The following is a 113972-nucleotide window of genomic DNA, read 5'->3' as shown; positions in this document are numbered from 1 at the left end:
GCGCGTGACGTACACGGTGTCCAGGATCGGGATCTCGAGCTGGGCGGCCCGGTTGACGAGCGTGCGCTGGATCTCGAGGCCGGTGTAGTCGCCCGCGAAGGCGGTCCGGCGGTAGGTGTGCGCGCCGAAGAAGCGCTGCGAGATGCGGCCGTCGTCCTCGCGGGCGAACGGCATGCCGTAGCGCTCGAGGTCCTGGATGCCGCGGGCGGCGTTGGAGGTGACGATCTCGACCGTGTGCGGGTTGGCGAGCTGGTAGGACTCGGTGATGGTGTCGGCCGCGTGCTGCTGCCAGCTGTCGTCGGGGTCCATCGTGGCGAGGGCGGCGTTGATGCCGCCGGCGGCGAGGGAGGTGTGCGCGTCCGACTTCGAGCGCTTGCCGAGCGCGAGGACGTCCACGCCCGCCTCGGCGAGCTCGATCGCGGCGCGCAGGCCCGATCCGCCGGTGCCGATGACGAGGACGGAGGTGGAGATCCGGCGCTCCGGTGCGGTGGTCTCTGAAGTGGTCATGCCTCAACGCTAGGCACGGCGCTTCGATTACTCCAATGCATAATGCTGGGCACAGCCATGCGCATAGGGTATGCATGTGGATCTCGAGCAGCTCACCGGATTCGTCGAGGTCGCCCGCCTCGGCAGCTTCACCCGCGCCGCCGAGGAGCTGCATCTCGCGCAGCCCTCGCTGAGCCGCCGGATCGCCGCGCTGGAGCAGGACCTCGGCTCCGAGCTCTTCCACCGGGCGCGCTCCGGCAGCACCCTCACACCGGCCGGCGAGCTGCTGCTGCCGCTCGCCCGGCGCATGCTCGCCGACGCCGGATCGGTGCGCCGCGAGCTGGCCGAGCTGGCCGGGCTCGAGCGCGGCCGGGTGCGGTTCGGCGCGACGCCGACGCTCTGCATCAGCCTCGTCGCGGAGGTGCTGCACGCCTTCCACTCCGTGCATCCCGCCGTGGAGCTGCACCTCGCCGAGGACGGGTCGCGGAGCCTCTTCGACCGGCTGGCCCGGGGCGAGCTCGACCTGGCGCTGGTGACGACCTCGACCGCGGCCGCTCCCGGCGCCTTCACGGTGACCCCGCTGCTCGTCGAGGAGCTCGTCGTGGTCTCCTCCGCCGCAGAGCCTCCCCTCGCCGCGACCGGCGCGCTCGACCTGGCCGCGGTCGCCCGCCTCCCGCAGATCGTCTTCAACTCCAGCTACGACCTGCGCCGCACGACCGACGCCGCGTTCGCCGCCGCGGGCCTGGAGCCGGACGTGGTGCTGGAGGGCGCCGAGATGGACGCGGTGCTGCGCTTCGCCGAGCGGGGCCTGGGCGTCGCGGTCGTCCCGGCGATGGTGCTGCAGGGGCGCCCGGGGCTGCGCTCGATCCGCATCGAGGAGCCGACGCTCGAGAAGCCCACGCTGACCCGGACGATCAGCCTCGCGCGCCCGGCGGACCTCGCGCCGACCGCCGCGGCGCGGGTCATGCAGCGCACCATCGCGGCGACCGCCCGCGCCTTCGCCGCCCAGGCCGGCGGAACGATGCGCCTGGCCGACGCCCGCTGACCGAGTTGGGGTCTCGAGGCGCCGCTGCTCGACCAGCAGTACGGCGAACATGCTGATCGAGCAGCCCCGGAGGCGTATCGAGATCTCCCCCGCACGCGCAGGAGCGCCCCCGGCCCCGCAGGGCCGGGGGCGCTCCCCGGTGGTTCAGCCGTGCGCTACGAGCACGGGCGCGCCGCGTACGGAGCGCTCACCTCCGTCTCGACGGGGGCGCCGTTCATCGTGGCCGTGGCCTCGACGGTCACCGCACCGGCGGGCAGGTTCGCCTGACGGGTGGTGAAGGCGTGCGACACGGTCTTGCCGGGCGCCACCGAGGTGAACGACTTCGTGCCGGACGTCGACGTGAAGGTCACGCCGACGGGGACGTCGGAGCCGTTGCTCGCCTGGACGGTGACGATCGCCTTGCCCGCGATGCAGCGGGTCGCCGCGCTCGCCGTGATGTCGAGCGCCGGAGCAGCCTCGCCCTCGGTGAAGGCGAAGGTGTCGAGCTCGAACAGGTCGCCGGAGGGTCCGGAGTAGCTGAAGAACACGTCGTGCACTCCGGTCGCTCCGGTCAGCGCGGCGCTGACGTCGGTCCACTCGCCGGTCGTCCCGTTCACCGCGACGGTGCCCGCGACGGGCCCGGTCTCGGAGTCGAGGCGGACGGTGACGGTGCCGCCGGCCTGCAGCGCCTTGGCCTTCGCGGTGAACGTCGCGGCTCCGGTGTCCCCGAAGTCGACGGCCGACAGCGCGGTCCAGTCGCCGTTGTCGAGGTCCTTCAGCACGAGGTTCTGGGTCGCGCCCGCGGCGGGGGTGCCGAGCGGCGCCGTCGCGATGCCCTTGCTCCAGCCGATGGTCTCGGCCGGGAAGGTGCGGTACGGATCGAAGTCCTTCACCTGGTCGACGCCCTTGTAGTCGCCGACCACCTGCTGCACCGTGCCGTCGGCGTTGAACTGCAGCTCCTGGATGTGCGGGCTGCGGTACCCCTGGGTGGTGTCGCCGTTGATCCGCTTGTTGAGCGTCGGCGCGTGGTAGGTGAAGTAGTACTTGCCGCCCAGCTCGAAGACCGACTGGTGGTTGTTGCCGCCGGTGCCGGCTCCGAAGAAGCGGCTCTGGTTCGGGAACATCACGCCGGCGTAGTTCTCCTTGGGCCAGGACATCGGGTCGTCCGAGATCATGTAGCCGATCTCGCCGCCGCCCGGGTAGCCGGGCTCGCGGGTCTGGTTGCCGCCGAAGTCGTTGCCGCCGAAGTGGGACGAGTACGAGAGGTAGTACTTGTCCTGGCGCTTGAACACCTGGGCCGCCTCGAACGCGACGGGCGCGTCCACGACGGCGGAAGTGCCCTGGGTCGAGATCATGTCGTCGCCGAGCTCGATCACGCGGATGTTCTTCGGATTGTTGAAGCGCTCGGCCGCGGGGAGCGCGGTCGAGGCGGGTCCGCCTCCGAAGAACAGGTAGCCCTGGCCGTCGTCGTCGACGAGCGGTGCCGGGTCGAACTTCCACGCGACCGCCTCGGCGCCCGGGGTGGACGCGTTGATGAGCGTGGAGGTGCGCTGGCTGGTCCACGGACCCACCGGCGAGTCGCCGGTGATCACGTTGCTGGAGCCGCCGCCGTTGGCGTAGTAGAGGAAGTACTTGTCGACGCCGTTCACGGTCTTCTTCGCCATGCCGGGAGCCCACGAGTTGCCGGTGTAGGGCGCGACTCCGGTGGAGCCGGCGACCTGGATCTCGCCGTGGTCGGTCCAGTTGACGAGGTCGTCCGAGGAGATCACGGTGATCTGGTTGATCTTGCCGTAGTCGATGCCCGCCGAGACGCCCGTGGCGGGGTTCGGAGCGTAGCCCTGGGTGTCGTTCGTCATGTACATGTACACGCGGCCGTTCTCGACGAAGCCGAAGCCGTCGGCGCCGAACTTCCAGCCCATGAGCGGGTTGTGGTCGCCCGGGATCTTGCCCACGACCTCGATGGTGCGCGAGGCGGGCGCGGGCGGCGCCGCTCCGACCAGCGAGACGTCGTCGAGCTTGTAGTCCATGAGGTGCGTCTCGGGCGCGGCCGACGGAGTCGCGGTCCACGGCGTCTCGAAGAAGAGGCGCGCGGTGGCGACGCTCTGCCCGGCGGGGATGGTGAACGATCCGTTGATCGTCGCCCACTGCCCCTTCGTGGCGGTGACGCTCGCGAGGTTCGTGTAGGTGCCTCCGCCGTAGTGCATGGTGGCGAAGAACTGCTTGGTCGCGGGGCTCGCGGCGTTCTCGTACTTGATCTGCGCCTTGACCTGGTAGGTCTGGCCGGCGACGACCTTGCCGCTGAGGTCCTGCATGGCTCCCGCGCCGGTGGTCGTGCGGCCGGTGACGAGCGCTGCGGCGGTGCCGGTGCGCGCGTCCGTGGTCGTCGCGATGGTGCCGGCGTCGGCGGCGTTGCCGTTGTTGACGAACCAGCTGCCGATGCCGCTCTCGAAGCCGCCGTTGACGATGAGCTCCGCCTCAGCGGCGGACGAGGTCTGGGCGGCGAAGGGTGCCACCAGGAGCGCGGTCAGCGCGGCCGTGGCCAGCAGCCTCAGCCGCAACCGCCCCTTCGGAGCGGCTTCTCGTTGTGGTGATCTCACGGATCCTCCTTGATCGTGTCGTGCAGGAGATCGTCGGCGACGGGTGCCGCTGACGCGTTCGGGGGCGGGGGCGGCCGCGCGGGCCGCCCCCGGAGTGCTCAGCCGCAGGACGCGGCCGGATGGGGCGCTCTCACCGTGGTCGTCACCGGCTCGCCGTCGACGGTGGCGGTCGCGGTCACGACCACCTCGGCGGCGGGGACCGAGGCCGCCCGCGTGGTGAAGGCGTGACTCGTCGTGGCGCCGGGTGCGAGCGCGGCGACCGTCTTCGTGCCGGACGCGCTCTCCATCCGGAGGGCGACGGGCACGTCGTCGGCGTTGGTCGCCCGCACGGTCACGACGACCTTCCCCGCGATGCAGCGGGTCGCGGCGGCGGCGGTCACGTCGAGCGACGCCTCCTTCAGCGTCCCGAGGCGCGCCAGCTGGTAGCTGAGCGCGCGCTCCGGGGCGTCGATCTGGTTCTGCGTTCCCGCGGTGCCGACCGACTGCGCCTTCGCGAGGACCGACTGGAGGTCGGACCAGGCGTCGGCCGGGTAGTCGTCGGAGCGGAGCGTCGCCGCGTGGGCGACGGCCGCGTCGAGCTGCGAGCGGTCGAGCGCCTTCCCCTCCGAGGAGAGGGTGTCGCTCAGGAGGAACTCGTCGACGTCGACGTGGCCGCCGGCGGTCTTCGTCGCGTAGCTGAACAGCCCGAGGCGGTGGCCCATGAAGTGCGTGAGCTGACCGTCGAGGGTCTGCGGGCCGACGCGACTGCCGAGCTTCGTCCAGCTCGTCCCGTCGAGGCTGTACGAGAAGGTCGTCCAGAGCTGTCCGGCCGGAGCCGAGAGCTCGAGATCGGCCTTCAGGCGCACCTGCGAGGCGTCGCCGAGGGCGGCGGTGGTGCCGGGGAGGAAGGACTCCACGGCCGCCTGGTCGAACGTGGTCGCGAACGGCTGACTGCGGTTCACGACGCCGACGGTGGTGACGCCGTCCACGCGCTTGACCGCGACGTAGGAGAAGCCGCGGTTGTAGGCCGCGAGCCCGGCGACGTCGCCGTCCTTCATCCCGGAGACGTCGAACGCCGCCTCCGCCGACTGCTTCGGAGCCACGATGCGCTGGGAGAGCGTGTTGCGCGCCTCCTCCAGGTACGTCATCTCGGGCGAGCCCGAGAGACGCGTGTGCGCGGCCGTTCCGCTGAGCACCTTCCCGTTGGTGAGGCGGAGCCAGCCCTCGCGCTCGGTCAGCGACCAGTAGCGGTTGTCGGGGGCGTGGTTCCACTGCCAGGGGAGGGCGAGGGTCGAGCCGTTCGGGTGGATCTCGGCGGCCGTCGGGCGCTCGAGGGTGGGGGCGGCGCCGACGAGCGAGACGTCGTCGAGCAGGTACTCGGTGCTCGAGGACGCCGGCTGCGGGTTGCCCCACGGCGTCTCGACGGCGAACTTCACGCTGCCGACGTTCGCGGTCTCGGGCACCGTGTAGGTCCCCGTGATCGTCGTCCACTGCCCCTGCGTGACGGCGGCGGAGGCCATCGTCACGGGTCCCGCGCCGAAGTCGGCGCAGAGGTTGAAGCGGACCGACGCGGGGCCGGTCGTGTACTTCACCTTCGCGGACACGGTGTAGGTCACGCCGCGCTGCAGCTTGTTCGCCAGCACCTGGCTCGGGCCGGAGCCGTTGAGCGTGCGGGTGCCCACGCGGAGCGCGGCGGTGCCGGACGCCGGGTCGGTCGTGTCGGCCGACAGCGTCGCGCCGAACTGGCCTGCCCACGGCGCCGTCCCCGACTCCGCTCCCGGGTTCTGGAGCAGCTGCACGCCGAGCAGCGACGCGTCGTAGGCGGGCGCGGGCGGGATCGTCCACGACTCGTCCTGGTAGGCCTTCGCCGGGGCGTCGTTGTCGAAGTCGTCCGAGACGACGATGCTCTTCTGCCGCTCGAACAGCTCCTCCTCGGGGCTGAGGCGGATCGGCTTCGGGAAGCTCCCGCCCACCGGCACCGAGCCGTTCGTCCCGAACGTCGGCCAGCCGTCCTTCCACGTCGCCGGGATGAGCCCGGGGATGCGGCCGGTCGGGAAGCTGTCGCGGAAGAACATGCCGTGCCAGGCGGTCGAGCCGTCCTCCTTCGCGATCGGCACGAGGCTCCCCTGGGCGAACCCGCTGGAGTTCAGCACGCCCCTGCCCTCGTAGGGGTTGCTGCCGTCGGCGGTCGCGTAGCGGCCCAGCAGCTCGGACGAGCGGAACAGCGCCACCTGGCGGCCCTGGCCCGAGGGCCAGGTGATGATGACGATGTAGTACTGCCCGTCGATGTACTGCACCTGCGCGCCCTCGAACAGGCCGCCGAGGTAGCCGGCTCCCGGGTAGTCCGAGGTGCGGAGGATGTTCGGGTACTCGGCGACGACGGTCGTCAGGTCCTCGCTCAGCTTCACGGCGCTGGTGGATCCGGAGCCGTAGAAGATGTACGGCGTGCCGCCGTCCGCGTCGTCGAAGAAGAGCGACGGGTCGTGGAAGGCGCGGCCGAGGGCTGTGCGGGTCCAGGCTCCGTCCTCGATGTCGTCGGTCGAGTAGAGGTAGGAGCCGCCGAGGTTGTTGGTGTTGAAGACCGCGTAGTAGCGGCCGTCGTGGTACCGCAGCGACGAGGCCCACTGGCCGTTGCCGTAGGAGTTCTGCCCGTTGCGGAGCGAGAAGCGGTCGCCGATCTCGAGCCGGTCGAAGACGTAGTTGACGATCTCCCAGTTGACGAGGTCGTAGGACTTCATGATCGGGGCGCCCGGGCTGAGGTGCATCGTGGTGCTGATCATGTAGTAGATGTCGCGGCCCTCGTCGTTCTCGGACGCGGGCACGCGCTCGACGCTGACGTCGGGCACGTCGGCGTTCAGCAGCGGCACGGAGTAGGTGCCGTCGCCGCGGTCCGTCGACGTGTAGGAGGCCTTCGGCGACCACGCGCCGGCCGCGGTCGCCGGAGCCGCGCCGGAGGCGAGCAGGCCCGCCGCGAGGAGGGCGCCGATCGCCGTGGAGGCGACTGCGCGCATCGGGGTCATTCGAACAGCGACAGCGTCAGGACGGAGGAGTAGTCGCCGGGGGCGACGTCGGCCTCGGTCTTCAGGGTGAGGCCCGCGGACACGGTCCAGGACCCGTCCGTCGCGGTCTCCTGCGAGTCGAGCGACAGCGCGAGCAGCTCCTGGTCGAACAGGCCCACGGCGTCGGCGCCCTCGTCGAGGATCGTGTCGACCGGGTCGCCCTCGGACACGAGGCCCGACTCGCCGCCGTCCACGAGGACCGGCGTCCAGCCGAGGTGGTCGGAGGAGATGTCCTCCTGGTCCGCGTCGCCGGTGAAGGCGCTCGCCGAGCCGAGGACGTACCAGCCGGCTCCGGCCGGGATCTCGTCGACGGTCCGGGTGTCCGTCACGGTCACGTCGGGCAGCTGCCCCGTGAAGGCGCGCACGGTCGGGGTGGAGCCCTCCTCGGCGAGCGTGGCGGAGGTGCCGTCGATCGACATCGAGAGGGCGCCGGGCTGCTCCAGCTCCTCGATGCTGACGTTCACGTCGACGTCGTCGGAGCCGTACTCGGTGTCGGCGGCCGCGGCCGCGGCGGCGACGCCGGACAGGAGCAGGCAGCCGGCGAGAGCGGCGCCCGAGCGGACGAGCCAGAGGGGTCGGGGGGTGCGTCGCGTGGACATGGTGTTCCTCACTCGATCGGCATCGTCGCCGATCAGGTCGAGCGCCGGACGGCGCGGAGTGGTGGCGCGGCCCGAGGCCGCGAGAGGACGGAGCGCGGCGCAGCCCGAGGGGCGTTCGGCCGCGCCTGGAGCGCAGGACGCGCGGAGAGCGGCGGACGGCTCGTGCGCGGCGGCTTCCACAGCGTGGCCACGCGAGCTCCAGCTCTCGACCCCCTCAGCACTGAGGGGAGAAAGGCTGCCCGATACTCGTCTCTCTCGACTGCTGAGCTTTCCCTCAGCTAGTCTTGCGGGCAATGTTACCGGGAACATTCCCGATTGCAAGGACGTGTTCTCAACCGTCCGGAGCAGCGCAGCGAGGCGATCACCGCGTTCCGCCGCGGCCGGGCGGGGACGGCGGGAGGGGACGAGGATGTCCGCAGGGGCGGCGACGGCGGAGGCCGAGCAGGAGGTCGTGACGACGGAGTGCGCGGAGCGCTCAGGCGTCATCGGCGTGCTCCTGGGCGACTTCGAGCCGTTCGGCACGGAGGTGCTGCAGGGAGTGGCGACGGCGCTCCGGGGGACCCGGTTCGACCTCCTCGCCGGCAGCGGGGCGAGCCGCCGGGGCCGGGCGGGATGGGAGCAGGAGTCCCTGCGGCGCCTCACCGAGGCGCACGTAGCGGGAGCGATCCTGGTGACTCCCTCCGGCGTGATCCCCCCGTCGGACCTGCCGCTCGTCGTCGTGGATCCGCTGACCGCGCAGACCGAGCTGCACTCGGTGGCGACCGACGACTTCGGCGGAGCGCAGCTGGCGACCAGCCACCTGATCGGGCTCGGCCACCGCCGCATCGGCTTCGTCGCGGGCCGCCCCGACCTGGAGTCGTCGCACCGGCGCGGCGCCGGCTACCAGCGGGCGCTCGCGGACGCCGGCCTCCCCTACGACCCCGCGCTCGTACGGGTCGGCTACTACCGGCACGACCCCTCCCTCGCCGCCGCCCACGAGCTGCTGCTGCTGCCCGACCGCCCGACGGCGGTCCTCGCCGCGAACGACGCCTCCGCCATCGCCGTGATCGAGGCGGCCCGGGCGCTGGGCCTCTCGGTGCCGGGGCAGCTTTCGGTCGTGGGCTACGACGACGTGCCCGACGCCTCCCGGGTGGTCCCCGCGCTCACGACGGTGAGGCAGCCGCTGCACCGCGTGGGGCGCGCGGCCGCCCGGGCGCTCCTGACGCTGATCGACGGCGGGAGCGTGGCCGAGCAGCACGTGCGGCTGCGCAACAAGCTCGTGCTCCGCGGGTCGACGGCGCCTCCCGCCGAGGGCCCGCCGTCCGGCTGACTCCTCCCCCTCCCCCAGCCGGCGGGAATACGCTCGGCGCATGAACCAGCAGCGCACTCCGGTCACGGTCACGGTCACGGGAGCCGGAGGCGCCATCGGCTACGCGCTCCTTTTCCGCATCGCCTCGGGTCAGCTCCTCGGGCCGGACGTCCCCGTCCGCCTGAACCTGCTCGAGATCCCCTCCGGCCTCCGCGCGGCCGCGGGCACGGCGCTCGAGCTGCAGGACGGCGCCTTCCCCCTCCTCCGCGGGATCGAGGCGACGGACGACCCGGCCGCCGCGTTCGACGGCGCGAGCGTCGCCCTCCTCGTGGGCGCCCGGCCGCGCAGCGCGGGCATGGAGCGCGCCGACCTGCTCGCCGCGAACGCGGGCATCTTCGGACCTCAGGGTGCCGCGCTGAACGCGCACGCCGCCTCCGACATCCGCGTGCTGGTCGTCGGCAACCCGGCCAACACCAACGCCTGGATCGCGCGGCGCAGCGCCCCGGACATCCCTGCCGGCCGCTTCACCGCGATGACGCGCCTCGACCACAACCGGGCGGTCGCGCAGCTCGCCGCGAAGCTCGACGCCCCCGTCGACGCGATCGAGGGCGTCGCGATCTGGGGCAACCACTCCGCCTCGCAGTACCCGGACGCGACGCACGCCACCGTCGGCGGACGTCCGGTGCCCGAGCTGGTCGACGCCGAGTGGCTGCACACGGAGTTCGAGCCGCGGGTCGCCAAGCGCGGCGCCGAGATCATCGAGGTCCGCGGAGCCTCCTCGGCCGCGTCCGCCGCCTCCGCCGCGATCGACCACGTGCGCGACTGGGTCGACGGCACGTCGTGGACCTCGGCCGCCGTCGAGTCGGACGGCTCCTACGGGGTGGAGGAGGGGCTGATCTCCTCGTTCCCGGTCCGCTCCGTCGACGGCGAGTGGCGGATCATCGAGGGGCTCGAGATCGACGCGCACTCCCGCGCGCGGATCGACGAGTCCGTGCTCGAGCTGCGCGCCGAGCGCGACCAGGCGCTGGCGTTCCTCGCGTCCTGACGCGCCCCTCCCCGTCCTGTCTCCGCGGGATTCCACTCCGGTGCGCCTCGCGCGACGTGTCGCGTACCGGAACGGCATCCCGCGGAGGGGCTCAGCGGCGCTTCTCCGGAGTGGGGAGGGTGCCGGAGGCGCGGGCGGCCTCGTACCAGGCGTGCGCCTCCTCCTGGCGCTCCGCCTCGGCGCCGGTCGCGATCGCCGCGCGCACGTGCTCGGGCCCGTAGCCGAACGACGCGACCAGGTCGGCGGCGTGCGGGCGGATGCGCGCGAGCAGGCGGTCGATGTAGGACGTCACCGCGACCGCTCGCTGCGACGACAGGCGCCCGTGGATGAGGTACCAGTCGAGGTGCTTCTCGATCAGGCCCAGGCCGAACAGGTCGCGGAGCCAGGTGAGGACGGTGCGCGTGCCCGCGTCCTCGACGCCGGCGAGCGCCTCCGTGAACGCCTCCCACTGCAGCAGCTCGGCGTGCGCGCGCGCCGCCTCGATGAGCTCGCTCTGGTGCGCGTTGAACAGGCGTGCCGCCTCGTCGGAGGGCAGCTTCGACGCCGGGCGCAGCCGTGAGGCGATCCCCGCGACCATGCTCTCGACGCGGCCGGTGAGCAGCTCGCGCTGGTCCTCCCGCAGCTGGCCGACCGAGCGGGCCGTCGATCCGCGATCGGCGACGACCTGGGCCAGACGGCGCAGACCGGAGTTGTCGACGGTCGCCCCCGCGACCTGCGAGGCGGCGTAGCGCGCCAGCTCCGCGGGCTGGGCGCCCTTGAAGCGGCGTCCGACGTCGGTCAGCAGGCGCTTGGCGACCAGCTGGAGGAGCACGGTGTTGTCGCCCTCGAAGGTCGCGTACACGTCGAGGTCGGCGCGCAGCTGCGTGAGCCGGTTCTCCGCGAGGAAGCCCGCGCCTCCGCAGGCCTCGCGCGCCTCCTGCAGCGTGTCGAGAGCGTGCCAGGTCGAGAGCGCCTTGAGTCCCGCGGCGAGGGTCTCGAGGTCCTGCCGCGACTGCTCGGTGTCGTTCGCGCCGGAGAACACCTCGTCGAACGCCGTCAGCAGCTTCTCGTGCGCGAAGGCGGCGGCGTAGGTGGTGGCCAGGCGCGGCAGGAGGCGGCGCTGGTGCCGCTGGTAGTCGAGCAGCACCTCCTCCCGCTCGCCGCCGCCGGTGAACTGGCGGCGCTGATCGCCGTAGGTGACGGCGACCGTCAGCGCGATCTTCGCCGCGGCGACCGAGGCTCCGTCGAGCGAGACACGGCCCTGCACGAGCGTGCCGAGCATGGTGAAGAAGCGGCGGCCCGGGCTCGCGATCGGCGAGGAGTAGGTGCCGTCGGCGGCGACGTCGCCGTAGCGGTTCAGCAGGTTCTCGCGCGGGACGCGGACCCCGTCGAAGTGGAGGCGGCCGTTGTCGATCCCGTTCAGACCGCCCTTGAGGCCGTCGTCCTCCCCGCCGACGCCGGGCAGGAACGCGCCCTGCTCGTCGCGGATCGGGACGAAGAAGGCGTGGACGCCGTGGTTCACCCCTTGGGTGACCAGCTGCGCGAAGACGACCGCCGCGCGCCCGTCCACCGCCGCGTTGCCGAGGTAGTCCTTCCAGGCCGCGCGGAACGGCGTCCGCAGCACGAACACGCCGTCCTCGTAGGTGGCGGTCGTGGCGATCGACGCGACGTCGGAGCCGTGCCCGGTCTCGGTCATCGCGAAGGCGCCCGGGATCTCGAGGCTCATGATCCCCGGCAGCCACTTCTCGTGGTGCGGGCGCGTGCCCAGGTGCAGGACCGCGGCGCCGAAGAGCCCCCACTGCACGCCGGACTTGATCTGCAGCGACGGGTCGGCGGTGACCAGCTCCTCGAAGCCGGCGATGTTGCCACCGTGGTCGGCCTCGCCGCCGAGGTCGACCGGGAAGGCGCGGTGCACGCCGCCCTCGGCCGCGAGCACGCGCATCTGCTCCGAGACGCGGAGGCGGTGCTCCTTCATCGGGAGGCCGTCGGTGCGGTGCAGCTCGGGGCGGGCGGTCAGGGCGCGGCTGGCGAGGCGCTGCTCGCGCCAGGCGCCGAGCAGGGTCTCGCCGAGGGCGGCGACGTCGACGGCGGGGGCGCCGTCCTCGTCCAGGCGCGCGTCGACCTCGGAGCCGAGGGAGTCCACCGGCGGCGTGGGCGCGATGGAGCCCGAGCGGGAGCGCCGGGCCCGCGTGCGCCCGGTGGCCGCCCGGTCGGCGGCGTCGGCGGCGGAGCGGGGGTGGGGAGCGGTGCTGACCATGGTGTTCGTGTCCCTTCGACCGTCTGCGGTTCGGGCCGCTCCCGGTGCGTCGTGCGCCGACGGGCGCGGCAGCGGAGGCGGTCCTCGCACGGTAGGTCGCGCGGCGGCGCGGCGGAAACGTTCCGTCGCCCGGGCACAAACGGCGCCGGGCGGAGGCGGAAGCGCGTTGTCGGAACCGACCAGGCGGGGGCGGGGCGCGCGGCTCGTGCGCAGGACGGGCTGTCCCTGCGACGGGAGCGGAGAAGGGGGCGGCTCGTCCGTGTGCTGAACGGGCTGTCCCTACGGGCTGCTTCTGCGGAGGAGGGACGCCGCACCGGAGGCCGCCTCGCTAGTCTCTCGGCATGAGCGAGCCGCCGCTGCCTCCCCCTCCGCCCGCCCGACACCCGGCGGCCGGGCCGCCCGCGGACGTCGCGGCGGCGCCTCCCCGGACTCCGGGTGCGCCGCCCGTGGACGTCGCGGCCGCGCCTACCGCGCCTCCGGCCGCGCCGGGATCCGGGGTTCCGTATGGGCGCCCGGTCCGCGTCTGGGACCTGGTGCTGACGATCGTGCTGATCCTCGTGGCCTCCGCGGTGACGCTGCTGCTGTCGTTCTTCGGGCTGTTCTTCGCGATGGCCAGCGACTCGTGCGGCGGATCGAACGCCTGCGACATCGGCCTGATCGAGGGCGGGGTGGTCCTCGCCGCAGGAGGAGTGTGGGTGCCGTTCCTCGCGGCGCTGGTCGTCTCGATCGTGCTGCTGGTGCGGCGGCGCATCGCGTTCTGGGTGCCGGTGGCGGGTCTCGCGGTGTCGTTCTGTTGCACGCTGCTCGGCGGGTGGATGGCGTCGACGGGCGCGAACGGCTGAGGGCGCTCGTCGGTGCGTTGGGCCGAGGACGCTCGCGTCGGTGACGAGGTGGGCACGATCGTCGACGCTGACGCCGGAACGCGGTCGCCCGCGCCGGCGCCCGCCTCCGTCGCGGGCGGTGAACCGCGCGCCTCAGCGACGGATCAGTAGCTGTCCCAGCCGGGCTCCCAGTCGGGCTCGTCCGGCGGCACCCAGTCGTCCTCCGGCGGCTGCGCGGCGGACACGGGCGGACCGGACGACTCGCGGCCGAACGAGGGCTTCGCCCCTTGCGAGCGGGACGACCCGCCACGGGCGGCCGGCGCGCGGCGGGGAGCGGGAGCCTCCTCACCGGGTTCCGGGACGGCGATCTCGGGGCTCTCCCCCGCGACGACGGCGAGCACGGCCTCGCCGTAGGTGAGCAGCTTCTTCTGGCCGACGCCGCCGATGATGCTGAGCGCGTCCATCGTCGCCGGCTCGGCGGTCGCGATCTCGCGGAGGGTCGCGTCGTTGAAGACGATGTAGGCCGGGACCGCCTGCGCGCGGGCCTGCGCGGCGCGCCACTCCCGGAGCCGCTCGAACAGCGGCTGAGCCTCGCCCGACAGCTCGGCCACGGTGGACCGTCCGGAGCGGGAGGATCCGCTGGAGCGAGCCGGCTTCTCCGGCTCCTGCCGCAGCTCGACCTTCCGCTCGCCGCCGAGGACGGAGCCGGACGCGGGCGTGAGCACGAGCGTGCCGAAGCCGTCGTCGTTCACGCCGAGCAGGCCCTGCGCGAGGAGCTGGCGGGCGACTCCGCGCCACTGGGTGTCGCTGAGCTCGGCGCCGATGCCCCAGGTGGCGAGGCCGTCGTGCTGGTGCTGGGTGGTGCGCGGCGTGGTCTTGCCGCGGAGGACGTCGATGATGTGACCGGCGCCGAACTGCTGGTTGCGCTCGCGCTTGAGGCGGACGACCGTCGACAGGAACTTCTGCGCCGCGACCGTGCCGTCCCAGGAGGCGGGAGGCTCGAGGCAGGTGTCGCAGTTGCCGCAGGCGGTGCTCTCCTGGCCGAAGTAGGCGAGCAGGTTCACCCGGCGGCACTGGACCGTCTCGGAGAGCGCGAGCATCGCGTCCAGGTGCGCGGACATCCGCCGACGGTGCGCCAGGTCTCCCGGCGACTCGTCGATCATCCGGCGCTGCTGCACCACGTCCTGCAGTCCGTACGCGAGCCAGGCGGTGGACGGCAGTCCGTCGCGGCCGGCGCGACCCGTCTCCTGGTAGTAGCCCTCGACCGACTTGGGCAGGTCGATGTGCGCGACGAACCGCACGTCCGGCTTGTCGATCCCCATGCCGAAGGCGATGGTCGCGCAGACGATGACGCCCTCCTCGCGGAGGAACCGCGACTGGGCGGCGGCGCGCACCCGCGAGTCGAGGCCCGCGTGGTACGCGACGGCGTCGAAGCCCGCCGAGCGCAGCGCCTCGGCCGTCGCCTCGACGCTCTTGCGGGAGAGGGCGTAGACGATGCCCGCGTCGTGCGCGTGCTCGCGCCGCAGGAAGTCGATCAGCTGCTTGCGCGGCTCGACCTTGTTGACGATCCGGTACTGGATGTTCGGGCGGTCGAAGCTCGAGACGAAGTGGCGGGCGGCACCGAGGTGCAGGCGCGAGGTGATCTCGCGGTGCGTCGCCTCGGTGGCGGTCGCGGTGAGGGCGATGCGCGGGACGTCGGGCCAGCGCTCGGCGAGCTCGCCCAATGCGAGGTAGTCGGGGCGGAAGTCGTGGCCCCACTGGCTGACGCAGTGGGCCTCGTCGATCGCGAAGAGGGCGATCCGGCCGCGGGCGAGGAACTGCTTCATGCCCTCGTTGCCCAGGCGCTCCGGGGCGACGTAGAGCAGGTCGAGCTCGCCGTCGAGGTAGGCGCGCTCGACGCGGCTGCGCTCGCCCGCGTCCTGGGTGGAGTTGAGGAACTCGGCGCGGACGCCGTTCGCGCGGAGGGCGTCGACCTGGTCCTGCATCAGCGCGATGAGCGGGGACACGACCACGCCGGTGCCGGGGCGCACGATGGCGGGGATCTGGTAGCAGAGCGACTTGCCGCCGCCGGTGGGCATGAGGACGACGGCGTCACCGCCTCCAATGACCTGCTCGACGATGGCCTGCTGCTCGCCGCGGAAGGAGCCGTAGCCGAAGACCTTCTCGAGGATCGCCTGCGCCTCGGAGGATCCGGATCCCGGGGCGCCGCTCGCCGCGTCGCTCCGGACGCCGCCGCGGGACTCCGCCGAGGGGTCGGCGAGCGGCGGGGCGGGGAGGGCTGTCGCGGTGGGCTCTGTCACCCGGGGAACTCTACCCGCCGCCTCCGACGCCGCCCCGGGGGTCCGGGGAACTGTGGAGAAGGGCTGCAGGGAGGGAGCTGGGGAGGCGGATGCGGGGTGGTCGGGGGCTTCTGCGGCGTCCGGATCAGAGGTCGGTGAGGGTGCGGGTGTCGCCGTCCCAGAAGCGGACGCCCGCGAGGCCGACGGTGAACGGCTCGCCGAGGAGGGGGACGGCGTCGCCGAGCTGCTCGGCGCGGAGGCGGCGCGAGACACTGATGTGCGGCGTCCAGGCGTCCGGCAGCGAGGTATCGACGCCGCCCGGCACGAGGCGCGTGGCCCGATCGTGCAGCGCGTCGAGGGCGGGCGAGCGGACCACTCCCCAGGCGAGGACGAAGCGCCCGGCGTGCGGGAAGAGGAGGACGGCGCCCAAGTCGGCCGTCGCCGGCAGCGGACCGAGCGCGCCCGGCTCCGGGGCGGTCAGCTCGGGCCCGGCGACCAGGGTGAGGTGCGGGCGGTTGCTGGCGGACGTGTGCAGCGCGAGGCTCGGGATGCCGGCCGCCTCGAGCGCCTCCCACTGGCCGCGGACGCGAGCCTCCGACTCCGGATCGAGGAGGACTTCGAGGCTGCGCATGTCCACATTCTGCCGCGGCTCCTGCGTGCGGGCCTTCGCGGGCGCGCGGCCACTCGCGGGTGCGCGCGGTCCTCGCGGGCTCCGGCGAGTGTGCAGGAGTCGTCGCACTCGCAAGCACGCAGGAGTTGTCGCACTCGCCCTCGACTGCGACGACTCTTGGAGACTCGACACTCGTCCACTCGAGCGACCCTCGAGTGCGCAGAAATCATCGTGCTCGCGCTCGACTACCACGACTCTTGAGTGCTCGGCACTCGGCACTCGGCGCTCCCGCGAGTGTGCAGGAGTTGTCGCACTTGAGCTCGAGTGCGACAACTTTCGCGCACTCGCGGGGGCGAGGAGCGGGGCGGAGACGGGGAGCGGGCGGGCACCGCCGGCCCCGCGCCCCGCCACCCGCGTCAGCCGATCGTCACGAGGGCGGCGAACAGCTCCGGCGCTCGGCGGTCGACGATCCGACCGCCGACGCGGATGCCGACCAGCGCGAAGACGGTGCCCAGCACGAGGGCGGCCGCCAGTCCGGCCAGGCCGAAGGCCGGGTCGCCGCCGATGAGCGAGATCGCGCCGAGGACGATCGACGGGAGCGCCAGCAGACCGGTCGCGGCCATGCTCCCCAGCATCACGACGCTCGAGATCATCCCGGAGCCCGGCGGCGTCTTCAGCGGGCTGTCCCCCGGCCCGGGCACGGGGTAGACGACGAGCGACGAGGCGACGCTCGACACTCCGAACCCGCTGAGCACGAGGGCCAGCGCCATGCCCAGCACGGCCGGGATCGCGTCGGCGCGTCCCGCGTACAGCGCGGTGCCCACCGCCACGACGACCACCGCAGGGACGCCGATGATCGCGGCGGCGACGACGCGACCGGCGCGGTCGGCCGACCCCGTCACTCCGGAGCTGACGTGCGCCGCCCAGGCGGTGCCGTCGTACGACACGTCGGCGCAGAGGGTCACGCCGAAGATCAGGCCGACGAGCACGGCCGAGAGCAGCACGAAGGTATCGCCGCCGCTGCCGATCGCGGAGTAGAACACCGCGAGGACGACGACGGCGGGGATGACGAGGAGCCCGCGGCTGTAGCGCGGGTCGCGCCACCAGTATCCGAGGGCACGCGCGGCGACGGCGCCGGTCGGGGTGCCGGGGAAGCGCCCGAACAGGCCGAGGCCCGCGGATCCGGAGGCGGAGTGCGCGCCGGACGCGGCGGGCTCCGCGAGCGCGTGCCGCAGCGCCCGGGCCCACGCCCAGACGAGGACGGCCAGCGTCGCGAGCCCGATCAGCAGGCGCGCGATCGCCGCGACCCAGTCGCCCGCGACGACGGATCCGGGGACGGCCCAGATCGCGCCGAGCGGCGACCAGCCGAGGGCGCCCGCGATCACGGGCAGGACGTCCAGGCCGTCGCGGATCACGTTGGTCAGGCCGAAGAAGAGCGGTCCGAGCAGGATGACGACGACGAGCACGACGCCGCCGATCACCTCGCGGTAGCGGCGGCTCGAGCCCAGGCCCGTGGTGAGCGCGCCGATCAGGCGGGACGCGACCACGCAGGTCGCGACGCCGATCACCGCGGCGACGAGGCCGGGCAGGATCCCGATCGGACGGCTCCACCAGGCGGCGGCGGAGGCGAGCGCCCCGAGCGTGGTCACCACGCCGGGGATGCCCGCGAGGCCCGCGGCGGCGAGCCCGAGGAGGAGGGTCCGCAGCGGGATCGGGAACGTCGCGAGGGTGGGCAGGTCGAGGCTCTGGTCGGAGCCGGACAGGAAGATCGGCCCGAGCACCCAGCCGAGGATCAGAGCGGATCCGCCGAGGACGATCGCGACGTTCGCGAACGCCGGGTCCGTGCCTCCGAGCGCGACCAGGCCGGCCGCGACCAGGCCGAGCACCGCGATCGCGTAGAGACCGCCGAGGATCACGCCGATCAGCTGCCACACGTTCCGCGTCAGCGAGTTGCGGAGCAGGAGCAGCCGCAGCCTCAGGAGATGCGCAACCATGCCGGTCCCTCCTGGTGGGTGCGGCCGCCGACCAGCTCGACGAAGCGCTCCTCGAGGCTGGAGCCGGCGCGGACCTCCTCGAGGGTGCCGGAGGCGAGCACGCGGCCGTCGGCGATGACGGCGACCCGGTCGCACATCCGCTCGACGAGGTCCATGGAGTGGGACGACACGATGACCGTGCCGCCCGACGCGACGAAGCCGGTGAGGATGTCGCGGATGTTCGCCGCCGAGACCGGGTCGACCGACTCGAACGGCTCGTCGAGCACCAGGAGGCGCGGGGCGCGCACGAGCGCGCAGGCGAGCGCGATCTTCTTGGTCATGCCCGCGGAGTAGTCCACGACGAGCGTGCGGTCGGCCGGATCGAGGCCGAGCAGGGCGAGGAGGTCGTCGGTCCGCTCGACGACGACGGATCGCTCGAGCCCGCAGAGCAGACCGTAGTAGGTGACGAGCTGGAGACCGGTGAGGCGGTCGAACAGCTTGACGCCGTCGGCGAGGACGCCGATCAGCCGCTTCGCCTCGAGGGTGTCCTTCCAGACGTCGACCTCGTGGATCGTGACGACGCCGCTGTCGGGGCGGAGCAGGGCCGTGGCCATCGAGAGGGTCGTCGTCTTGCCCGCGCCGTTGGGGCCGACGAGCCCGAAGAAGGACCCGGCGGGGACGTCGAGGTCGATGTCCTTCACGGCCTCCTTGTCGCCGAAGCGCTTGCGGAGGCCGCGGATCCGCAGGGCGACCTCGCCGTGGCGGCCGGAGGCCTCGGGGGCGGCCCATGCGGGGGTCGCGGAGTCGGTGTGCGCGGAGTCGGTGTGCTCGGCAGCGGTGCCGTCGGCGGCGGTGCGCGCGGCGGGGCTCTCGGTGTCCGTGCCGTCCTGGGGAATGCCGGGGGGCGTCGTCCCGTCCATGTGTGTCCCTTCCGGGCCGCGGTGGGCGGCCGCTCCTCCACCCTAGGCAGGCGCTGCGGTCGGGGCATCCGTCCCGCGATGGAGTCGCGCGGAACGCACCGGCGCGGCCCCGGCGGCTCGACGGGGCGGGGCGGAGCACGGCCGCCTACGCTGGCCCCATGCCCACGCTCCTCCTCGTCCGGCACGGACGCACCACCGCGAACACCGCGGGGATCCTCGCCGGACGGACCGCCGGAGTGCGGCTCGACCACGTCGGACGCACGCAGGCGGCGCGCACCGGGGAGCGGCTGGCGGCGGTCGAGCTCGCGACCGTGGTGTCGAGCCCGCTCGAGCGGTGCCGGCAGACCACGCGCTTCGTCCTCGAGCGGCAGACGGGATCGCCGGCGACGGTGATCGACAAGGGCATCACCGAGTGCGACTACGGCGACTGGTCGGGGCGCTCGCTGCGGGATCTCGCGACGGAGCCGCTCTGGGCGACGGTGCAGAACCAGCCCTCCGCGGTGGTGTTCCCCGGCGGCGAGGGGATGCTCGCGATGCAGGCCCGGGCCGTGTCGGCGATCCGGCGGCACGACGCGGCGGTGGCGGAGGAGCACGGGGCCGGCGCGGTGTGGGCGGCGGTCAGCCACGGCGACACGATCAAGGCGATCCTCGCGGACGCGCTCGGCATGCACCTCGACCTGTTCCAGAGGCTCAGCGTCGGACCGGCGTCGGTGTCGATCATCCGCTACGGCGCGGGGCGGCCCGAGGTCGTCGCGATGAACACGGACGCCGGGGACCTGGGCTGGCTGCGGAAGGCGGCCCCCGTGGCGGACGCCGCCGTGGGGGGCGGGGCGGGGCACGAGTAGGCGCGGGTTCGGGAGGGCCGCTTCAGGGCTCGATCGAGCGGCAGGGACGCTGGTGCTCGGCAGCGGCGGATCTCGATGCGTCCGCTCCGCGGGGGGCTCGGTCAGCAGAAGAGACGGCGACTCGATCAGCAGGCCGCCCGAGCCCGACGCGCGCAGCCACTGCGGAGGCGGGCGCTCGTAGACTGAGGGCATGCCTCCGATCGTGCACGGATTCGACTGGCCCGATCGCGTCGTCGTGGGGACCGTCGGCTCACCCGGCTCGCGCTCCTTCTACCTCCAGGCCAAGACCGGGCCCCGCGTGGTCAGCGTCGGCCTCGAGAAGCAGCAGTCGGCCCTCCTCGCCGAGAAGATCGACGAGATCCTCGACCAGCTGATGACCGCCCAGGGCAACCCGGTCAGCGTCCCCGCCGGCACTCCCCCGGAGCTCGTCGACAACGACCCGCTCGACCAGCCCGTGGAGCCCGAGTTCCGCGTCGGCGGTCTCAGCCTCGGCTGGGACCCGTCCACCGCGCAGATCGTGATCGAGGCCTACCCGCTGACCGAGGCGGAGGACGACTCCGAGGAGGAGCCCGAGCCCACCGAGATGCTGCAGGTGAAGATCCCGGTCGGCACGGCGCGCGCCTTCGCGAAGCGCACCCTCGAGGTCGTCGGCGCCGGACGTCCGCTCTGCCCCCGCTGCGGCGAGCCGATGGATCCCGACGGGCACGACTGCCCGCTCGCATGAGCGACCCGGGCGGGCTCGACGGCGAGCTGGAGCTGGCCGGCCGGATCACGATCGCCTCGAACGCGACGTTCCTCGCGCAGCTCGGCGAGACGTCCGTCGTCTACAAGCCGATCTCGGGCGAGAAGCCGCTGTGGGACTTCCCGGACGGCGTGCTCGCGGGCCGCGAGGTCGCCGCCTACCTCGTCTCGGAGGCGCTCGGCTGGAACGTGGTGCCGCGCACGTGGCTCCGCGACGGTCCGCTCGGGCCGGGCATGGTCCAGCTCTGGCAGGACATCGATCCGGACCAGGACGCGGTCGACCTGGTGCCCGCCGACGCCGTGCCCGACGGATGGCGGCACGTCCTCGACGGCAGCGACGAGGAGGACCGGGACATCTCCCTCGTGCACGAGGACTCGACGGCGCTGCGCCGGATGGCCGTGTTCGACGTGGTCGCCAACAACGCGGACCGGAAGGGCGGGCACGTGCTCGCGCTGCCCGACGGCCACCGCTACGGGGTCGACCACGGCCTCACCTTCCACTCCGAGCACAAGCTGCGCACGGTCCTCTGGGGCTGGATCGGCGAACCGCTGCTCGAGGAGGAGCTGACGGCGCTGGCGCTCCTGCGCGCGCAGGTCGACGGACCGCTCGGCGAGGCGCTCTCGGAGCTGCTCACCGAGGACGAGGTCGCCGCGTTCGCGAAGCGCTGCGAGCGGCTCGGCTCCTTCGGCCGCTTCCCGGGCCCGCGGGGCGGGATGCCCGCGGTGCCCTGGCCGCTGTTCTGAGCCGGGCGCGGTCGGAGGTCAGGACGAACGCCGCAGGAGCGACGGGGACGCGCTGATCCTCAGCCGCGGGAGCGGATCCCTCCTGCCTCCTGAACCGCTCAGAAGCTCCAGCCGCGGCCGAACAGCTCCTCGCCCGGCGCTCCGCCGCCTCCCGGACCCGCGCCGCGAGCGCCGAGGTAGGAGGAGACGACGGCCGCTCCCAGGTCCTCCGCCTCCGGGTTCACCACCGAGCCGCCGACCCGGCGGGCGAGCGAGTCGATGAAGCGCGCGAGGCCCGAGTCGTCACCCAGGCGGAAGAACGTGGTGTGCGCGCCGAGGCGGAGCGACGCGTCGAGCTCGCGGACCGAGACGGCGACGGTCAGCGGGTCCGGCGGGTAGTCGAAGAAGACGCCGCCGTCGGGCTCGAGGTGCGCGGTCGGCTCGCCGTCGGTGACGATGAGCAGCACCGGCTGCGCGTTCGGGTGCTTGCGGAAGTGCCGGTTGGCCAGCAGCAGCGCGTGGTGCAGGTTCGTGCCCTTGTCCCATTCCGCGTCCAGGCCGACCAGCTGCTCGACGTCCATCACCTCGGCGCGTCGGCCGAAGGCGACGAGCTGCAGCGCGTCGTTGCGGAACCGGCTGCTGATCAGGGTGTGCAGGGCGAGCGCGGTGCGCTTCATCGGCACCCAGCGGCCGTCCATCGCCATCGAGAACGACGTGTCGACGAGGAGCGCGACGCAGGCCTGCGTCCGCGCCTCCGTCTCCTGCACCTCGACGTCGTCGATCCGGATGCGCACACCGGAGCCGACCGGTCGGCCCTCGCCGGCGGTGCGGGTGAGGGCGTTGGTCACCGTGCGGGGGATGTCCCAGGCCTCGGTGTCGCCGAACTCCCACGAGCGCGTCGCTCCGGAGCGCTCGCCCGCCGCGCCCGCGCGCCGGACGTCGCGGGCGCCCTGACGGCCGGAGACGGTCTCGGCGATGTCGCGCAGGAGCGCCTTCCCGAGCTGGCGCATGGCCTTCGGGCTGAGGGCGAGGCGGCCGTCGGAGCCGCGGCGCAGGGTCCCGGAGTCGCGCAGGGCCCGCTCCAGGCGCTTCAGCGTCTGCGCGTCGACCGAGGCGTCCTCGCCGAGGCGCTTCGCCAGCAGGTCGAGGTCGAGGTCGTCGAGGGAGGAGCGGTCCGTCTGCGCGAGCTGGTCGGCGAGGGCGTCGAGGTCGGCCAGCTCCTGGAACACGCCCGTCCCGTCGCCGAGGCCGAGCCCCTGCTCGCCGTCCATCCGCTCGGAGCCGCCCCAGTCCTCGCCGGGACGGAGCCCCCGCAGGGTCTCGTCGAGGCGGCCGAGGGACTGCATGAGCTCCGGCGTGCCGAAGGCCTCCTGGGCGAGCGCGTCGAGCTCGGCGCGCTGCTCGGCGGTCATCGAGTTGCGCATCCGCTGGGCCGCGGCCGCGCGGGCGGCGAGCGCGTCGATCAGCTCGTCCACCGACTCCGGTCCCTCGGGGAAGTACTCGCCGTGCTGCTCCATGAAGGCGTCGAACTGCTCGGGGGTGTCCTCCCCGCGCGCGTGCGCCTCGAGCAGCTCGTTCAGGTCGCGGAGCATCGCGTCGATCGCGGCCCGGTCCTCGTCGCTCGCGTTCTCGAGGGCCTGCTTCATCCCCTCGAAGCGCTGATCGAGCATCTCGCGGCCCAGGAGCTCGCGGATCCGCTCGAAGTCGGCGCGCGCCTCGGGGCTCTGCCAGCGGTAGTCGCGGAGCTCCGAGACGGCCGCGGCCGGTGAGGGCGGGAGGCTGTCGAGCTGGATCTCTGCGAGCGCGCGGTCGCCGTCGTCCATCTGCGTGTCGCGGGCGAGCTGCTTGCGCTCGGCGAGGACGGCCTTGTCGAGGAGCTCGCGGATCTCGCGGAGCGTGCCGTCGAGGTTGTTCCTCTGCGTGAGCTCGCGACGCCGCTCGGCGACGCGGGCGGCCAGGTCGTCCAGGCCCTCGCGGTCGCGGGTGCCACGGCGGAGGAACTCGCGCAGGGCGCGCTCGGGCGAGGTGCCGCCCATCACGTCCTCGCCGATCGCGTCGAGGGCCTCCTTCAGGTCGACCGGAGGAGCGAGCGGATCGGGTCCCCCGTCGTACTTCGCGTAGCGCGCGTCGCGCTTCAGCCGCCGGTTGCCGCGCGGAGCATCAGCCATAGACGGCCTCGCCCCCGCCCGTCTCCTTGCTCAGCTTGCGCGAGAGGTAGAGGCCCTCGAGGGCGAGCTCGACCGCTCCGGCGCGGCGCCCCTCCCCCACGGCGTCGAGGCGCTCGGCGACCTCGTCGTACACGCGGGCCTCGCCCAGCAGCGGCAGGCCGGCCAGGAACTCGCGGGCGGTCACCTGCTCGCCGGTCGTGATCATCGCGCCGTTCTCGACCGCCTCGACGAGCGGCCCGAGGTCGACGCCGCGCAGGTGGGCGCGGACGGTCTCGGCGGTGGCCTGACGGAGCAGGTGGTCGAGGATCTCGTCCTCGCGGCCCTCCTCCCCCGACTCGAATTCGATCTTGCCGCCGAGCACGTCGACGGCGGTCTCGAGGTCGATGGGGCGGGCGACCGCCTCCTCCTCGCCGCGGCGGGTGGCGCGGTGCAGGGCGGCGGCGGCGATGGTCTCGGCGCCGGCGATGGCGAAGCGGGCGCTGACACCGCTGCGCTGGTCGACGGAGCTCGACTCGCGCAGGGCCCGCGTGAAGCGGGCGAGGATCTCGATGAGCGCATCGGGCACGGTCGCGACGAGGTCCGCCTCCTGACGGATGACGGCGACCTCGTCGACGAGGGCGGTCGGGTAGTGGGTGCGGATCTCGGCGCCGAAGCGGTCCTTCAGCGGCGTGATGATCCGGCCGCGGTTCGTGTAGTCCTCCGGGTTCGCGCTCGCGACGACGAGGACGTCGAGGGGGAGGCGGAGGACGTAGCCGCGGATCTGGATGTCGCGCTCCTCCATCACGTTGAGCATGGCGACCTGGATCCGCTCGGCGAGGTCCGGCAGCTCGTTGATCGCGACGATGCCGCGGTGGCTGCGCGGGATGAGGCCGAAGTGGATGGTCTCCGGGTCGCCCAGGCTGCGGCCCTCGGCCACCTTCATCGGGTCGACGTCGCCGATGAGGTCGGCGACGCTGGTGTCGGGCGTGGCCAGCTTCTCGACGTAGCGCTCCTCGCGGGGCTTCCAGGCGACGGGCAGGTCCTCGCCCAGCTCCTCCGCTCGGCGGCGGCTCTCCGTGGTGATCGGCTCGTAGGGGTGCTCGCCGAGCTCGGACCCCGCGATGACGGGCGTCCACTCGTCGAGCAGGCCGACGAGGGTGCGCAGGAGGCGGGTCTTGCCCTGGCCGCGCTCGCCCAGCAGGACGATGTCGTGGCCGGCGATGACGGCGCGCTCGACCTGCGGGATGACCGTCTCGGCGAAGCCGTGCAGGCCCGGCCAGGGGTCGCGGCCCTCGCGCAGAGCATCGAGCAGGTTGTCGCGGATCTCGGTGCGGAGGCTCTTCTGCACGTGCCCGGAGGCACGGAGCTGGCCGAGGGTCTGGGTCGTCGGGCGCATCACCTCGGCAACGCTACGCCGCAGGTCCGACACGTGGTGGAGGTGCGGCGGATTCGCGGCGCGGGCTTGCGCGGGGGCCGCGCCGCGGACGGCTCAGCGCTCGAGGCGAGGGGCGGCGGCGAGCAGGCGGCGCGTGTACTCCTCCTGCGGTACGGCGAGGAGCGACGTGGCCGGCCCCGCCTCGACGATCCGACCCTCGCGCATCACGGCGATGCGATCGCTCATGTGCGCGATCACGCCGAGGTCGTGCGAGATGAGGAGGAGGGCGAGGCCGTGACGGCGCTGCAGGTCGTCGAGCAGGTCGAGGATCTGCGCCTGCACCGACACGTCGAGGGCCGAGACGGGCTCGTCGCAGATCAGCACGTCGGGGCGCGTCGCCAGCGCCCGGGCGATCGAGACGCGCTGGCGCTGACCGCCGGAGAGGGTCCGCGGCGAGCGCCGCTCCAGGGCGGGGTCGAGCCCCACGCTCTCGAGCAGCGCGGGCACGGAGGCGGCGCCGGCGTCGCGGAGGAGGCGGCCGACGCTCCAGCGCGGGTCGAACGAGGAGAGACTGTCCTGGTAGACGGCGCCGATCCGCGGGCGGCGGGGACGGCGGGAGCGCTCGGTCGCTGCCGACCACGGCTCGCCGAACAGCTCGACGGCGCCCTCGTCCGGACGCCGCAGCGCCAGCACGAGCCGGGCCACCGTGCTCTTGCCCGACCCGGACTCGCCGACGAGCCCGACGGTCTCGCCGCGCCGCAGCCGGAGGTCGACGTCGTCGACCGCGACCCGCACTCCTCCACCGGGCAGCGGGAAGCGGGCGGCGAGTCCGCGGGCCGCGACCACGACCTCCCCGGGGGTCTCGGGCGGAGTCGCCGGTGCGGTCGGGTCGGTGAGCCGGGAGCCGCGCGGTCGCCCGGCGGGGACGGCGGCCACGAGCGCGCGGGCCTCGGGGCTGCGGGGCGCGCGCAGCACCTCGGCCGCGGTCCCCTCCTCCACCACGCGGCCGTCGGCCAGCACGAGGATGCGGTCGGCGAGGCCCGCCACCACCGCGAGGTCGTGCGAGACCAGGACGAGCGCCCGGCCGCGCGCCTTCTGCTCGGCGAAGAGCTCGAGCACGCGGGCCTGGACGGTGACGTCGAGCGCGGTGGTCGGCTCGTCGGCGACGAGCAGCGGCGGATCGAGCGCCACGGCCGCCGCGAGGAGGGCGCGCTGGCGGAGCCCGCCGGAGAGGTCGCCCGAGCGCTCCCGCATCCGCTCGGCCGGCTCCGGCATGCCGACGCTCGCCAGGGCCTCGACCGTCCGCTGCGCGCGCTCGGCCGCGGGGAGGCGGCCGTGGAGGCGGAGCACGTCGCCGATCTCGCGGCCGATCGGGCGCAGCGGGTCGAGCGAGAGCAGCGCGTCCTGCGGGACGAAGCCGACGGATCCGCCGCGCAGCCGCCGCAGCTCCCGCTCGCCCGCTCCGACCACCTCGGTACCGCCGACGCGGACGCTCCCGGTCACGGCGCCTCCGCTCAGCCCCAGCAGCACTCGCGCGGTGACGCTCTTGCCGGACCCGGACTCGCCGACGATCGCGACGCACTCCCCCGGGTCCACGCGGAACGAGACCCCGTGCACCACCTCGACTCCGTCGAAGGCGACCCGGAGCCCCTCGACGACGACCGCGCTCACCGCGCACCCCGCAGACGCCCGCCGAGGATCGTCGTCGCGATCGTGGTCAGCACGATCGCCAGTCCTGGGAACACGGTCAGCCACCACGCGCTCGCGAGGTAGGTGCGGCCCGCCGAGAGCATCGCGCCCCACTCCGGCGCGGGCGGCTCGGCGCCCAGGCCCAGGTAGCTGAGGGCCGAGGCCCAGACGATCGCCTGGCCGACGCCGAGGGTCGCCAGCACGGCGAGCGGCCCGAAGGTGTTGGGGAGGACGTGCCGGACGAGGATGCGGACGGGTCCGTGCCCCAGCACGCGCGCCGCCTCGACGTAGCCGGAGTCGCGGATGCCGAGCAGCTGCGTGCGCAGGATGCGGGCGTACCCCGGCGCGGTGGAGAGGCCGACCGCGATGGTGGCGGGGACGACTCCGGGACCCGTGACCACGATCACGAGCAGCGCGAGCAGGAGTGCGGGGAAGGCGAAGAGCACCTCGAGTACGCGGCCGATCACGCCGTCGACGACGCGGCCGCCGAACGCCGCGACCACCCCGAGCACCGCGCCGAGGACGAGGCCGATCGCGGTGGCGCTGGCGCCGATCAGGAGGGATGCGCCGGCCCCCGCGATGAGGCGGCTGAGGACGTCGCGACCGGACTCGTCGGTGCCGAGCAGGTGCGCGGCACCCGGTGGGGTGAAGGCGTCGCGCGGGGCGACGGCGAGCGGATCGGAGGGGGCGAGCAGCCCGGGCGCGACGGCGGCGAGCAGGAGCAGCACGACGAAGACCGCGGCCAGCACCTCGCCGGCGCGGAGGCGGGAGGCACCCCGGCGGAGCGGGCGGGCGGCGCGCAGCTCGAGCTCGCTCACGCGACCGCCTCCCGCCGAGCCAGCCGCGGGTCGATCACGCGCGTCAGCAGATCGGTGGCGAGCGTCACGACGATGTACGCCAGCGCCGTGACCAGCACGACACCCGTCACCACCGGCACGTCACGGACGGTCACCGCCGCGAGCAGAGTCCGGCCGAGCCCCGGCCTCGCGAAGATCGTCTCGACCACCACGGCCCCGCCGATCAGGTAGCCGAACGCCCAGCCCGAGAGCGAGACGCCCGGCAGGACCGCGTGGCGCAGGGCGTGGCGGGTGCGGACGCCGAGCTCGCCCTCGCCGCGCCCCCGAGCGGCGAGCACGAACGGCGACTCCAGCGCGTCGAGGAGGGAGCGGCGCATCACCTGGCCGAGGAAGCCCGCCAGCGGGATCGCGAGGGTGAGCGTCGGCAGCACCAGCCCGGCGGGCGACCCGGTGCTGACCGGGGGCAGCCAGCGCAGCGCGGTCGCGAAGACGGCGATCAGCACGGTCGCCAGCCAGAAGTGCGGGAGCGCGGCCGCCGTGAGCTCGAGGCCGGACCCGATCGCGGCGGCGAGCCGGCCGCCCCGGGTCGACCAGAGGGCGGTCGCCAACGCGAGGATCCATGCGGCGGTGAGCGCGAGCACGGCGAGCAGGAGGGTGCCGGGCAGCTGCTCGCCGAGGATCTGCGCGACCGGGGTGCGCAGGGAGTAGGAGGTGCCGAGGTCGCCGCGCGCGAGCCTGCCGAGCTGCACCAGGTACTGCACGAGGAGCGGCTGGTCGAGGCCGTACTGCTCCCGCACCGCGGCGAGCGCCTCCGGCGACGCCTGCGAGCCCGGACCGCCGAGGATCGCCTGCGCCGGATCGCCGGGGACGAGGCGGATGAGGACGAAGACGGCGGTCGCGACGGCCCACAGCACCACGAGGGCGCCGCCGAGGCGGAGGAGCACGCGGCGGATCATGCGGGCGGGCGTCCTCTCTGGTCGGGGCGGTGGAGGGGGGCGTCGTCGAGGTCCCTTCCCTCCGGAGCACGCGATGCGCGACCGACGGCGGCTACTCGACCAGCATGGAGGACGGATCCCTGCTGATCGAGCAGCCCGCGAAGCGGGCGTCTCGAGATCCGCCCGTCCCGATCGCGGGGTCTCGATGCGCCGCCGCGGCGGCTACTCGACCGGCGTGCGTCCGCTCATCGATCGGTGCAGGCGGCTCTGCGGAGCCGGGTCAGACCCAGGCGTCGGCGAACCAGGGGGTCGACACGGTGTCGAGGGCGACGAGGCCCTGGACGGCCGACCGGTGCAGGTAGTGGTTCTGCTGGTCGTAGAGCGGCAGGATCCAGTAGCCCTCGAGGACGATCCGCTGGGCCTGCTCGTACAGGTCGGCGCGGGCGTCCTCGTCGGTCGTGGCGCTCGCCTGCTCGAGCAGCGAGTCGAGCGCGGGGTCGGCGATCTGCGCGTGGTTGGCGAAGTAGCCGCTCGGCGCGGGGGTGATGCCCGAGGAGGAGTAGAGGATCCGCAGCACGTCGGGTCCGACCTTCGTGTACGGGGCGCTCACCAGCTCGTACTCGTTCGACGCGAGCGCGGTGTACCAGCTCGACAGGTCGAGCAGGCTGATCCGCACGTCGAAGCCGAGGGTCTTCGCCGAGGCCTGGATCTGCTCGAACAGCGACTGCTCGGCCGGGATCGACTGGTTGGTGCTGACGGGGAAGCGCAGCGTCAGCGGCGTGCCGTCCTTCTCGCGGATGCCGTCGCCGTCCGAGTCCACCCAGCCGGCCTTCTCGAGCAGGTCCTCGGCGGCGGCCGTCTCGGAGTCGGACCCGGCGTCCTCGAAGAGCGACGGGTCGGAGTACGCGGTCGCCTCGCGGCTGGACAGCGGGGAGTAGGAGCGCTCGGCGGTGCCGAAGAAGAGCGAGTCGATCGCGTCGTTCACGCCGACGCCGCGGACGAACGCCTCGCGGACGGACTCGTCGTCGAACGGCGCCTGGCCGGAGTTGAGCTCGAGGCGGTTGACCGAGCCGGGCCGGGGCGCGTCGAGCTCGACGAGGTCCGTGGCTCCGGTCGCGGCCTTCAGAGTGTCGGGCTGGGCGTTGTCGAGCACGTCGACCTCGCCCGACTGCAGCGCCGCGTAGCGGGTGGCGGAGTCGGGGATGAAGCGCCAGGTGATGCTCGCCAGGTGCGCGGGGCCCTCGTGGCCGTCCCCGGTCGGGCCGGTCGACGCGTCGTAGGCCTCATTGCGGGTGAGGGTCACGTGGTCCTGCTTGACCCACTCCGAGACGGTGAAGGGGCCGGTGCCGACGGGCGCCTCGCAGTTGGCCGCCTCGCCGCGGGCGATGCCGGCGGGCGACTCGATCGCGGTCCACGGCTGCGCGAGCGACTCGAGCAGCGCACTGTCCGGCGCGGTCAGGGTGAAGCGGGCGACGGTCGGCGAGACCGCGGTGACGGAGGCGACCTTCGCAACGGCGAGGTAGCCGGTGGAGGACTTGGTCGCCGGGTCCTGCAGGTGCGCGATGTTCGAGGCGACCGCCTCCGCGTCGAGGGCGGTGCCGTCGGTGAAGGTCACACCCTCGCGCAGGGTGAAGTCGTAGCTGAGCGCGTCGTCCGAGACGGTCCACGACTCGGCCAGCCACGGCGTGATGGTGCCGTCGGCGTCGCGCGAGACGAGCGACTCGAGCACCTGCGTCGCGAGGAGCGCCTGCGGGTAGTTGCCGCCGACGTGCGGGTCGAGGCAGGTGGGCTCGGCGTCGCCGGACGCGTAGGTCAGGGTCCCGCCGTCGACGGGGGTGCTGGAGGCGTCGGGCGTCTCGGCGGTGCAGCCGCTGAGCAGGAGCGCGGCGGCCGCGACGGCGGCGGGGAGGGCGAGGAGGCGGGAGCGCAGCGGCATGACGTCTTTCGTGGAGGGGTCGGGGGTGCACGCGTTTCTTGGACGCGACCCAGGAAACGCTAGCAGGGCGTGGAGGCGGCGGACGGGGATCGCTCGGATCCGTGGAGGAGCGCCCGGATCCCGCGCTGGGGAGGGACGAATCGCGCTGGCGGAGATCCCCGACGCGCCTGTCGGTGGGGATCGGCCTCCGCTCTCCTACTGTCGACGCATGACCTCCGCCGTGCTCGCCCTCCTGTTCGGCTCCGCCGTCGCCCTCGTGGGCCTCGTGCCCTGGGCCGCCCTGCAGTACCGGCGGCGCGGCGTCCTCGGGATCGGCAACGCGGTGCTGGCCTTCGCCGCCGTGGTCTACGCGCTCGCCCTCGTCACCTACACGCTCCTCCCCCTGCCCGACGAGGCGACGGTCGCCGCCGCCTGCCGCACCGGATCGGGTCCGCAGCTGCGCCTGTTCGCCTTCGTCGGCGACATCGCGAAGGAGGGCGGGATCGACGGGCCCCGCGCGCTGCTGACGAACCCCGCGTCCGCGCAGGTGCTCCTGAACGTGGTCTTCTTCGTCCCCCTCGGGATGCTCGTCCGCCACCTCGCTCTGCGCGGGCGCCTCGTCGCCGGGCTGATCGGCGGCACCGTCGCCGGCTTCGCCGTCTCGCTCCTCATCGAGGTCACGCAGCTCACCGGCGACTGGTTCCTCTACCCGTGCGCCTACCGGCTCTTCGACGTCGACGACCTGCTGGCCAACACGGCCGGCGCCCTGCTCGGCACCCTTCTCTCCCCCGTCCTCCTCCTCTTCACCCGCCGGGCCGAGGGCGCGGTGCCGGAGCTGGCCCGCCCGGTCACGATCCGCCGCCGCGCGTTCGGCATGTTCTGCGACGTTCTCGCGCTGAGCCTCATCACGGGCGCGCTCGTCTCGATCACCGGGGTCGGCCTCGTGCTCGCGGGGGTGGACACGCGCTCGAGCCCCGGGGACGTGATTCTCGGCGCCCTGCCGTTCGTCGCTCCGCTGCTCCAGCTGGTGATCGTGCTGCGGTCCGGACGGACCCTCGGCGAGACGGTGGTGCGCCTGCGTCCCGAGCCGCGACCGCTCCTCTGGCAGCGGCTCGTGCGCTGGGCGGCGGGATCGGGCGGCTGGTCGACCCTGCTCGCCGTCGAGGGCGGGTTCTGGTCGCTGCTCGCCTTCGTCCTCGCGGCGGCCGCGATGATCGGCCTGGTCGCGACACGGGGCCGCAGGGGGACGGCGAACGCGCTGGCTCGCCTCGACGTCGGGGACGAGCGGGCGGAGGCGCCGTCCGCCGTCCGGAAGACGGACTGAGAGGAGCCTGCCGGACGCCTTAGTCGACCGGTGGTCAGACCGACGCGCGGAGCCCCTCGACCAGGTCGTGCTGCGCTTCGCGGCCGGCCCGCGTGGGCACGAGCGGGTACACGTGGACCTGCCCGACGGCCTCGTGGAGCTCGAACGGGACCCCGGCAGCCGCCGCCCGCTCGGCCAGCACGTGGGCGTCCGGATTGAGGACGTCCCGCGTGCCGGTGAAGACGGTGAGGGGGCCGAGGCCCGCCAGGTCGCCGAACAGCGGGCTGACCACGGGATCGAGCAGGTCGAGGGCGCCGCGCCAGCTCTCGGCGAGGACGCGACCGCCCGGGGTGCCGAGCCAGGGATCGGTCGGCTGCACCTCGGGGATCCGCGGGTTGCTCCAGGAGAGGTCGAGCGCGGGCGAGACGAGGGTGGTGCGCGGCAGGACCACCCCGTCGTCGCGCAGGGCGAGAGCGGTCGAGAGGGCGATCTGGCCGCCCGCCGAGTCGCCGGCGAGGCAGGTCGCCCCGTGCCGCTCCAGACTCCGCAGCACCAGGGCGCGGACGCCGTCGCGCGCCTCGAGCGCCGTGCCGAAGGGCACGAGCGGGTAGATCGGGAGGGTCACCGCGACGGAGGCCTCGTCGGCGATGCGGGCGGCGAGCCACCAGTGCTGGGGCGCGATCTCGTTCACCCAGCCGCCGCCGTGGACGTAGACGACGCCGCCGCGGATCACCCGCGGGCGGATCGTGTAGACCGGCCAGGAGCCGACCTGCTCCACGTCGACGCGCACGCCGGGCCGGAGGCGAGGCGGCGGTCTGAAAGAGGCGGGACGGAGCGCGCGCTCCCGGATGCGGCGACGGGCTCCCTCCGCGCTGACGAAGGTGCGGTTCGCGCGGGCGAGCCGGAGCGCGAGCGGGACGAGGGCATCGGGGACGACGAGCGGCATCGCCCGAGCATCGCGCACCCCGGTGCGCAGCGGCTGGGCGGCGACGGACTGCGCGGCTTCGGACTCTGCGGCGACGGCCTCGGCAGCCACCGACGCGACAGCCACGGACTCCGCCGCTGATCCGCGGAGGTCGGAGGACGCGGCGCGGGCTCCGCGGACGGAGCGTCGGCACCCGCGGACGCAGCGTCGGAGACCGCGGACGACGCCCGGGCACCCCGCGCACAGCACGACGGCCCGGCCCGTGGAGGGAGCCGGGCCGGGGCCGCCGGTCAGCGTGGTGCCTGCACGCCCGCGGAGGGCGGGTCGGCAGCGACCTCGCTGTCGCCGTGCGCTGCGGGTCAGCGTCGCGCGGCGGAGCGGCCGGCGAAGCGGGTGTAGACGAGCAGGACGATGATCGCTCCGATGATCGAGCCGATGATGCCGGCGGGCTGGAAGAAGCCGTCCATCGGGTCGTGCTGGAAGATCAGGAAGCCGAGGAAGCCGCCGACGAACGAGCCGACGATGCCGAGCACGATGGTCATGCCGATGCTGATGCTCTGCTTCCCGGGGACGATGAGGCGGGCCAGCGCTCCTGCGATGAGTCCGACGACGATGAGGCTGATGATGAGACCGAGCATGGCGGTCGTCCTTCCGTTGTGCGGGCGGGGGCCCGCTGATCGGTTCCGCGGTTGCGGGACCGATGGCTACGCAACCACCCCGGAGGAGGCGGCGGTACACCCCTGGGGGTGTGCTCGCCCCGACGAGCCGTGCGGTAGCGTCCGACCATGACCCGCCGTGCGCCCCTCACCGTCGCGCTCGTCGACGACTACGACGTCGTCCTCACGGGCCTCGCGCACATGTTCGACCACTACCGCGACCGGGTGGTCGTCGCCGAGATCGACGCGAACGCCTCCCTCTCCGATCGGATCGACGTCGTCCTCTACGACTCGTTCGCCCAGCCGGAGTCGGACCACCACGAGATCGCGGAGCTGGTGCGCAACGAGCGGGCCGAGCACGTGGTCGTCTACACCTGGAACTTCGCGCCGACGCTCATCACGGACGCCCTCGAGCAGGGCGTCCACGGCTACCTCTCCAAGACCCTGCCGGCGCGGGAGCTGGTGGCCGCGCTCGAGCGAGTGGCGGCGGGCGAGGTCGTCGTCAGCGATCCTCCGCGGCGGGCGGGCAGCGCACCGGGCCTCGACTGGCCGGGCCGCCACGAGGGCATCACCGACCGGGAGTCGGAGATCCTCGCGCTCATCACGCAGGGCAAGAGCAACGCCGACGTCGCCGCGCTCACCTACCTCAGCCCCAACACGGTGAAGTCCTACATCCGCAGCGTCTACGGAAAGATCGGCGCGACCAGCCGCACGCAGGCCGTCCTTTGGGGCGTCGACCACGGCTTCACCCCCGACCACCACCGCATCGACCACTGGCTCGGCGGCCCCTGACCCGCGCCCGCGGGACGCCACTCCGGTACGCGACCCGCCGACGAACCCGCTCCCGGGAGGCGTCTCGCAGGAGGGGACGGGGGCGCACGCACCGCTACGGTATGGCCATGCCCCTCGACCGCGCGCCGACCATCCGCGACGTCGCGGTGCGGGCCGGAGTGTCGTACCAGACGGTCTCGCGGGTGCTCAACGACAGCCCCCAGCTGCGGCCGCGCACCCGGGAGCGCGTGCTCGCCGCGATCGAGGACCTCGGCTTCCGCCCCAGCGCCGCCGCCCGCGCCCTGGCGACGAGCCGCTCCGGCCTGATCGGGATCCTCGCCGCCGAGAGCCACAGCTTCTACGGCACCGCCACCGCGATGGCCGCGATCGAGCAGGCGGCGCGCGACGCGGGCTACCGGGTCCCGGTCGTGAACGCGGCGCCGGACGCGGAGTCGCTGGCCGACGGCCTCGCCCACCTGCAGCGGGAGTCGGTGGAGGCGATCGTGGTCCTCGCCCCGCAGGAGCGCGCGCTGGAGGCGATCGAGAGCCTCGCGATCGGCGTCCCCTCGGTGACGCTCGGCGCGACGGACCGCGGCGCCGACTCCCTGCTCCTCGTCGACCAGGCGGCCGGAGCGCGACTGGCCACCTGGCACCTCGTCGGCCTCGGCCACACCCGCATCGCGCACCTCGCCGGTCCGCAGCACTGGGTGGAGGCGCAGGCGCGGCTCGAGGGCTTCGGCGCCGGGATGAGCGCGGCCGGCCTCGACCCCGTCGCCGTCGTGGAGGGCGACTGGAGCGCCGAGTCCGGCTACCGCGCCGGCCTCCGCCTCCTCGGAGCCGCGCTTCTGCCGACCGCGGTGTTCGCCGGCAACGACCAGATGGCCCTCGGACTCCTGCACGCCTGCACCGAGCGGGGACTGCGCGTGCCCGAGGACCTCAGCGTCGTCGGCTTCGACGACGTGCCCGAGGCGGCGCACTACCAGCCGCCGCTGACCACCATCCGCCAGGACTTCGCGGAGGTCGGCCGCCGCACGATCGGCGTCGTGCTCGCGGAGCTGCGCGGCGAGGAGCCCGCCGTCGACCGCCCGGTGCCGCCAGTGCTGGTGGAGCGGGCGTCGACGGCTCAGGCCTGAGAAGCACCGGCCCCCGCCTCACCCCGCGTGCGGCAGCAGCACCTCCACGCGCCCCTCGCGCACCCGCGTCTCGAACCGCGGCTGCGGCGAGGTGGCCGGCCCCCGCAGCACCTCGCCGGTCTCGAGCGAGAAGGCGCTGCCGTGCCACGGGCAGGCGACGCACGCCTCCCCCGAGCCGTCCGCAGAGACCTCGCCCTCGTCGAGCGGGCCCGAGAGGTGGCTGCAGACGTTCGAGAGCACGTCGATCCGCTCGCCCCGCCGGAAGGCGAGCAGGGGGAGGCCCGCGACCTCCCTCCTCACCGGCGTGCGCTCCGGCAGGTCCGCCAGGGCGCCGAGCTCCTGCCAGCCGGAGGGGAAGCGGTGCGGCACGTCCTCCGCGTGGTTCGCCCCCGCCGCCTGGCGGTAGCTGAGGTGGCCGCCCAGGTAGCCGCCGCCTGACACGACGGCGAGCCCGAGCATCCCGAGCACCTTCCCGCTCGTGGTGCGCCCACGGCGGCGCTGCACCCACGACGCGGCGTAGAGGCCCGTCGCGACCACGTTGGCCGCCGAGTGCACCAGCCCGACGCGGGTCTGCTGCTCGTGCAGCTCCGACCAGTCGCTGAAGCCGGAGGCGGCGGTCGGCAGGACGCTGATCACGCCGACGCCGACGAGGGTCCGCGCCGCCCGCTGGTTCCCCGGCAGCAGGTCGAGCACCGCCGCCGACACCCAGGCGCCGGTGGGCACGAGGACGAGCAGCGGATGGACGGGGTGGCCGACGGGGACGCCGTGCAGCACGTCCCGCACCGGCTGCGGCCGGACCACCGCGTTCACGGCCCGCTTCACCCGGCCGACGAGCGGATCGAGGGCGGCGGCGTTCTCGAGGCGGGTGACGAGTCTGACGAGTCTGATCTCACGCATGCCTCATGCGACCAAGCGGGCGGCCCCGGCGGAAGGGGCTTGCGGCGGCGGAGGAGCAGTCGGACCCCGTCGGGCGGCCCCTCGCTTGCCGACCCCGAGCCGTTTCGCCTACGCTGACCCGGGGCTTTGTGAACGGTCACATCGCCCGAGCGAGGAGCATGATGGACCAGCGCAGGCCCACCCCCGCCGACGTGATCACGAGCGGCGCCACCGCCCTCGGCATCGAGCTCGGCTCCACCCGGATCAAGGCGTGCCTGGTCGACGCGGCCGACCCGTCCGTGGTCCTCGCCGTCGGCAGCCACGAGTGGGAGAACCAGTTCGTCGACCGCCGCTGGACCTACTCCCTCGACGCCGTCCACGCGGGCCTCCAGGCCGCCTACGCGGACCTCGTCGCCGACGCCTCGTCGCGCCACGGCGTGCAGCTCTCCTCCGTCGGGGCGCTCGGCGTCTCGGCGATGATGCACGGCTACCTCCCCTTCGATGCGGACGGCGGGCTGCTCGTCCCCTTCCGCACCTGGCGCAACACCAGCACCGGCCCCGCGTCGGCCGAGCTCACCGAGCTGTTCGGCGCCAACATCCCGCTGCGCTGGTCGCTCGCGCACCTGCACCAGGCGGTCCTCGACTCCGAGCCGCACGTCGAGCGGATCGACTTCCTCACCACCCTCGCCGGCTACGTGCACTGGCGCCTCACCGGCGAGAAGGTCCTCGGAGTCGGCGACGCCTCCGGGATGGTCCCGACCGACCCGGCGACCCGCGACTACGACCAGCGCGTCGTCGACCTCTACGACGCGCGCGCGGCCGGCGCCGTGAAGCCGCTGCGCGAGCTGCTGCCCGCCGTGCTCCCCGCGGGCGCCGACGCCGGCTCGCTCACCGCCGAGGGCGCGCTCCTGCTCGACCCCACCGGCTCCCTCCGGCCCGGCGCCCCGGCCTGCCCGCCCGAGGGCGACGCCGGCACCGGCATGGTGGCGACCAACTCCGTCGCCCCGCGCACCGGCAACGTCAGCGCCGGCACCAGCATCTTCGCCATGGTCGTCCTCGAGGGCCCCTTGGAGAGCGTCCACCACGAGCTCGACCTCGTCGCGACCCCCGCCGGCGACCTCGTCGCGATGGTCCACTGCAACAACGGAGCCAGCGAGCTCGCCGGCTGGGTCGGCCTGTTCTCGCGGTTCGCCGCCGCATCCGGCGGACCCTCCGATAGCGACGCCGTCTACGGCACCCTCTTCGCCGAGGCGCTCGAGGGCGAGGCGGACGCGGGCGGACTGCTCGCCTACAACCACCTCGCGGGCGAGCCGATCGCCGGGCTGGTCGAGGGCCGCCCGCTCGTCGTGCGCACCCCCGACTCGCGCCTCACGCTCGCCAACTTCATGCGCGCGCAGCTCTACGGCGTGTTCGGCACCCTGGCGCTGGGCATGCGCGTCCTCGCGGGCGAGGGCGTCCGGATCGACGAGATGTTCGCGCACGGAGGCATGTTCCGCACCGCCGGGGTCGCCCAGCGCTTCCTCGCCGGCGCGCTCGACGCCCCCGTCTCGGTCGCCGCGACCGCCTCCGAGGGCGGCCCGTGGGGCATGGCGGTGCTCGCCGCCTACCGCCTGCAGAGCGGCGTCGCGCTCGACGCGTACCTCACCGATCAGGTCTTCGGCGACTCCGGCTTCGAGACCGTCGCCCCCGACGCGGACGACGTCGCCGGCTTCTCCGCCTACCTCGAGCGCTACCGCGCCGGCCTCGCCGTCGAGCAGACCGCCGTCGAGACCCTCACCGACCCGCAGAACCAGGGAGCCACCGCATGACCACCCAGACCCCCGCCGTCGAGGAGGCGATCGCCCGCGTCCGCGAGGACGTCGCGCGGCTGCACTCCGAGCTCGTCCGCTACGGCCTCGTCATCTGGACCGGCGGCAACATCTCGGGCCGCGTGCCCGGTGCCGACCTCTTCGTGATCAAGCCCAGCGGCGTCTCCTACGACGACCTCGCGCCCGAGAACATGATCCTCTGCGACCTCGACGGGAACGTCGTCCCCGGCACCCCCGGCAGCGACCGCAGCCCCTCCAGCGACACCGCGGCGCACGCCTACGTGTACCGCGAGATGCCCGAGGTCGGCGGAGTCGTGCACACGCACTCCACCTACGCGACCGCGTGGGCGGCCCGCGCCGAGTCGATCCCCTGCGTCATCACCGCGATGGCCGACGAGTTCGGCGGGGAGATCCCCATCGGCCCGTTCGCGATCATCGGCGACGACTCCATCGGCCGCGGCATCGTCGCGACCCTCAGCGGGCACCGCTCGCGCGCGGTCCTGATGCAGAACCACGGCGTCTTCACCATCGGCAAGGACGCGAAGGACGCCGTCAAGGCGGCCGTCATGGCCGAGGACGTCGCCCGCACCGTGCACCTCGCGCGCCAGGGCGGCGAGCTCGTCCCCATCCCGCAGGAGTCGATCGACGCCCTGTTCGACCGCTACCAGAACGTCTACGGACAGAACCCCACCGGAGCCATCGCATGAGCGTGTACCAGAGCATCATCCCCGACCTCGCCACCCGCACCGTCTGGTTCCTGACCGGCAGCCAGGACCTCTACGGCGAGGACACCCTCCGCCAGGTCGCCGAGCAGTCGCAGGCCGTCGTCGCGCAGCTCAACGAGGCGAGCGCGATCCCCGTGACCGTCGAGTGGAAGCCGGTGCTGAAGAGCTCCGACGCCATCCGCCGCACCATGATCGAGGCGAACTCCGACGACTCCGTCGTGGGCGTCATCACCTGGATGCACACCTTCAGCCCCTCGAAGATGTGGATCCACGGGTTCGACGCGCTCGCCAAGCCGCTGCTGCACTTCCACACCCAGGCGAACGTCGCCCTGCCGTGGCAGGACATCGACTTCGACTTCATGAACCTCAACCAGGCCGCGCACGGCGACCGCGAGCACGGCTACATCCTCAGCCGGATGAGCGTGCCTCGGAAGACGGTCGTCGGCCACGCGAGCGACGCCCGCGTCACCGAGGCCATCGGCACCTGGTCGCGCGCGGCCGCCGGCTGGTCCGCCTCGCAGAGCATGAAGGTCGCCCGCTTCGGCGACAACATGCGCAACGTCGCCGTCACCGAGGGCGACAAGACCGAGGCCGAGATCCGCCTCGGCGTCAGCGTCAACACCTGGGGAGTGAACGAGCTCGTCGAGCGCGTCGACGCCGCCACCTCCGAGCAGATCGACGCCCTCGTCGCGGAGTACGTCGAGAGCTACGACGTGGTCCCCGAGCTGCTCCCCGGCGGCGAGCGCCACGAGTCGCTCCGCTACGGCGCCGCGGTCGAGATCGGCCTGCGCTCGTTCCTGGAGGAGGGCGGCTTCGAGGCGTTCACCGACAGCTTCGAGGACCTCGGCGGGCTCCGCCAGCTCCCCGGACTCGCCGTGCAGCGCCTCATGGCCGACGGCTACGGCTTCGGCGGCGAGGGCGACTGGAAGACGGCCGTCCTCATCCGCATCGCCGCCGTCATGGGCGCCGGCCTCCCCGGCGGCACCAGCCTGATGGAGGACTACACCTACGACATGACGCCCGGCGAGGAGCTCATCCTCGGCGCGCACATGCTCGAGGTGTCGCCGTCCCTGTCGTCGAAGCGCGCCTCGCTCGAGATCCACCCGCTGGGCATCGGCGGCCGCGAGGACCCGGTGCGCCTGGTCTTCACCGCCGACGCCGGCCCCGCCGTGGTGGTCGCCCTGAGCGACGTCCGCGAGCGCTTCCGCCTGGTCGCGAACAAGGTCCAGAACGTCGAGCCGCCGCAGACGCTGCCGCACCTGCCGGTCGGCCGCGCCGTCTGGCAGCCGGCCCCCGACTTCGGCACCAGCGCCGCCGCCTGGATCACCGCCGGTGCCGCGCACCACACGGTGATGACGACGCAGATCGGCCTGGAGGCGTGGGAGGACTTCGCCCGCATCGCCGGCGTCGAGCTCCTGGTGATCGACGAGTCGACCACCCTCCGCGGCTTCGAGTCCGACATCCGCTCGAACGCGGCGTACTACCGCCTGTCCCAGGGCCTGTAGATCCTGTGAGGCCGGACGGCCGGCTCCCTGCGGGGGGCCGGCCGTTCCGTCGTTCCCGGCGAGCCGCCGGGTCGGGGCGGGGGGCCCGCCGCCGAGACCGACCTGGATCACGTCCGCGATCGAGGGCGGATCGCCCGCTCCGGCCCGTTCGGCGCCCGCTGCAGCGTCCCGGCCCCGGTTGCGGACGCGCTCGCAGCACGACGGAGGCCGGAGGCCCGGACGGCCCTCGCGGGCAGTCGGTCCTTCCGGCCTCCGGGATGCAGGCGTGCGGCGGGCGGTCAGTCGCGCGAGGTCGAGAACGCCGCGTCGAAGGCGTCGGCCGGCGGCGTGATCGCGTTGAGCTTCCGCACGAAGGCCAGGGCCTCGGGGGCGCCGTCGAGGCGGTCCATGCCGGCGTCCTCCCACTCGACGCTGGTCGGGCCGGTGTAGCCGATCGCGTTGAGCGCGCGGAACACCGGCTCCCACGGGACGGCGCCGTGCCCGGTCGAGACGAAGGTCCACCCGCGGCGCGGGTTCGCCCACGGCAGGTGCGAGCCGAGGACGCCGTTGCGGCCGTCGAGGTTGGTGACCGACTCCTTCACGTGAACGTGGAAGATGTGGTCGGCGAAGTCGAGCACGAACGCGACGCTGTCGAGCTGCTGCCAGACGAAGTGCGACGGGTCGAAGTTGAAGCCGAACGAGGCGCGGTGGCCGATCGCCTCGAGGGTGCGCTTGGCGGTCCAGTAGTCGTAGGCGATCTCGCTCGGGTGCACCTCGAGCGCGTAGCGGACGCCGACCTCCTCGAAGACGTCGAGGATCGGGTTCCAGCGGTCGGCGAAGTCCTGGTAGCCGGCGGCGATCCACTCGTCGGAGGCGGGCGGGAACATGGCCACGCCCTTCCAGATCGACGAGCCGGAGAAGCCGTTGACCTGCGTCACGCCGAGCGCGGCGGCGAAGCGGGCGGTGTCCTTGAGGTCCTGGGCGGCGCGCTGCCGGACGCCCTCGGGGTCGCCGTCGCCCCAGACGCGGTCGCTGAGGATGTCGCGGTGGCGCTCGTCGATCGGGTCGTCGCAGACCGCCTGGCCGGTGAGGTGGTTCGAGATCGCGAAGACCTGGAGGCCGTTGCGCTCGAGGATGTCCTTCCGGCTCTGCACGTACTCCGCGTCGTCCCAGCGCGCCACGTCGATGTGGTCGCCCCAGCAGGCGATCTCGAGGCCGTCGTAGCCCCACTCCCCCGCGAGGCGCGCCACCTCCTCGAAGGGGAGGTCCGCCCACTGGCCGGTGAAGAGGGTGATCGGTCGCGTCATCGCGGATTCCTAACTCTCGACTCCCGCGCGCCGTCGCACCGGGAGAGGTAATTTGAGGGTTCACGCAACATATCAGGCACTCCCGCGAGCCCGAAAGGAACCGATCATCGCCCCGATCGCCGGCGCACTGTCGCGCACGCCCACCCTCGTCACCGCCACTGCGGCCCCGACCTGGGAGGAGGGCCTGATCGTCGGCAGCGGCCGCGTCGGCGCCGTGGTGCACGGCCCGGCCGACGCGCTCACCGTCTCGCTGGCGCACGAGCGCTACTTCCTCCCCGTCAACGCGCGGCCCGCCGCCCCGGACCTCGCCCCGGTGCGGGACGAGCTGCGGAGTGCCCTGCTGGCCGGGGACGCCGACGCGGCGAGCGACCTGCTCGAGCGCGGGGCGCGGGCGAGCGGCTACGACGGCGGCCTGATCTGGACCGATCCGCTCGGGCTGTGCGCGACGCTGTCGATCCGCACGGCCGGCGGGGTCGCGTCGAGCCGGCGCCTGCTCGACCCGCTGCTGGGCGAGGTCGCGGTCGAGTGGACCGACCTCGACGGCGGGCGGCACGCGGTGCGGCTGATCGCTCCGCACGGGGGCGAGAGCGTCCGGCTGCGGGTGGAGTCGGAGCGCGACGGCGAGAGCACGGTCGAGCTCGGGCTGGGCGCCGGGGACGCGACCTCCTTCGACACGGGCGTGCCGGACGCGTCGGCCGTGGTCGAGGCGACGGTCGAGGGCGGTGCGGTCGGGCGGCTGCTGGCCGTCGCCGGGACCGGGAGCGCCGAGACCGGGGGCGAGCGGATCCGCGCGACGGTCACCGCGGCGACCGGGGCGCCGTGGGACGTGGAGGGCGTCGTGACCCGCTCGACGGTGCCGGTCGCGGCCGGGGCGGGCGCGCTCCTCCGCGTCGATCTGTCGCTGGCGGGCGACGAGCCGGCGAGCCGGGAGCGTGCGGGCGGCGAGTCGACGGGCGACGACGCCTCGTGGGCGGAGCTGCGCGAGGCCCAGCGCCACGGGCACGGCCGGCTGGTTGGCGCCTCCTCCCTCGATCTCGCCGGCGCCTCCTCCGCGGTGCTCACCGAGGACCTCTGGGAGGAGGCGCGTGCCGGCGACGAGGGCGCGCGCCGCCGCGTCGTCGAGCTCGCGTACCTCAGCGGCCGCGCGAACATCGTCGCGTCGACCGGCGAGCTGCCGCCGACGCTGCAGGGCGTCTGGCAGGGCACCTGGCGGCCGGCCTGGTCGGCCGACTACACGCTGAACGGCAACGTGCAGAACGGCGCGATGGCGGGGATGATCCCGACCGGCACGCCCGAGCTGGCGCTGTCGATCCTGGAGCTGGTGCTGCCGCACCTCGACGACTACCGCGAGAACGCGCGCCTCGTCTACGGGGCGGAGGGGATGCTCCTTCCGTCGCGGATGTCGACCCACGGCCGCGCCGACCACTTCGCGGCGAGCTACCCGCACCTCTTCTGGACGGGCTGCGGCGGCTGGGTGCTGCGCCTGGCCGCCGACGCCGTCGCGGCCACGGGGGACCGCGGCATCGTCGACGACCGGCTGTGGGAGCTGGCCGAGGGCGTGCTGCGCTTCGCCGAGACCGGGACGACCGTGGTCGACGGGGTGCGCCGGATCGTCCCCTCCTACTCCCCCGAGAACACACCGGGTGGTGCGCGCTCGCCGATAGCGGTCGATGCGACGATCGACGTCGCCGTGCTGCGGGACGCCGCGCGGGCGACGGCGCTGCTCGGCCGGGCCCGCGGCGACGACTCGCTCGACGAGCGCTGGGCGCGGGTGGTCGCGGAGCTGCCCGAGTACCGGGTCGCCGAGGACGGCACGCTGGCGGAGTGGATCGACCCGCGGTTCGCGGAGGAGATCGCGCACCGTCACGCGTCGCAGCTGTACCCGCTCTGGTACGCGGGCGACGCGGCCTTCGAGGGCCCCGGCGCCTCCGCGGTGCGGCTGCGGGCCGCCGCGGCGGCGACGGTGGCGGCGAAGATCGCGTGGCGGGCCGAGGCGCCGACCGCTCCTCCCGGGCGGATGGAGATGGCGTTCGGGCTGGTGCAGGTGGGCGTCGCGGCGGCGGCGCTGGGTGACGGGGAGGCGGCGCTGACCTGCGCGGAGTGGCTCGCGGTCGAGCACTGGTCACCGACGCTGACGACCCGGCACGACGCGGGGCGGATCTTCAACCTCGACGCCAGCGGCGGACTGCCGGGGCTCGTGGCGGCGATGCTGCTGGGATCGGATGACGAGACGCTGACGGTGCTGCCGGCACTGCCGTCCGCGTGGGCGCGGGGTGCCGTGACGGGGCTGCGCGCGCGCGGCGGGGTGGTCGTGGACCGGCTGGAGTGGTCGCCGGGGCGGGCGTCGCTGCGGGTGCGGCGGGTGCCGAGCGCGGAGTGGCTGGCACCGGCGGGCGGGACGCGGGTGCGCACGCTGCGCGACGCGGTGCTGCGCGTCGACGGGCGCGAGGTGTCGGGCGGGCTGGAGCTCGGTGCGGAGGCGGTGCGCGTCGACGTGGAGTGGCGCGGCTGAGGGCACTGCGGATGGTGCGGGTGCAGCACGCGGAACGGGCTCCGGTACGCCGACGAAGGCGGAGCAGCGCAACGGGCGTCGTCCCCGCTGGCAGCCGGACCCGCCGTGCGGCTGCGTCGACGCGGGAACGAGACGCGAGCCGGATGCGGTGGGTGGGGTCAGCTCCGCGAGTGCCCGTAGCGGTCGTAGACGCGGTTGCGGGCCGCCCGCTCGGCGGCGGGCAGGCGCTGCGCATCGGCGATCTCGTAGACGCCGAAGGTGTCGCGCAGGCGCGAGGCCGGGTCGACCTCGACGAAGGTGCACCAGGGCAGCCAGTGATGGTGGCTGCGCAGGGTCTGGGTCGCGAAGTCGCCGCTCTCGTGGCCGAGGCCGGGCATCGCGTAGCCGATGCTGCCGTCGACGTCGGTCGACTGGCGGGTGTTGCGGTGCAGGAACTCGGCGAAATCGAGGTAGTGCTCGTCGCCCGTGATCAGGTGCAGCCGGTAGTAGCTGTACGAGCAGGCCGCCATGTAGACGTCGGCGCCGCCGCCGAGGGTGATGATGCTCTGTCCGCTGATCGAGTACCGGTTGAAGGGATGCGCCCAGGGCGCGCGGACCGGGAAGGACCACGCGTACGTCCAGGTCTCCGTGTAGTCGGCGGCGCGGACGGCGCCCTCCAGCCAGCGCGGCTCCTCCGTCAGGTCGTACAGCGCGAGGAAGCCGAACAGCCCGTAGATGCCCGCCTCCTTGTCCTGGATGTCGGCGTTGTCGCAGGTGCCGCCGCGGTACTCCAGCGTGCGGTGGATGTTCGCGAACGACCACTCGCCGGCGCGCACGGCGGACGCGCGGTAGCGCCCCTCCCCCGTCACGAGGTGCAGCTGCACGAGGAAGCGGATCACGCTCGGGGTGTTCGAGCGCGAGTCCATCCGCACCGAGCCGTCGGCGTTGTAGGCGCGGTGGAAGCTGCCGTCGGCGTCCTGCACCTCGAGCAGCCAGTCGGCGGTCCGCCGGCAGAACTCGAGCCAGAGCGGGCGCTCGTCGCCGAGGTCGCGCAGGTGCAGGTAGGCGTCGAGGATCGCCTCGACGCCGTCGGCGAGCATCCGCAGGTAGTGCGGGTACGGCTCGAAGCCGCCGAGCGAGGGGTTGAAGCACATCCGCGGCGGGCCCGACTCGGGCAGCGCGGTCCGCGCCCAGAAGTCGACGATGCCGACGCCCTGCTCGAACGCCTCCGGCACGCCCTCGCGGTCGCCGTAGCGCAGCAGCTGGTAGCCGATGCCCGGCTGCTGCCCAACGAAGCCGAACTGGAAGGAGACGCTCGAGACGTCGAGGTCCGGCAGCTGGCAGGCGAACGGCAGGCCCCAGGAGTCGCCGTAGCGGCGGGTGAGGCGCTGGAGGATCGCCATGCCGTGGTGGAAGTGCCGCTCGTTGTCGACCTCGAACAGGTCGTCGCGGAGCCGGGCGTAGGTGCTGCGCCAGGTGGCGCGCATCATCGTCGCGAAGTCGTCGTACCGGCCGAGGTCGACCGCGACGGCGTAGCGCTGGCGGAAGCCGACCTCGACCGGGTGGTTCACCCGCTGCAGGGCCTTCGGGGCGGCGTCGTAGTCGAGGCCGGAGTAGGGGTTGTCGATCGGGCGCTCGCCGTCGGCGCCCGGGTGGACGTAGTCGATCGACAGGCCCGCGGGCGGCACGTCGAGCGGGGTCCGCACGCCGAAGCCGTAGTAGAGGTAGTTCAGCGTCGTGCCCTGCGGGCGGCTCAGGCCGATCGAGCCGACGGTGCACTCCGGGTCGGTGAAGTTCTCCGAGCGGACCACGTCCAGGCGCGGCAGCGTCGCGTCGGCCGCCCAGCGCGAGAGCGCCACGGTCTCGCCGGTCGCGAGGCTCTGCGCGGCGAACAGAGGCAGCGCGTAGTGCGTCTCGGTGCGCCAGAAGTACTCGCTGCCGGGGTCGCGGCCCATCGCGTCGGCGGGCCCGAAGGCGTTGTCGCGGTACCAGGCGCCGGGGGCGAAGCACTCGTAGTCGCGGAGGTCGTCGGACCCGGTCAGCCCGAGCGAGACGGCGGTGGAGAAGCCGAGGTCGCCGCCGGCCGTCAGCACCTCGACGTCGCGGTGCACGGAGAAGCCGTCGCCCGCGACGCGCCAGACATCGGTGACGGCGAAGGCCGACCCGGAGCGGACGGTGATCGTCCCGCTCGCGGTGATCGCCCCCTCCGACAGCGAGACGGCGTCGTAGGGCGCGCCGGAGTACTCGCTGATCGCGGCGACGGTCTTGACCGTGACGCGCAGCGGCCGGTCGTTCGCGTAGAGGACGCGCTCGCCCGCGAGCACCTCGAGGCCGCCCGCCTCGACGCGGAGTGTGTAGTCGCCGGAGCGCAGTTCCACGGTGGTTCCTTCCCGGAGGGTCATCTCAGCTCTTCTCGTCGTGCGCGCGGGGGCCGGCCGATGGGGCGGCCCCCGCCGGCTCGTCCTCGAGCCGCTGCGCCCCGGGATAGAAGCGCCGCGAGCCCGGCCGGAACAGCAGCGCCACGCCGCCCTCGACCAGGCCCGCGAGCAGCAGCAGGATCGCGAACGGGATCAGCGAGATCTCGGCCCACGCGCCCATCACCGGCATCACCAGTCCGGCCGCCGTGAAGCTGACCGTGCCGAGGATCGCCGTGACGCTGCCCGCCTCGCTCGACGGGCCCTGCAGCGAGAGGTACTGCACCGGGGCGAAGCCGAGCGAGCGGCCGGCCAGCGCGAACGTCAGCGCGCCGACGACGACGAGCAGCGGCTGCGTGCCGGTGAGCGCGAGCACCGCGACCACGACGGCGCCGAGCGCCGTGACGATCGCCGAGGCGAACATCGCGAACCGGGGTCCGAACCGCGGCACGATCACCCGTCCCGTCGTCTGCCCGACCGCGATCGTCACGAGCGAGGTGACCAGGAACAGCAGCCCGTACAGGTCGGGACCGACCGCGTAGACGTTCGTGTAGAGGAAGGGAGCGGTCGCGAGATACGCGAAGCCGACCGACCAGCCCGCGGCCGAGGCGGCGGCGAGCGCCAGCACGCGCGGCCGCCGGAGCATCCCGAAGGAGTTGCGCAGCGACGGGCCGAGCCCGCCCTGGTGCCGCCGCTCGCGGGGCAGCGTCTCGGGCAGCACCAGGAGCGCGATCACGGTCGCGAGCGCTCCCCAGGCGGCGACCGCGAGGAAGGAGCCGCGCCAGTCGATCACCTTGGTCAGCTGCGCGCCGACGGAGGGCACCAGGATCGGGAAGACCGAGACGATCACGGCGAGGTTCGCGAGCATCGTGACGAGCCGCTTGCCGCTGTAGAGGTCGCGGACGATGGCGGTGACGACGACGCCCGCAGCGGTGCAGGCGGCGCCCTGGACGAAGCGGGCCGAGAGCAGCACGGCGGTGTCGGAGGTCATCGCCGCGACGAGGCTCGCCGCGATGTGCAGCGCCGCCGAGACGCCGAGCGGCCACTTGCGGCCGACCGCGTCGCTGAGCGGTCCTGAGATGAGCTGGCCGGCCGCGAAGCCGAAGGTGGCGCCGGTGACGACCAGCTGGGCGGTCGCCACCGAGACGCCGAGATCGTCCTGCAGCGTCGGCAGGAACGGCAGCACCAGGTCGATGGTGAGCGGCCCGAAGCCGACGAGCATCGCGAAGATCGGCAGCAGGAGGCGGCCGCGGGGCATCGCTTGGACGGCGGGGGAGGCGGCGGAGGCGGTCATGAGCGCGGAGCGCAGGTCACGGAGGGGATCCTGTCCATCAGCTCCCGGCCGAGACCGGGAAGTAGAGCGAGAAGGGTTCGTCGACGACCTCGTGCAGAGGCCGGAAGCGGACGGCGGCGGGCTGGCCGACGGCGCGGTAGCCGCGCAGCCACTGGGTCCACTGCCGCTCGTTGTCGGGGGCGAGCAGGGCGGGGGCGTCCTCGAGGCGCCCCCGCAGCGCGATCTCGCGGTCGACGAGGCCGGCCAGCACGATCGGGCCCTCGACGAAGGCGACCGTGCCCGGCTCGTCCGGGATCGGCACGGCGCGGATCTCGGTGCCGAAGGCGAGGTCGACGCTCGTGCGGCCGCCGGGGTGCTCGATCAGGAGCGCGCCGTCGCCCGCCCGGACGCGCTCGGCGTCGCCCGCGACCCCCGGCTCGCCGACGGTCCACTCCGGCACCCGCAGCCGCACGTGCAGCGCGACCCCCTCCTCCGAGACGATCTCGACCCGGATCCGCGAGGCGGTGGGGCGGTGCACGTCGCCCGCGGCACCCGCGTTGGCGTCCGGGCCGACGTAGCCGGCGGTGTCGAGCACCTCGACCCGCACCGCCGCGTCGCCGGCGGCGGACGGCAGGCGCAGGCTCGCGTCGACGTGCTGCGCGATCGTCAGCTCGGCGTCACCGCCGCGGTAGAAGACGAGCCCGGAGTGGCGCGTGTGCGCCTGCACCAGCGTGCCGTGGCAGCACCAGAAGTCCTCGGTCGGGCTGCCCCAGTCCTTGCGGGCGCCGCCCTCGAGCGGCAGGAAGTAGGCGACCATCCCGGTCCGCGGGTTCTGCTGGGCGAGGAGGCCGTTCCAGAGGTTCCGCTCGATGTAGTCGGCGTAGGCGAGGTCGCCTGTCCAGCGCAGCAGCACGTCGGCCAGCCGGATCATGTTGTAGACGACGCAGTGCTCCTGCGTCTTCTCGCCGCGGCGAGCGGCGAACGCGAAGGGCGGCGTCCAGATCTCGCCGGAGGTCTGACCGCCCGTGCAGAAGGTGCCGCGGAGGGTGACCGCCTGCTCCCAGTAGGCCTCGACGATCCTCCGCCAGCGCTCGTCGCCGGTGACCTCGTAGGCGCGGGCGGCGCCGAGCACCTCGGGGATCGTGGTGTTGGCGTGCATGTTGGTCAGCACGTCGCGGCCCTCGAGCAGGCCCTCGAAGAGGGAGCGGCGGTCGTAGCGGCCGAGCAGCTCGGTGTAGACGGGGTCCCCGGTGATCGCGAGGAGGTCGGCCCAGACCTCGAGCATGCCGCCGGTCTCGACCTCGAGGATCTCCTGGAACGCGGCGTCGTCGAATCCGCGGACCCACTCCAGCAGCGGGACCGTGGCGGCCCGCGCGATCCGCAGCGCCCGCTCGTCGCCGAGGTCGAGGTGCAGGTCGACGAGGCCCATCAGCAGCTTGTGCATCGCGTACTGCGGCGCCCAGATGGGGCGGCCGGTCGCGAGGCGGTCGAGGTAGCCGCGCGGGATCGCCCAGATCCAGCCGCCGCCGTTCTCCTCCTGGCAGCGCTCGAGTCCGTCGAGCACGGAGTCGATCCGGACGCGCAGCAGCGGGTCACCGGTGACCGCGACCTCGCGGGCCGCGGCGGAGAGCCAGTGGCCGAGGAAGTGCCCGCGCAGCTGGGAGCCCGGCGTCTCCCAGCCCCAGTGCCGGTCGAGGCCGCGGGCCTCGCGCGAGTCCTGCGAGGGGTGCAGGTGCCAGCCCTGGTCGCCGATCCCGGCCTCGATCAGGAAGTTCTGCAGCAGCCCCTCGTCGGTGAGCGAGAGGAGGTAGTCGCGGTTGAGCCGCCGTCGCGCGTCGAGCACCCCGCGCTCCAGGCGGGTCTCGTGCGGGGCCGGGTGGGTCAGCGGCATGGGTGCTCCTCGTCGAGGCCGTGGGTGGTGGGGGTGAGCGGTGCGAGCGGTGGTCGATCGGCGCGGGTCGATCCGCGCGGTGGTCCATCCGACCGAGTGTCGAGATCGATCTCTCGCTGTACTCAGACCAGGATCGACGATAGGAATGGGGACATGCAATCCCCGAGAGTGATCCATCTCGTCGCCGATGACGTGTCCGCCCTCCTCACTCAGTCGGGAGGCGACCTGCCCGTGCTGCTGCACTGGGGTCCGCGACTCGACGCGAGCGACGACGATCTCGCAGCTTTCGCAAGAACTCCCGCGCGGACGGGGATCGAGGGCTCCTCCGACGTCCCCTACGAGCCCGGGATGCTGCCCGAGCACACCTTCGGCTGGGCCGGCCTGCCGGGTCTCCGGGTGCACCGGGAGGGCGCCGGCTGGTCGCCGAGGCTGACCGTGGACGCCGTCTCGGTGGACGGGGAGGCCCTCGCGGAGGGCGCGGTCGCGCAGGCCGGCAGCGCCGCCGTGACCGTCGAGGCGCACGACGCGCAGGCCCGGATCGGGGTCGTCCTAGAGATCGTTCTCTCTCCTGCCGGACTGCTCAGGACCCGCGTCTCGGTCCGCAACGACGGCGCCGGGCACCTCGAGGTGATCGGCGTCGACCCCGCCCTCCGGATCCCGACCGAGGCCCGCGAGATCCTGGACTTCTCCGGCCGCTGGGGCACCGAGAAGATCCCCCAGCGCCACCCCGTCGTCACCGGCACCCACTCCCGCTCCTCGCGGCGCGGCCGCACCGGCCTGGACGCGACGACGGTCGTCGCGGTCGGCACCCCCGGCTTCGACTCCGCCGACGGCCGGGTCTGGCTCTGCCACGTCGGCATCGGCGGCAACCACGAGCACGCGGTGGAGCGCGGCGACGGCTGGCTCGCCTTCCGCGGCGGCGAGCTGCTCCTGCCCGGCGAGGTGCGCCTCGCGAGCGGCGAGAGCTACTCCTCCCCCTGGATCTCCGGCAGCTTCGGCCACGGCCTCGACGCCGCGGCCGCCCGCTTCCACGCCCACCTCCGCGGGGTCTCCCGCTCCTCGCGCCGGCCGCGCCCGGTGACGCTCAACGTCTGGGAGGCGGTCTACTTCGACCAGGACCTCGCCGTCCTCGCCGAGCTGGCCGACCGCGCCGCCGCCCTCGGGGTCGAGCGCTACGTGCTCGACGACGGCTGGTTCCTCGGCCGCAGCGACGACCGCGCCGGCCTCGGCGACTGGACGCCCGACCCCGTCGCCTGGCCCGACGGCCTCCTCCCCCTCGCCGAGCACGTCCGCGGCCTGGGCATGGAGTTCGGCCTCTGGGTCGAGCCCGAGATGATCAACGAGGACTCCGACCTCGCCCGCGCGCACCCCGACTGGATCCTGCGGGCCCGCGAGGAGCTGCCGCCGCGGTTCCGCTTCCAGCAGGTGCTCGACCTGACGAACCCCGACGCGTTCGCGCACATCCTCGGCGTGCTCGACGGCCTGGTCGCCGACCTCGGCGTCGCGTACCTCAAGTGGGACCACAACCGCGACCTGATCGACGCGGGCCACCCCGCCACCGGGACGGCCGCGGTGCACGAGCAGACGCTCGCGCTGTACCGGCTGATCGACGAGCTGCGCGCCCGGCACCCGGAGCTCGAGATCGAGAGCTGCGCCTCCGGCGGCGGCCGGGTCGACCTGGGGATCCTCGAGCGCACCGACCGCGTGCACACCTCCGACAACCAGGACCCGCTGGACCGCTCGCGGATGCTGCGCTGGACCGGGCTGCTCGTGCCGCCGGAGATGCTCGGCTCGCACGTCGCCTCGCCGGTCAACTCCGTCACCGGTCGCACCAGCGACCTGCACACCCGCTGCGCGATCGCCTTCCTCGGCCACTTCGGGATCGAGTGGGACCTCCGCGAGCTGGACGCGGAGGAGGAGCCCGTGCTGGCGGGCTGGATCGCGGCGTACCGCGAGCACCGCGGCCTGATCGCGACCGGCCGGGTCGTCGGGGGCGACGACTCCGACCCCGACGCGCCGTCGCTGCGCGGCGTCGTCGCGCCGGACGGCTCGGAGGCGCTGTACACGCTGGTCACGCCCGCGCTGACCGCGGACTCGCGCCGCCGCGTCCGCCTCCCGGGCCTGGATCCGCGGGCGCGCTACCGGATCGAGACCGCGCGCCCCGGCTCGCTCGGCCCGCCCTGGCAGAGCCCGCACTGGCTGGAGTCGACGGTGCCGCTGGACTCCGACGCCCCGGCCCCCGCCTACTCGGGGAGCCTGCTGGGCGAGGCGGGCCTGGACCTGCCGACCTTCCACGCCGACCGCGCGATCGTCCTGCGGCTCGTCCGCGAGACCGCGTGAGCACCGCCGCCGACCCCGGCGTCCTCGACACCGCCGGCACCGCCGCCGACCCGTCCGCCACCACCCTGGAGCACTCCGTGAACAGCACCGTCACCGTCGACCTCGACCGCCCCGGCGCCACCATCAGCCGCCACCTCTACGGCCACTTCGCCGAGCACCTCGGCCGGTGCATCTACGACGGCTTCTGGGTCGGCGAGGACTCGCCCGTCCCGAACGAGGGCGGGATCCGCCTGGACGTCGTCGAGGCCCTCCGCGCCCTCGACATCCCCAACCTCCGCTGGCCCGGTGGCTGCTTCGCAGACCGCTACCACTGGACCAACGGCATCGGACCGCGCGAGGAGCGCCCCGGCCTGATCAACACTCAGTGGGGCGGAGTCGCGGAGGACAACTCCTTCGGCACCCACGAGTTCATGGCGCTCTGCGAGCTGCTCGGCGCCGACGCCTACATCTCGGGCAACATCGGCTCCGGCACCGTGCAGGAGATGGCGGACTGGGCCGAGTACCTCACCGGCGCGGGCAAGTCGCCGATGGCCGACCTGCGCCGCTCCCACGGCCGGGAGGAGCCGTGGACCGTCCGCTTCTGGGGGCTCGGCAACGAGACCTGGGGCTGCGGCGGCAACATGCGCGCCGGCGCCTACGCCGACCTGGCGCGGCAGTTCGGGACCTTCGTGCAGAGCGGCAACGACACTCCGCTCTACCGCGTGGCCGCCGGAGCCGACGGCGCCGACACCCACTGGACGCAGACGCTGATGGAGGTGATCCCCGAGATCGAGGGGCACCCCTTCTCCTCCGTGCCGTGGGAGTCGGTCTCGGTGCACTACTACACGATCGGCGGCAGCTGGCACGCGAAGGGCAGCGCGACCGACTTCGACGCCGACACCTACTGGAGCACGATCGTGGCCGCGCAGGGGATCGAGGAGCTGCTCCGCTCGCACGCCGCGGTGATGGACGTCCACGACCCCGAGAAGAAGTACGGGATGGTGCTCGACGAGTGGGGCACCTGGTGGGACGTGGAGCCGGGGACCCACCCGGGCTTCCTCTTCCAGCAGAACACGATCCGCGACGCGATGGTCGCGGCCTGGCACTTCGACGTCTTCCACGGCTTCGCCGACCGCCTGACGATGGCGAACATCGCGCAGACGGTGAACGTGCTGCAGGCGATGCTGCTGACCGACCCGGACGGCGGCGAGATGGTCCGCACGCCGACGTACCACGTGTTCGAGATGAACAAGGGGCACCACGACGCGACGGTGCTGCCGACCACGGTCGCCGGCCCGACGCACGCGGTCGACGGCCGCGAGATCCCCGTCGCCTCCGCCTCCGCCTCCACGAAGGACGGCCGCGTCCTGGTCTCGCTGACCAACGTCGACCTCGAGGAGCCGCTCGAGGTCTCCCTCGACTTCCGCGGCGGGACCGTGACCGGCGCGACCGGCCGCCTCCTGACGGCCGACCGCCCCGACGCGCACAACCGGCCCGGCGCCGCCGACGAGGTGAGCCCCGTCGACCTCGAGGGCATCGAGACCACGGCGACGGGCCTGCGCGTCACGCTGCCCCCGCACTCCTTCGCGACCGTGACGCTGGAGCTCTCGTGATCGCCGCGCGCACGGAGGCCGCCCGCCGCCCGCCGATGGGCTGGAACAGCTGGGACTGCTTCGGCGCCTCGGTGACGGAGGAGGAGGTGCTCGCGAACGCCGAGTACCTCGCCGAGCACCTCCTGCCGCACGGCTGGGACACGGTCGTCGTCGACATCCAGTGGTACGAGCCCGATCCCGGCACGAGCGACTACCAGGAGGTGTCGGAGCCGGTGCTCGACGACTGGGGCCGCCCGCAGCCCGCCGTCGGACGCTTCCCCTCCGCGGCGACGGGCGGATTCACGGCGCTGGCCGCGCGCGTGCACGCCCTCGGCCTCCGCTTCGGCGTGCACCTGATGCGCGGCGTCCCCCGACGGGCCGTCGAGCTCGGCCTGCCGGTGCTCGGGGCGGCGGCGACCTGCGCCGACATCGCCGACCGCGGGAACGTCTGCCCGTGGAACCCGGACAACTACGGCGTCGACATGAGCGCGCCCGGCGCGCAGCAGTACTACGACTCCGTGATGGCGCAGCTGGCCTCGTGGGGCGTCGACTTCGTGAAGCTCGACGACGTGCTCTACCCGCCGATCCAGGCGGAGGAGATCGCCGCACTCTCCCGCGCGATCGACGCGACCGGCCGTCCGATGGTGCTGAGCCTCTCCCCCGGCAAGCAGCTCTCGCTCGAGAACCTCGAGCTGCTGCGGTCGACCGCGCAGATGTGGCGGATCTCGGACGACTTCTGGGACGACTGGGCGCACCTGCACGAGCAGTTCCAGCGGGCCGCGCGCTGGGCGCCGCACCAGCGCCCCGGCGCGTGGGCCGACGCCGACATGCTGCCGCTGGGGCGGATCGGCGTGCGCGCGCACGTGGGCGAGGACCGGCTCTCGCGGTTCACTCCCGCGGAGCAGCGGACGCTCGTGACGCTGTGGTGCCTGCTCCGCTCGCCGCTGATGATGGGCGGGCACCTCCCGGACACGCCCGCCGACACTCTCGCGCTGCTGACGAACGGCGACGTCCTCGCGCTGCTCGGCAGCGACGGCAGCCGCGAGATCGTCCGCGACGGCGACCTGGTGGTGTGGTCGGCGTGGCGCGGCGACGAGCAGTGGCGCGGAGTGTTCTGGCTGGGCTCGTCGGCGCGGTCCTACTCCGCGCACCTGGCCGACCTGGGCTGCTCCGGCGCGACCTCGGCCGTCGACGTGTGGAGCGGCGCCGAGCTGCCGATCGTCGGCGGCGCCGTCGAGCTCGAGCTCGAGCCGCACGGCTGCCGCCTGCTGCGCCTGGCCTGACGCGCGGGCGCCGGGCGGGGCGGGCGGGCCCGCCCCGCCCCGCCTCGCTCCTCGCCTCGGCTCGGCGAGAAGCCAGGACTTGTCGCACTCGACGCCCACTGCGACAACTCCTGCGCACTCGCGACCGGCCTCGGGACGCCGGACGCCCGTCGCTCCTGTGCCGAGCACCCCGAGACTCCATTAGTCGTCGCACTCGAGATCGACTGCGACAACTCCTGCACACTCGCGGAACCGCGATCGGAGGAGTCCGGCGAGAAGCCAGGACTTGTCGCACTCGGCTTCGAGTGCGACAACTCCTGCACACTCGCGAGCGGAGGCGGAGGCGGCGGCGGAGGCGGCGCAGGACGCGCCGAGACGACGGAGGCCGCCGCGCTCGAGCTCGAGTGCGACGGCCTCCGGACCGTCAGGAGCAGGCGCCCGCGGGTCAGGACTCCGTGTCGACGAGCGAGTCGAGGTGCGCGAGGTCCTCGGACGAGATCTCGAAGTCGACGTCGGCGTTCTCGACGATGCGCGAGGGCGTCGTCGACTTCGGCAGCGGCAGCACGTCCTTCTCGAGCAGGTAGCGGATGCAGAGCTGCGCCACCGACTTGTCGTACTTCGCGGCGATCTCGCCGATGTCGGAGTTGTCGAGCAGGCCGCCCGTCGCGAGGGGTGAGTACCCCTCGACGAGGATGCCGTGCTCCTTGCAGTACGCGGTCGTCTCGTCCTGGGTGTTGCCGACGAACCAGCGGATCTGGTTGGCGTGCGGCACCACGTCGGTCGCCGCGATCAGCGACTCCAGATCGGCGACCTGGAAGTTCGAGACGCCGATGGCGCGCGAGCGACCGGCCTCGAGGATCTCCTCCATCGCCTTCCACGCCGCGATGTTGCCCTCGCGGTGGTCGGAGCCCATGTCCTGCCAGGGCCACGGGGCGTGGATGAGGTACAGGTCGACGTGGTCGAGCTCGAGCGCCGCCATGGTGGTCTCGAAGCTCGCCTTCGCGCCCTCGTAGTCCTTCACCTCGGCCGGGAGTTTGGTGGTGATGAACACCTCGTCGCGCGGGACGCCGCTGTCGCGCAGGGCCCGGGCGACGCTCGCCTCGTTGCCGTAGGCGCGGGCGGTGTCGATGTGGCGGTAGCCGGCCTCGAGCGCGGCGGTCGTCGCGTCGTAGGCCTCGGGGCCGTCGGGGATCTGCCAGGTGCCGAACCCGATCTTCGGGATGGCGACTCCGTTGGACAGCGTGAACGTGTCGGTCAGGGCGGGCATGACTCTCCTCTGCATCGGTCTTCTCCGCGGCCCGCCACCGGCGGCGCCGCTCCTTCCACGCTAGGCCGGGCCTCCGGCTCGCGCGGGCCCCTTGCGCTGTGCGCCTCCGGTGCTACGCGGCCGTCGCGCTCCCCGCCGCCGACCCCGCAGAAGTCGCAGGTCCCGCACTCGAGCACCGCGACTTCTGCGGACTCGCGAGCCGGCACCACCGGCCCGCCCCCGCGAGCGGCCGGCGCCTCCCCCCTGAGGCGCCGACCGCTCAGCCTCGCGCCACCGACCAGGGGGTCCGCAGCGCCCGCTCGGCGAGGAACCGCCGCTCCCCTGTGATCGACACCTCCGCCGTCACCGCCGCGTCCGCCGCCGAGGCGCCGGCCGTCAGCCGCAGCGGCCCCGGGTCCACGGCGAGCCGGCCGTCCTCCCCCGTCACCGCGAGCCGGGCCGCGTCGACGTGGAAGTGCATCGTCAGCGTCTCGCCCGCCGCGATCGGCACGCGCGCGAAGCCGATGAGCTGCGCGACCGGCCGCACCACCGCCGAGGTCGGGTAGCCCGCGTAGAGCTGCACCACCTCGACCGTGTCGGCGCCGTCGTTCCGGAGCGATACCGCCACGTCGAGCGATCCGCCGACCGGCAGCTCCGCCGCCGTCGCCAGCGCCGTATACGTCACCGCGCCGCGGGTCAGCCCGTAGCCGAACGGGTAGAGCGGAGTCGCGTCCAGCGCCGTGATCCCGGGGTTCGAGAGCCCGAGCGACGGCTGCAGGTACGTGGTCGACGCGGACGGGAGCCGTGGGATCTGCACGGGCAGGCGCCCGGTCGGAGCCACGCGGCCCGAGAGCACGCCGGCGACCGCAGCCGCCCCGTCCGCTCCCGGGAAGAACGCCTGCACGAGTCCGCGCGCCGCTCCGAACGCCCCGAGCGCGTAGGGCCGGCCCGAGAGGACGACCACCACGGTGGGCACGCCGGTCTCGAGCACGGCCGTCACCAGCGGCTCCTGCGCTCCGGGGAGGCGGAGGTCGGCCGCGTCGCAGCCCTCGCCCGAGGTGCCGTCGCCGAAGAGCCCGGCGATGTCGCCGACCACGACGACCGCCGCATCGGAGCCGCGGACGAGGTCCACCGCCTCCTGCACGCCGTCGGTCGACGCGGAGGTGATCGAGCCGCCCTCTGCGAAGCGCACGCGCGACGCTCCGAACTCCTCCTGCAGCGCCGTCAGCACCGTCGGGATCGACAGGCCGAGGTCGTGCCCGGGGTGCTTGGAGAGCACGTGGTTGGGGAACGCGTAGCAGCCGACCAGGCTGCGGAACTGGTCCGCGGCCGGTCCCACGACGGCGAGCGAGCCGGAGGACAGCAGCCCCGCGACGTCCTCGTCGCGCAGCAGCACGACCGACTCCTCCGCGATCCGCGACGAGATCGCGCGGTTGCGGGCGCTGTCGAGGTCGACGTCCTCGGCTCCCTCGGGCACCAGCGGGCCGCCGTCGAGCAGGCCCGCCTCGAACTTGTGGCGGAGGTGCCTGGCCACGGAGCGGTCGAGGTCGGCCTCGTCGACGACGCCCTCGCGGATCAGGCGCGGCAGCTCGCCGTACGCCGCCGTCTGCGGCAGCTCGACGTCGACCCCGGCGTGCAGCGCCAGGCGCCCCGCGTCGGCCGCGTCGACCGCGACGTGGTGCATGGCCTGGAGGAACGGCACCGCCCAGTAGTCGGCGACGACCGTGCCCTCGAAGCCCCAGCGGTCGCGGAGCAGCGTCGTCAGCAGGTGCCGGCTGGCGCTGCTGGGCACGCCGTCGATGTCGGTGTACGAGGTCATCACGCTGCGGGCGCCGCCGTGCCGCAGAGCTGCCTCGAACGGAGGCAGCACCGTGTCGGCGAGCTCGCGCGGCCCCATGCTCACGGGTCCGTGGTTGCGGGCGCCGCGGGAGGCGGCGTACCCGGCGAAGTGCTTCAGCGTCGCGACGACGCCGGTCCCCTCCAGCCCCGCGACGTAGGCGGCGCCGAGCTGCGAGACCAGGTACGGGTCCTCGCCGAGGGTCTCCTCGACGCGGCCCCAGCGGTAGTCCTTGACGACGTCGACGACCGGGGCGAGGCCCTGGTGGATGCCGAGGGCGCGCATGTCCGAGCCGATCGCCTCCGCCATCTCGCCCACGAGCTCCTCGTGGAAGGTGGCCGCCCAGGCGAGCGGAGTGGGGAACGCGGTCGCGCCGTACGCGGCCAGGCCGGTGAGGCACTCCTCGTGCGCGATGGCCGGGATGCCGAGGCGGCTGCCGGCGACCACGCGCTCCTGCAGCTCGCGGAGCCGGCGGACGCCCTCCGGGACGGTGACCGGCTCGGTGCCGAACACGCGGGTCAGCTGGCCGAGGCCGCCGGTGAAGAGGTCGTCGCCCGTGGCGGGCCCGTCGTCGAGCTTCGGGGCGAAGTCGTCGGCGGAGTCGGTGAGCCAGACGGAGCCGAGCTGCGCCGCCTTCTCCTCGAGGGTGAGTTCCTGGGTCAGGAGGCGGGCGCGCTCGGCCGGAGGCAGAGCGCGGTCCCGCCAGTCCCGCCCGGGAGGACGCACGGCGTCCGTCCCGGGCAGTGCTGGGGAAGCGTCGTGCATCAGCCCTTGAACGCCCCGTCCATGATCCCGGACACCATCCGGCGGCCGACGAAGAAGAACGCGATCAGCAGCGGGAGGGTGGCCATGAACGATCCGCCCATCGCCAGGGCGACGTCGATCGAGCGGTTGGCCTGCAGCTGCTTCAGCGCGATCTGCACCGTGAACAGCTCCGGCGACTTGAGGACGATGAACGGCCACATGAAGTCGTTCCAGACCGCGGTGAAAGTGATCAGTCCGAGGACGAACGCCGCGGGGCGGACCACCGGGAAGGCGATGCGCCAGAACAGCTGCCACGAGTTGGCGCCGTCGATGCGGGCCGCCTGGATCAGCTCGTCGCTGACCGTCGTGGACATGTGCTGCCGCATCCAGAAGATGCCGAAGGCGCTGGCCAGGCCCGGCACGATGATCGCCTGGAGGGTGTCGACCCAGTCGAGCGCCGAGACGATCAGGTACTGCGGGATGATGCTCAGCTGCGCCGGCACCGTCATCGTCAGCAGCACGATCAGGAACAGCACGTTGCGGCCCGGGAACTGCAGCTTCGCGAAGGCGAAGCCGGCCATCGCGCAGAGGATCGCCGAGATGACGGCGATGCTCAGCGACACGATGAGGCTGTTCAGCATCGAGGCGATGAACGGGACGGTGTCGAACACCTTCTCGGCGATCGCCATGAAGTTCGTGCCCGGGTACAGGCGCGGCGGGATCGACGTGACGGCGGTCGCTCCGACCGACGCGACGACGAACATGTAGTAGAGCGGGAAGATCGAGACGAGCACCGCGATCACGAGGAAGACGTAGGTCGGCCAGCCGACTCCGCCGCCCTTCCCGCGCCGCTTCGGCAGCTGTGCCTTCTGGACCGTGGGGGCCAGCGTCTGCGGGACGGCCTGGTCGATCACATCCGACATCAGACGGCCTCCTTCCGGGTGCGGGTGGAGAGGTAGAAGTTGAGGAGGGAGACGAGGACCACGATCACGAACAGCACGACGCCGATGGCGGATCCGTAGCCGAACTTGAACTGGCCGAAGCCCTGCTCGTAGAGGAAGAGCGCCAGCGTCTGGCACTGCCGGCCGGCGCCGCAGGTGAGGCCCGATTCGGGAGCCACCAGGAGCGCCTCCGTGAAGATCTGCAGACCGCCGATGGTCGACATGATCACGGTGAAGACGATGATCGGGCGCAGCGCCGGGATCGTCAGGTGGCGGAACTGCTGCCAGCTGGACGCGCCGTCGACGGAGGCCGCCTCGAACATCTCGCGGGGCAGCGACTGCAGGCCCGCCAGGTAGAGGAGCGTGTTGTAGCCGAACCAGCGCCAGAAGACCATCGTCGAGATGACGATCCAGGAGCCGTAGTTCGTGGCGAGGAAGTTGATCGACGGCAGTCCGAAGATGCCGAGGAACCAGTTGATCAGGCCGAAGTTCTTGTCGAAGATCTGCGCGAACACGATCGCGGTCGCCGCGACGGAGGTGATGTACGGCACCAGCAGCGCCATGCGGAAGAAGTTCGCCCAGCGGAGGCGGGCGTGGTTCAGCAGGTGCGCGAGGAAGAGGGCGAACAGCAGCTGGGGCACCGTCGAGATGATGAAGATGCCGAAGGTGTTGACCAGCGCGTTCCAGAACCGGGAGTCGGCGAAGAGCTGCTGGAAGTTCGCGATGCCGACGAAAGTCTGCTCGCCGATCGGGTTCCAGTCGAAGAGCGAGACGTAGAACGTGAACAGGAGCGGGAAGAGCCCGAAGACGATGAAGATGATGAAGAAGGGCGCGACGTACGCGTAGGGGGCGATCCGCTCCGAGAGGGAGTTGCGGATCCGCGCGGCCTTCTGGACCGGCGCGCTGGGCTGCTTGCGCTGCTTGCGGGGTGGTGCTGCTGTCACCGTTGACACGGGAGTACCTCCGTCGAGAAAGGGGGGAGGGGCCCGGCGCGCGAGGCGCCGGGCCGCTCGGGTGGGTGGGGCGATCAGCCGCCGATGGCCTGCTTGGCCGTGTCGAGTGCGGTCGACCACGCCTTGTCGGAGGTCACGTTGCCGGCCTCCAGCTCGACGAGGGTGTTGAGGAGCGCCCCGTTGATCGGGGTGGTGTCCGGTCCGTTGTAGAACGACGGGAACTGCTCGACGGAGGTGGCCATGACCTCGCCGATCTTCGAGTCGCCGAAGAACGGATCGGTGTACGACTGGACCTCTTCGCTGGCGACCGCCTCGGTGGCGGCGGGCAGCGTGCCCGAGGCCTTGAAGTGGTCGGTCTGGCCCTCGGCCGACATCATCGTCTTGATGTACTGCCAGGCGGCCTCGGGGTGCTCGGCGCGGGCGGGGATGGCGATGACGCTGCCGCCCCAGTTGCCGCCGATGCCGGGGACGCTGGTGACGCGCCAGTTGCCGGCGGTGTCGGGGGCGTCGGTCTTGATGCCGGCGAGGATCCACGAGGGGGCGATCGTCACGGCGAAGGCGCCGTTCGCGCGGCCCGGAGCCCAGCCCGAGGACCAGGCGGCGATGCCGGCGCTGATGCCGGCGTCCTTGGTGTCCACGGCGACCTGGAACGCGTCCTTCACCTGCGGGTTGGTGTCGTAGACCAGCTCGCCGTCGGGCGAGTAGTACTTCTCCGAGACCTGGTTGACGGTCGAGAAGAAGACGCTGGTCTCGATGTTGTCGACGAACGGCTTGCCGGTCGCCTCGGTGTACTTCTTGCCGGTCTCGATGAAGGACGGCCAGTCCTTCCAGAGCTCGGCGACCTGGTCGGGCTCGGTCGGCAGGCCGGCCTGCTCGAAGAGGTCGGCGCGGTAGGCGAAGCCCAGTCCGCCGACGTCGGTCGGGACACCCACGACGGAGCCGTCGTCGGCGGTCGCGGCGGAGGCGGCCCACGGGAGGTAGGTGGAGGCGACGTCGTCGCCGCCGAGGGTGCGCAGGTCGAGGAAGTTCGAGCTGTTGGCGACGAACTGGGGCAGGTCGTCGTTCTGGATCATGACCAGGTCGGGCACCTTGCCGCCGGCGAGGGCCGCGGTGAGGGCGGTGGCGGTCTCGGTCGTGCTGCCGACCTCGGAGAGCTTGATCTTCGCGTCGGGCATCTTCGCGAGGTACTCGTCGACGCTGTCCTTGGCGTTGATGCCGGTGAAGGACCAGAAGGTGGCTTCGGCGTTCGGGTCGTCCGAGGCGCCTCCTCCCCCTCCGGACGAGCACCCGGTCAGGGTGAGCGCGACTACTGCTGCTGCGGCGGCTACGGCCGTCAGGCTTCTTTTCACGACAATTCCTCTTCGTTGGGGATTCGCAGGGTTTCGGTGAGGGCGGGCCTCAGAGAACGATCTCTTGGCGGCCAACCTAACCCGCCCGCGAGCACGATGCAAGCGAGAACCGGTCTCCGCGAGATAACGATCTCCGCCTAGTATCAAAGGGAAGTTTCGCAAATCGAGCAGTTCCGGACGGCCGCCCGCCGCCCCGTGCGAGTCTTCACTCCGACGCTCTCCCCACCGTGCTCCGCGGGGAGGCACGGAAGCCGGAACCTCCCCTCGCAGAAGGAAGCAGCATGACTCGACCCACGCTGGTGGACGTCGCCCAGGCCGCGGGCGTCTCGCGCGCCACCGCCGCCCGGGTGCTCGCAGGCGGCACCAATGTCGACGTCCGGATGACCGCCGCGGTCGAGCGCGCCGCGAAGTCCCTCGGCTACGAGGCGAACAGCGCCGCCCGGATGCTCCGCGGCGGGCGGGCCGGGGCCATCGCCCTGATCGTCGCCTTCAACGAGCTCGACAGCCTCACCGGGACGTTCTTCACCTCGGTGCTGAAGGGCGCCGCGAAGGGCCTCTACGCCGGCGAGGTGCAGCCCGTGCTGCTGCCCGCCGACCACGACGACAGCGACCGCATCCCCCGCTTCCTCCGCTCGCGGGCCGTCGACGGCGCGATCGTGATCCTCCAGCACGAGATCACCCACCTCGCGCAGGCGCTGGCCGACTCCCCCGTGCCGATCGCGTGGGTCGGCCGCCCGCGCGTCGCCCTGCCCGAGGACGCGATCGTCATCGACTCCGACAACTACGGAGGCGGCCGCCTCGCCGCCCGCGCGCTCGCCGACTCCGGCCGCCGGCGCCTGGGCATCATCGCCGGCCCGCACGACATGGAGCCCGCCCGCGACCGCATCCGCGGCTGGCGCGACGAGCTGACCGAGCTCGGCCTCGACTCCAGCCCGATCGTGCACGGCGCCTTCACCCTCGAGAGCGGTTCCGCCGCGATGGCCCGCCTCCTGCAGCGCCACCCCGACCTCGACGGCGTCTTCGCCTCCTCCGACCTGATGGCCAACGGCGCGATCCGCGTGCTGCAGGCGTCCGGGCGCCGCGTCCCCGCCGACGTGTCCGTCATCGGCTTCGACGACGTCGTCATCGCGACCACCTCGGATCCGACCCTCACGACCATCCGGCAGCCCCTGGAGGACATGGGCCGCGTCGCCGCCGAGACCGTCGTCGCCGTCGTGCAGGGCCGCCCGGTCGACCGGCAGCCGATCCTCGCGACGACCCTCGTGCAGCGCGAGTCCGCATGACCCCGCCTCCCCCGCACCGCCTGATCGTCAGCACCGACGCCGCGAACGAGGCCGACGACCAGTTCGCGATCGTCCAGGCGCTGCTGACCGACACCCTCGACGTCCGCGGTCTGGTGGCGGCGCACTTCGGCCGGCCGGGGAGCATGCCGGAGTCGCGCGCCGAGATCGACCGCATCGTGGAGTTGGCGGGATCGACGGTGACCGTCGTCGACGGCGCCGAGTCGGCCCTGCCCGCCGAGGCGTCGGACGGCGCCCGCCTGATCGTCGCGGAGGCTCTGCGCGACGACGGCCGGCTGTGGATCGCCGTGCTCGGGCCGCTGACCGACGTCGCCGCCGCCCTGCTGCTCGAGCCGTCGATCGCCTCGCGCGACGTCGTGGTCGTCTGGGTCGGCGGCCCGCCCTACGACGAGATCCCCGCCTACAGCCCCGAGTTCAACCTGATCAACGACGTCGGCGCCGCGAACCGCGTCCTCGAGTCGGGCATCGCCCTCTGGCAGATCCCGATGCCCGTCTACTCCGGAGTCGGAGTCGGCCACGCCGAGCTGCGGACGCGCCTGCGCGGAACCAGCCCCCTCGGCGACTACCTGGTGGACCAGCTGATCGCGTTCAACGACACCATCCCGTACGGTCCGCTCGACTTCCGGTCGCTGGGTGACAGCCCGGCCATCGGCGCCGTGATGAACCCCGCCGGCGGGCGCTGGCGGGAGCGCCGCGCGCCACGGTTCTCCGCGGACGGCGAGCTCCTGCCCGACGCAGGGCCGCACACGATCCGGGTCTGCGAGGCGTTCGACACCCGCTGGCTGATCGAGGACCTGTTCGCGAAGCTCGTGGAGTTCGGGGATTCCCCCACAACCATTCCGCAGTCGTAGGGCTTACCCGCCGACATTGCGGCCGGTAGCGGAACAGACCCTGCACAAATGATAGCCAGAATTCAGCGGCATGGATCGCGAGCAATTAGGAGTAAAGGCGCAGAGCATCTTCATCGTGCGGGTATGCTCTCAGGCTCGCAATGAGGTTACGTAGGCTTTGGACGGCGATCTCCTCCGCGTCTTCAGAATCTTCCGATGATGCAATGGCCCGCGCGGCGCTCAACACAGCCTGGTGATTCGCATAGACCGGAGTCTCAGCAAGGATGACCTCCATGAGATCCGCGAAATCGACGAAATACCGATAGAGCGTGCCGATGCCCACCTCGGCCCGCATTGCCACCTCTGTAGTCGTTGCGCGATCGCGGCCTTTCTCTATGACGACCTCCCGCGCCGACGCGACGATCGCCTCCCGAGTGCGGCGGCTACGGTCCTGACGCGGTACAACTGATTTCTTTCGGATAGCTTGGCTGTTCACACCGAGCAGTCTTTCATCTCTTGAGTAAAAACGTGACACATACTCATGTGGGTTCTTGCAACGTCGTAGTGGCGTACCCGCGCTTCGGGAGCAGTCGAGTTCTACTCTGATTTCCACGTGTCGACTACGGATGATCAGTGCCTGCGGCACAGCCGCTCCACGACCAGCCTTCAGCTATCCGAATGCAGAGAAAACCTCCTCAATACAGATCGCGCCACCAATCCCGCCACCGCGGCCTCACGTGTTGACACTTTGGCTAGGGATTGGCACCGTCCTTCGAAGACGCAAACGACGTCTACTTCCAATTCAAAGGAATAAAGGAGAATTACGTGAAGAAAAGAACGGCGCGTCGCGCCCTCTCCATCTCAGGTGCGGCTGTAGCAGTAGTGATGACCGTGCTGACGTCGCAGTCTGCGGTTGCGGCAGCCGCCGAACCTCAGGCGCCAGAACCACCTCAGACGCTCCGCGTAGAGGTGCCGATGACGGGCGGCAGCTTCGATCCGGACGTCGCCGAGGCAAACGGCTTCCGGATCGTCACCGACGAGGCAGGGACGCGATCCGAGCCCGTCACGGCTGAGGCGCAGGCGCTGGTCGCTGAGTCGTCCAGCGCTTCTACGTTCGACTCAGCAGTGGGAAACTGCGGTCACGCCTGGTTGAACGGCAGCAAGGGCAATCTTGACACGGTCAATTTCACGACCGGTTACTCAGTCCGCCTCCCCGTGCAGGGCCACCAGTGGAGAGTCCAAGCCGCCGGCTTTATCACCTCTGGCGAGAAGAACTACGCGCAGGGTGCGGGGCCCGGGGTATGGAGCACTCATGACTCGACCGTGGCGATTGGACCGGGGTTCGCGATCGTCCCGGCATTTAGCCCGGTCGCCATGGCGATCCTTGTCGATGGCGAGGAGTGCTACTCCGGCGGACCGAGCTTCACCTTCGGATAGACCCAGCGGAGTCTAGGAGCGCGGGAACTCGTGAACGAGCGGGTTCCCGCGCCTTGCCTCCGTCGAACGGGCGCCGTCCACCGCTGTGACTCGACCCGCGTAGGCGGACTGATCGACCACACGACGTCGACCCAAGTCGGAGGCAGGACGCCATTTTCAAACGTCGAAATCGCAATCGAGAGCGCCTGCATCATTAGTCCACGAAGAATGGCGGATAGATTCCGATTCTTCCGTCGCGCAGGTCCGCGAAGAAGCGGGTTTTGCGCGACCCCACGAGAGACCTATCGACGACCGGTGACACGATGACAACGTAGTCGAAGATCTCCTGCTCCCAGACCAGGCAATTGCGGTAAATGTGGCCTCGAAGAGGACCCTCGACTCCCCGACACAACAACTCCGTGCCCTGAACGGGGAGAAGAAGAGCATTGACCGGCGCGAGTGTGATGCTGTGAGCAATGCCGGGCTGCTCGGCCTCCACTTTGTCAAGTAATGCGTCGACGTGTTGCTGCACGTTAGTGGCCATAATGTCTTCGTCATCCTCTCCTACTGTCTTAAGCCGAGGGGCTGGCACTAAGCTTCGCAACTAGCCCTTGGCTATGGCATCGAGCTGAGTCCGAAGTCCGACGAAGCCCACGCTCGGTCGCAATTTAAAGCCTAAAGTCGAGCCGCTCGCACGGATAGGGTCGCGCACGGGCCGAGCGGCTTCACGACCCGCTTTCACGACGAGCACTAGCGGCACATTCGCTCGCCTCCTACAAATCCGCATTTAGCCCAAGCGCGCTCCTCGAGGAAAGCCCGGGCCGATTGCTCCCGACTCATGCGGCGGCATCAGGCGAGCGGACCGAAGCGGCAAAAACACACCGCGCAACGCATCGCCGCAAACACGATGTTCTGCGTCGAGCGCATACTCGATCAACCGTATGAAGATGGATCACCGAGCACAAGATCCTGTCGCGTTCGCGCGCCCCCCGTCGCGTCTGCAGCGCGCGCCGTCTCGCGCTTGACCCGGATGGCAAGCTCGTTCGCACAGCCGGACGCATCCCGTTCCGTATCGGTTGAGGAGAAACTCCCTTGGCGGCATTTAGCGGCTACGCCTCAGTGGCTAGGTAGACCAGCGGAGCCTTCGGATCAGGTCCACCAGCGCCTCGATGTCCTCGGTCGTGGTCCGCCATGACGAGACGGAGATGCGGAACGCGGCCCTCCCCTTCCACGTGGTCTGGCCGAACCAGGTGTCTCCCGAGGCCTGCGCCGCGGCGACGATGCGCCGGTGCGCTCGGGATCCTCGGTGGCGACGAGTACCTGGTTCAGCACCACCCGGTCGAGGACCTCGTGGCCGGCATCGCGCAGCCCCTCCGCGGCGGCGGATGCAGGTCCATGGTGCGCTCGATGAGGTCGGCGACTCCGGCCCGGCCGAGAGTGCGCAGAGCGGCTCACACCGGGACTCCGCGGGCCCACCGGGAGAACTCGAGGATGCGGTTGCGCTGGGCGTCGGGCGAGGGATGGAGGTGAGGTAGACCGCGTCGGAGCTGAGGGTCGCGGTGAGAGCTTCCGCATCCCGGACGACGACGATGGCGCTGTCGTAGGGCGTGTTGAGCCACTTGTGCCCGTCGACGGTCCACAAGTCGGCGCGCTCCACGCCGACGGTGAGGTGGCGACGCCTCGAGGCGCGGGCCCAGAGGCCGAAGGCTCCGTCGATGTGCACCCAGGCACCCCCGTTCTAGATTTCGAGCGCCCGCCCGTCTTGTACAACGAGGCATCCGGAACGCTCTTTCGGCTTCAGCCGAATGGCACATATTCGCCTGGAAGCACGGGAATGTCCTAACTCCGGATGACGATTCGAACGATCAGGTGCGCGGGGCGCAGGAGTACTGCGCAGTCAGCACAGTGAACGCGGCGGTCGTGTCGCTGACCCCGCCCAGACCGAACACCACTTCGACGACCATCACGCCTCTGACGCCCCGGCCGACCTCATCGACGACACCCACCGCATCCCTACCCGGAATGGCGGGAAGGTCGAGAGGCAGGTAGGGCTGCAGGCAGTCGGCGCGCAAAATGACGTCGATCGGGTTGACGCTCGTCGCCTGGACCCGAATGTGCACCGAACTCTCGCCGGCATGGGGCTCGGGACGCTCGTTAGCGGGTTCGGGTGCGGCGGCATGGACAAGGTCAGTGGCCGCGATCAACGCTTCTGGGGAGATCTTCCCGGCCGCAAGAAGACCATCCCGGCGAGGAGCACACATACGCAACCTGACAGAATAACGGTTATCAGTAAAGCCGGGAAGACCTACTGCGCTATCACCAACCACGCGTCGGGCTGTTCAATTCCGGCCGCGTCTGGTGTTCGTGACGGGCGTCCCGCCTACTTGAAGGCGGCCCGCTGAGCGTGTCGGCAACGGCTAAAATGAAACCTACGTCGGGAGCTTCAAGATCGGCGACAGCTCAACGGGCACGGCGAAGTTCGACAAGCTCGTCAGCCGTTGGCCCAGCTCAATCAGCCGCAGCCATGGCCAATTCGCTCGTAACGACTCCGCCGGAATTCTCGCAACCGCCTGTAGGCCCTGATCTTGTTCTTCTTAGATCGGGATGTTTCGGGAGTCGTAAAGTTCGATTAATACATCGATCATGTCGAGTGCGGCGGTGTAGAAGAGTGCAATTGAGACAACACTGGAGGTCACATTGTAATCGCTCGACGTTTGGTCCGAATCACCCACCTTTTCTCGCTCTAGCAAGGCGATCATCATGCTTTGATTACCGTGAGCAATACCGCTTGCCATTTGCCATAGGGTGAGCGGCGGAAGGGGGAGGTCAGGAACCGATTCTGCCGCGTACTCAAGGCGTGCGGTCACGGGAGCCAGCGACGTTAGGGTTTTGGGATCCCGCGCCGCGAGGCCGGGACGCGTCGCGATCTGCTCGCGAAGGCGATTGAGCGTTCGGTCAAACCCCGGATCGGCGACGGCTTCGCCTGGTTTAGTTGTGCCTGTTTTCATGGACCGCACTAGCCGACGGTTTTCATACGTGAGTTGCATCGATCGTAGCAGTCGTTCGTCCCTTGATGCGGGGTGGAGAATCCATAGCCCCGTCGCAGTCGCTTCGTACGCCGTTCGAATCAGCGTGAACGAGGACATGGCGAGGATCTTTCCGCCGCTTTCCTCCACGCTGACTAGTAAGGCATGAAGATGATCCAGGGCGACACCAAGATTGTTGCGGATCAGGTCCGGGACGGGGTTGTAGCTCGCCGCATTCCGGTCGCCGGACAATGAGGAGCCATTCGCAACATCAAGTTCATCCGTTCGAGCGGCCACCTGCTCGTATCGCCGAAACTGGCGCTGCAAGATTTTCAGGCCGAGCCGAGCTTGGGAATCGGTTTCTCGAGTGTCCTTCTGCGCCATGACAAGACCTTCTCACGCGGAATCCTGGGCGCTCGCTTCCAAGCGCCTCATTGTTAGTTTGGATGTTGCACGGAACACATCCGCAACGCCCCACCGGTGAGCTCGGAACCAGGATGATCCATGCCTGGGCGACGGTGTGTCTGATGTCGCGCAGGTGTACGGCGGAGCAGAGTTTGTCGGAGTCTATGACGATGGGGCGCTCGGTGCGTCGGTGGCGCGTTTGAGGCTGTAGGTGAACACCGTGTGCCCGGACGGCGTCAACGGACACGGCAAGCTGCAACGCCAGCTCAGCGAGGCTGGAATGTCGGACGGCGAGGTCGGCGACGTGGTGGATCCAGATGTGCTGTTCAGCGAAGTTGACGGCGTACTGGACGCTGTGGAGAAGCCAGCTATGCACGTCTACCCACTACCCGCAGCCAACTCGCAGCCCTCCCGATCGACGCTATCCACTTCGGCAACGAAGAAGCAAGGGCCGATGCTGCGGCCCGCCGACCTCGGTTGGTTCGCCAGCGCACTTAGAAGGGCCGCCCATTCTCTTCGCTGAAGAAGCCGATCTCGAAAAGTGCGTGATGTACCCGAGTACGTAAATCGGGACGAAGAGTGTCGCCGGATTCCTGGAACCATAAGTTCACCGCTTGAATGTCGTACTGCACCATCGGGCGATCGGCGCCAAGATTCCCCGCGCATATAGCTTCGAGAGTCGTAACGGCATCAGGGAGATTCAGCGAACGAACAAGGCGCTCCGACATGACCCCCATCGAAAGTGGTGCACCCCTGTGGATCTTTGCAAGCCCCGCCGTGAACGAAAAAAGATCGACGTCACTTAGGTCAGGAGAGCCCGCGAGTACGTCACTTGCTCGCCAGAGGTTCGTACCACCGCCAGCGTGTACCGCCACCCACCGCAACATCTCGATCCGCCGCGACCCGGCCGGGTCATCATCGATAGTGTGCTCGGGAAACAAGAACCGTAGTGCACTTTCGCAAGAGCTCTCATCACGGAAGATTGCCGACCAAGTACTCTCCTCGATTGCCGTGATCGGTAAGATGTTGAAGAGGACAGCGGTTAGTGCAGGAAAGGCTGCACCGTCGGTTGACTCGCTCGCGTAAGAGTTTAGATGCGCCAGGTCGCTCGCGAGGAGAGCGAATGCAAAGTTGCCAGAGTCCCAGTTTGCGGTGAGTAACATCGACCGAGATTCTTGGGAGCTGTTCGGGCCGACGAACTGGCCGGAGTACCGTTCCCACCACTGCGCATCCCGGTGTAAGAGCCATCGAGCCCAGTGGCCGATGCTGCGGGTGAAAAGCAGGTCACTGAGCGCGATGCTCGCAAGTCGGTCGAGAGCGTGACTCAGGGCCACATCTCGCGTGATATTACCGTCAATAGGCGAACTCAGTGCTACAAGAAGGTGCACTACTTCGCCACGAACGGAGAATAGGGCCGGCATGCCGTAATCGTGTTCTTGAGAGCCAAACCAAGTGACCATTAGGATGCTTGCAGGCAGTACTTCTTCGGTCCACCAGTCAATGTCTTCAGCTTGAGGAGGTTGTTCGGCGACGCGATGGCGGAGGTGTTCGAGCACCGTCTCGGCGAGTTGGCTCGCTACCGGCCTCGCCGACTCGCTTCCGTTCAATGCGAAATCGTTTACCTCGGCGACGAGGTTCATCCAGAGCGACTTCAGTTCGCCCCAGGATGGCATCGGCGCTTCGCCGGGGTCACTTTTGAGGGCACGGAGCACTTGGAGCCGCGACCCCAGATCTTGTATTCGGGCGACCGCCCGAAAATGTGTCAGCCACTCCTCTCGATGAAATTTCACGTGCGCTTCTATCTGCTGATACCGACGCGACAGAAGGTTTGGATCACCGGGATCACCAAGGGCAGATGAGCTGTTGAGTACTTCCGTCAGATCGACGACTGTCATGTCATCGAAGTCAATATCCTGCAGCGGAGAGCTATGTGCGCGCGGCGCAACAGAAGGATCGTAGGCGGGCTGGGGTCCGAAATTGACGTCTTGAGTGGCCGCCTGCTGTAGGACGCGTCTCCACATCTCGGGCCTTGCATCTTCGGGTAGGTACGCGGTCCACTGGGCCTCTCTGAACCAATCCGCGCGATAGCTAACGGCCGGATCTAGATCAGCAGACACTACATCTGGCGAGGGGGCCTCTCCAAGTATGGCTCGAATTGATGATACGGCTTTATCGCCAAGCAAGGGAAGAGTTGCGGCTAGCAGGTTATAATCTGGCACTTCTGGCCACTCGGAATTGCTCATGCGATCTATGACGAGATCGAATCCCCGGCGAGCGAGTAGGGCACGTCGCCCCGGATCCGATGTCTCGATGGCCTTGGCCAAAGCAGCTGCGACGAGCGCTTCATGGCTGCGCTTGCCAAGCATCGTGAGGTCGACAGTTTCGCCCAACGCCTGTTCTGTTGCAACGACATCCAATGAGGTTTCGATTAGTACGTGAGCGAGAGTTTGCGCTCTCGTAAACTTGTAACGGAAATGTTGTTCTATGGCGTGGGGAGTTTGCCTGTCAAGCTGGGTAAGAGCATTTATAATTGCCGACGAGAATTTTGACCGATCGGGAGGAGCAGCGGTTGGAAGTTGCGAGAGCGCGGATTCCAGTACCAAATTCATCCCGTGAACGGAATGATATTGCCTCGCTAAAACATCGAGGTTGGTAACGAGTCGAGTCAGAACTCTCCACCAGATCCATTTCGGTGAACCATTCATCTGGGTTTGCAACCACCGTGCGACATACGCGGTATGCATTTCTCGACCGGCTTTTCGGCTCAAGCGATCGACCTCGAAGGCTACCGCTGCGCCAGCAATCGAAGCACAATCAAGTAGCTCGGCAGCTACTTCCGCAGTCAGCTTCCGGTCTGCATCAATGCGATCAATTAAAGCCTTGAATTCGTCGGAGTTATTGATGGCCAGGTGGCGGACATAGCTGTATGCCAGCCAGGCCGAACGCCCGGGCAGGAGCTCCTCAATATGGATTGTTCGAGCGAGAAGAGGATCGCGGACGTTGTCGAAGAGGTAGACACGGATGCGCGGATCGGGGTTCGAAGATAGTAGGACGGATATTGATTCGAAATCTTTTGATCTGACCAACTCCCGATATTGCCTCGAAGTTACTGCTAGCGGTGCAACAAGTTCGACAAGCCGCTCAAGCACTCGATTGAGGAGTGCAAGCGCGTCGTCGTAAGTAGTACTCCCATGCACGCCGGCATTAGCGGCCTTGTTCAATTCGCGCATTTCATTCATCGCCGGGATACTCAGGTCTGCTGGCAAACCCGGGTTCAGAACCCCGATAAAGCCTGCCACCCTACTCAAGAAGCCCTTGTTCGCGGCGGCGACTGCTTTCTCTAGGGAATTTAGTTCTTTCTGAAGAGCCGTTCTGAGGTCGGAGTCGACCACATCAATGCTTTGACGCCAACGCTTCACCAATTGCTGGGCTGCGTCTTTTATCCTCGGATCGTCGAGTTTTGGGAAGATGGAATCCATCGCATCTCGAACGCAGTAGCTGATCAAGTTTCCAGTTGTACTTATGGGTTCTTCTGAAATCTCCGAAGTGTGCGCTAGTTGAATTCCCCTAGAGAGCATAGCTAGCCCGCGATCTCCCTGGGCGGAGATTGAGCTCAACGGGCTCAGCTGCTCGAGCAGCTGCTCCCGCCATGCGTTGTCGAACACCGGAATCCCTTCATGGCGCCCTACTGGCGGCTCAAACATTTTTGTTTCTTTGGCAATACTGGAATCCGTGATTGTCTCGACTACCGGACATAGTCACTGTTGTTCGAGAATGAAGTGATGAATTGCGCTTGGTGGTTTCTATCCCCAGGTGGCGTCAGTGTCACCATGTCGAGCAAAGGTTTCGTTGATTCCGAATGCCAGAACAAGCCATCCGTGTGAACTGCTCGGGGTCAGTTGGTCCGAGTAGTGCCTTGTGAGATCGGCCACATTGGCCCAGGAAGCGAGGGCGTCGGTGATATCCTCCCCCTCGACTAATTGGCCAATGTGAGACGAATCCACGCCCGCGCGATCGGCCGTCGCGTAAATGAGGTCGAAGAGCCGCCGTTCCGCAGCTGCGGTGAGGACTTCGCCCGGTGTTACTGCGGCGTCATGGTTGGCCGCAAGTTGTAGCACGACGAAGTTGAGATGCGAGTACTGGCGGAGTGTTGTCATGAAATCGAAGGTATCCGGTGGACAGGCGATCGCGGTAGCGATGTTTCAGATCTGGGTAACTCCTTCACGTTCGATCGACCTCTCTCCTGTTGTTGGCCGCTGTCCTATGCTCAGCTCATGAGTTGGCCTCGTAATCTATACTCCGGCTCGGGCGGTGGGCTCTACACGGGCACCGGCGGTGGCATGTCAGAGTCTCGCGGTGACGGTGCTTCCACGCTCCATGGCGGGGGCGCGTCGACGCTTCGAGGCGGCGGCTTGTCCACGTTGCGAGGAGGGGGACTATCTACTCTGCGGGGAGGCGGCCTGTCGACGCTTCGAGGAGGGGGCCTCTCCACGTTGCGCGGTGGCGGTTTATCGACGCTGAGGGGTGGTGGGCTGTCAACGCTGCGCAGCGGTGGCCTCTGGGACGGTCGAGACGACGAGCCTTATATGAGCAATGTTCCGCCGTGGCCGCTCTACGTTCAGGAGCTCCGCAAGCTTGGCTTGAGTTTTCACGCAGACATGATTTCTGAGGCCCGCGGGCTTCGCTAGCTGGGTTCGATCTTCTGGGGTGTCTCTCGGAGCGCTGTTCGCGAGCCAGTACCGCCCTTCGTCTCGGTCGCGAGCCGGCGGACGGGAGTCAAGGTAGCGGAAATCCCAGCTCGACGGTGAGCGTGTGCCCGGCTGCGAGCACTCCGCCGAGGTAAGTCTCGTGCGGAGCGTGGTTGCAGTCGTGCACGTCCATCCCGAGCATGTGCCCGGCGCGGGAGATGCTCCACCGGCGGTGGTACGACGCGGACGGGGCCATGGCCTCGTCGACGGAGCAGCGGATCAGGCCGAGGTCGATCAGCCCCTCGGTGAGGGCTCGCCCGCACCCGTCCTGGTAGTCCCGGAACCGCACACCCGCACACAGAACCGCGAAGCTCGACGTCAGGCTCTCATCGGAGTCAGGCGCGAACACGCCTCCGCGTCCGCCCATGGCGTCTCGCTTGACGCGTCAGCGGAATGTCCGGCTGATCGCGCTGCCCGTCTGGAACACGGTGATCCACGCGAAGAATCTCTGAAGGGGACGCATCGGGAACACGACGAGCCTCCGCCAGCCCGTTTGTACAGACCACGATCTGACGATCCGGACTCGGGTGCCGCCAGTCGTGCTCACCACGGTGAAGTCGGTCAGAACCGAACTGCTGTGCGGAACATCGGGATACGCGAAGCTCCACGCGATCCGGTCCGGTCGGTGCGCGATCACGAGTTCCATCCTGCGGCGGCGGAACCGGGGCTTCATCTTCATCGGCTTCCCGTCAGGAAGACGTCCGCGTGCGCGGCCGTGCCAGACCGCGCCGGGCGCGACGTCCTGGTCCGCACGATCGATCGATCCGACGATCATCTCCCAGTCGGGGACGCGTGCCGGGTCGGCGAGGAACTCCCACACCTCCTCGATCGGTGCTGGAACGAACGTCTCCGTCGACGCCGATACCCGCCCCTTCATCCTCGTAGCGGTCCGTTCGAGAGGCGCGTCGAACCGGTCGAGCTGCTCGAGCACGGCCCCGGGTGACGTCCCCAAGCGCCCGAGGATGTCGGCGATCAGTCCGCTCGGCTCGGACACGAGGTCTCGGAGCACGGCGGCGGCGTCACCCTCCTTCTTCCTTCCGCTCGAGCGAGTGATGAGGTCCATCGCGCGCTTGCTCCACTCCTACCCGGCCGTCTCATGGAACACGATCCGTCCGGTGTCGGGGAACGACGCTCGGATACCGAGGGACGCCAGCTGTGCCGCATGCTGCTCCTCCACCGCGCGGCGGGCGTCGTCCAGGTCGACCCCCATGCCGCGCAGGGCTTCTCCGGCGGGTTGATCGTTGATGACCAGGGCCAGGAACAGATGCTCGAGGTCGGCTATGCGGAGCCCGGCTCGGGAGGCTTCCTCCATAGCGGCGAGGGAGAGGGCCTGAGTGGTCTGAGCGACGCGAGCGAGCTTGCTCATGCGTTCCTCCTGTGGATCGGGATCGTGGGGTCGACTCGTCTGGAGTGCTTCTTGTGGACGGCCTGCCGGGTGACCCCGAGCGCGTCGGCGATGTCCTGCCACGTCATACCCGCCCGCAGCGCGGCCTCGACCTGCTGAAGCTCCAAGGTGTCCGCCAGCACACGCAACGTCGCCACGGCTCGCAGCCCCGCTCTCGGGTCGCTGGTGTCGGCCGCCACTGCCGCGATCTCTGAGGACTCCATGCTTAGGTTGCTAGTCGCGGCCCTGTCAACCTGGGTTGCACTGGGCGAGGCGTCTTCCGCCGGGCGCTCTCCGCAGCCGGGTCAGCGCGCGGCGCGGGCCGCTTGCGGTTCGAGCCGACAACCGACGGGCGTCGAGCACCTGTGGCAGAGATACGCGCAGCGCACCGAAGCCGACCACACCGCGTCGGTCAGGGGGTCGTTGAAAATCCCCGATCGGATCGTATGTCCGCGGCACCTTCGTTGCGCTCGTGCATCGGGGAGTACCCGGCTTGCAGTATCGCGAACGAGACCCCGATGACGACGATGACGAGCGCGGTTCCGCCGAGCGGAGCACAGAAAGCGGGGCGATGACGCTTCCGGAGGATCGTCCTCGCCACGGCGGCAAGCACGACCACCGCCAGTAGACCTGCGAGAAGAACCCAGAACGAGATCCGCATGAGGTCGTATCGACAGATCCCCGCGCATCCGACCGCCCCGAGAGCCTGCATCCCCATCACGACGACGCCGGCGGAGGCCACCAGTGCCAGGACGAGCCATGAGACTCCCTCTGTGACGACCGGCGGAAGGCGGCGGCGCACGAGTCTCTTGCCGCCCGCGAATTGCCTACGGGCGTGTCGCGGGTCGGGGTCCGTCATATCCCGAATGTAGCGCTCACTACTCAGTGCACCTCTGCATCGCGTGGCCCTCGGGACATCTCCGGAACAAGGTCGTCAGACTCTCGCTCGGCAGTAAGGGTGTGAGCCCGTAGGGCGACCAACGGCTCGCTACGGTGAGGTCATGACGTACACGCGGGACGAGCCGATCGCAGACAGAGCATGCTGATGCGGCACCGGAGTCTCGAGCCCGACGTCCACCCGGACGCCTTCGTTGCTGCGACAGCCGTTCTCGTGGGTGACGTCAGAGTTGCTGCCGGTGCACGTGTGCTTCACGGTGCCGTTCTCTCGGCAGAGGATGGCGCGATATCCATCGGTGAAGACACGGTGGTCATGGAGCATGCTCTGATCCGCGGCCGTGCCGGGTACCACTCGGCAGTCGGTTCAGCTGTGATGGTCGGCCCCCACGCGCACATCAACGGCAGCATCGTGGGCGATGAGGCCTTCATCGCTACGGGGGCTGCTCTCTTCCCCGGAAGCCGGATCGGTGCCGGAGCCGAGGTGCGGATCAACGCTGTCGTCCAGGTCAACACCGTGGTCGGTGAGGGGGTGGTGGTTCCGATCGGCTGGATCGCTGTCGGCGACCCCGCTCAGTTGTTCTCGCCGGACCGACACGACGAGATCTGGGCCGTCCAACGGGAACTCGGCTTCGGTCGGACCGTCTACGGGGTGGGCAACGACGTGTCGATGCGCGACCTCATGCACGGCCAGTCGGTCTTCTACGGCAACCACCGGGACGACACGATCGTGGGACCTCCAGCCGGCGACCACTAGCCGTCCGCGAGACGTTCGTCCGGTGAGGTTCACCCGAGCATCCCGGTTCCGCGGATGTCCCATCAGATCTCGTGCACGGTCTTCGCGACGATCCTGAATCCCCGTGGATGTTCGCGAGCGTGAGGTGGTCCGGGAACGTGTGCTCGTGGATGCGCGGCCGGACCCTCGTCACCGCCATGTCCGGGGAGAGGAAGTCGAGGGACCGGACGAGCCAGACCACCCCGCTGGCGTGACGAAGCCGACCGAGGATCACGGCAACGATCTACCACTTCGGATTCGAGCCCGGATCCGGTCGCGCGGTCCGTCACGTCTACCGCTCGAGGAACGATTCCCGCTCGGAGCGGATCGAAGAGGCGGGCTTCGGCGTGAACCCGACGACGGACGACTTCCTACCGACACCTCCACATCCGCTGGACGACGTCCTCACTACGGCGCTCGAGGAACGAGTCGCTCTGCGCCCTCGGCGCGAGATCAGGCGGATTCGCGGAGCACCAGCTGGTGGCGGACCGTGCGGTGGACGTCCGGACCGCCCCGGGGGAGCTCGCCGGCGATCATGGCGACCGCGAGGTCGAGGGCGTGCCGCGCGAGCTCGTCGAGATCGACGGCGAGGGTGGTCAGAGTCGGTGCGAGCAGCCGCCCGATCGAGAGGCCGTCGATCCCGACCACCCGGACGTCGCCGGGCACGTCGACACCCGCCCGACGGCAGGCGGAGAGCACGCCGAGCGCGCAGAGGTCGTTGAACGCGACGATCGCGTCGGCGACCCGCGGCCGGGCGATGATCCGCTCGGTCGCGTCCGCGGCCGCCTGGGCGGTGGGGCCCTCGGCGCGGACGACGGAGGCCTCGAGTCCGCGCGCGGCGAAGGCCCGGATCAGCAGCTCGGCCCGCCGGCTCGGCCGGGCATCCCGCGAGACGTCGACGACCACCGGATTCCGCACGCCCGCTCCCGCCAGGTGCTCGGCCAGCGCCTCGACGGCGTCGGAGTGGTCGAGCAGCACCGCGGCGCGCAGCGGGTCGCCGGTCGGGTCGAGCTCGACGACGGGCACGGAGCCGAGCCGCTCGATCCACTCCGCGGCACGATCGCCGAAGGTGCCGATCACCGCATCGGTCTGCGCGCCCAGCGCCTGGATCATCCGGTCGGAGTCGGCGGCGAGGCCCACGTCCGCGAGCGACACGTTCCAGCCCCGCGCCGCCGCGACCCGGACGACGGCTGAGGCGAGCTCCGGCGACCACGGGTTCCGCAGGTCGTCGACGACGAGCCCGAGCTGGTGCTCGCCGCCGGTGACCAGGCCGCGGCCGAACCGCGACGGGCGGTAGGACAGCTGCTCCGCGGCGTCGAGGACCCGCCGCTTCGTCTCCTCGCTGATGCCCGGCATGCCGTTCATCGCGCGGGTGACGGTCTGGCGGGAGACCCCGGCGGCGGCCGCGACGTCGTGGATCGTCGCGCGGCCGCCGGCCTCGGCACCGTTCAGGCGCGGAGGTCGAGCCATGCCGTCTGCTCCGGAGTCAGCTCGATCGACAGGCCGCGCATCGACGAGCGCAGCTCGGTGATCGTGCGCGGCCCGAAGAGCGGGAAGGTGGGGAACGGCTGCGCGAGCACGTAGGCCAGCGCGATCGCCGTCGCTCCGACGCCGTGCTCGGCCGCCAGCTGCTCGGCCCGGCGCAGGCGCTCGAAGTTGTCCGGCCCGTAGTAGCAGCGCACCAGCTCGGCGTCGCTGGTGTCGTCGGGGCGGGCGCGGCCGGTGAAGAAGCCGCGGGCCTGCGAGGACCACGGCAGCAGTGGGATCTGCCGCTCGACCAGCCACTCCTTCGACGCCCGGTCGGTGACGTGGACGCAGCCCTCCCACGGCACGTCGTACGCCTCGGCCAGGCCGAAGTGGTCGCTCAGCGCCTGGAACCCGGCCCGCCCGTGAGTGCGGGCGTACTCCTGCGCCTCGTCGAAGCGCGCCGGCGTCCAGTTCGAGACGCCGTAGGCGCGGATCCGCCCGGCGCGCTGGTGCTCGTCCATCACGTCGACGAACTCACCCACCGGCACCTCGAGGTTGTCGCGGTGCATCAGGTAGATATCCGCGTAGTCGGTGCCCTGCCGCTCGAGGCTCTCGAGCAGCTGCCGGGAGAGCGACTCCGGATCGCAGTAGGGGGTGTGCGCGCCCTTGGTGATCACGACGACGTCCTCGCGGATGCCGCGGTTGCGGATCCACCGGCCGAGGCGGCCCTCCATCTCGCCGTCGCCGTAGATGTAGCCGGTGTCGAAGGCGGTGCCGCCCTGCTCGACGAACGCGTCGAAGATCGCCGAGGCGTGCGCCAGATCCGGCTGGTTGTCGACGCCCATCACGAGCCGCGACATCCGCTTGCCGACGCCGGGGATCTCCCCGAAGAGCATCGGGCTGTCCGACGCCGCGCGCAGCGGCCGCCCGGACACCGTCGGGATGTCCGCGGTCTCAGCCTCGAACGGGAAGCGCAGGCCGATCGCGGCGCGCCAGCGGTCGAGCGTGCGGGCCGTCGCGAGCGTCTCCTCGAGCGTCATCTGCGGCGCCTCGACCGAACCGGCCGCCAGTAGGTCGGTCGTCGCATCCGCCTCGAGCGCGTAGGGGCTCTCCCCCTCGAACGTGAGGATGCGCGGCTCCTCCCCGACAACGCTGATCTCGATGCCCGTGTCGGACGCACCGAACCACGGGTCGGCCACGTGCAGACGGCCGCGCGTGCCGTGGATCGTCAGGGCGTTCACGTCGTCGAGCGCCACGCCGGTGCGGAGGGTCGCGGTGATGCCGCCGCGGTAGGTCGCGCGGGCGACGCTCCACTCGTCGACACCGGTCGGGCCGAGGCTGCCCTTCGCGTCGAACTCGACGGGCTCGGCGACGGCGGCACCGGTCGCGGCCTGCACCACGGCCGCCGCGGCGGTGACGGTGTATCCGCCGACGTCGAGGACGCCTCCTCCGGCCGTCGCGACGTCGTACAGGCGGCCCTCGCGGGACGGGGTGCGGAAGGAGAAGGAGGCGTCGATGTGCACGACCTCGCCGATCGCGCCGTCGCGGACGAGCTCGAGCAGCGCGGCGGTCTGCGGGTGGAAGCGGTACATGTACGCCTCGACCAGCGGCAGACCCGCGTTGCGGGCGGCGTCGACCAGGGCCATCGCCGTGCCGTGGTTGACGGCGAGCGGCTTCTCGCAGAGCACGGCCTTGCCGGCCTCGAGCGCCTGCAGCACGAGCGCGGCGTGACCCGTGTGCACGGTGGAGATGTAGACCGCGGTGACCCGCGGATCGGCGAGGACCGCGGCGTAGTCGCCGGCAGTCGCGTCCGCGAAGCCGTGCTCGACTGCCTCGGCGGCGAAGGCCGCGGCGCGCCCCGGGTCGGAGCTGCCCGCCGCGACGAGCCGGGCGCCGCGGTCGCTCGCCGGGAGCTGGGAGAGGAACCGGCGCGCGATGCTGCCGGGGCCGAGCACCGCCCAGCCGGGTGCGGGAGTGGTCGGGGTGGAGTCGGTCATGGGTGACCCTTTCGCGGCGTCGTCGGCGTGAACGTTCACGCACCACGGTAGGCGGGCGGGAGGGGACGGTACAAGTGCGTCGCGGATCCTGCACGTGAACGTTCACCACGAGACCGGGGGCGCTCCCCCGCTGCTCGAGCGGCCGGGCGGCCGGGCGGCCGGGCGGAGGGAGGGTCGCCGAGATCGCTTTCGATGCCGAGCGCCGTCTCGGTCTCGGCGAGCGACGGCCGCGGCCCGACCCGGAGGTCGCCGAGGGCGTCTTTCCGCAGGTCGCCGAGGGCGTCGTTCCGCCGGAACACGTCGCCGTCACGGACGGACGGAGCACACAGGCAGCGGCGCCTCTGAGCAGCTCGCCTTCGTCGGGTTGTGGACTGCAGCGTTCCGTGGCGGTGTTCTGACATTGCTTCGTGTCGTCGGGGAGGCTCTAGGTGTTTGATCCTGAGCTGCGCGAACGCGATGCGTTTAGGAGCGGACGAGTCGCGCGATGGCGTCGGAGGCTTCTTGCAGCTTGGCCTTCGCATCGTCGCCGCCGGCGGCGGCGGCTTCGAGGACGCAGTGGTTGAGGTGGTCGTTCAGGAGGCCGAGTGCGACGGATTCGAGGGCGCTGGTCATCGCGGAGATCTGGGTGAGGATCTTGATGCAGTACTGCTCGTCTTCGACCATGTTCTGCAAGCCGCGGGCTTGTCCTTCGATGCGGCGCAGCCGGCGAAGGTACTGATCCTTGTCGGAGATGTAGCCGTGGGTTCCAGCGGTGTCGTCGTGCTCGGTGGTCTGCTCGGTCACGGTGTCCTCGTCCCCCCGGTGCTGGTGCAGCTCGTCCGCTGCTGCGCGGGTCGGACGGGTACGGAGAGGGTTTTCAGCCGCTCCGGCTGCTTTCTGCATACTCTAGGGGGGTATGCCCGGACGTCTTCTTCTGTCGCCCGGCGAGGAGTGACGTGCGGTTTCGGAGGTGTGGTTCATGAGCGATGGCATCGTTTCTCGGCTGTCCACACCGCTGATCCGCGCGGTGGTCGTCGTACTGACGCTGGCGGCTCTGCTGCTGGGCGTGTTCGCGATGCACTCCATGACGGGCAGCCACTCCGACGCTGCACTCTCCGCGGGGCACACGCACGCGCAGACCGGTGATCACGCCGACCCGGTGGCTGCGTCGACGGGCGGGATGGCTCTCGCGGCTGGCGCCGATCAGGGCGCGGTCGTGCCGATGGTGCCCTGTGATGACAGTTGCGCGATGGGGTGCGCGCTGATGGCGGCGACGTGCGTCATCGTGTTCTTCCTCGCGTCCCTGATCCTCCTGGCGCGGGTGCCGGCGGTGTTCGCGCGCGTGTTGGACGCGGGTCCGCGTCTTCTGCGGCTGGTGCCGCGCGCGAGGTTCCACGTGTATTTGCCGTCGTTGACGGTGTTGTCGATCAGTCGCACCTGATTCGCCCTGGTGTCGCAGCATCCGCTGCGACATCTTTACCGCGCCCGTAGGGCGTGGTTCCGGCGATTTCTGCAACCGACTGAATGGATACGACACTCATGAACACCAAGCGCACTCTTCTCGCCTCGACTCTCGCTCTGGCCACCGCGATCACTCTCTCCGCCTGCTCGGACAGCTCCTCCGAGATGAGCGGCATGGAGGGGATGGGCGACAGCAGCTCCTCCGCGTCTGCCGCCCCGTCCTCGTCCGCCGACGCGTCGGAGGCGGACTTCAACGACCAGGACGTGATGTTCGCGCAGATGATGAAGCCTCACCACGAGCAGGCGGTGGAGATGTCCGACATGATCCTCGCGAAGGACGGCATCAGCACTGAAGTGACCGACCTGGCGACGCAGATCAAGGAAGCGCAGGGTCCGGAGATCTCTCAGCTCGAGGAGTGGATCACCGCGTGGGGGGCTGAGGATTCGATGTCGGGCATGGATCACAGCATGGACGGGATGATGTCCGACGAGGACATGTCCGCGCTGGAGAGCGCGACCGGCGCCGAGGCGGAGAAGCTGTTCCTCGAGCAGATGATGATGCACCACGAAGATGCTGTGGAGATGGCGCAGACCGAGGTCGATAAGGGCCAGAACGCGGACGCGATCGAGATGGCGGAGATGATCGTGCAGACGCAGACGGAGGAGATTGCGACCATGCAGGACCTCCTCGCGTCCCGCTGACCCGCCTTCTCTGACGCCCCTTCCCCCTCCTCCTGGGCAGGCGCAGCGCTGCTGCGTCGCGCCCGGGCGCGCGCGATACCGCCGCGCCCCGGTGGGGGTCGCCGTACCTGGCGATCCCCACCCCTCTTCTTCTTCGCGCCCATCGAGGGCGCTCGAACCAGAAACGTTCCCCATGCACCACACCCCTCTTCACCCCCGTCCGCTTCGGTCGGGAGCTGCCCGGTGAACGCCGCGTCGATGAGTGACCCGCGCCGCCGTGACCTGCACCGCACCCGGACCCGCACCCGCGAGACGTCCCCGCGGCAGGCTGCGCTGACGCTCGGGCGCCGGGCGACGTACACGGCGCCCTCCCGCGCGGAAGCGCACGCGATGCAGCAGGCCGCGCGCGCCGCGGCCCGCCCGCGACCGCTCCCGCCGGGCACGGCCACGATGCGGCCGCGTCTGGCCGGGGTGTCCGCGATGACTCTCGTCACGATGATCGCGGTGACCTCCTCCATGCCCGCGTTCGCCGTCGAGGGCACCCCGACCACGACCGCGGCCCTGGCCGCCGCGAGCGAGGTGCAGCCGCAGACGTTCGTCGCGGCCGGCGCCGTTCAGCTCACCGTCACCCGGGACGCGTTCGGCGCGGAAGCCAAACCCGAGGTGCTGGTGACCGCCGCTGTCGCCACGGAACTCGTGGACGACGCATCGGAGGACTCCGCTGCGTCCATCGAGGACAGCGGTATCCCGGCTGCTGCCTGGCGGGTGCCGGTCGCGGGCCGCATCTCGAGCACGTTCGGTCCGCGCCCGGATGCTCCGGTCGCGGGAGTGAGCGCGTTCCACAAGGGCACCGACCTCGCCGCCCCCTGCGGAACCCCCGTGGTCGCCGCCATCGGCGGCACCGTCGAGGAAGCCGGCTACGCCGGCAGCTACGGCAACTGGATCTTGCTGGAGAGCAGCGGCGGCATCGAGACGGGCTACGCGCACAACAGCGACCTGCTCGTGAACGTGGGCGACACGGTCGCCGCCGGCGACCTCATCGCGCTTGTGGGCTCCACCGGGGCCTCGTCCGGCTGCCACCTGCACTTCGAGACCCGCGTCGACGGGAGCCCCGTGGACCCGGAAGGGTTTATGAGCGATCTGGGTGTCGGTCTTGGCTGAGCCGCGCACCAGGCCCGCACGCCGGGCGGGCGCCGCGGCGGTGCTTGGGTTCGCCGTCACCGCATCCCTGTTCCTCAGCGCGCCGGCCTCGCAGGCGGCGGAGTACCCGAGTTGGGAGCAGGTGCAGAGCGCTCGCGCGAGCGAGGCGAGCACGCAAACGCAGATCACCGAGCTGACCGGTCTGCTGCAAAGCTTGGAGGCGGACGTCGCCACGGCGCAGCGCGAGCAGCAGCAGCGCGGCGAAGCGTATGAGCGAGCTCAGGGCGCCTACGACCGGGCGAATCACCGCGCGGCGACGTTGCAGGAGCAAGCGGACGCCGCCTCCGCCCGCGCCGACACGTCACAGGTGCAGGCGGGCCGTCTCGCAGCATCCCTGTCCCGCACCGCCGGCTCGAACCTCACCCTGTCGCTGCTGACCGGGAAGGACAGCAGTAGCCTCCTGAACCAGCTCGCGACGATGAGCAAACTGGCCGAGAAGACGGACACGATCTACGCGACCGCGACCGCGGACGCGAACACTGCTCAGGCGCTCACCGAGCAGGCGGACATCGCCACGGCGGAGCTGGGCGAGCTGGCGAGCGCGTCGCAGAACGCGTTGGCCGACGCGATCGCGGCCAGCGACGCGGTGCAGCAGCGCCGCGACGAGCAGGCCGTGAACGCGGCCACGTTGCAGGCGCAGCTCAGCGTCCTCACCGAGGACCGCGCAGCGACCGAAGCCGACTATCAGCGCGGCGAGGACGCACGGCGTGCAGCCGAAGCGGCCGCCGCCGCGCAGGCCGCGCAAGCCGCCGCCGCCCGCGCCGCGCAAGCCGCCGCCACCGCCGTCCGCACCGCGCCCGCACCCGTGTCCGGTGGGAACGCCCCCGTCTCCCGCCCGGCCGCCCCGGCCGCCGGCAGTGCGGCGCCGGTGCCGTCAGGGTCCGGGTGGGTGAGGCCGGTGTCGGGGTGGATCAGTTCCGCGTTCGGGCCGCGCCCGAACCGTCCGGTCGCCGGAGTCGGGTCCTTCCACTACGGCACCGACCTCGCGGCCGGCTGCGGAGTGCCCATCTCCGCCGCATCCGCCGGGACCGTCGCCTACTCCGGGCCGCTGGGCTCCTACGGCAACTGGGTGCTCCTGGATCACGGAAACGGCATCCAGACCGGCTACGCCCACAACAGCACCAACCTCGTCTCCGTCGGGCAGAGCGTCACCGCCGGGCAGAGCATCGCCCTCGTGGGTTCCACCGGAGCGTCCTCCGGCTGCCACCTCCACTACGAGACCCGCATCAGCGGCGCCCGCGTCGACCCCGAACCCTTCATGAGCGCCCGAGGAGTCACCCTTGGCTGACCACCCGCCCCGTCCACACCGCCGATACCGTCTCGCCATCGCCGTCGGCGCCGTGACGGTGGCGCTGCTCAGCGGCTGCGCTACCTCAGACCGTGCGGAGACCGGCGCGCTCGTCGCCGCGCCGGCAGGGCTCGAGCACGTGCACGGGCTGGGCTGGGATCCGGTGACCGGACTCACCTACGCGGCCGCGCACTCGGGAGTGTGGGTGATCCCCACCGACACCCTCCCGGACACCTACCCCACCAGCGCCGCCACCAGCGCGGACGAGGGGCCGATCGGGGGGCGGGCGCAGGACACGATGGGGTTCACGATCACCCCGGAGGGCGTATTTTACGCCTCCGGGCATCCCGACCCCGCCGAGACGTCAGCGTCGGGCCCGAATCTGGGCCTGATCCGCAGCACCGACGCGGCCGCGACCTGGGAGCCGCTGTCCCTCAGCGGAGAGACGGACTTCCACGACCTCGCGACCGTCGCCCTCACGGGCACGGCCACCCGCGTCTACGGATATGACGCGGGTAGCGCCACAATCCGCCGCAGCGACGACTCTGGAACGAGCTGGACGTCGACGGTGCAGCTGGCGCTGCGGGATCTGAGCACTGATCCAGAACGCCCCGATCGGGTGTTCGCAACCACCGAGACGGGCTTGCAGGTCAGCGATGACGCCGGGATCACGTTCCAGCCTGTTCCCGACGCTCCCGCGCTGTATCTCGTGGAGAGCAGCGCGGCCGGGGCGCTGGTCGGCGTCGACGTCGACGGAACGGTGTGGACGGGCAGCGCCGACGGTGGCTGGGAGAGCCATGGAGCTCTCACGGGAACCCCGGAGGCGTTCGCGATTGTCGACGGCGAGGAGAGGTGGGTCCTTGCCGCCGATGATCGCGGCATCGTCGCCAGCCGCGACTACGGCCTCACCTGGACGGTGCTACGCCCGTCCTTCTAACGAGACCCTCCGCTCAGCCGCCGTACCAGGCGCCAAACCCCTTCACCTTCCACCCATCGCACACTCACGAATTGCTTCACTCGCTGGAGCCGACAAGGAAACGACGACCATGAACGATGACATGACGGATATGACGTCCATGCAACCCGCGTTCCCGGACTGGCTGACACCCGTGTCCTGGTTCTTCGTCGCGCTGGGAGTACTGAGCGCGATCGTGGTTCTGTACGAGATCGTCGGTCGGCGGCACCATCAAAGCAACGGCGCAATGAACCTGGTGTGGCCTGTCGCGGCGCTGTTTCTGGGGCCGGCCGCCGTCTGGGCGTTCCGCAGATGGGGCAGGGACCGCCCCGCCACGTCCTCGCCTTCTGAGGTCGGGTCGGATGGTCGTCTCAGCCGCGACGCTGTCGCGGGAAGCGCGCCCGGTGGTGCAGCGGCGACGGTCGGGCACTTCATCGGGGTGCCGCTCGTCGTGGCGAGCGGCCTGACCATCGCCGGCACGAACCTGTGGGTGCTGATCATCGTCATCGCCCTGTTGGCGATCGGGCTGCTGTTCGTCTTCGAGTACTTCTTCGCCGCGCCTGCGTCCCGCGGTACCGCGGGACGACGTGCTGGGGTGGCGCTGGTGGCGGCGGTACTGACGGTGGTGGCTTTCGATCTGGGCATGGGCGGCTGGATGCTTCTCATGCATTTCGGGAACTTCATGCCGGCTCCGACCGATATCCGGTTCCTCTTCCTCATGCAGATCGGGCTCGTCCTCGGATTCCTCACCGCCTACCCGATGGTTCGGGAACTGCTTCGCCGCCGCGCAATAGCCGTGTGAACGGTCCCGCAGCGTCCGGGCTCTCGGGACCGGACGCTGCGGCTCCTGCTGGGGCGGCTACGACAGCGTGGTGACCTCGTGACGCGATGCCTGCGGCTGCGGGGCACCGTCTCCCCGTCGATTAAGCGCTGACCGCGTGCTGGCTTGAGGGGTGAGGTCCAGGCGGCGCAGCAGCTGCGCGTTCACGGCGACGACGACGGTCGACGCGGACATCAGCAAAGCACCGACCGACATTGGCAGCACGAATCCGATCGGGGCGAGTACACCGGCGGCCAGGGGGACGGAGAGGAGGTTGTAGCCGGCTGCCCACCACAGGTTCTGCTTCATCTTCCGGAAGCTCGCCCGGGACAGCTCGATCACGGACAGCACCGACCGGGGGTCATCGGAGGCCAGGATCACCCCGGCGGACGCGATCGCGACATCGGTCCCCGCGCCGATCGCGATCCCCACATCGGCTTGCGCAAGAGCGGGAGCGTCGTTGACGCCGTCGCCGACCATCGCGACCCGTCGGCCCTCGCGCTGCAACTCGATGACCTTCGCGGCCTTGTCCTCCGGCTTCACGCCGGCGAACACCCGGTCGATGCCGAGCTCCTCGCCCACGGTGCGGGCGACCGCTTCCGCGTCGCCGGTGATCATGACCACCTGCACGCCGATCGCGTGCAGCGCGTCGACAGCCTGCCGGGACTCCTCCCGCACCTCATCCGCCAGCCCAAGAGCACCGATGACCTGCCCACCAGACATGACGTGAAGGATGATCATCCCCTCCGCCTCCCACGCGCGCGTCTGCTCGAGCGCGGCAGCTTCGTGCGCGTGCAGCATCGACGGGCCCCCCACGCTCACCGACCGGCCCCCGACCTGCGCCGTGACACCCACAGCGGTCGACGCCTGGAAACCGGTCGCTGCCGGCACCCGCACATCGCGGCTGTTCGCAGCTCCCACGATTGCCCGAGCGAGGGGATGCTCACTGTCCGCCTCGACCGCCGCGGCGACCGCGAGCAGCTGCTCCTCGGTCACACCCTCGACGGTGTGCACGGCGGCAAGAGTGGGCTCGCCCTTGGTCAGGGTGCCGGTCTTGTCGAACAGGACCGTGGTCACCGTGCGCATGCTCTCCAACGCGAGACGGTCCTTGACGAGGACGCCGCCCTTCGCGGCGCGCTCGGTCGCGATGGACACCACCAGAGGGATCGCGAGCCCCAGCGCGTGCGGGCACGCGATCACCAGGACCGTGATCGTGCGGATCACCGCATCATCCGGACTGCCCAGCAGCGACCACACGATCGCAGTGATCACCCCGGCACCCAACGCGAACCAGAACAGCCACCCCGCCGCGACATCCGCGATGCGCTGCGCCCTCGAGGAGGAGTTCTGCGCCTCGGTGACCAGGCGCTGGATGCCGGCGAGAGCGGTGTCGTCCCCGACCGCCGTCACCTCCACCCGCAGGGCCGTGTCCGTGGCGACCGTGCCGGCGACGACCATCGACCCCGGCCCACGACTGACCGCCCGGGACTCCCCGGTGATCATCGACTCGTCCACATCAGCGGTGCCCTCGATCACTCGCCCATCCGCCGGCACCCGGCCGCCGGGACGCACGATCACGACGTCGCCCTGCACCAGATCCGCAGGAGACACCTTCTCCACGCCGCTCTCGCGCACCCGCTCCGCCTCATCCGGCAGCAGCGCCGCCAGAGAATCCAGAGCCGAGGACGTCTGCGCGAGGGAGCGCATCTCGATCCAGTGCCCGAGCAGCATGATCACGATCAGCAGCGCGAGCTCCCACCAGAAATCGAGCTCGTGATCCAGCACACCCAGGCTCGCACCCCACGACGCGAGGAACGCGACCGTGATCGCCAACGCGATCAGCAGCATCATCCCCGGCGTCCTCGAGCGCAGCTCCGACACCGCCCCCTGCAGGAAGGGCCGGCCGCCCCAGACGTACATCACCGTCCCGAGCACCGGCGAGATCCAGCCGACCCCCGCAACGTCGGGGAGGGAGTAGCCCAGGATCATCGAGAACATGCCGCTGAACACGACCACCGGCACCGCGAACACCAGCATGATCCAGAACAACCGCCGGAACTGGCCGACATGATCGCCGTGGCCGCCGTGGCCGCCGTGGCCGGCAGCGCCCGCCGTCATGTTGTGGCCTGCGTGAGGATCAGGCGCTCCGCGCATCTGGTGCCCGGCGTGCCCGTCAGGGGCCGTACTCACGTGATGACCTGTCCTTCCCGCGTCGACGTCGCGTGCTTCGACGGTGCGGTGAGCACTCTCGTGCTCGTCATCGTGCAGGTGGTGCTGCGCCATCATGACTCCTTCCGGCCGCTTCCGGCCTGATCCGACGGTATACCCCCCGGGGGTATCAGACAACGGGGTGATCGGGCGGAAGATTCCCGACTTGAACGAAGATGTCGGGGCAGGGGCAACGCACCACATCGATACGGGATGGGTTGGGCGGGTGCCTAGGCTGAGCGCATGAGTGACTCCAACCCGTCTGGCACGCCGTCGCCCGTCCCGGAGCGCCCCCGCTGGGTGAAGGTGTTCATGGTCGTCGTCGTCGTCCTCGCGATCGGCTTCATCGTCGTGCACCTGCTCACCGGCGGCGGGGCGCAGATGATGAATCATTGATGATGCTCGGCCCGCGAGCTCGCCGAGTCGCCCTCACCGTCCACGTCCTGGTGTCCGTGGGCTGGTTCGGCGCGGTGGGCGCGTTCCTCGCGATCGCGCTCGTCGGAGCGACCAGCAGCGACCCCTTCACGGTCCGAAGCGCCTACTTGGCGTTGGACCCGCTGGGGACGTTCGTCATCATCCCGTTCGCCCTCGCCTCCCTCGCCACCGGAATCCTGCAAGGCCTCGGAACGCACTGGGGACTGGTGCGCCACTACTGGGTGGCGATCAAGCTGTGGCTGAGTGTCTTCGCAACCGCAGTCCTCCTGCTGCACACGCGCCTCATCGAGACGATGTCCCTCGCCGCCCGCCACGGGCTCATCCCCTCCACGCTCGAGGGAACCCGCACGCAACTGGTCGTCGCGACCGCCGGCGGCGCCGTCGTTCTCGTGGTTATCACCGCCCTGTCCGTCCTCAAGCCTCGCGGCCGCACCCGGATCGGGCTGAGAGCAACCCGAACGACCTGACCGGCGTTGAGTTCCGGCGTGTCAGCGCCGAGACAATGAGGAGGCGCGGGGGTGATCGCTGCCCGGGCGCAGCGCTATCCAGAGCCCGCACCGCCGGCACACGTACGCGGCGCCATCGTTGAGTGCGTGAACCTGACGTCGACGGCGGGCCCGTCCGCAGCAGGAACAGGTGACGGAGGAATCAGGGTTCACGGGCAGCGATCGCTTCCACGAGCTGCTCCGTCGTCGGAAGACCCGCCAGCCCGCTCGGCGTGAAGTAGATCCGACAGGCAAGATCCGTGGTCCGCCCGCCCGACGGGAACAGGTCTTCCCCGTCGAGGGTGATCGTCGGGGAACCCGCGAAAGCGACGCCGGCGGCGTCCTCCGGTGTCGCCAGAAGCCGGTAGGTGACGGGGATGTCGGAGTGGCCGGTGGACTTCAGCGCCTGGTCCAGGCGAGGGCCGACGTCCTTCCAGTTCGGGCAGTCGTCGATGTGAAGAACCTCGATCATCATTCTCCGATCATCCTCCCGCCGTGCGCGTCGCACCCGAGGAGAGCACTTCTGAGGTTGAGGGTGTCTGCCCCGGAACATCGATCGTCAGCCCGCTCGTGGCTCGCCTGTCGGCGCCCGCTCTAGTCATCGTCATCGTCGTCTTCTACGAGCTCGCCTTCCCAGGCCTCGCGTCCCTCGTGAATGGCGAAGAGAGCGATGACGAACCCTGCAACCGGGTCAAGCCACGCGGCTCCAGTGAGGGCGTAGAGGACGAGCCCGACGAGGGTGGAGACGCTTAACAGCACGCAGATCCGAGTCTCCGCTGCGTCCGCGAGGATCAGGGGGTCTCCGAGCCTCTTCCCGACACGCGTTTTCACCGCCGCAAGGACCGGCATGACGATGATCGAGAGGATCAGGAGCACGATGCTGACCGGGGAGGACTCGGGAGCGTCACCCGCGATCAGGCTGCGGATGCCCTCGATGCTCACGTAGGCGGCGAGGAGGAAGAACGTCACGGCAACGAACTTCAACGTGCGCCGCTCCTTCGCTTCGTCCGCCTCACCATGCCGCAGCCGCGCCGCCAGGCGCAGCCCTACCAGCACGGCGGCGATCGACTCGATGCCGGAGTCGATGCCGAACCCGATCACGGACACGAGTCCCGCGGCGATACCGGCCGCGATCGCGACGATGCCCTCGATGACGTTGTAGGCGACGGTGAACTGCGCCAGGCGCAGCCCGCGTCGGGTCAGCTGTTCGGTCTCGGCGGGGGTGAGTGCGCTCATTCGGTGGTCCTCTCGGGGCGGGGGTGACGGGTCAGATGGGGAGGACGAATCCGTTGATCAGGTTCTGGAGGCGGTAGATCAACTGGGTCCACAGGCCGCTGACCATGGCGGTGCCGATGAGGATGAGTAGCCCTCCGCCGAGGAGGTTGATGGTGCGGATGTGGCGTTTGAGGAAGCTGGTCGCGGTGGCGGCCCAGGAGAATCCGAGGGCGATCAGCAGGAACGGCAGTCCCAGGCCCAGGCAGTACAGCAGGCCGAGGAACGCGCCGCGGCCGGCGGAGGCGCCGTCCAGGCTCAGCGCGGAGATCGCGGCGAGGGTGGGCCCGAAGCAGGGTGTCCAGCCGAGCCCGAACACGACACCGAGCAGGGGTGCTCCGGCGAGTCCGGTCGCGGGTTTCCAGCGGGGGCGGATGGTGCGTTGCAGGAACCGGACCTGCCCGATGAACACGACGCCCATGAGGATCACGAGCAGTCCGAGGATGCGGGTGACGGTGTCCTGCCATTCGAGCAGCCATGTCCCGAGGGCGCCGAACGCGGCGCCGTAGGCGATGAAGACGACGGCGAAACCGGCGATGAACAGGCCCACTCCGGCGACGAGGCGGCGCCGGCTGCCTGTGGCGAGGTCGGGGTTTCCGCCGATGTAGGCGAGGTAGCCGGGGACGAGGGGGAGCACGCACGGGGACGCGAACGAGACGAGGCCGGCGAGGACCGCGATGGGCGCGGCGAGCAGGAGTTGGCCGCTGAACACAGCCTCTCCCCAGTTCACGATGCCGCCTCCGCGATGGTGTCCGCGATGAGGGTGTCGAGGATGGAGCGGGCGGTGACCCGGCCGAGGATCCGCGCGGCGGGTCGGCCGTCGACGTCGAGCACGAGGGTGGTAGGGACGGCGTTCGCGGCGAACTTCCCAGAGAACGCGAGGGCCACGGCGGCGTCGGTATCGATGATCGAGGGGTAGGTGATGCCGTAGGTGTTCGCGAACGAGGTGGCGGTGTCGGCTTGGTCGCGAACGTTGACACCGAGAAACGCCGCTCCGTTCCCGTCGTACTGCTCGTGCAGCGCTTGCAGGTCGGGTGCTTCGGCGCGGCAGGGGGCGCAGGCGGCGTACCAGAAGTTCACGACGAGCACCTGCCCGCGGTAATCCTCGGAGCTGATCGCGTCGCCCGTTTCGCTCGTTCCGGCGAAGTCGACCGGCTCGCCGCGGCTGCCGACAGGCCATTCGATGACGGTGCCGTCACCGGCGACGTAGTTCTTGTTCGACCCGCCGCGGTACTGCTCCGCGAGGTCGTCCCGCGCGCATCCGCTGGTCCCGATGCCGATCATCGCGAGCGGGGGAAGGGCCAGCAGGGCGCGGCGGCTGAGGGCGCTCACGAGGCGAGAGCGGCGTCGAGAGCGGCCTGGATGTCTTCGAGGCGTTCGAGCTGGATCGCCTCGTCGTTGACGAAGATCGTCGGCGTGCCCTGCACCCCCAGGTCCTTGCCCGCCTCGAAATCAAAGCGCACCCGCTCGAGCGTCGACGGGTCGGCCACATCCGCGTCGTACTGCTCCAGGTCGAGGCCGATCTCCTCCGCGAAGCCGCGGAACACGTCGGCCTTGGAGTCTTGGCTCTCGCCCCAGCTCGCCTGCGTCTGGAACATCCGGTCGTACATCTCCTCGAACCGGTCCTGCCGCGCTGCTGCCTCGACGGCGAGAGCGGCATTCTCGGAGTTGCGATGCGAGGGAATCGGGAAGTAGCGGGTCGCGAAGGTGACCCGGCCTGCGTACTCCTCACGCAGCTGCTCGATGGTCGGGTAGACGGCCGCGCAGACCTCGCACTCGAAGTCGAGGAACTCGACCAGCGTCACCTTCCCGTCCTCCGCCTGATCGAGCATGTGGGTGTTCTGCTCGAGGACGGGCGTCGCGGCGGCGACCTCTTCGCGGGAGGCGGAGAAGGGCCGGAAGATCGCGATCGCGGCGATGACCGCGACGACGAAGACAGCCGCGGCGATGGCGATCAGGTTGACCTTGGTGCTGGTTTTCACGGGTGGTGCTTTCTGTCAGGCCGGTGGTCGGCAGAAACAAGGGGACGGCGCCGTGATCCGGCGAACGGTGAGGCTCAGGGCTGCGCCTCGATCAGGTTTCGCTCGTCTGTGGTTGGGGCGCGTCCGCTCTGCCGAAGACCTGCAGGAGGGCCCAGCCGGCGATGCCGCAGGTGGTGAAGATGTCGGCGACGTTGAAGATCGCGAACCAGTCGACCGCGATGAAGTCGACGACCTCTCCGCCCAGCGGCGTGTCCGCGGCTCGGCTGATGCGGTCCCAGATGTTCCCTGCGCCACCGCCGGCGGCGAGAGCGAGAAGTGCCGGTCCACCCAGCGGAGCCCCGCGGATGGTCCGCACGAACACCCACACCGTGAGGGTCACAAGAATGACGATCAGTCCGACCGCCAGTGCAGGTCCCAGCTCGGAGCCCATCCCGAAGGCGACGCCGGGGTTGAAGATCAACTCGAACCGCGCTCCGAGAGCGAGCTCGATCGTGCGTCCGTCTTCCAGCGCTGTCAGGGCCCAGCTCTTCGTGAGCTGATCAAGACCGAACGCGGCCGCGATCAGCGCAGCGATGAAAGCCACTCGGAGGACGAGCCTGCGCGTGGCGGGCATCAGAACAGCTCGAGGAGTCGAGGCAGAACACCCGACTCGATCAGGATGAACAGACCCAGGCCGATGAATACGGCAGGCACGAGCCAGTGCTCGACCCTCTCCAACAGCTCGGTCACCGTCTTGTTCGTGCCGACGACGCGAGCGATCAGGCACCACACCGCGACGAGGAGGAAGAACACGACGATCGTGACCACCGTGTCCGCGATCGGGCTCGTGCGGAATACGGGCGTGTAGAGGGAGATGTTGTCCGCGCCGTTCGCGATCGTGATCCCCGCAACGCCCAGCAGCCCGACCGCACTGATCGAACTCTCGTCATCGTCGTCGTCATCATCGCCCCTGCTGCGCAGGGTGCGGATGAGCCCGTACAGACCGATCGCCAGCGGGATCAGGCCCAAAAGCCCCACCCACTCATCCGGGATGATCGTCAACCCGGCGGCGGCAACGACGCTGATCGCGACGAGAGTCGCGAAGCCGAGGTACTGCCCCGCCACAACCTTCCAGCCCGGCAGCGAGCCACGGGCGGACGCGAGGAACAGCACCGTCAGAACCACGATGTCATCGATGTTCGTCGCAGCGAACAGTCCGATTGCCGCCGCGATAGTGCCGATCACGGCGCCACTTCCACGCCCCGACGGACCTCCGATGCGGCAGCGTCCACGTCACGTGCGCTCCGTGCTTCCGCCCCGAACGTGCCGCACAGATCCGCTTGGAACCCCGTCGCCTCCAAAAGTGCCTCAGCGGACTCGAGAAGATCGATCAGCTCCGGACGGGCCAACGAGTAGAACACCTGCCGTCCCTCTGCACGCCCCACGACCAGGCCGCACTCGCGCAGGCAGCTCATGTGCTCAGAAGCCGTCGACTGCGCCACGCCCAGCTCCGCCACTAGATCACTGACCCGAGCCTCACCGTGCTGAAGTCGCCGCACGATCTGGAGACGCTTCGGGTCGGCCAAAGAGTGAAAGAGGGAGACGGCGGCAGAGGTGCCCCGCACGTGATCAATCGGCATGCACCGATGTTATCGACAGAAATCGATTTGAGCGACCACTGCCGAGGTGTTCGCGAACGAACGTCGACGTGACAGCAGACGCCGGCAACCAGGTCATCGGCGAGTCGCGTCTCACGGACCGTGTCCGCGAGCTGTGTTCTGCAAGGCACGTTCGCGACACTCGTAATCGGCCAATGGAGGCAGTGCAAGCGTCCAGAAGACATCGAAACCGCCAGCGTCGGCACGGGGCGTTCCGCTCGCCGAAATGGAGCGGTCGACCGGCCTCTACCGCGACGGTCAGGACGGGCGTCGACGTTCGATGAGAATCGTGTCGCGCCAGGTACCGGCGGCTGGTCCGTAAGTCATCAGCGCGATCCGTTCGCGGGTGCCGACGCGGCGGAAGCCGGCGCGGTCGTGGAGGGCGAGGCTGGCGATGTTCTCGGGGAAGATGCTCGACTGGATCGTCCAGAGACCAGCAGCGTCCGCGGCCTCGATGAGCGCCTGCAGGAGTGCCGCGCCGGCGCCGCGGCCGCGCGCGGCGGAGGCGACGTAGACGGAGTGCTCGACCACTCCGCGGTAGACGGTCCTGCTGGAGACGGGTGAGAGAGCGGCCCACCCGAGGATCTGGTCACCGTCGACAGCGACCAGGCGCCCGACGTCGAGCTTCCCCGCATCGAACGCCTCCCACGTCGGCGGTTCGGCCTCGAAGGTGGCGTGCCCGGTCACGATCCCGTCGCCGTAGATCGTCTCGACCGCCGCCCAGTCCTCGGGGGTCATCGGCCGGATCGCGGTCATGAGCAGCAGCTTCCTCCGGCGGATCCGATGTCGGTAGAGCAGACGCCGGTCTCGGGGAGCACGAGCTGCACGCGCCGGGCAGCGGCGTGATCGCCCGCGAGTTCGTCCGCGATCGAGCGGACTTGCTCGTAGCCGGTGACGAGCAGGAAGGTCGGCGCCCTGCCGTACGACTTCATCCCCGCGATGAAGAAGTTCGGCTCCGGGTGGGCGAGTTCCGCGACGCCGTGGGGGTCGACGGTGCCGCAGGAATGCAGGTTCGGGTCGATGAGCGAGGCGAGCGCGCGGGGCGCTTCCACGATCTCGTCTAGGGAGACGCGGATCTCGCGCAGCATGTCGAGGTCGGGGCGGAACCCGGTGGCCTGCACGACGACGTCGGCTTCGACGCTCTCGCGCTCCTTCCGGCGGCGCCCGAGGACGGCGACCCGGCCGGTGGCGGTCTTCTCGAGGCGGTCGATTTCGAAGCGGTCCAGGAGGGTGATCGCGCCGTCGCGGACGAGCTGGTGGACGGTGCCGCCGAGCTTGCCGCGCTCCTCCAACTCGTCGTCGCCTGAGCCGAAGACGCGCAGCGGGCTGGTGCCCCGAATCGCCCACGTGATCCTCGTATCCGGTTCCTCACGGGCGAGGCGGGCGAGCTTGATCAGGGTGTTCGCGGCGGAGTGGCCGGCGCCGACGACGAGGACGCTCTTTCCGGCGAAGCGGGCGCGGTCGGCGTCGAGCACGTCGGGCAGTGCGTGGCTGAGGTGCTCCGTGACGTCGACGGCACCGATGGGGTCGAGGCCAGCGGAGGCGAGGGCGTTGGGGGTCGAGTATGTGCCGGAGGTGTCGATGACCGCGCGGGCGGTGACGTCGACGGCGCCCTCTGGGGTGTCCAGGCGCAACAGGAACGGGGTCGCGGCGCGGCCGGTGGAACGGGTGCGGTCCATGCCCTCGCGGGTCACGGCGGTCACGCGGGAGCGGTACCGAATGACCGGGGCGAGCTGCGGCGTCGCGGCGAGCGGGGCGAGGTAGTCGCGGACGAATTCGTGCCCGGTTGGCAGCTTCTTCGCAGCGGGCGCTTCCCACCCGGCGGCGTCGAGCAGGCGCCCGGCGGCGGAATCGACCAGGTACTCCCACGGCGAGAACAGTCGGGTGTGGCCCCACTGCTGCACCGCGGCCCCGGCGCTCTCGCCGGCCTCGTAGACGATGACGTCCAGGCCCCGCTCGAGCAGCTGCGCGGCGGCGGCGAGACCGACAGGGCCGGCGCCGATGACGGCGACGGGCAGGCCGGTGAGGCGGCGCTCGTCGGTGCGGGGCGGGACGGTCAGCAGCATGGTCATCAGGTGCACTCCTCAACATCGACGGTCATCGATGGATTGAGTCTGCCCCGGCATATCGATGACTGTCAATGTGTGGGAGGGTGGAGGCATGGCGACGACCGAGCTGACTCTCACCGCAGCGGCGGCCGCGTGCTGCGCGCCGCTCGCGCGCGAGCCGCTGAGCGCCGAGGGCGCGGAGCTGCTGGCGCGGGCGTTGAAGGCAATGGCGGATCCGGCGAGGCTTCGCCTGGTGTCGATCGTCGCGTCGAGCAGTTCGGGCGAGGTGTGCGTGTGCGACTTGACGGAGCCGGTTGGGCTGAGTCAGCCCACGGTGTCGCACCACTTGAAGATCCTCGTGGACGCCGGGATCCTGGCCCGCGAGAAGCGCGGCACGTGGGCGTACTTCTCCCTCGTCCCAGGGGCGCTCGATTCACTCGCGGGGATGCTCACCCGCGTCTGACCCTGGGGTCAGGCCGCGGTGACGTGCGCCGCGAGAGCGTCGACGCGCGCGGCGAGCTCGTCGTAGGCCGCATCGAACGCGGCATCCGTGCCCGCGGGTACCGGGTCGGGAATCGACCAGTGCAGCGCCTCCGAGCCGAGCTCCTCGTGAGCGGCGTCGCAGACGGTGATCACGAGGTCGGTGTCCGCGGCGACGTCCGCGAACTGCTGCGGGATACCTTCGGGTAGCGGGAGGCCGTGACGTTCGGCGGTCGCGATCGCGCCGGCCGCCACCGCGGCGGCCGGGTGCGTGCCGGCGGAGGCGACGGGGATGGTGCTGCGTTGCGCCCAGAGCTGCGCGGCGAGCTGGGAGCGGGCGGAGTTCGCGGTGCACACGAACAGCACCCGTCGCGCTGCGGCGGTGGTCGAGGGGCCGAGCTGGTCGAACGCGCCGGGGATCAGGTGGACGTAGCTGCGGCGCCGGTCCGCCTCTGAACGGCGACGGAGGATCATGCCCTCGCGCTCGAGGACGGCGAGGTGGTGCGCGACGAGGTTCGAGGGCATCCCGAGTCGGTCCTGCAACTCCCGCGGCGCCAGGTCACCGAGGGTAAGTAGGTCCACGATCCGCAGGCGCGCGGGATCACTGAGGGCCGCGTGCCGGGCGGCCCGCGCTTCCAGTTCGGTTCGCTCGGTGTTCATTGACTCAATCTTGACTGAGTGATCGTGAGCGGTCAAGATGGCCGACGACATGGACACCACTTCCCTTCCTCCGCTCGCTCGTCGGGCCGTAGCCGAGTTCCTCGGCACGGGCCTGCTCGTGGCGATCGTCGTCGGCTCCGGCATCGCCGCGCAGTCGCTCTCTCCGGACGACGTCGGCCTGCAACTGCTGGAGAACTCCCTCGCGACCGCGCTGGGACTGGCGGTGCTGATCCTCGTCTTCGGCCCGGTATCGGGGGCGCACTTCAATCCGCTCGTGTCCGCCGTCGACGCGCTCCTCGGTCGTCGCGACCGCACCGGCCTGTCCGGGCGGGAGCTGGCGGTGTTCGTCGGCGCGCAGCTGCTCGGCGGCATCGGCGGCGCGGTCCTCGCGAACGCGATGTTCGAGATTCCGACCGCGATCGCGAAGACCGAGCGCGTCACCGCCGGCCACCTGCTCGGGGAGGTCGTCGCCACCGCGGGCCTGATCCTCGTGATCCTCTCCCTCGCCCGCACGCACCGCGGCCCGCTCGCGGCGGCCGCGGTCGGCGCGTACATCGGCGCGGCGTACTGGTTCACGTCCTCGACCTCGTTCGCGAACCCTGCCGTGGCCCTCGGCCGCGTCTTCACCGACACCTTCGCCGGCATCGCCCCCACCTCCGTCCTGCCGTTCGTCGTGGCGCAGGTCGTCGGCGCCGCGATCGGCGTCGGCATCGCCGTGTTCCTCTTCCCGGGCGCCGCCCGGACCGCCGGGAGCCTCGTGGTCCCGGCCACCTCGACCTCCTCGCACGTCTGATCCGAAAGGCCTTCTGATGCATCTCGTCGCCATCGGCGGCAGCGACGCGGGGATCTCCGCCGCGCTGCGCGCCCGCGAGCTCGACCCGTCCGTCGACGTGACCGTCGTCGTCGCCGACTCGTACCCGAACTTCTCGATCTGCGGGATCCCGTACTACTTCTCTCGCGAGGTGCAGCCGTGGCAGTCGCTCGCGCACCGCACCCACGCCGACCTCGAAGCCACCGGCATGACCCTGCGCCTGGACACCTTCGCGACCGACATCGACGTTGCTGGCCAGCAGCTCACCGTCCGCACCCCCGACGGGACGCTCGACCGGATCGGCTACGACGAGTTGATTGTCGGCACCGGCGCCCTCGCGTCCTCCGCCGGGATCGTCGGCGTGGACGAGCTGGGGCCGGAGGACGGAGTGCACGTGCTGCACTCGATGGGCGACACCTTCGCGCTCGAGCGATTCCTCGACAGCCGCGACCCGCAGACGGCGATCATCGTAGGTGCCGGCTACGTCGGCCTGGAGATGGCCGAAGCCCTCACGGTCCGCGGCCTCCAGGTCACGCAGCTGCAGCGCGGCCCGGAGGTGCTCTCCACCCTCGATCCCGAACTCGGCGCCCTCGTCCACACCGAACTCGACCAGCACGGCGTCGAGGTCCTCACCCGCACCACCGTCGCCTCGATCGAGAAGACCGCGACCGGCCTCGCCGTGCACGCCGACCACGACGGCACACCCCTCACCCGCACCGCCGACGTCGTCCTCCTCGTCGTCGGTGTGAAGCCGAACACCGACCTCCTCGCCCGCGCAGGAGCGTCCCTCGGCGCCGGCCGCGCGGTCGTCGTCGACGAGGCCATGCGCACGGGCCTGCCGCACGTGTTCGCGGCAGGCGACGGAGTGACCACGCACCACCGCCTCCTCGGAAGCACCTACCTGCCGCTGGGCACCACCGCCCACAAGCAGGGCCGCGTCGCGGGCGAGAACGCCCTCGGCGGCACTGCCCGGTTCGCCGGCTCCGTCGGCACGCAGGTCGTGAAGGTCTTCGACCTCGTCGCCTCCCGCACCGGCCTGCGCGAGCACGAGGCCCTCGCCGCCGGATTCGCTCCGGCGACGACGACCGCGGTCGCGGACGACCACAAGCGCTACTACCCGGGCGCGCAGCCCATCACGATCCGCATCACCGGCGACACCCGCGACGGGCGCCTGCTCGGCGCTCAGCTCGTCGGCCGCCTCGGCACCGAGACCGCCAAGCGCGTCGACACCTACGCGACCGCCCTGTTCGCCGGGCTCACCGTCGAGCAGGTCTCCGACCTCGACCTCTCCTACACACCCCCGCTCGGCTCCCCCTGGGACGCCGTGCAGATCGCCGCCCAGACCTGGACCCGCACGAACACCGGAAGCAGCATCCCCGCATGACCGACAAGCCCACCGTCCTCTTCCTCTGCCAGCACAACGCCGGCCGCTCCCAACTCGGCGCCGGCCTACTCGAAGTCCTCGCCGGCGACCGCTACACCGCCACCTCCGCCGGGCTGTCGCCCGCGGACACGGTGAACCCTGCGATCGCCTCCACCGTCGCGGAGCTCGGCCTCGACATCAGCGACCGCACCCCCCGCGCTGTCACCGTCGAAGACCTCGACACTGCGGACATCGTCGTTGCGATGAAGCCCGGCCTCACCCTGCCCGCGACCCCGACCGGCCGGTTCCTGGAATGGAAGTTCCCCGACCCGACCGACTGGAGCGCCGAGAACGTCCGTCCCCTCCGAGAGGCCGTCGCCGCTCGGATCCAGGCCGAACTCCTCGGCTAGGCGCGATACGCAGCGGCGTCAGAACGCCGCAACAGACCGCCGAAATTCACAGTGACACTCAGCGCCGCGGATTCTCGCGGCGCTCGGTGTCGCGTCTGCGTGTACCTGTGAGCGACGCCCTATTAGGACGCTGCCTACTCTCCCGCAGTTGCGCGGCGAGCGGCGTCCGCCTGATGGCGATAGAGCGAGGCACGGCTCCATCCGACGAGACGAGCAGCCTCCTCAGCAGTGCGCCCACGCGCTCGCGCGTCCGCGGCGATCGCGAGCTTGTCCGCGACAACCACCGGGTCCGACAGGGGCCGGCCGAAGCGAGTTCCGTTCGCACGTGCGGCGGCGATGCCGGCGTTGACGCGCTCGACGATGAGCTCCCGCTCGTACTCCGCGAGTGTGGCGAGCATGTTCAGCATCAGGCGGCCCGTCGACGTCGACGGGTCGATGCCGTCCGAAATCGACCGAACCTGCACCCCTCGCTCACGCAACAGGTTCACCGTGTTGAGAACGTCGATCAGTGACCGGCCGAGGCGATCTACTCGCCAGACGACGACGGTGTCCCCGTCCTCGGCGTACTCGAGCAGCTTCTTCATCCCGCGCCGCTCGATCGCGGTCTTGCTGCCGGACGTCACGTCCGCGAACACGTCGCGCTTCTGTACCCCAGCCACGAAGAGCGCATCGAGCTGCAACTGCGCGTCCTGACTAGCCGTACTCACACGTGTATACCCGAGAAGCCTCACGATCCCAGTCTGCCTCGGAAAGCCACTCCGAGCACTCTCCTGAGACGAATCGCCACGAGACGCGTTGTTGAGACACCAATGTGACCGCTATACCGGCAGAACTCGACCATGCACCCGTCGTCGTCCTAGTGTCTCAGAAAGCTAATGTTTTGCGAGGCGGTGACCGGATGAGGAGCGGCTGCGGATGTCTCGCGACGGAGTGCTGCGCGATCGGCGCACCGCTCAATAGCGCGCCGCAGTCGTGAGACCAACGGCTTCGCCGCAGCACCCGACCGCGAGGCTGCACGGAGCCGACCAGCGAGACGTCCGTGTCCCCAGGGATGCGGGCCCAACCCGTGCTGACGCCCGTCTCGTTCGACGCTCGTCGTCAATTTTCATCGGGCGGTCAAACGGGCAATCCAGCCGACGCCGGCTCACCATCGGCCGACCGTCGGCAGCAATGACGGTTAACCGGGCTGCCGGCGGGCGGCGGGACAGCCTTGGCGTCTTGACGACCGCGTGAGGCGCGACGGACAGCGCCTATAGCTCGGATATGGTGGAAACGTGATCACCGGAGAGCTCAAGAGCAAGATCGATCGAGTCTGGGATGCGTTCTGGTCCGGGGGGATCTCGAATCCGCTCGAGGTGATTGAGCAGATCACCTATCTGCTGTTCGTGCGGCGGCTTGATGACCTGCAGACGCTCGCTGAGAGGAAGGCGCGCGTCACGGGCGGTGCGGTCGAGCGACCGATCTACCGGCGGGGGCTGGAGCATCTGAGGTGGAGCCGCTTCAAGAACGACGACCCCGAGGTCATGTGGAAGATTGTCGGTGACGAGGTTTTCCCGTTCCTGCGCACCCTCGGCGGCGACGGGTCGACGTACGGCGAGCACATGCGCGATGCCCGCTTCACCATACCGACGCCCATTCTGCTCTCGCGTGTGGTCGACATGCTCGACGACATCCCCATGGCCGAACGCGACACAAACGGCGATCTTTACGAGTATCTGCTGTCGAAGATCGCCTCCGCCGGCGTCAACGGGCAGTTCCGCACGCCCCGGCACATCATCGAGCTGATGGTCGCCATGATGGCGCCCCACCCGGCGGACGAGATCTGCGACCCCGCGTGCGGCACAGCCGGGTTCTTGGTCGCCGCATCCGAGTATGTGCGGCGCGAGCACCCCGGTGTACTGACGAACACCGCGCAACGCTCGCACTTCCACACCAGCATGTTCCACGGATTCGACTTCGACTCGACCATGTTGCGCATCGGCAGCATGAACATGCTTCTGCACGGCATCGAATCGCCCGACATCCGCTACCGCGACTCTCTCTCCGAGGGCGCGAGCGACGACGCCGAGCGGTACACGCTGATCCTCGCCAACCCGCCCTTCGCAGGCTCGCTCGACTACGAATCGACGTCGAAGGACCTGCAGCGCGTCGTGAAGACGAAGAGGACCGAGCTGCTCTTCGTCGCTCTGTTTCTGAAGCTGCTGAAGCCCGGCGGCCGCGCGGCCGTGATCGTGCCCGACGGTGTGCTGTTCGGGTCGTCGACCGCACACAAGGCGCTGCGGCGGATGCTCGTGGAGGACCAAAAGCTCGACGCGGTAATCAAGCTCCCCTCCGGCGTCTTCCGGCCCTACGCGGGCGTGTCGACCGCGATCTTGTTCTTTACAAAAACGAACTCCGGCGGCACCGATGACGTCTGGTTTTACGACGTGCGCGCCGACGGCTTTTCCCTCGACGACAAGCGCAACCCAATCGAAGCAAACGATCTACCGGACGCGCTCACCCGCTGGACAGACCACCGCACCACCGAACGCGAGCGGGCCCGCACCGACCAGTCGTTCACCGTACCCAAGGCAGACATCGCCGCGCACGGCTATGACCTCTCCATCAACCGTTACAAAGAGATCGTCCACGACGAGATCGAACACCGAGCGCCACTGGCGATCATCGCCGACATCGAGGTTCTTGAAACCGAGATCGCTGACGGGCTCGCCGAGCTGAAGGAGATGCTGACGTGAGATCAGCGCGTTTGTCCGACGTCGCCGCGGTGAATCCGAAAGGTGATCGAGTACCCGGGGAGCAGCGTGTGTCCTTCGTCGGGATGGCCCAGCTGGACGACGTGACAGCGACTGCAACTCCGCAGGATTCGCGGCTTTTTACCGCGGTTTCGAAGGGCTACACGATTTTCCGCAATCATGATTTGCTTGTTGCGAAGATCACGCCCTGCTTCGAGAACGGAAAGATAGGCAGGGCGGTTCTCGACGAGGAGATCGGAGTCGGATCTACTGAGTTCCACGTCGTGCGTCCTGGGCCCGAGATTGACGAGAGATACCTCCTCCATTTCCTCCGCCGTCCGGAAGTGCGCAGATCTGGCGAATTGCGCATGATCGGGAGCGGAGGTCAGCGCCGCGTTCCCACGGACTTCCTGCAACAACTCGAGGTTCCATTGCCGCCGCTCGAGAAGCAGCGGAAGATCGCCGCGATCCTCAATCAGGCGGACAGCCTGCGTGCCAAGCGCCGCCAGGTGCTCGCCCAACTCGACTCGTTGCCGCAGGCGTTTTATCGAGAGACGTTTGACGGACATTCATGGCCTGTAGCAACAGTCGCGGACGTCGCCGAGCGAGTTACCGACGGCGAGCACAAAACTCCGCGCCGAAGCGAGTCGGGCGTACCTTTACTTTCGGCCAGAAACGTTCGTGATGGTTGGATTGACTTTGAGAACGTCGACTACGTCGACGAGGCAGAGTTTCAATCTCTCAGCAAGCGAATCCATCCACGCAGCGGCGATGTTCTCATTTCATGCTCGGGGTCGATCGGACGCGTGGCCCAGGTGGGGAGTCGAGCTCGCTTCGCGATGGTTCGAAGTGCCGCCCTCGTGAGGCCATCATCGGTCATTGACTCAACTTTTCTTCAGCATCATCTATCCACACCCACGGTCAAGGCGATCATGATCGCAAGGGCAAATTCTTCGGCTCAGGCAAATCTGTTTCAAAATCAGATCAAGCAGTTGCCCGTCAACCTACCGCCGATGGATTTGCAGGTGCAATTTCGGTCACGGGTAGAGCAACTGGCGACTTCACGAGCCACAGCCCAGCGCCTCGTCCGCGCCGATGACGAGCTCTTCGCGTCGCTGCAGTCACGGGCGTTTAGGGGAGAACTATGACCGCGAACTTTAACTTTTTGCGAGCCGCATGGTCTGACGTATTCGACGACGCCTCCCGCGCGGAGTCCTACCTGTTCAGCGACCCGCGGTCGGCGTGCTTCTACAGCCGCCGGGCGGTCGAGCAGCTCGTCGGCCATCTCTACGAGGTACTCGATCTGCCTGTTCCGTACCAGGACGACCTCGCCGCGCGTATCAATGACGCTGGCTTCGCGCGGGTTGTCGGGGTGGGGATCGGGCAGAAGCTGAACTTGATCCGGAAGCTTGGAAACCAGGCGGTGCATGCGCAGCAGCAGGTGCGGCCCGACATTGCGTTGGCGGCGCTGCGCGAGCTGCATCATGTGCTTGTATGGGCGGCGTTCCGTCATTCGGCGCATCCCGAGGGTGTTCCGATGGGTGCGAAGTTCGATCCTGCTCTCGCTGCCCGAGCGGCACCGCTCACGCGCGAGGACGTGCAGCGGCTCGCGGCGAAGTTTGCCGCGCAGGACGAAGCCCATTCCAAGGCCCTCGCGGACCGGGACGAGCTTGCCGCGAGGCAGGCAGCGGAGATCAAGCAGTTGCGGGCGCAAGTGGCCGCGGCGCAGGCGTCGAACCATGCATCCGACGATCACGACTACTCCGAAGCCGAGACCCGCGACCTGTTCGTTGACGTGCTGCTGGCCGAGGCGGGCTGGCCGCTTACCGAGGCGCGCGATCGCGAGTTCGAGGTCGCCGGCATGCCGAACGGGCCGGGAGTCGGGTTCGTCGACTACGTCCTCTGGGGAAGCGATGGGCTGCCGCTCGCGGTCGTCGAGGCGAAGCGCACAACTAAGAGCGCGCACCTCGGTCAACAGCAGGCGAAGCTCTACGCCGACCGCCTCGAAGCCGCCTACGGGCGGCGGCCCGTCATGTTCTTCACGAACGGCTACGAGCACTGGCTCTGGGACGACGCTGCCGGGTATCCCCCGCGTCAAATCGCCGGGTTCATCACGCGCAGCGAACTCGAGCTGATGATCCAGCGCCGCTCGACCCGCCTGGCTCTGTCCGGGGCCCACGTGAGTCCGGCCATCGCAGGCCGTCACTACCAAGTGCGGGCGATCCGAGCGGTCGGGGACGCGTTCGATCGCAAGCAACGACAGGCTCTGCTGGTCATGGCGACGGGATCGGGCAAGACGCGAACGGTCATCGCGCTGGCCGATCAACTGATGAAGGCGAACTGGGCCAAGCGCATCCTGTTCCTCGCCGACCGCACCGCGCTCGTGAACCAGGCGGCGAACGCGTTCAAGGCACACCTTCCCGGCGCCGCGACGGTGAACCTGGTCACTGAGCGAAACGCTGAGGGGCGCGTGCACGTCTCGACGTACCCCACGATGATGAACCTCATCAACAACATGACCGACGGCGAGGGCACTCCGACGCGGCGATTCGGGCCAGGGTTCTTCGACCTGATCGTGATCGACGAAGCACACCGCTCGATCTACCAGAAGTACGGTGCGATCTTCGACTGGTTCGACGCACTGCTCGTCGGCCTGACGGCGACCCCGAAAGACGAGGTCGACCACAACACCTACCGCCGGTTCCATCTCGAGGACGGTGTGCCGACCGACGCGTACGGGCTCGACGAAGCCGTGGCGGAGGGATTTCTGGTGCCCCCGCGCGGGGTCTCCGTCGGCACCCGCTTCCTGCGCAAGGGCATCCGCTACGACGAACTCAGCGATGAGGAGAAGGACGACTGGGACGCGCTTGACTGGGGCGACGGCGGAACGCCGACCACGGTCGATGCGGAGGAAGTGAACCGATTCCTCTTCAACGAGGACACCGTCGACAAGGTGCTCGCGACCCTGATGACACGCGGGTACAAGGTCGCCGGCGGGGACCGGCTCGGCAAGACGATCGTCTTCGCGAAGAACCAGGCGCACGCCGAGTTCATTCAGCGCCGCTTCGACGAGCAGTACCCCGAGCACGCAGGGCACTTCGCCCGCGTCATCACCCACGGCACCCCCTACGCGCAGAACCTGATCGACGAGTTCTCGATCGCCGACCACGCGCCGCACATCGCGATCTCGGTCGACATGCTCGACACCGGTATTGACGTGCCCGAGATCGTGAACCTGGTCTTCTTCAAGCCGGTGCGGTCGAAGTCGAAGTTCTGGCAAATGATCGGCCGCGGCACCCGCCTGCGCCCCGACCTGTTCGGCGAGGGCCAGCCCAAAAAGGACTTCCTGGTCTTCGACTTCTGCGGCAACCTCGAGTTCTTCAGCCAGGACCTACCCGGCAGCGAAGGCTCGACCCAGAAGTCCCTCACCCAGCGACTGTTCGAAGCCCGGCTCGGGCTGATCACCGCACTCGACCGCGCTCAGCTTGACGCGGATCTGCGCGCGTCGGCCGCCGACACCCTGCTGGAGGTCGTCGCGGGGATGAACATCGACAACTTCCTCGTCCGACCGGAACGGCGATGGGTCGAGCAGTTCGCCGACTCCGCCGCCTGGGATGCCCTGACGCCGGACGACGCGGCCGACGTGCTCGCGCACCTGGCCGGTCTGCCCTCGGGTGTGAGGGACGACGACGTCGATGCGAAACGATTCGATCTGCTGATCCTGCGGAGGCAGCTCGCGCAGCTCGACGGCGACATGCTCGCCGCCGACCGTATCCGCCGACAAGTGCAGGCCATCGCGACGGCACTGCTGGCGAAGGCGGCAATCCCCTCGGTCGCGGAACAGCTCATGCTGCTGGAGGAGATCGCCGGCGACGACTGGTGGGTTGACGTGACCCTCGGCATGCTCGAGGCCGCACGGCTGCGCCTTCGCGCGCTCGCGCGCTTCGTCCCGAACGTCACCCGCCCTCGGGTCTACACCGACTTTATCGATGAGCTCGGCGACGCGACCGAAGTCGTGCTGCGACAGACTACTCCGGGCACCGACCTCGAACGCTTCCGAGCGAAGGCGGCCGCGTACCTACGGCAGCACGAGGACCACCTGGCGCTGCAGCGCCTGCGCCGCAACAGGCAGCTCACGCCCGACGACCTCAGCGCCCTCGAGACAATGCTGCTCGCCAGCGGAGCGGGCTCGAAAGCCGACATCGACCTGGCCACCGAGCAGGCGCACGGACTCGGACCCTTCATCCGCTCCCTCGTCGGCCTGGATCGGGAGTCAGCACTCGAGTCCTTCGCACGTTTCCTCGACGGGTCGCGCTTCTCGGTCGACCAGATCCGCTTCATCCATCTGATCGCCGACGAGCTCACCGCGAACGGTCTAATGGACGCTGGACGCCTCTACGAATCGCCCTACACGGACCACGCCCCGAGCGGGGTCGACTATCTCTTCGACGAGTCCGACGTAACCGTCATCGTGAAGATCCTGCACGACGTCAACGCCCATGCCCGGCCAGAAGGGGTGGCCTGAGCTCGCCCGAGTCTCGTACGACGATCCCCAGCCGGGACGTACCTCAGCGCTCAGTCACTGTTGACGGAAGGCACCGATGCGCCGACGCTGAGCAGATGGACCATCCCGAGCTCGTCACACACGACGACCGCACGATCAGCATCGGTGTGCTGGCGAACCTCAGCAGCGGCTTCCTCGTCAGCGACCCGTCGACAGAGGCATCGACGCTGAACCACATGATGAACCGGTACCGGTCAGACCTCGGCAAGAGAATCGGGCACACGCCCTCCGACGACGAGTGCCACTCGGCACTCGAGGAGCAGATCCAGCGGCTCCGCCGGTCGATCGGTGAGGACGTCTGATCAGCCGCCCGGTCCTCATACGAGACAGTTGGTGCGGCAGAGTCACGCCTAGAGTGGCGCGCATGGAACGAGCTCGCGCAGTCGCGTCCACTGTCGCAGTCAGCGCAATCGCGTTCCTTGTCTCCGGATGCGGGCCGACCGAGTACCGCGGCTACGACAGCGGGATCGACGGGGTGCTCTGGCGCCAGATCGCTGCCTTCGAGGACCCCCTGTCGAGGGAGCTCTTCAGCCCGCGCGTCAACGAATCCGCACCATACCTCGCGGCGCTCAACGGCACTCAATGGAATGGGGAAGCGTCCACAGCGGCCGAGCTCGACCTCGATGCTGGCGGCGGCGTCCTCTACGACCTCTCATCCACGCCCACCTTGGCGAATGCGTCGGTCTTCATCGCCTCAGGTCCCCGCTCCCCCGCCGATGACAGCGCGGGTCCAAGCGAGGTCTACACCTGCTACCGCGTCGAGACCGCGTTCAACGGCGACCCCATGCCCTCAGCCGGACGCGTCCTCCTCGACAGCTGCCCGGAGCCCCTGGTGTCGCTTCTGGCCGAGGACGCGGCCTTCGCCAGCGGGGAGGTGTTCGACGGATAACGGAAGCCAACCCCCACTCCCTCTCAGAGCGATCCCCTACCGGACGGCTGGCTGACGATGATTAGTTCCACCGTCCAGACGACGATTCCCCGCGGGATGCCTGTCGTCTTGGAACACGGCCGCCGGAGGGAGTGGGTATCCTCAGGCGCATGAACAATGTCGCGTCCCGGGAAGGGAAAGCACGTGCAATTGCCACGTGGTTCGCGTTGGGGTTTGCCTTCGTGACGGCGGTCGTTGCTGTCTGGTACGGGGTTGCTGCATTGCAGACGGCAGGCGAAGGTCCCGACTTCGATCTGGCGATCCTGCTCCGTGACGGGGGCGCCGCTGCAACGGCACTCTTTCTGACCTACGCGGTGTTCGCCGCAGCCAAAGCCCGCGGAAAGGGTTGGTTCTGGTTCGAGGTGGGCGCGATCATCGTGAGTGTCGTCGCACTTTGGGCCACCTTCGGTGGGTGGGGTGAAGCTGCTCCTGGAACTCTGGTTGTGGGAGTCGGACTCGTCTGCTCGATCGTGTTGACCCTCCGGTCACTCGCCAGCGCTGGCCCGCATGGAACCTACTTCCCCAAGGGCCACTGAGGTGCGGCCGCTTCGTCGTCAAGGACTCCACGGCGGCTCTGCTGCCGGATCTCGTCTCGGCCGATTTTGGGGGGTCTGCACCCGAACTACAACGTGGCGCCGACGTCGCCGGTGACCGTCGTGCGTGAGAGCGATGGGGAGCGGTTGGCGCCGGCTGTGCGCTGGGGCTTCGTGCCGGTGTGGACGGAGGACTTCAAGAAGCAGCGGCCGCGGCCGATCAACGCGCGGATCGAGACGGTTTCGAGCTCGCCCATGTTCCGGAAGGCGTTTGCGACGTCGCGGGTGCTGATCCCGGCGGCCGGCTACTACGAGTGGACGGTCACGAAGACGGGGAAGCAGCCGCACTTCATCTACGAGCCCGACGCGGCCCTCGCCATGGCGGGCGTCGTGTCGGCGTGGCCGGATCCGTCGAGGGCGGAGGACGATCCTGAGAAGTGGCGTCTGTCGACGGCGATCATCACCCGTGACTCTCATGTGGCGCCGGGTGAGGTGCACGACCGGATGCCGGCGTGCATCACGCCGGACGGGTACGACGACTGGCACGGCGGGCACCTCGACGTCGACGCTCTGATGCAGCTGCTCGACCGGGAGTCGTACGCGGTCGCGCACGACCTCGAGCACTACGAGGTGTCCCGCGACGTGAACAGCGTCCGCAACAACGGACCTCACCTGCTCGACCCGCTGCCGTAGCGATCGGCCTGCCGAGGCGGTTCCGCGCTCCTAAACTGCTGACATGCCTGAGATGGACCCGTTGCAGTTGGCCGCCGGCACTTACGTCGGAGAGAGATGGGGCGAACTTGAATGGCGCAAGTTCGGCCGCGATACGGGCACAAGCGATATTATCGCGAGCCACGATCGGCTTTACCGGTCCTTGAGTTTTGCGGACCCAGATTACCCGGAAGCAGCTCTCCAAGTTCTGGGTTGGGTCCTGTCGCAGGCACCGGACCCAGGATCGGGCGAAAAGGGCAGAATGGAACTGCTGGCCGAATCGATGCCTGATTTGCCAGAATGGATCAAGGAACACGGTCCGAGCCGCACAAAGCGAGTTTTCGCAGACTACCTGGCACCTCGATCGCTCCGCGAAATTCCGACCGAATGGAGCAAGCTGGAGCGCCACAACGTCTTCGATGAAGCGGTACAGTCCGAAACATCCGAAACGCGTTCTCAGTTCGTACCACCGGCAATACCCGGGCCATTTCAAGCCGCGGCCCTGTCCGCCTTCCGCCAGGTGACGACTCCGGGACCCGCACCCTGGGCGACAGCGAGCCCCGAGCCGGCGCTCGCCCCTGCCCCTTCGCTGGAACCTGAGACCACTGCTCCGCGGTCGATTTTCATCGTCCACGGTCACGATCTAGCCGCAATGAATGAGGTCAGTCGTTACGTGTGGCAGGAAACAGGCATCATGCCAACCTCTCTTGCCGAGGAAGCAGGCCAGGGCCAAACGATTATCGAGAAGTTCGAGAGTTTCGCTTCCCGCGCGTCATATGTGATTGTCATGCTCACGCCGGACGACATAGGTCAGAGTGTCGCTGAACGCGAGGAAGGAAAAGAACCGAATGCGCGCGCTCGGCAGAACGTCGTCTTGGAGCTCGGCTACTTCATCGGGAAAATTGATCGTAAAAACATTGTTGTTCTTGACAAGAGTGTAGAACACCCGTCAGATATCGCAGGCCTGTCTTATATAAGGTACCCCGATGGAAACTGGAAGGACTCGTTGCGCCGCGAGTTGCGAGCTGCGGGATTCACGGGTTAGACGCGGGCCGCTGACCCGACGACCGGCGCAGGGGTCAGGCCGTTGAGATCTCGTGGACACGTCCAGGGTGCGGTGGAAGGGTGGGCGCATGTCGAAGCCTCGGACCAAGCTCGCGCGTGCTGCCCTGATCAGCAACGGCATGGTGTGGTTCGGGCTGTCGTTCATGCTCTTCGCGATCGCCGGCGAGCAGACCTACGCGGCATTCACCGGTGAGTGGTTCAACGTCCTCGGGTGGGTGCTGATCGTCGCCGTGGCCGCCGGCCTGGCGGTGGTCGGGGTGATCGAGAACCGGAACATCCGGGCGGGGAAGAAGTACAAGCCGCGTCCTCGCCGCTGACCACCGCTCGAGCGCGCGTGGCCGTTCCACGCGCGTGACCGGGGGGGTCGAGGGGGCTCTCCCCCTCGTGCGGGCCGGCCCGTTTCGGGTCGGCCCGCGCACGCGCTCAGAGGGTGAGCGTGTGGAGGATCAGGGTGGTGGAGCCGATGGGCTTTGGGAAGTCGGTGTAGTCGAGGGTCGCGCGGCGGTTGCTGATGAGGTCGAGGGCGATCAGTTCCTCCTCGGACTCGTCCGTCATGTCGCCGGGCTCCTCGTCCCATTCGCGGAGGACCTGGCGGTCGGCGACGAGGACTTTCCACAGTCCCCAGACGTGGGCGATGGGGCCGGTCGTCTCGTACTTGAAGACGAGGGCGGTCGCGGTGGGCCAGCCGTAGGCGGCCGCGGCGACGATCAGCGCTCGCGCTGCGGCGGCGGTCGCGTCGGCGTCACCGGACGCGGCCGCGGCGTCGACGGCGACCTCGGCCGCTCGCAGCGTCGGGTCCTCCTGGTAAGGGTCGAAGCGGTGGGCGGGGCGGGGTGCGGTGGTCGTGGTGGTCATGGTGGGGCCTTCCTGTGCAGCAGTGGGAGAGGAGGAGGGGGCGGGGACCGGCGCGAGCCGGTCCCCGCCGGGTGGGCTAGCTGAGCCCTGCGGCGTCGGCGGGGGTGCTGTCGCCGGTGACGACCTGCTCGACCGGGGAGAGCGCGTATCCCCAGGCCGCGAGCTGGCGGAAGTGCTCGGCCGTGCGCTCGTCGCCGCGGCGCCAGGACTCCTTGCTCGTGTGCGCCTCCTGGCCTCCGAGCACGACAGCGAGGGCGACCAGGCGGGTCTTCGCGGGGTTCGCCTCGACCAGCGCTGCGAGGGCGTCGGCGCGGTAGCCGGAGGGGCGCTCGATGCGCAGCAGCGCGTGCGCGAGGTCGCTGCCGTTGCTCATCCCGGAGGACACCGCGAACCGGTGGGTGGTGAGACCGAGGGCGATGATGCGATCCGCGTCCTTGGGGAGGGTCTTGCGGGCGAGGAAGGTCGCGATCCACTCGCGGCGCACCTTCTCGGCCGCGTTCCACGCCTTGTTGTTGGCGATGAGCACCTTCCGCTCCGCGGACTTCTCGGCCCGCTCCTCCTCGGCCTCCTCCTCGGTCTGCGGCTGCTCGGGGGCTCCGTAGGCGTAGGTGAATCCGGCGGCGGTGGGGTCCTGGACGAGGAGGGTGACCTCGACCTCGCCGCGCCAGCTGGTGTCGATGAGCACTCCGCGGCCGGGAGCGGCGGCGACCTGCTCGGGGGTGACGTTCTTGCCGTCCTCGCCGCGCAGCTGCCGCACCGGCGTCCACGTCGCCTGGTCGCCGTAGGCGTCGGAGCGGGTGAGGATCTGGAAGCCGTTGCCGGTGTACTCGGCGGCGGTCGCTGCGAGGAGCGCCTGGTGCGCGGCCTCGTCGCGGAGGGTCTGCGCGGTGTGCTCGAACTGGGCCGGGTCGTGGGTGGCGACCTCGATCAGGGTCGCGCGGGCGTCGGCGTCGTCCTCGAACTCCAACAGCACCGCCGCCTGGTCCAGGGTCAGCTCGTGCTCGTGGAGAACGGATGTGACGGTCGCGGACTCCGCGACCGCGAGGCCCTTCTTCACCGCGTCGGTCTTGGTGCCGGTGCGCTTGGCGATCGCTGCGGCGGAGACGCCCTCGAACGCGAGCTGCGCCCACGCTGCGGTGCGGTCCGCGACGCTCAGCTCGGCGCGCTGGTCGTTCTCGATGATCTGCTGAACGATCCGGTCGGCGGTCGTCTCGTCGCCCTCCACGACGTAGACGGGGATCGTGGGCACTCCGGCCTCGCGGGCGGCGAGGGTGCGGCGCTGTCCGGCGCGGACGATGACGTTGCCGTGCTCGTCGCGGCGGGCGAGGACCGGGGTGATGACCCCGTTCTCGCGGATCGACGCGATGAAGTCCTTCGTCAGCGGGGCGCTGGTGCGCACGTTCGCCTCGATCACGAGGACGGTCGGGTCGATGTGCTGAACGGTCCCGGTTCCGGTGGTGATAGTCACGATGGTTTCTCCTCAATCGGTGTGCGATCATTGAGGCGACGAGTCCCGTGGTTCTAGACCAACTACGGGGCTTTTGTCGTCTTCCTGATCGTTTTTCTTTGCCTCTCCGGCGAGTGAAAACCAATTGAGTGGAGTCGGCGGAGTGACGGCTCTCTCGGGCGAAATAAGGGAGCGTGCGACCGCGTCCGAGAGAGACGGCACGTAGCCGGCGGAGCGAGATAGGTTGAAACCGCGGAGAGGTGAAGAAAACGGGTAATCCGGCCGCGTAGCGGCTCCTGCCGGCGGTGCTCCGTCACCGCTGCGCGTGCGAAGCTCGCGCCCCACCGGAGAAACGACGTCGGTAGGCTTCGGGTAGGTGACGCTTGATCACCCCGGACGGGAGAACGACATGAACGCCGTGATCTACCGCATTCGCTCCATCGCCGCATCGCTCCGCGCGAAGTTCACCACAGCGCCGACGGCGCTGCCGGACGATCCGTTCGGGGAGCCGCCCCGCGAGGCTCACGACCCGCACTCGTACCAGGAAGAGTCCTGGAAGGCACCTGCGCCTTCCACGATCAACTTCCACTGAAGCCATCTCCCCGGGGGAGTGTGAGGGGGTCGCCCCTCACGGGCCGGCCCAGAAGGCCGGCCCCTCCCCCGCACTACTCGGCGGGCGTCAGGAACGCGATCAGCGCGGCGGCCTCGGCGGTGCCGTCGTCGTAGACAGGCATCCCGCCGGGTCCGCACTCCCCCGGCAGTCCGAGCGTGTTGCGGGTGTGCGTGAGGATCTCCGCGTCGGTCGCGGTGGTGTTCTCCGGGTCCTCGTCGCGGCTGGTCGCGAGGATGAGCGCGAGCTGTTCGGCCGTGGCGCGGCCTGTGTCGGTGCGGGTCATGGTGTGGTCCTCTCAGCGGTTCAGGAACGGGGCGACGCGGCGGATCGCTGCGCGGCGGGCGTGGGCGACGCAGTGGCGGAACGAGCCGCTGGTGATGCCGTGCAGCTGGTCGGAGTGCCACGCCTCCCAGACGCCGGACTTGCGGCGGGTGACGTGTACCGAGGGCGTCGTCGTGGGGTCGGTGCCCACGACGCGGACGTCGACCGCGCGGGTGTTCGCGAGCGTGAGGTAGGTCTTCGCGGTGGTCTGCAAGTCGGTGGTGGTCTGCATGGTGTGGGTGCTCCCTCTGGCTGATCGTTTTTCTTTGCCTCTCCGGCGGGGAAAACCGTTTGAGTGGAGGTGGCGCAGTGACGCCGATAGCGGGCGAAATAAGCCCGCAGGGCGCGTCCGCTATCGGTGGCACGGAGCCGGTGGAGCGAAATAGGTTGAAACCGCGGAGA

General features: G+C 70.3%; 102 protein-coding genes and 1 pseudogene (1 of these 103 running past the window's edge). 44 read left to right on the top strand and 59 right to left on the bottom strand.

Annotated elements, in window-relative coordinates:
* Positions 1-507: the start of an L-aspartate oxidase gene (locus C5C55_RS08940; RefSeq protein WP_104233661.1), read on the bottom strand. The gene continues 1245 nt to the left of window position 1, outside the view; the window shows 507 of its 1752 coding nt (coding positions 1-507); it begins with the start codon at positions 505-507; the stop codon falls past the left edge of the window.
* Positions 508-577: 70 nt separating this feature from the next.
* On the opposite strand from C5C55_RS08940, the gene C5C55_RS08935 reads away from it, so the two are divergent.
* A complete protein-coding gene (locus tag C5C55_RS08935) occupies positions 578-1531 on the top strand; it encodes a LysR family transcriptional regulator (protein WP_104233660.1) in 954 nt (317 codons plus the stop codon).
* A gap of 155 nt (positions 1532-1686) precedes the next feature.
* On the opposite strand, the gene C5C55_RS08930 is transcribed toward C5C55_RS08935, so the two are convergent.
* The 3 genes from C5C55_RS08930 to C5C55_RS08920 form a co-directional block, all read right to left on the bottom strand.
* Positions 1687-4107: a family 43 glycosylhydrolase gene (locus C5C55_RS08930; RefSeq protein ID WP_219812361.1), complete on the bottom strand. Its 2421-nt coding sequence runs from the start codon at positions 4105-4107 to the stop codon at positions 1687-1689.
* A gap of 98 nt (positions 4108-4205) precedes the next feature.
* Entirely contained in the window at positions 4206-7097 is a 2892-nt protein-coding gene (locus C5C55_RS08925) for a family 43 glycosylhydrolase (RefSeq protein ID WP_258072526.1), read from the bottom strand.
* 5 nt (positions 7098-7102) lie between these two features.
* The gene (locus C5C55_RS08920) at positions 7103-7744 is read right to left on the bottom strand and encodes a hypothetical protein (RefSeq protein WP_104233676.1); all 642 of its coding nucleotides are present in this window, start codon (positions 7742-7744) and stop codon (positions 7103-7105) included.
* A 409-nt stretch (positions 7745-8153) separates the two neighbouring features.
* On the opposite strand from C5C55_RS08920, the gene C5C55_RS08915 reads away from it, so the two are divergent.
* The gene (locus C5C55_RS08915; protein WP_104224380.1) at positions 8154-9053 is read left to right on the top strand and encodes a LacI family DNA-binding transcriptional regulator; all 900 of its coding nucleotides are present in this window, start codon (positions 8154-8156) and stop codon (positions 9051-9053) included.
* A gap of 40 nt (positions 9054-9093) precedes the next feature.
* On the top strand, positions 9094-10077 hold the full coding sequence (locus tag C5C55_RS08910) for a malate dehydrogenase (RefSeq protein WP_104224379.1): 984 nt from the start codon (positions 9094-9096) through the stop codon (positions 10075-10077).
* Positions 10078-10168: 91 nt separating this feature from the next.
* On the opposite strand, the gene C5C55_RS08905 is transcribed toward C5C55_RS08910, so the two are convergent.
* Positions 10169-12313 carry an acyl-CoA dehydrogenase gene (locus C5C55_RS08905; protein ID WP_104233657.1) on the bottom strand — a complete coding sequence of 715 codons (2145 nt, stop codon included), beginning with the start codon at positions 12311-12313 and terminating at the stop codon, positions 10169-10171.
* Positions 12314-12654: 341 nt separating this feature from the next.
* Here C5C55_RS08905 and C5C55_RS16740 point away from each other — a divergent pair, with 341 nt between their 5' ends.
* Positions 12655-13155 carry a DUF6264 family protein gene (locus C5C55_RS16740; protein ID WP_219813000.1) on the top strand — a complete coding sequence of 167 codons (501 nt, stop codon included), beginning with the start codon at positions 12655-12657 and terminating at the stop codon, positions 13153-13155.
* A gap of 143 nt (positions 13156-13298) precedes the next feature.
* Here C5C55_RS16740 and recQ read toward each other — a convergent pair whose 3' ends face one another.
* The 4 genes from recQ to C5C55_RS08880 form a co-directional block, all read right to left on the bottom strand.
* Complete coding sequence (recQ, locus tag C5C55_RS08895; protein ID WP_181067822.1) at positions 13299-15434, bottom strand: DNA helicase RecQ; 2136 nt, start codon at positions 15432-15434, stop codon at positions 13299-13301.
* A 124-nt stretch (positions 15435-15558) separates the two neighbouring features.
* The gene (locus C5C55_RS16850; RefSeq protein WP_104233655.1) at positions 15559-16044 is read right to left on the bottom strand and encodes a hypothetical protein; all 486 of its coding nucleotides are present in this window, start codon (positions 16042-16044) and stop codon (positions 15559-15561) included.
* A gap of 395 nt (positions 16045-16439) precedes the next feature.
* A complete protein-coding gene (locus C5C55_RS08885; protein WP_104233654.1) occupies positions 16440-18017 on the bottom strand; it encodes a transporter in 1578 nt (525 codons plus the stop codon).
* Positions 17999-18916 carry an ABC transporter ATP-binding protein gene (locus tag C5C55_RS08880; RefSeq protein ID WP_104225053.1) on the bottom strand — a complete coding sequence of 306 codons (918 nt, stop codon included), beginning with the start codon at positions 18914-18916 and terminating at the stop codon, positions 17999-18001. The genes C5C55_RS08885 and C5C55_RS08880 overlap by 19 nt, the downstream gene beginning before the upstream one ends.
* Before the next feature lie 158 nt (positions 18917-19074).
* Here C5C55_RS08880 and C5C55_RS08875 point away from each other — a divergent pair, with 158 nt between their 5' ends.
* The 3 genes from C5C55_RS08875 (at position 19075) to C5C55_RS08865 (ending at position 21246) form a co-directional block, all read left to right on the top strand.
* Complete coding sequence (locus tag C5C55_RS08875; protein WP_104233653.1) at positions 19075-19761, top strand: histidine phosphatase family protein; 687 nt, start codon at positions 19075-19077, stop codon at positions 19759-19761.
* 190 nt (positions 19762-19951) lie between these two features.
* Positions 19952-20485 (top strand): DUF3090 domain-containing protein, encoded by a 534-nt coding sequence (locus tag C5C55_RS08870; protein WP_104225051.1) that lies wholly within the window; start codon positions 19952-19954, stop codon positions 20483-20485.
* Positions 20482-21246, top strand: a complete 765-nt coding sequence (locus C5C55_RS08865) for an SCO1664 family protein (protein ID WP_104225050.1) — start codon at positions 20482-20484, stop codon at positions 21244-21246. Before C5C55_RS08870 ends, C5C55_RS08865 begins: the two co-directional genes overlap by 4 nt.
* 98 nt (positions 21247-21344) lie before the next feature.
* On the opposite strand, the gene C5C55_RS08860 is transcribed toward C5C55_RS08865, so the two are convergent.
* The 6 genes from C5C55_RS08860 to C5C55_RS08835 all read right to left on the bottom strand — a co-directional run bounded on the left by C5C55_RS08860 (position 21345) and on the right by C5C55_RS08835 (position 30104).
* Entirely contained in the window at positions 21345-23393 is a 2049-nt protein-coding gene (locus C5C55_RS08860) for a VWA domain-containing protein (protein ID WP_104233652.1), read from the bottom strand.
* Entirely contained in the window at positions 23386-24768 is a 1383-nt protein-coding gene (locus C5C55_RS08855; protein WP_104233651.1) for a magnesium chelatase, read from the bottom strand. Before C5C55_RS08855 ends, C5C55_RS08860 begins: the two co-directional genes overlap by 8 nt.
* 93 nt (positions 24769-24861) lie before the next feature.
* Positions 24862-26418 (bottom strand): ABC transporter ATP-binding protein, encoded by a 1557-nt coding sequence (locus C5C55_RS08850; protein ID WP_104233650.1) that lies wholly within the window; start codon positions 26416-26418, stop codon positions 24862-24864.
* Complete coding sequence (locus tag C5C55_RS08845) at positions 26415-27254, bottom strand: ABC transporter permease (protein WP_104233649.1); 840 nt, start codon at positions 27252-27254, stop codon at positions 26415-26417. The genes C5C55_RS08850 and C5C55_RS08845 overlap by 4 nt, the downstream gene beginning before the upstream one ends.
* Positions 27251-28189, bottom strand: coding sequence for an ABC transporter permease (locus tag C5C55_RS08840; protein ID WP_104233648.1), 939 nt, complete (start codon positions 28187-28189; stop codon positions 27251-27253). Before C5C55_RS08840 ends, C5C55_RS08845 begins: the two co-directional genes overlap by 4 nt.
* A 259-nt stretch (positions 28190-28448) precedes the next feature.
* Positions 28449-30104 (bottom strand): ABC transporter substrate-binding protein, encoded by a 1656-nt coding sequence (locus C5C55_RS08835; RefSeq protein ID WP_104233647.1) that lies wholly within the window; start codon positions 30102-30104, stop codon positions 28449-28451.
* Between the two features lie 208 nt (positions 30105-30312).
* On the opposite strand from C5C55_RS08835, the gene C5C55_RS08830 reads away from it, so the two are divergent.
* Entirely contained in the window at positions 30313-31407 is a 1095-nt protein-coding gene (locus C5C55_RS08830; protein ID WP_181067821.1) for a VanZ family protein, read from the top strand.
* Positions 31408-31441: 34 nt separating this feature from the next.
* Here the strand turns inward: C5C55_RS08830 and C5C55_RS08825 are convergent, their stop codons facing one another.
* Both C5C55_RS08825 and C5C55_RS08820 read right to left on the bottom strand, forming a co-directional pair.
* Positions 31442-32437, bottom strand: a complete 996-nt coding sequence (locus tag C5C55_RS08825) for an alpha/beta hydrolase (protein ID WP_258066100.1) — start codon at positions 32435-32437, stop codon at positions 31442-31444.
* Between the two features lie 233 nt (positions 32438-32670).
* Positions 32671-32949 carry a GlsB/YeaQ/YmgE family stress response membrane protein gene (locus C5C55_RS08820; RefSeq protein WP_104225042.1) on the bottom strand — a complete coding sequence of 93 codons (279 nt, stop codon included), beginning with the start codon at positions 32947-32949 and terminating at the stop codon, positions 32671-32673.
* 147 nt (positions 32950-33096) lie between these two features.
* Here C5C55_RS08820 and C5C55_RS08815 point away from each other — a divergent pair, with 147 nt between their 5' ends.
* Together C5C55_RS08815 and C5C55_RS08810 are read left to right on the top strand one after the other, a co-directional pair.
* Positions 33097-33759: a response regulator transcription factor gene (locus tag C5C55_RS08815; protein WP_104233645.1), complete on the top strand. Its 663-nt coding sequence runs from the start codon at positions 33097-33099 to the stop codon at positions 33757-33759.
* A 107-nt stretch (positions 33760-33866) separates the two neighbouring features.
* Positions 33867-34871, top strand: a complete 1005-nt coding sequence (locus C5C55_RS08810; RefSeq protein ID WP_104262311.1) for a LacI family DNA-binding transcriptional regulator — start codon at positions 33867-33869, stop codon at positions 34869-34871.
* An 18-nt stretch (positions 34872-34889) separates the two neighbouring features.
* Here C5C55_RS08810 and C5C55_RS08805 read toward each other — a convergent pair whose 3' ends face one another.
* Complete coding sequence (locus C5C55_RS08805) at positions 34890-35768, bottom strand: Rieske 2Fe-2S domain-containing protein (RefSeq protein WP_104233643.1); 879 nt, start codon at positions 35766-35768, stop codon at positions 34890-34892.
* A gap of 161 nt (positions 35769-35929) precedes the next feature.
* Here C5C55_RS08805 and C5C55_RS08800 point away from each other — a divergent pair, with 161 nt between their 5' ends.
* The 3 genes from C5C55_RS08800 to araA are packed head-to-tail and all read left to right on the top strand — an operon-like array spanning position 35930 to position 39785.
* On the top strand, positions 35930-37555 hold the full coding sequence (locus tag C5C55_RS08800) for a xylulokinase (RefSeq protein ID WP_104233642.1): 1626 nt from the start codon (positions 35930-35932) through the stop codon (positions 37553-37555).
* A complete protein-coding gene (locus tag C5C55_RS08795; protein WP_104224687.1) occupies positions 37552-38262 on the top strand; it encodes an L-ribulose-5-phosphate 4-epimerase in 711 nt (236 codons plus the stop codon). The genes C5C55_RS08800 and C5C55_RS08795 overlap by 4 nt, the downstream gene beginning before the upstream one ends.
* A complete protein-coding gene (araA, locus tag C5C55_RS08790; RefSeq protein WP_104233641.1) occupies positions 38259-39785 on the top strand; it encodes an L-arabinose isomerase in 1527 nt (508 codons plus the stop codon). The genes C5C55_RS08795 and araA overlap by 4 nt, the downstream gene beginning before the upstream one ends.
* Before the next feature lie 278 nt (positions 39786-40063).
* Here araA and C5C55_RS08785 read toward each other — a convergent pair whose 3' ends face one another.
* Positions 40064-41071 (bottom strand): sugar phosphate isomerase/epimerase, encoded by a 1008-nt coding sequence (locus C5C55_RS08785; protein ID WP_104226056.1) that lies wholly within the window; start codon positions 41069-41071, stop codon positions 40064-40066.
* 52 nt (positions 41072-41123) lie between these two features.
* Here C5C55_RS08785 and C5C55_RS08780 point away from each other — a divergent pair, with 52 nt between their 5' ends.
* Positions 41124-43583, top strand: a complete 2460-nt coding sequence (locus C5C55_RS08780; RefSeq protein ID WP_104233640.1) for a glycoside hydrolase family 95-like protein — start codon at positions 41124-41126, stop codon at positions 43581-43583.
* 158 nt (positions 43584-43741) lie between these two features.
* Here C5C55_RS08780 and C5C55_RS08775 read toward each other — a convergent pair whose 3' ends face one another.
* The 3 genes from C5C55_RS08775 to C5C55_RS08765 are packed head-to-tail and all read right to left on the bottom strand — an operon-like array spanning position 43742 to position 49140.
* Positions 43742-45940 carry a hypothetical protein gene (locus tag C5C55_RS08775; RefSeq protein WP_104233673.1) on the bottom strand — a complete coding sequence of 733 codons (2199 nt, stop codon included), beginning with the start codon at positions 45938-45940 and terminating at the stop codon, positions 43742-43744.
* A 25-nt stretch (positions 45941-45965) separates the two neighbouring features.
* Positions 45966-47270: a multidrug effflux MFS transporter gene (locus C5C55_RS08770; RefSeq protein WP_104233639.1), complete on the bottom strand. Its 1305-nt coding sequence runs from the start codon at positions 47268-47270 to the stop codon at positions 45966-45968.
* A gap of 37 nt (positions 47271-47307) precedes the next feature.
* Positions 47308-49140 (bottom strand): beta-L-arabinofuranosidase domain-containing protein, encoded by a 1833-nt coding sequence (locus C5C55_RS08765; protein ID WP_104347951.1) that lies wholly within the window; start codon positions 49138-49140, stop codon positions 47308-47310.
* A gap of 153 nt (positions 49141-49293) precedes the next feature.
* Between C5C55_RS08765 and C5C55_RS08760 the strand changes: the two genes are divergently transcribed.
* Genes C5C55_RS08760 through C5C55_RS08750 form a run of 3 tightly spaced genes read left to right on the top strand, consistent with a single transcriptional unit; the run spans position 49294 to position 54334 of the window.
* On the top strand, positions 49294-51480 hold the full coding sequence (locus C5C55_RS08760) for an alpha-galactosidase (protein ID WP_104233638.1): 2187 nt from the start codon (positions 49294-49296) through the stop codon (positions 51478-51480).
* Complete coding sequence (locus tag C5C55_RS08755) at positions 51477-53072, top strand: alpha-L-arabinofuranosidase C-terminal domain-containing protein (protein ID WP_308471874.1); 1596 nt, start codon at positions 51477-51479, stop codon at positions 53070-53072. Before C5C55_RS08760 ends, C5C55_RS08755 begins: the two co-directional genes overlap by 4 nt.
* Positions 53069-54334 carry a glycoside hydrolase family 27 protein gene (locus C5C55_RS08750; protein WP_258072525.1) on the top strand — a complete coding sequence of 422 codons (1266 nt, stop codon included), beginning with the start codon at positions 53069-53071 and terminating at the stop codon, positions 54332-54334. Before C5C55_RS08755 ends, C5C55_RS08750 begins: the two co-directional genes overlap by 4 nt.
* A 424-nt stretch (positions 54335-54758) precedes the next feature.
* On the opposite strand, the gene C5C55_RS08745 is transcribed toward C5C55_RS08750, so the two are convergent.
* The 5 genes from C5C55_RS08745 to C5C55_RS08725 form a co-directional block, all read right to left on the bottom strand.
* Positions 54759-55580 carry an aldo/keto reductase gene (locus C5C55_RS08745; RefSeq protein ID WP_104226493.1) on the bottom strand — a complete coding sequence of 274 codons (822 nt, stop codon included), beginning with the start codon at positions 55578-55580 and terminating at the stop codon, positions 54759-54761.
* Positions 55581-55839: 259 nt separating this feature from the next.
* On the bottom strand, positions 55840-58161 hold the full coding sequence (locus C5C55_RS08740; RefSeq protein WP_104233637.1) for a glycoside hydrolase family 3 N-terminal domain-containing protein: 2322 nt from the start codon (positions 58159-58161) through the stop codon (positions 55840-55842).
* On the bottom strand, positions 58161-59063 hold the full coding sequence (locus C5C55_RS08735) for a carbohydrate ABC transporter permease (RefSeq protein WP_104224678.1): 903 nt from the start codon (positions 59061-59063) through the stop codon (positions 58161-58163). The genes C5C55_RS08740 and C5C55_RS08735 overlap by 1 nt, the downstream gene beginning before the upstream one ends.
* A complete protein-coding gene (locus tag C5C55_RS08730; RefSeq protein WP_104224677.1) occupies positions 59063-60025 on the bottom strand; it encodes a carbohydrate ABC transporter permease in 963 nt (320 codons plus the stop codon). Before C5C55_RS08730 ends, C5C55_RS08735 begins: the two co-directional genes overlap by 1 nt.
* An 83-nt stretch (positions 60026-60108) precedes the next feature.
* A complete protein-coding gene (locus C5C55_RS08725; protein WP_104226495.1) occupies positions 60109-61383 on the bottom strand; it encodes an extracellular solute-binding protein in 1275 nt (424 codons plus the stop codon).
* 281 nt (positions 61384-61664) lie between these two features.
* Here C5C55_RS08725 and C5C55_RS08720 point away from each other — a divergent pair, with 281 nt between their 5' ends.
* Entirely contained in the window at positions 61665-62666 is a 1002-nt protein-coding gene (locus C5C55_RS08720; protein WP_104224675.1) for a LacI family DNA-binding transcriptional regulator, read from the top strand.
* Positions 62663-63535 (top strand): nucleoside hydrolase, encoded by an 873-nt coding sequence (locus C5C55_RS08715; RefSeq protein WP_104233636.1) that lies wholly within the window; start codon positions 62663-62665, stop codon positions 63533-63535. The genes C5C55_RS08720 and C5C55_RS08715 overlap by 4 nt, the downstream gene beginning before the upstream one ends.
* 85 nt (positions 63536-63620) lie before the next feature.
* Here the strand turns inward: C5C55_RS08715 and C5C55_RS08710 are convergent, their stop codons facing one another.
* Positions 63621-64010: a TetR/AcrR family transcriptional regulator gene (locus C5C55_RS08710; protein ID WP_219812998.1), complete on the bottom strand. Its 390-nt coding sequence runs from the start codon at positions 64008-64010 to the stop codon at positions 63621-63623.
* 389 nt (positions 64011-64399) lie between these two features.
* On the opposite strand from C5C55_RS08710, the gene C5C55_RS08705 reads away from it, so the two are divergent.
* Positions 64400-64951: a hypothetical protein gene (locus C5C55_RS08705; RefSeq protein WP_146080922.1), complete on the top strand. Its 552-nt coding sequence runs from the start codon at positions 64400-64402 to the stop codon at positions 64949-64951.
* A gap of 193 nt (positions 64952-65144) precedes the next feature.
* On the opposite strand, the gene C5C55_RS08700 is transcribed toward C5C55_RS08705, so the two are convergent.
* From C5C55_RS08700 to C5C55_RS16320, 4 genes and pseudogenes are all read right to left on the bottom strand, one after another.
* Complete coding sequence (locus tag C5C55_RS08700; RefSeq protein WP_104233634.1) at positions 65145-65474, bottom strand: hypothetical protein; 330 nt, start codon at positions 65472-65474, stop codon at positions 65145-65147.
* 579 nt (positions 65475-66053) lie between these two features.
* Positions 66054-66653 (bottom strand): pyridoxal-dependent decarboxylase, encoded by a 600-nt coding sequence (locus C5C55_RS17010; protein WP_219812997.1) that lies wholly within the window; start codon positions 66651-66653, stop codon positions 66054-66056.
* A gap of 169 nt (positions 66654-66822) precedes the next feature.
* A pseudogene (locus C5C55_RS08690) lies at positions 66823-67131 on the bottom strand (alcohol dehydrogenase catalytic domain-containing protein); the annotation flags it as partial.
* Positions 67132-67524: 393 nt separating this feature from the next.
* Complete coding sequence (locus C5C55_RS16320; RefSeq protein WP_146080921.1) at positions 67525-68340, bottom strand: hypothetical protein; 816 nt, start codon at positions 68338-68340, stop codon at positions 67525-67527.
* A 232-nt stretch (positions 68341-68572) separates the two neighbouring features.
* Between C5C55_RS16320 and C5C55_RS16315 the strand changes: the two genes are divergently transcribed.
* Complete coding sequence (locus tag C5C55_RS16315; RefSeq protein ID WP_146080920.1) at positions 68573-68884, top strand: hypothetical protein; 312 nt, start codon at positions 68573-68575, stop codon at positions 68882-68884.
* Here the strand turns inward: C5C55_RS16315 and C5C55_RS16310 are convergent.
* The 7 genes from C5C55_RS16310 to C5C55_RS08655 form a co-directional block, all read right to left on the bottom strand.
* Positions 68856-71840 (bottom strand): hypothetical protein, encoded by a 2985-nt coding sequence (locus C5C55_RS16310; protein WP_219812996.1) that lies wholly within the window; start codon positions 71838-71840, stop codon positions 68856-68858. The genes C5C55_RS16315 and C5C55_RS16310 overlap by 29 nt on opposite strands.
* Before the next feature lie 324 nt (positions 71841-72164).
* On the bottom strand, positions 72165-72518 hold the full coding sequence (locus C5C55_RS16305) for a hypothetical protein (RefSeq protein ID WP_146080918.1): 354 nt from the start codon (positions 72516-72518) through the stop codon (positions 72165-72167).
* Positions 72519-73137: 619 nt separating this feature from the next.
* Positions 73138-73476 (bottom strand): M24 family metallopeptidase, encoded by a 339-nt coding sequence (locus tag C5C55_RS08675; RefSeq protein WP_374954236.1) that lies wholly within the window; start codon positions 73474-73476, stop codon positions 73138-73140.
* An 18-nt stretch (positions 73477-73494) separates the two neighbouring features.
* On the bottom strand, positions 73495-74172 hold the full coding sequence (locus tag C5C55_RS08670; protein ID WP_104233629.1) for an SRPBCC domain-containing protein: 678 nt from the start codon (positions 74170-74172) through the stop codon (positions 73495-73497).
* Between the two features lie 18 nt (positions 74173-74190).
* A complete protein-coding gene (locus C5C55_RS08665) occupies positions 74191-74475 on the bottom strand; it encodes a Clp protease N-terminal domain-containing protein (RefSeq protein WP_104233628.1) in 285 nt (94 codons plus the stop codon).
* Positions 74472-74717 carry a hypothetical protein gene (locus tag C5C55_RS08660; RefSeq protein WP_104233627.1) on the bottom strand — a complete coding sequence of 82 codons (246 nt, stop codon included), beginning with the start codon at positions 74715-74717 and terminating at the stop codon, positions 74472-74474. Before C5C55_RS08660 ends, C5C55_RS08665 begins: the two co-directional genes overlap by 4 nt.
* A gap of 188 nt (positions 74718-74905) precedes the next feature.
* Entirely contained in the window at positions 74906-75352 is a 447-nt protein-coding gene (locus tag C5C55_RS08655) for a hypothetical protein (RefSeq protein ID WP_146080916.1), read from the bottom strand.
* 180 nt (positions 75353-75532) lie between these two features.
* Between C5C55_RS08655 and C5C55_RS08650 the strand changes: the two genes are divergently transcribed.
* A complete protein-coding gene (locus tag C5C55_RS08650) occupies positions 75533-76144 on the top strand; it encodes a gamma carbonic anhydrase family protein (RefSeq protein WP_104233625.1) in 612 nt (203 codons plus the stop codon).
* Between the two features lie 471 nt (positions 76145-76615).
* Here C5C55_RS08650 and C5C55_RS08645 read toward each other — a convergent pair whose 3' ends face one another.
* The 3 genes from C5C55_RS08645 to C5C55_RS08635 form a co-directional block, all read right to left on the bottom strand.
* On the bottom strand, positions 76616-77632 hold the full coding sequence (locus C5C55_RS08645) for a LacI family DNA-binding transcriptional regulator (protein WP_104233624.1): 1017 nt from the start codon (positions 77630-77632) through the stop codon (positions 76616-76618).
* Positions 77611-79626, bottom strand: a complete 2016-nt coding sequence (locus C5C55_RS08640; protein ID WP_104233623.1) for an aldo/keto reductase — start codon at positions 79624-79626, stop codon at positions 77611-77613. The genes C5C55_RS08645 and C5C55_RS08640 overlap by 22 nt, the downstream gene beginning before the upstream one ends.
* Positions 79627-80088: 462 nt before the next feature.
* Positions 80089-80409, bottom strand: a complete 321-nt coding sequence (locus tag C5C55_RS08635) for a metal-sensitive transcriptional regulator (protein WP_104233622.1) — start codon at positions 80407-80409, stop codon at positions 80089-80091.
* Between the two features lie 175 nt (positions 80410-80584).
* Between C5C55_RS08635 and C5C55_RS08630 the strand changes: the two genes are divergently transcribed.
* The 6 genes from C5C55_RS08630 to C5C55_RS16565 all read left to right on the top strand — a co-directional run bounded on the left by C5C55_RS08630 (position 80585) and on the right by C5C55_RS16565 (position 85992).
* Entirely contained in the window at positions 80585-81046 is a 462-nt protein-coding gene (locus tag C5C55_RS08630; protein ID WP_146080915.1) for a hypothetical protein, read from the top strand.
* 185 nt (positions 81047-81231) lie between these two features.
* On the top strand, positions 81232-81768 hold the full coding sequence (locus C5C55_RS08625; RefSeq protein WP_258072523.1) for a DUF305 domain-containing protein: 537 nt from the start codon (positions 81232-81234) through the stop codon (positions 81766-81768).
* 237 nt (positions 81769-82005) lie between these two features.
* A complete protein-coding gene (locus C5C55_RS08620; RefSeq protein ID WP_146080914.1) occupies positions 82006-82908 on the top strand; it encodes a M23 family metallopeptidase in 903 nt (300 codons plus the stop codon).
* Positions 82892-84235 carry a M23 family metallopeptidase gene (locus C5C55_RS08615; RefSeq protein ID WP_104233618.1) on the top strand — a complete coding sequence of 448 codons (1344 nt, stop codon included), beginning with the start codon at positions 82892-82894 and terminating at the stop codon, positions 84233-84235. The genes C5C55_RS08620 and C5C55_RS08615 overlap by 17 nt, the downstream gene beginning before the upstream one ends.
* Complete coding sequence (locus C5C55_RS16570) at positions 84228-85172, top strand: F510_1955 family glycosylhydrolase (protein WP_181067818.1); 945 nt, start codon at positions 84228-84230, stop codon at positions 85170-85172. Before C5C55_RS08615 ends, C5C55_RS16570 begins: the two co-directional genes overlap by 8 nt.
* A gap of 109 nt (positions 85173-85281) precedes the next feature.
* Positions 85282-85992 carry a DUF4396 domain-containing protein gene (locus tag C5C55_RS16565; RefSeq protein WP_181067817.1) on the top strand — a complete coding sequence of 237 codons (711 nt, stop codon included), beginning with the start codon at positions 85282-85284 and terminating at the stop codon, positions 85990-85992.
* 57 nt (positions 85993-86049) lie between these two features.
* On the opposite strand, the gene C5C55_RS08605 is transcribed toward C5C55_RS16565, so the two are convergent.
* Entirely contained in the window at positions 86050-88296 is a 2247-nt protein-coding gene (locus C5C55_RS08605; RefSeq protein WP_104233616.1) for a heavy metal translocating P-type ATPase, read from the bottom strand.
* A gap of 165 nt (positions 88297-88461) precedes the next feature.
* Between C5C55_RS08605 and C5C55_RS16560 the strand changes: the two genes are divergently transcribed.
* Together C5C55_RS16560 and C5C55_RS08600 are read left to right on the top strand one after the other, a co-directional pair.
* Positions 88462-88614 carry a hypothetical protein gene (locus C5C55_RS16560; protein WP_157603228.1) on the top strand — a complete coding sequence of 51 codons (153 nt, stop codon included), beginning with the start codon at positions 88462-88464 and terminating at the stop codon, positions 88612-88614.
* Positions 88614-89120: a DUF2269 domain-containing protein gene (locus C5C55_RS08600; RefSeq protein ID WP_219812995.1), complete on the top strand. Its 507-nt coding sequence runs from the start codon at positions 88614-88616 to the stop codon at positions 89118-89120. Before C5C55_RS16560 ends, C5C55_RS08600 begins: the two co-directional genes overlap by 1 nt.
* A gap of 181 nt (positions 89121-89301) precedes the next feature.
* Here the strand turns inward: C5C55_RS08600 and C5C55_RS08595 are convergent, their stop codons facing one another.
* From C5C55_RS08595 to C5C55_RS08550, 10 genes are all read right to left on the bottom strand, one after another.
* Positions 89302-89613, bottom strand: coding sequence for a hypothetical protein (locus tag C5C55_RS08595; protein ID WP_055794463.1), 312 nt, complete (start codon positions 89611-89613; stop codon positions 89302-89304).
* Between the two features lie 119 nt (positions 89614-89732).
* Positions 89733-90374 (bottom strand): cation diffusion facilitator family transporter, encoded by a 642-nt coding sequence (locus tag C5C55_RS08590; RefSeq protein ID WP_055794460.1) that lies wholly within the window; start codon positions 90372-90374, stop codon positions 89733-89735.
* Positions 90375-90405: 31 nt separating this feature from the next.
* Positions 90406-91140, bottom strand: a complete 735-nt coding sequence (locus C5C55_RS08585; protein WP_181067816.1) for a cytochrome c biogenesis CcdA family protein — start codon at positions 91138-91140, stop codon at positions 90406-90408.
* Positions 91137-91742: a TlpA disulfide reductase family protein gene (locus C5C55_RS08580; protein WP_104233615.1), complete on the bottom strand. Its 606-nt coding sequence runs from the start codon at positions 91740-91742 to the stop codon at positions 91137-91139. Before C5C55_RS08580 ends, C5C55_RS08585 begins: the two co-directional genes overlap by 4 nt.
* Positions 91739-92392 (bottom strand): thioredoxin domain-containing protein, encoded by a 654-nt coding sequence (locus C5C55_RS08575; protein WP_082481720.1) that lies wholly within the window; start codon positions 92390-92392, stop codon positions 91739-91741. The genes C5C55_RS08580 and C5C55_RS08575 overlap by 4 nt, the downstream gene beginning before the upstream one ends.
* A gap of 91 nt (positions 92393-92483) precedes the next feature.
* The gene (locus C5C55_RS08570) at positions 92484-92975 is read right to left on the bottom strand and encodes a signal peptidase II (RefSeq protein ID WP_162238049.1); all 492 of its coding nucleotides are present in this window, start codon (positions 92973-92975) and stop codon (positions 92484-92486) included.
* A gap of 29 nt (positions 92976-93004) precedes the next feature.
* Positions 93005-93616, bottom strand: coding sequence for a cadmium resistance transporter (locus tag C5C55_RS08565; RefSeq protein WP_104233614.1), 612 nt, complete (start codon positions 93614-93616; stop codon positions 93005-93007).
* A complete protein-coding gene (locus tag C5C55_RS08560; protein ID WP_055794452.1) occupies positions 93613-94011 on the bottom strand; it encodes a helix-turn-helix transcriptional regulator in 399 nt (132 codons plus the stop codon). The genes C5C55_RS08565 and C5C55_RS08560 overlap by 4 nt, the downstream gene beginning before the upstream one ends.
* Before the next feature lie 276 nt (positions 94012-94287).
* Positions 94288-94785, bottom strand: a complete 498-nt coding sequence (locus C5C55_RS08555; protein ID WP_104233613.1) for a GNAT family N-acetyltransferase — start codon at positions 94783-94785, stop codon at positions 94288-94290.
* Positions 94782-96101, bottom strand: coding sequence for an FAD-dependent oxidoreductase (locus C5C55_RS08550; protein ID WP_104233612.1), 1320 nt, complete (start codon positions 96099-96101; stop codon positions 94782-94784). Before C5C55_RS08550 ends, C5C55_RS08555 begins: the two co-directional genes overlap by 4 nt.
* Positions 96102-96189: 88 nt before the next feature.
* On the opposite strand from C5C55_RS08550, the gene C5C55_RS08545 reads away from it, so the two are divergent.
* Positions 96190-96540: a metalloregulator ArsR/SmtB family transcription factor gene (locus C5C55_RS08545; protein WP_104233611.1), complete on the top strand. Its 351-nt coding sequence runs from the start codon at positions 96190-96192 to the stop codon at positions 96538-96540.
* 8 nt (positions 96541-96548) lie between these two features.
* Here C5C55_RS08545 and C5C55_RS08540 read toward each other — a convergent pair whose 3' ends face one another.
* On the bottom strand, positions 96549-97217 hold the full coding sequence (locus C5C55_RS08540; RefSeq protein WP_104233610.1) for an ArsR family transcriptional regulator: 669 nt from the start codon (positions 97215-97217) through the stop codon (positions 96549-96551).
* A 49-nt stretch (positions 97218-97266) separates the two neighbouring features.
* Here C5C55_RS08540 and C5C55_RS08535 point away from each other — a divergent pair, with 49 nt between their 5' ends.
* The 3 genes from C5C55_RS08535 to C5C55_RS08525 are packed head-to-tail and all read left to right on the top strand — an operon-like array spanning position 97267 to position 99801.
* The gene (locus C5C55_RS08535; protein ID WP_181067815.1) at positions 97267-98010 is read left to right on the top strand and encodes an MIP/aquaporin family protein; all 744 of its coding nucleotides are present in this window, start codon (positions 97267-97269) and stop codon (positions 98008-98010) included.
* A gap of 16 nt (positions 98011-98026) precedes the next feature.
* Positions 98027-99412: an FAD-dependent oxidoreductase gene (locus tag C5C55_RS08530; RefSeq protein WP_104233608.1), complete on the top strand. Its 1386-nt coding sequence runs from the start codon at positions 98027-98029 to the stop codon at positions 99410-99412.
* Positions 99409-99801 carry a low molecular weight phosphatase family protein gene (locus tag C5C55_RS08525; protein WP_104233607.1) on the top strand — a complete coding sequence of 131 codons (393 nt, stop codon included), beginning with the start codon at positions 99409-99411 and terminating at the stop codon, positions 99799-99801. The genes C5C55_RS08530 and C5C55_RS08525 overlap by 4 nt, the downstream gene beginning before the upstream one ends.
* Positions 99802-99935: 134 nt before the next feature.
* Here C5C55_RS08525 and C5C55_RS08520 read toward each other — a convergent pair whose 3' ends face one another.
* Positions 99936-100532 carry a recombinase family protein gene (locus tag C5C55_RS08520; RefSeq protein ID WP_104233606.1) on the bottom strand — a complete coding sequence of 199 codons (597 nt, stop codon included), beginning with the start codon at positions 100530-100532 and terminating at the stop codon, positions 99936-99938.
* A gap of 543 nt (positions 100533-101075) precedes the next feature.
* Here C5C55_RS08520 and C5C55_RS08515 point away from each other — a divergent pair.
* The 9 genes from C5C55_RS08515 (at position 101076) to C5C55_RS08480 (ending at position 110651) form a co-directional block, all read left to right on the top strand.
* On the top strand, positions 101076-102536 hold the full coding sequence (locus C5C55_RS08515; protein ID WP_104233605.1) for a class I SAM-dependent DNA methyltransferase: 1461 nt from the start codon (positions 101076-101078) through the stop codon (positions 102534-102536).
* Positions 102533-103681, top strand: a complete 1149-nt coding sequence (locus C5C55_RS08510; protein WP_374954235.1) for a restriction endonuclease subunit S — start codon at positions 102533-102535, stop codon at positions 103679-103681. Before C5C55_RS08515 ends, C5C55_RS08510 begins: the two co-directional genes overlap by 4 nt.
* Positions 103678-107058, top strand: a complete 3381-nt coding sequence (locus C5C55_RS08505) for a DEAD/DEAH box helicase family protein (protein WP_104233603.1) — start codon at positions 103678-103680, stop codon at positions 107056-107058. The genes C5C55_RS08510 and C5C55_RS08505 overlap by 4 nt, the downstream gene beginning before the upstream one ends.
* Before the next feature lie 95 nt (positions 107059-107153).
* The gene (locus C5C55_RS08500) at positions 107154-107399 is read left to right on the top strand and encodes a hypothetical protein (protein WP_104233602.1); all 246 of its coding nucleotides are present in this window, start codon (positions 107154-107156) and stop codon (positions 107397-107399) included.
* Positions 107400-107461: 62 nt separating this feature from the next.
* Positions 107462-107986, top strand: coding sequence for a hypothetical protein (locus C5C55_RS08495; protein WP_146080912.1), 525 nt, complete (start codon positions 107462-107464; stop codon positions 107984-107986).
* A gap of 149 nt (positions 107987-108135) precedes the next feature.
* The gene (locus C5C55_RS16300) at positions 108136-108561 is read left to right on the top strand and encodes a hypothetical protein (protein ID WP_146080911.1); all 426 of its coding nucleotides are present in this window, start codon (positions 108136-108138) and stop codon (positions 108559-108561) included.
* 66 nt (positions 108562-108627) lie between these two features.
* Positions 108628-109251 (top strand): SOS response-associated peptidase, encoded by a 624-nt coding sequence (locus C5C55_RS08490; RefSeq protein WP_258072521.1) that lies wholly within the window; start codon positions 108628-108630, stop codon positions 109249-109251.
* A gap of 43 nt (positions 109252-109294) precedes the next feature.
* A complete protein-coding gene (locus C5C55_RS08485) occupies positions 109295-110314 on the top strand; it encodes a TIR domain-containing protein (protein WP_104233599.1) in 1020 nt (339 codons plus the stop codon).
* Positions 110315-110402: 88 nt separating this feature from the next.
* Positions 110403-110651 carry a hypothetical protein gene (locus tag C5C55_RS08480; RefSeq protein WP_104233598.1) on the top strand — a complete coding sequence of 83 codons (249 nt, stop codon included), beginning with the start codon at positions 110403-110405 and terminating at the stop codon, positions 110649-110651.
* A 106-nt stretch (positions 110652-110757) separates the two neighbouring features.
* Here the strand turns inward: C5C55_RS08480 and C5C55_RS08475 are convergent, their stop codons facing one another.
* Together C5C55_RS08475 and C5C55_RS08470 are read right to left on the bottom strand one after the other, a co-directional pair.
* Positions 110758-111189, bottom strand: coding sequence for a hypothetical protein (locus C5C55_RS08475; protein WP_104233597.1), 432 nt, complete (start codon positions 111187-111189; stop codon positions 110758-110760).
* 76 nt (positions 111190-111265) lie between these two features.
* Complete coding sequence (locus C5C55_RS08470) at positions 111266-112657, bottom strand: ParB/RepB/Spo0J family partition protein (RefSeq protein WP_104233596.1); 1392 nt, start codon at positions 112655-112657, stop codon at positions 111266-111268.
* Positions 112658-113045: 388 nt separating this feature from the next.
* Between C5C55_RS08470 and C5C55_RS08465 the strand changes: the two genes are divergently transcribed.
* On the top strand, positions 113046-113228 hold the full coding sequence (locus tag C5C55_RS08465; RefSeq protein WP_104233595.1) for a hypothetical protein: 183 nt from the start codon (positions 113046-113048) through the stop codon (positions 113226-113228).
* Positions 113229-113301: 73 nt separating this feature from the next.
* Here C5C55_RS08465 and C5C55_RS08460 read toward each other — a convergent pair whose 3' ends face one another.
* Together C5C55_RS08460 and C5C55_RS08455 are read right to left on the bottom strand one after the other, a co-directional pair.
* Positions 113302-113532, bottom strand: a complete 231-nt coding sequence (locus C5C55_RS08460) for a hypothetical protein (protein ID WP_104233594.1) — start codon at positions 113530-113532, stop codon at positions 113302-113304.
* Between the two features lie 12 nt (positions 113533-113544).
* Complete coding sequence (locus C5C55_RS08455) at positions 113545-113802, bottom strand: hypothetical protein (RefSeq protein WP_104233593.1); 258 nt, start codon at positions 113800-113802, stop codon at positions 113545-113547.
* Positions 113803-113972: the final 170 nt, after the last annotated feature.

Source organism: Rathayibacter sp. AY1C2, from assembly GCF_002931195.1.
GTDB lineage: Bacteria > Actinomycetota > Actinomycetes > Actinomycetales > Microbacteriaceae > Rathayibacter.
This window is presented reverse-complemented; position numbering and strand designations above follow the sequence as displayed.

Coding starts and splice junctions, on each gene's coding strand:
- C5C55_RS08700 (WP_104233634.1), bottom strand. CDS start 65,474: ATGGCCACTAACGTGCAGCAACACGTCGACGCATTACTTGACAAAGTG.
- C5C55_RS08645 (WP_104233624.1), bottom strand. CDS start 77,632: ATGGCTCGACCTCCGCGCCTGAACGGTGCCGAGGCCGGCGGCCGCGCG.
- C5C55_RS08800 (WP_104233642.1), top strand. CDS start 35,930: ATGGACCAGCGCAGGCCCACCCCCGCCGACGTGATCACGAGCGGCGCC.
- C5C55_RS08705 (WP_146080922.1), top strand. CDS start 64,400: ATGACCGTGCTGACGTCGCAGTCTGCGGTTGCGGCAGCCGCCGAACCT.
- C5C55_RS08745 (WP_104226493.1), bottom strand. CDS start 55,580: ATGCCCGCCCTGACCGACACGTTCACGCTGTCCAACGGAGTCGCCATC.
- C5C55_RS16310 (WP_219812996.1), bottom strand. CDS start 71,840: ATGGATTCCATCTTCCCAAAACTCGACGATCCGAGGATAAAAGACGCA.
- C5C55_RS08785 (WP_104226056.1), bottom strand. CDS start 41,071: ATGACGCGACCGATCACCCTCTTCACCGGCCAGTGGGCGGACCTCCCC.
- C5C55_RS08765 (WP_104347951.1), bottom strand. CDS start 49,140: ATGCCGCTGACCCACCCGGCCCCGCACGAGACCCGCCTGGAGCGCGGG.
- C5C55_RS16320 (WP_146080921.1), bottom strand. CDS start 68,340: ATGGCGCAGAAGGACACTCGAGAAACCGATTCCCAAGCTCGGCTCGGC.
- C5C55_RS08590 (WP_055794460.1), bottom strand. CDS start 90,374: ATGAGCGCACTCACCCCCGCCGAGACCGAACAGCTGACCCGACGCGGG.
- C5C55_RS08865 (WP_104225050.1), top strand. CDS start 20,482: ATGAGCGACCCGGGCGGGCTCGACGGCGAGCTGGAGCTGGCCGGCCGG.
- C5C55_RS08820 (WP_104225042.1), bottom strand. CDS start 32,949: ATGCTCGGTCTCATCATCAGCCTCATCGTCGTCGGACTCATCGCAGGA.
- C5C55_RS08810 (WP_104262311.1), top strand. CDS start 33,867: ATGCCCCTCGACCGCGCGCCGACCATCCGCGACGTCGCGGTGCGGGCC.
- C5C55_RS08625 (WP_258072523.1), top strand. CDS start 81,232: ATGAGCGGCATGGAGGGGATGGGCGACAGCAGCTCCTCCGCGTCTGCC.
- C5C55_RS08535 (WP_181067815.1), top strand. CDS start 97,267: ATGGACACCACTTCCCTTCCTCCGCTCGCTCGTCGGGCCGTAGCCGAG.
- C5C55_RS16560 (WP_157603228.1), top strand. CDS start 88,462: ATGAGTGACTCCAACCCGTCTGGCACGCCGTCGCCCGTCCCGGAGCGC.
- C5C55_RS08805 (WP_104233643.1), bottom strand. CDS start 35,768: ATGCGTGAGATCAGACTCGTCAGACTCGTCACCCGCCTCGAGAACGCC.
- C5C55_RS08480 (WP_104233598.1), top strand. CDS start 110,403: ATGTCGAAGCCTCGGACCAAGCTCGCGCGTGCTGCCCTGATCAGCAAC.
- C5C55_RS16850 (WP_104233655.1), bottom strand. CDS start 16,044: ATGCGCAGCCTCGAAGTCCTCCTCGATCCGGAGTCGGAGGCTCGCGTC.
- C5C55_RS08920 (WP_104233676.1), bottom strand. CDS start 7,744: ATGTCCACGCGACGCACCCCCCGACCCCTCTGGCTCGTCCGCTCGGGC.
- C5C55_RS08665 (WP_104233628.1), bottom strand. CDS start 74,475: ATGAGCAAGCTCGCTCGCGTCGCTCAGACCACTCAGGCCCTCTCCCTC.
- C5C55_RS08840 (WP_104233648.1), bottom strand. CDS start 28,189: ATGATCCGCCGCGTGCTCCTCCGCCTCGGCGGCGCCCTCGTGGTGCTG.
- C5C55_RS08915 (WP_104224380.1), top strand. CDS start 8,154: ATGTCCGCAGGGGCGGCGACGGCGGAGGCCGAGCAGGAGGTCGTGACG.
- C5C55_RS08770 (WP_104233639.1), bottom strand. CDS start 47,270: ATGACCGCCTCCGCCGCCTCCCCCGCCGTCCAAGCGATGCCCCGCGGC.
- C5C55_RS08460 (WP_104233594.1), bottom strand. CDS start 113,532: ATGACCCGCACCGACACAGGCCGCGCCACGGCCGAACAGCTCGCGCTC.
- C5C55_RS08640 (WP_104233623.1), bottom strand. CDS start 79,626: ATGACCGACTCCACCCCGACCACTCCCGCACCCGGCTGGGCGGTGCTC.
- C5C55_RS08495 (WP_146080912.1), top strand. CDS start 107,462: ATGGAACGAGCTCGCGCAGTCGCGTCCACTGTCGCAGTCAGCGCAATC.
- C5C55_RS08815 (WP_104233645.1), top strand. CDS start 33,097: ATGACCCGCCGTGCGCCCCTCACCGTCGCGCTCGTCGACGACTACGAC.
- C5C55_RS08885 (WP_104233654.1), bottom strand. CDS start 18,017: ATGGTTGCGCATCTCCTGAGGCTGCGGCTGCTCCTGCTCCGCAACTCG.
- C5C55_RS08880 (WP_104225053.1), bottom strand. CDS start 18,916: ATGGACGGGACGACGCCCCCCGGCATTCCCCAGGACGGCACGGACACC.
- C5C55_RS08550 (WP_104233612.1), bottom strand. CDS start 96,101: ATGACCATGCTGCTGACCGTCCCGCCCCGCACCGACGAGCGCCGCCTC.
- C5C55_RS08670 (WP_104233629.1), bottom strand. CDS start 74,172: ATGGACCTCATCACTCGCTCGAGCGGAAGGAAGAAGGAGGGTGACGCC.
- araA (WP_104233641.1), top strand. CDS start 38,259: ATGAGCGTGTACCAGAGCATCATCCCCGACCTCGCCACCCGCACCGTC.
- C5C55_RS08905 (WP_104233657.1), bottom strand. CDS start 12,313: ATGGTCAGCACCGCTCCCCACCCCCGCTCCGCCGCCGACGCCGCCGAC.
- C5C55_RS08630 (WP_146080915.1), top strand. CDS start 80,585: ATGAGCGATGGCATCGTTTCTCGGCTGTCCACACCGCTGATCCGCGCG.
- C5C55_RS08925 (WP_258072526.1), bottom strand. CDS start 7,097: ATGCGCGCAGTCGCCTCCACGGCGATCGGCGCCCTCCTCGCGGCGGGC.
- C5C55_RS08910 (WP_104224379.1), top strand. CDS start 9,094: ATGAACCAGCAGCGCACTCCGGTCACGGTCACGGTCACGGGAGCCGGA.
- C5C55_RS08560 (WP_055794452.1), bottom strand. CDS start 94,011: ATGCCGATTGATCACGTGCGGGGCACCTCTGCCGCCGTCTCCCTCTTT.
- C5C55_RS08500 (WP_104233602.1), top strand. CDS start 107,154: ATGGACCATCCCGAGCTCGTCACACACGACGACCGCACGATCAGCATC.
- C5C55_RS08485 (WP_104233599.1), top strand. CDS start 109,295: ATGCCTGAGATGGACCCGTTGCAGTTGGCCGCCGGCACTTACGTCGGA.
- C5C55_RS08605 (WP_104233616.1), bottom strand. CDS start 88,296: ATGATGGCGCAGCACCACCTGCACGATGACGAGCACGAGAGTGCTCAC.
- C5C55_RS08525 (WP_104233607.1), top strand. CDS start 99,409: ATGACCGACAAGCCCACCGTCCTCTTCCTCTGCCAGCACAACGCCGGC.
- C5C55_RS08505 (WP_104233603.1), top strand. CDS start 103,678: ATGACCGCGAACTTTAACTTTTTGCGAGCCGCATGGTCTGACGTATTC.
- C5C55_RS16565 (WP_181067817.1), top strand. CDS start 85,282: ATGAACGATGACATGACGGATATGACGTCCATGCAACCCGCGTTCCCG.
- C5C55_RS16300 (WP_146080911.1), top strand. CDS start 108,136: ATGAACAATGTCGCGTCCCGGGAAGGGAAAGCACGTGCAATTGCCACG.
- C5C55_RS08595 (WP_055794463.1), bottom strand. CDS start 89,613: ATGATGATCGAGGTTCTTCACATCGACGACTGCCCGAACTGGAAGGAC.
- C5C55_RS08475 (WP_104233597.1), bottom strand. CDS start 111,189: ATGACCACCACGACCACCGCACCCCGCCCCGCCCACCGCTTCGACCCT.
- C5C55_RS16740 (WP_219813000.1), top strand. CDS start 12,655: ATGAGCGAGCCGCCGCTGCCTCCCCCTCCGCCCGCCCGACACCCGGCG.
- C5C55_RS08735 (WP_104224678.1), bottom strand. CDS start 59,063: ATGTCGGATGTGATCGACCAGGCCGTCCCGCAGACGCTGGCCCCCACG.
- C5C55_RS08740 (WP_104233637.1), bottom strand. CDS start 58,161: ATGCACGACGCTTCCCCAGCACTGCCCGGGACGGACGCCGTGCGTCCT.
- C5C55_RS08530 (WP_104233608.1), top strand. CDS start 98,027: ATGCATCTCGTCGCCATCGGCGGCAGCGACGCGGGGATCTCCGCCGCG.
- C5C55_RS08835 (WP_104233647.1), bottom strand. CDS start 30,104: ATGCCGCTGCGCTCCCGCCTCCTCGCCCTCCCCGCCGCCGTCGCGGCC.
- C5C55_RS08650 (WP_104233625.1), top strand. CDS start 75,533: ATGCTGATGCGGCACCGGAGTCTCGAGCCCGACGTCCACCCGGACGCC.
- C5C55_RS08545 (WP_104233611.1), top strand. CDS start 96,190: ATGGCGACGACCGAGCTGACTCTCACCGCAGCGGCGGCCGCGTGCTGC.
- C5C55_RS08455 (WP_104233593.1), bottom strand. CDS start 113,802: ATGCAGACCACCACCGACTTGCAGACCACCGCGAAGACCTACCTCACG.
- C5C55_RS08875 (WP_104233653.1), top strand. CDS start 19,075: ATGCCCACGCTCCTCCTCGTCCGGCACGGACGCACCACCGCGAACACC.
- C5C55_RS08555 (WP_104233613.1), bottom strand. CDS start 94,785: ATGACCGCGATCCGGCCGATGACCCCCGAGGACTGGGCGGCGGTCGAG.
- C5C55_RS08870 (WP_104225051.1), top strand. CDS start 19,952: ATGCCTCCGATCGTGCACGGATTCGACTGGCCCGATCGCGTCGTCGTG.
- C5C55_RS08600 (WP_219812995.1), top strand. CDS start 88,614: ATGATGCTCGGCCCGCGAGCTCGCCGAGTCGCCCTCACCGTCCACGTC.
- C5C55_RS08830 (WP_181067821.1), top strand. CDS start 30,313: ATGACCTCCGCCGTGCTCGCCCTCCTGTTCGGCTCCGCCGTCGCCCTC.
- C5C55_RS08760 (WP_104233638.1), top strand. CDS start 49,294: ATGCAATCCCCGAGAGTGATCCATCTCGTCGCCGATGACGTGTCCGCC.
- C5C55_RS08540 (WP_104233610.1), bottom strand. CDS start 97,217: ATGAACACCGAGCGAACCGAACTGGAAGCGCGGGCCGCCCGGCACGCG.
- C5C55_RS08935 (WP_104233660.1), top strand. CDS start 578: ATGCATGTGGATCTCGAGCAGCTCACCGGATTCGTCGAGGTCGCCCGC.
- C5C55_RS08675 (WP_374954236.1), bottom strand. CDS start 73,476: ATGGGCGGACGCGGAGGCGTGTTCGCGCCTGACTCCGATGAGAGCCTG.
- C5C55_RS08795 (WP_104224687.1), top strand. CDS start 37,552: ATGACCACCCAGACCCCCGCCGTCGAGGAGGCGATCGCCCGCGTCCGC.
- C5C55_RS08655 (WP_146080916.1), bottom strand. CDS start 75,352: ATGACGGACCCCGACCCGCGACACGCCCGTAGGCAATTCGCGGGCGGC.
- C5C55_RS08860 (WP_104233652.1), bottom strand. CDS start 23,393: ATGGCTGATGCTCCGCGCGGCAACCGGCGGCTGAAGCGCGACGCGCGC.
- C5C55_RS08855 (WP_104233651.1), bottom strand. CDS start 24,768: ATGCGCCCGACGACCCAGACCCTCGGCCAGCTCCGTGCCTCCGGGCAC.
- C5C55_RS08660 (WP_104233627.1), bottom strand. CDS start 74,717: ATGGAGTCCTCAGAGATCGCGGCAGTGGCGGCCGACACCAGCGACCCG.
- C5C55_RS16305 (WP_146080918.1), bottom strand. CDS start 72,518: ATGACAACACTCCGCCAGTACTCGCATCTCAACTTCGTCGTGCTACAA.
- C5C55_RS08620 (WP_146080914.1), top strand. CDS start 82,006: ATGAGTGACCCGCGCCGCCGTGACCTGCACCGCACCCGGACCCGCACC.
- C5C55_RS08715 (WP_104233636.1), top strand. CDS start 62,663: ATGACCCCGCCTCCCCCGCACCGCCTGATCGTCAGCACCGACGCCGCG.
- C5C55_RS08720 (WP_104224675.1), top strand. CDS start 61,665: ATGACTCGACCCACGCTGGTGGACGTCGCCCAGGCCGCGGGCGTCTCG.
- C5C55_RS08465 (WP_104233595.1), top strand. CDS start 113,046: ATGAACGCCGTGATCTACCGCATTCGCTCCATCGCCGCATCGCTCCGC.